The sequence below is a fragment of the Inhella proteolytica genome, from assembly GCF_016093275.1.
In the GTDB taxonomy this organism is placed as follows: domain Bacteria; phylum Pseudomonadota; class Gammaproteobacteria; order Burkholderiales; family Burkholderiaceae_C; genus Inhella; species Inhella proteolytica.
The window spans coordinates 55,298-167,218 of record NZ_JAEDAK010000006.1; the positions used below are offsets into that span (position 1 = coordinate 55,298).

The following is a 111,921-nucleotide window of genomic DNA, read 5'->3' on the forward strand; positions in this document are numbered from 1 at the left end:
AGTCGGACCAGCCCTTGTCGCTGCCCTCCAGCATCACCTGGTAGCGCAGCGCGCCGTCGCCATCAAAGCGCGGCGCGCCGTACTCGAAGCGCAGGGCGTTCTCGGCGTAGGGCAGTTCCAGCGCCGCGGGCTTGCCCTGGCCGCCAAAGAGCAGGCGGCCGCGCGCGTCCGTCACCCGGCTCAGCAGGGTGCCAAAGGGCTTGGGCTCGGCCTTGTCCAGCCGGCCGTCGTAGCGGAACACGCCTTCACCCATGCCGAACCAGGCCACGCCGTCGCCATCGGCGTAGATGCTGAAGGTCTCCTGCCCGGTCAGCGGCCGCAGCATGCGCGCGTCCCAGCGCTGGCCGCCCTGGCCATCGGGGCGGATCAGCCCCGTCTCCTTCAGGCCCGTGGCCGGGTCTTCGGTGTAGGCCCACAGGCCATTGGCGGCGTCCTCGTGCAGCACGTACACGGTGCGGGGCTGCGGGAACAGCTGGGCATAGCGCGGGTCGGGGGCGAAGCGGCCGGTGCCAGCCTCGAAGCGATAGATGCCGGCGCTGGTGGCAAAGGCGGGCCGGCCGCCCACCGGGAACACCAGGTTGAAGTTGGCGCTGGGCAGGCCCTGCTCGGTGCCAAAGCGGGTGAAGGGCAGTTCGCCCACCGTGCCGTCCGCCTGCAGGCCAGTCAGGTCCACGCGCACGATGCCGCTGTTGTAGGTACCCACCCAGAGCCGGCCGTCGGCGTCCTCCACCAGCGTGCGAACCGAGTCCTTCAGGCCCGGCACGCGCCCGGCTTCGCGCCAGCGCTGGCCATCAAAGTGCAGCAGTGCCAGGCCGTCGCCTAGGCCCACCATCAGCCAGCCGGGGTGCTGGCGCGGCGCGAGCAAGGCTTGGGCGTTGTAGGCGTCCAGCACGGCGGTGGGGTGGTCGTCTTCCACGGCGTGCACTCCATAGGCTCCGGCCTGCAGTAGGCGCTGGCCGGTAGAGAGAAAGGCCCAGGTCAGGTCGCGAATTTGGGGCACAGGCAGCAGGCGGGGCCGCGGGCCGGGCTGTAGACCATAGGCCCCTTGCGTGGTGCCAAGTAGCAATTGACCCATGTGACGGTGAACGCTGCTCACCGGTTGCTCCAAACCGTGGCGTGCGTCCAGCCGGCTCAGCGGAGCCGCCATGGCCAGGTGGGCCAGCCCATTGCCCAGGGCCAGCCACAGTCCGCCATCTCGGTCTTGAAAGGTGGCGGTCACGCTTTGGTCGCCGAGGCCCTCTGACTTGCCATAGCGGGCATTTAGGCGGCCTTCCGCATCCAGCACGTACAAGCCGCCCTTCAGCGTACCGACCACCATTCGGCCATCAGCAAGCCGCAACAGGCTCTTTTCCTGAACCTCATCAGCCAACAGGGCGGCATCCACTTCAGTAGGCCAGGGCGTGACGCGGCCTTGCTCGTAGCGCACAAAACCATGATCCCGGCTGTAGATCAACAGGACGGGATGCTCCCCACCGCCGCCAGGCAAGGCCAGCAGGCCGATTGGCTTCTTTTCATCAAAGCGCCCCCCTTCGGGCAAGCCAACCAGACGCTCACCGCGTAACTGCAACAGGCCGCGCCCGGACTCGACAACAAACACCCCCTGCGCGCCACCTTGGGCTACTCCGAAAAGCCCTGCCGGTGCCCAATGGTGGAAGCGACCGTCCCGCCAGAGCAGCAGCCTTTGGGGGCTGGAGAACACCACGCCGTCGGTGGTGATCAGGGTGTTCCAAACGTCAGAGAAGCCGCGCGCCTCGGCCGGCAATCGGTGCAGCAGCGATATGTAGTGCAACTGACCATCCGCCGCCGGAGACAGGTAGCCCACTTCGCCCACGGCGCCCACAAAGACGCGCCCCGTGTGATCGACCGCCAAGGAGCGCACTGTCGATTGATTGGTAACCGGCGTCAGGCGCCAGCGCTGGCCGTCAAAGTGGAGCACCCCCCGGTTGTTGCCTACGAACAGCGTGCCGTCAGCACCTTGCGCCAGGGCCCAGTTCTGCCCCTCTGCCCCGTAGTCGCTTGGACGGACGGTGCGCAGCAGGGGGGTGCCTGCCTCCAGCTGGGGCGCGGCGGCAGCCGGCGCGGCGATGGCGGCATGCGATGCGCTGAACCCAAGCAGCAAGGCGCAGCAAAGCAGCGTGCGCCAGCCGCTGCCGAGCAAGAACAGAGGAGTGCGCATGCCAAGGCTCCGTGCGGGTGCTCGGGCCGTTACTACCACGGCCCTTTGGGGCGCGCGAGGGTACCTGCTCACGGCCCCGCAGCTGATCGGCGTTATTGCCGGGTAGGCGTGCCGCGGCCTGGAACTACCCTCGCGCGCCGGTTCGCCGCCCCTCAATAGTGGGGGGCTTGCGGCCGCCGAACAGGAGGAAACCGTGAGTAACAGCAATACCAACGTCAGCATCGTCAATGTCACCGTGGTCAACAGCCAGACGGTGAACCTCAGCTATTCCACCGGCAACAACCCGCCCGCCAACAACAACGGCAATGTGCCGGAGCGTGAAGGGCAGGGCGCGGCCACCATCAGCTACAGCTCGGGTGTGGCCGGCTGGTCGGTCTGCGGGTATGTGGTCACCGGTGCCGTTCCTTCGGACATGAGCATCAGCACCGTGGGCAATAGCGTGGTCATTCGCGACGCAGCGACGGCAACGACGCAGGAGCAGCTGAACTTCAGTCTCCAGGTCAAGGATGCGCACGGCCATGTCTACACCAGCCCTGATCCGCTGGTCATCAACGTGCCGCCCAAGTGATCCGACTGGAGGGTGCAACGCGCCAGGCATTCCCGGCGGGTTGGCAGGAATGAGCGCTTGTGTCCAACTGGCCGGATGCTCCATTCCGTCACGGCCAGGGCGAATGGCACTTGCTAGCATCCGCCGCCCTGGCGCATGGGGGCCTGGCCTGTGAAGCCGGGCTCAATGTGCGCGCCTTTTCACACCTCAAAGTCTCCGCGTGAAACCCGCACTCCTGCTCAGCCTCGCGACCCTTCTGCCGCTGTCGACCCTGGCCGCGACCCCTTGTCAACGCTCGCTCTCGGCCAACCCCAACATCGTCATTCCGGTGTACGTGAACGCCCAGCGTGAGGTCAGCAACCACCCGCAGTACCCGGGCGGCAGCTTCACCAGCTACCGCGTGAGCCTGGGCGCCAACAACGAGTTTGACCAGCTCTGCATCACGCACCGCAACGCGGTGATGCTGTTCACTCTGCTCAACCAGAGCCAGTACGAGTTCATCGACATCCGCTTCTACGAGAACGGCCTGCCCTCTGCGCAGATCCTGCAGACCGAGGTGCAGGGGAATTACGTGCGGGTGATCAACAAGAACGATTCCGCCACCCGGCTGAAGTACGTGGTGATCCTGCGTGACCGCAGCACGGGCGCGGTGATCAGCAAGGATCCGGTGATCGTCAACGAGCCGGATTGAGGGTTCGCGCCGACCAGCACGGCCCGCGGCGGGCGCGCGGCGGCACCGGTTCTACGATCCGGCCGCACCCAGCCGCTGGACCCCGGCGTTGGCCAAGCCCCCTCCTTCCCGCGCCGGCGGAGCCGTGATGCAGCAGATCCTCGTCGTTGACGACGAACTCGAGCACCTGAACGCCCTTTGCGAGCTCCTGCAAGGCGGCGGCTATCAGGTGCTGCGCACCAGCCGGCCGGAGCGGGCGCTGGCGATTGCCGAGAGCCAGCGGCCCGATCTCGTCATCACCGATTGGGACATGCCGGGCCTCTCCGGCATCGAGCTGATCCGCCAGCTCAAAGCACACCCAGCCACGCGCGACATCCCGGTCATCATGTGCACCGGCAGCATGACCACGGCGGCGCACCTGGAAACCGCGCTGCAGGCCGGCGCGGTGGACTATGTGCGCAAGCCGGTGGAGCCCATTGAGCTGCGCGCACGCACCCGCTCGATGCTGCAGCTCGCCGCCTCCTACCGGCAGATCCTGGCCAAGGAGCAAGAGCTGGCGCGGCAGAACGAGCTGCTGAACCAGCAGAAGCAGGAGCTGCACCAGGCGGCCATCACCGACCGGCTCACCGGCCTGCACAACCGCGCCTATCTGGTGGACCAGCTGAGCCGCGAGTTCAGCAACAGCCGGCGCTACGGCCGCCCCTTGAGCTGCCTGCTGCTGGACATCGACCACTTCAAGTCGGTCAACGACCGCCACGGCCATCTGGTGGGCGACGCGGTGCTGCGCCACACCGCACAGCTGCTGAGCCGCGGCCTGCGCCGCGGCGACGTGCTGGCGCGCTACGGCGGCGAGGAGTTCGTGCTGCTGCTGCCCGGCACCCCGGCCGCCAGCGCGCAGGCCTTGGCCGAGAGCCTGCGCGCCAGCGTGGCCCAGGCCGTATGGGTTCAGGGGGAACTGAGCCTGCCGCTCACGATCAGCATCGGCGTGGCCGACAACCTGGCGGGCCAGGCGGAGGACGAGACGGCGCTGCTCCGCCACGCCGACGCGGCGCTGTACGCGGCGAAGCGCCAGGGCCGCAATCGGGTGGTGGTGCACGCCGAGCCGGTGGGCTGAGCCGTCGTACCATCGCGCCGCACCAGGCCGAGCGCGGGCTGTTGGAGCGCCCCTTCTACCCGGCGGTTGTGGCACGGCGATGCAGCAGATTCTTGTGGTTGACGATGAGATCGAGCACCTGAACGTGCTGTGCGAGCTGCTGCAGGCCGCCTCGTACGAGGTGCTGCGCACCAGCCAGCCCGAACGCGCGCTCGCCATTGCGGAACGCAGCCAGCCGGACCTGGTCATCACCGACTGGGACATGCCGGGCCTCTCGGGCCTCGAACTGATCCGCCAGCTCAAGGAGCGTGCGATGACGCGGGACATCCCGGTCATCATGTGCACCGGCAAGATGACCTCGTCCGCGAACCTGGACGCCGCGCTGCAAGCCGGCGCGGTGGACTACCTGCGCAAGCCCGTGGATCCGATCGAGCTGTGTGCCCGCACGCGTTCGATGCTGCAGCTCTCGACCCTGTACCGCGAACTCAAGGCCAAGCAGCACGCGCTGGCCCTGCAGAACGAGTTGCTGAGCCAGCAGAACGCCATGCTGGATCAGCAGAAGCAGGCCCTGCACAAGGCGGCCACGACGGACCAGCTGACCGGCCTGTACAACCGCGCCTACCTGATGGAGCAGCTGGGCCGCGAATTCGCCGGCAGCCAGCGCCTGGGCCACCCCCTGAGCTGCCTGCTGCTGGACATCGACAGCTTCAAGTCCTTCAACGACCGCCACGGCCATCTGGTGGGCGATGCGGTGTTGCGGCATGTCGCGCAGCTGCTGGGCGGCAAGATCCGGCGCAACGATGTGATGGCCCGCTACGGCGGCGAGGAATTCGCGGTGCTGCTGCCCGGCACCGCCGCGGCCGCCGCCACGGGCCTGGCCGAAACCCTGCGCGCGGCGGTGGCGCAGTCGGTGCTGCAGCTGGGCGACCTGAACTGCCAGGTGACCGTCAGCATCGGCGTGGCCGACAGCCTGCTGGGCGCACCGCCGAACGAGACGGCCTTGCTGAAGCACGCCGACGAGGCGCTCTACGCGGCCAAGCACCAGGGCCGCAATCGGGTGGTGGTGTTCGAGGCCGGTGGCAAGGCCTTGGCGCGCTGAGGCACCGAGCCCCTGCGCGCCGGGTTCGCGTTGGCAGGCCACAACGCCCGTCTCGATTCTTCTTGCGCCGCGGCACCGCGCTGCGCATCATTCGCGCCCTTGGTTGAAGGCGCCCACGACAGCGCCCGCCTGACGGAGATCCCTGCTATGTCCTCCCTGTTCATCTCGACGATCGACTGAACACGGTTCCCGAGCCCCGGCTGAACCGTGTCTGTTCCCAGATACGGCCTCAGACCGCGCGGCATAAAAAAGCCCCGCTGCCTTCTCGAGCCGGGGCTTTTGTATTTCCAGAACCGAATGAGTGCACAACTCCGTGCCCGTGCCTTGCAAGAAGGCCGGGTCAAGGCCCTGCGCCGCATGAAGCAGCCGATGTCGCTGCTGCTGGAAGCCAACCCTTCAGCGCGTGACCCCGTGGCGCGCGCGTTGGCCCAGCGTGGCCTGCGTGGCGCAGGCGAACACATCCAGAGCCGCGGCGCGCAGCGCCGGGCCGACCGCATGGCGCTGCAGGCGCTGTTGCGAAGGGAGGATTGGGATGAATGATCCCCAGAGCCTGCGTGTGCAGCTGGCGCAGAAGAACCAACAGCTGCAGCAGATCGCCGCCCAGCTCAAGTCCGAGCTGTTCGGCATCGACGCCATCGTCGACCGCGTGATCGACTCGGTGCGCGCCTGGGTCCTGATGCCCGAGCTGGTGACGCGGCCCGTCATCGTCTGCCTCTGGGGCCTGACGGGCACCGGCAAGACCCAGCTGGTGCGGCGGCTCACGCAGCTGCTGGGCTTCTACGACCGCTACGTGGAAGTGCAGATGGACGGCTTCTCGAACGGCGCGGGCTGGCGCGGAGCGCAGAGCATCTCCGGCATGCTGGCGCAGAGCGGCGTGCGCGAGGGCGAGCCCGGCATCCTGGTGCTCGACGAATTTCAACGCTTTCGCACCATCAACGAAAAGCGTGGCGAGCTGCGCGTCGAGCGCTACCAGGATGTCTGGGCCCTGCTGTCCGACGGCAAGCTGCCACCGGCGCTCTCGTTGCTGGGCGACATCGAGTCCTCGATCGCCGAGGCCGCCTTCGACGCCGAGCGTGCCGACGAGGACGACGCCAAGCGCCGCTTCAAGCTGCGCCCCTGGGAAGCGCAGGAGCTGCAGCGCCAGCTGAAGATCGACGATCCCCTGCTCGACATCATGGCCTGGACGCCCGAGCAGCTGCAGCAGCGCCTGCGCGACTTCCGCGAGAGCGGCCAGCCGCAATGGGAGACCGACTACAGCCGCCTGCTGATCTTCGTCTGCGGCAACCTCGACGAGATGTACGAGGACCTGGCCACCAGCGTGGACGACTGCGACAGCGATGCCGACATCTTTCATGCGCTGACCGGCAAGCTGTCCGTCATCGATGTGAAGCAGGCCTTGAACAAGCGCTTCAAGCCCGAGCAGGTGGCACGGCTGGGGAATGAGCATGTGGTCTACCCCTCGCTTTCGCGCCGCGCGTATGAGCAGTTGGTCGAGCAGGGCTGCGCGCGCTATGCCCGCGACACCGCGGCCCGTTGCGGCCTGCAGTTCGAGCTGGCCGCCAGCGTGCGCGAGCAGATCTATGCCAACGCCGTGTTCCCGGCCCAGGGCACGCGGCCGCTGTTTTCGTCGCTGCACGCCATCCTGGGCGCTGGCCTGGCCAAGGCGGCGCTGTGGGCGATCGAGCGTGGTGCGGCGTCGGGCGAGACGGTGGGCCTGACGGCCGATGGCCGCAGCCTGATCGCGCATTGGCGCGGCCGGTCGCAGGCCATCGCGGCGCCCTTCGAGATCAGTCGCCTGCGCCAGCGCAGCAACCCCGACTTCCGCGCCCTGTTGGCGGTGCACGAGGCCGGCCATGGCCTGGTGCATGCGCTGCTGTTCGGCCGCGCGCCGCAGGAGATCAAGATCCATGTGGCCAGCTTCGAGGGCGGCTACAACGCCTACAGCGGGCGCAAGGTCTGGTCGCGCCGCAATCTGCTCGATTCCATCTGCACCAGCCTGGCCGGCCGCGCCGCCGAGCTGCTGGTGTTCGGGCCCGAGCTGAGCAGTGGCGGGGCCGAGAGCGATTTGCGCAAGGCCACCGAAACGGCGGCGCGCATGCTGCGCCACCTCGGTCACGGCGAGCGCATCGGCCGCGTGGATGTCTGCGCCGGCAGCGAGGACAACCTCTGCACCGATGTGGAGGCCAGCAACGCGCCCGTCGAAGCCCTGCTGCTGACCGAGCACGCGCGCGCCACCGAATTGCTCGAGGCCCACCGCGGCGCCCTGCTGGCCCTGGTGGACGAGCTGATGGCCCAGGGCCAGGTGATGCCGGCCCGCTTTGCGGCGGTAACGGGCCTGGCACTGGCCCAGCCGGCCGACGCCCTGGACCCTTACGCGGCCAGCCTGGCGGCGTTTCGGGCGCAGGGGCGGGAACGGCTGCGCGCTTGATGCGGGGCGGGGCGCTATCGTCGGGCGCCTGCCCTGCACCGGATCCCGCCCATGACCGATCGCCTCGCCTCCTGCAGCTGCGGCCAGCTTCAAGCCCGGGTCGAGGGCGAGCCGCTGCGCGTCTCGATCTGTCACTGCCTGGCCTGCCAGCGCCGCACGGGGGGTCCGTTCGCGCAGCAGGCGCGCTACCGGCGCGAGCAGGTGGCGCTGACGGGCCGCTCGACCGAGTTCGTGCGCGTGGGCGACGAGGGCCCGGGCGCGCGTTTTCACTTCTGCCCGGTGTGCGGCGCCACGGTGTTCTACGAGCCCTTGGGGCTGCCGGATTGCCTGGCCATTCCGGTGGGCGCCTTCGCCGATCCGGGCTTTCCGGCGCCGACGGTCTCGGTCTACGAGGAGCGCATGCACGGCTGGGTGCAGCCGCCGGCGGATGCGCAGCATTTCCCTTGAGCGGCCCGGCCATGGTGGCGGCCGCAGCGGAGCAGACCCATGTATGAATCCAGGCGGCACGCACCGATTCCCAGGGCGCACTTCATGCGCCGCCTGCTCGGGCACTTCCTGGTGGCGCTGGGCCTGCTCGCGGCCTCGCTGCTGGCCGGCATGGCCGGGTACGCGTACTTCGAGCAACTGCCCTGGCGCGATGCCTTCCTGAACGCCGCCATGCTGCTGGGCGGCATGGGGCCGGTGAACAGCCCGCAGTCGGCCGGTGGCAAGCTGTTCGCGGGGCTTTATGCACTCTATGCCGGGCTGGTCTTCCTGGTGGTGCTGGCCATCATCCTCACGCCCCTGATCCACCGCCTGCTGCACACCTTTCACTGGGAGGACGAGTAATGCCGCGGGCCCGCGCGGTGCTGCTGGTGGCCGCCCTGGGCGCGTGGGTGCTGCCCGCTGCGGCCGAGCCGGACGCGCCCGAGGCCTTTGTGACGCAGCGCCTGCGCATTGGCGAGTACCAGGCCAAGCAGGTCGTCGATGCCCTGCAATCGCTGGCCGCGGCCCGGCAGGAGCAGCGCGATGTGAATGCGCTGATCGCCGGCACGCGCCAGGCCTATTTCGCGTCGGTACCGGGCTCGCGCGAGCGGGCGCAGATCGGCCGCCAGTTCGCCGATCTGCTGCTGGCCAAGGACCAGTACTTCTTCGCCCAGCTGCTGACCCAGGGCACGGGTGAGCGTGGCCAGCGCCATGTGGGCGGCATGCAGACCCTGATGGGCGGGGCGCTGGATGGCGGCATCCCGGCCGCGGTGCGCGGCGACTTCATCGACTGGGTGGATGCGGTGCGCGCCAGCATGGGCGTGCGCTCGCCCGACGACCTGGTGATCGCCCCGCCGCAGCGGGACCTGGAGCGCGCGCTGCGCGCGAACATGGCCGCCTACGAGCGCTACGCCGCGCGCCGCGACCAGCACGAGCACGAGGCCCATGCGCGCCAGCAGCGCGTGGCGGCGCAGCGCGCGGCGCTGACGCCGGCCGGCCGCGAGGCCCTGGCCGGCAGCGAGACCGGCGTGTTCGACCCGCGCGACGACGTGGTGTCCGCGGCGCGGCTCTCGGCCGAGCTGGATGCCCTGCTGGGCGCGCTGTGGAAGGCCAGGCAGGGCGTGCTGCGCTGCAAGTACGGCCCCCATGGCATCCACGATTCGGGCGAGCCGCTGTACGAGTGGCACCGCTTCTGGCTGGGCAGCGCGCCGGCCGGGATCGATGCGCTGCTGGCGGCCGACCCGGCCGGGCGCCTGGGCCCGCTGGCCACGCGCGACGCGCTGGCGGCCTGCCCCGCCACCCGCACGGCGGCGCAGACGGCGGTGCAGTCCTTGGCGCCCAAACCGCCGACGACGGCCGAGAAGATCGAAAGCCTGGACGCGCAGCGCAAGGCGCGGGTGGAAGAGGCCGGCGAGCAGCTGCGCCAGCGCTACTGCCCGGGCCTGACGGACCAACTGGCGCGGGCGCGCGCCGCGCTGGACACGGCGCGCCGGCCCAGCCCCTCGCTGCAGCGGCGCCTGGAGCACGCGCAGGCCGAGTACGACCGCCGCCGCTGCGGCGATTCCTAATTCGGCGCCTGCGGCAGCTCCTGGTTCGGCGCCTGCGTCAGAAGCTCAGCCGCAGCCCCGCCATCACCGCCCGCCCCGGCAGCGGCGACAGCGGCCGCAGCGTGCCCACCGTGCTGGCGTTGTAGGCCAGCTGGTTGCCCAGGTTGTTGAGCTTGACGAAGGCCAGCCCGTCCGCGCCGGCCAGACGCAGGGCGTAGGCGGCCGAGAGGTGCAGCTGCGTCCAGGCGGGCGTGGGGCGGTCGTCGGTGGGCACGCGGTCCTGGCGCGTGGCGTGCTGCAGCTCGGCCTTCAGCGTCCAGGCCTGCTGCTGCCAGTGCAGGGCCAGGGTGGCGCGCAGCGGCGCCAGGCGGGGCAGGGGTTCGGCGCGCGCCAGGTTGTCGCCGCGCACGCTGTCCAGCCGCGCTTCGAGGTCCAGGCTGGCGCCGCCGCTCCACAGGCGCTGGCGGCCCTCCAGCTCCCAGCCCTGCAGCCGCGCGGGCACGCCCTGGAAGACGTAGACCGGCAGGCTGCGACCCTCTTCATCGATGACATCCGGCTCACCCGCGTGCATCAGCGCGATGTAGTTCGTGAAGCGGCTGTGGAAGACGCTGAGCCTGAGGTGGTCCGGCCCCTGCTGCCACTGCAGTGCCAGGTCGAGGTTGCGGCCGCGCTCCTTGGCCTGGGCCGCGTCGCCGCGCTCGAAGCTGGCGGTGGCGGCGTGCAGGCCGTTGGCGAAGAGCTCGTAGGCGGTGGGCGCGCGCTCGCTGAAGGCGGCGCTGCCGCTCAGCTGCCAGGGCGCGGCCAGCTGCCAGACCGCGCCCACCGAGGCGCTGCGCGGCGTGAAGCGGCGCTGCTGGGGCGCACCGAACTTCGGCTCGGCCGCCTCGGCGTCGCCGGCGGATTCCTGCCGGGCGCGTTCGACGCGCAGGCCGGCGCTCAGCTGCAGCGGCGCGCCCAGGCTCCACTGCTCGTGCAGGAAGGCGGCCACTGAGCGGTTGCGCGTGCCGGGCACGAAGGCCTCCTCACCCAGGGCCTCGAAGCGCGCGCGCTCGGCCTGCAGGCCGAGCACGCCTTCGAGCTGGCCCGCGCCCAGGGCCTGGCGCGCATGCACGGCCTCGATGCGCAGGTCGCCACCGCGGTTCTTGAAGGTGGTGCCGACGGCGCCGCTGCCTTCCACTTCCTCGTGCCGGTAGTCGCTCAGGCTGAGCTGGGCGCGCAGGGTGCTGAAGAAGCCGTCGAGCGCGCGCACTTCACCGGCCAGGGCCAGCTTGTCGCGCTGCATGCGGATGCGCACGTCCTCTTCGGCCACGATGCCGTAGTCGTTGCGGTAGCTGTCCAGGCTGGCACCCAGGTAGCCGTGGCGCCAGAGCAGCGAGCCGCCCAGCGCGCCGCCGTGGGCGCTGCTGTCGGAGTTGCGCACGCGCGTGCGGCGCTCCGGGCCTGCGCTGCCGCCCTCGCCGGCCCGCTCGAAGGCCGGCACGCGCAGGTCTGCGGTGCGGCGCCCGAAGGCGTCGGCGTGCAGGGCCAGGCCGGTGCCGCCGGTCTCGAACAGGGCGGAGAGCCCGCGCTCCTGGGTGGCGCCGCCGAAGCGGGCCTCGGCCGCGCCGGCCGGGCCGGCCAGCGGTGCGCGCGGGATGCGGTTGTCGATGGCGTTGACGACGCCGCCCACCGCGCTGCCGCCGTACAGCAGTGCGGCCGGGCCGCGCAGCACCTCGATGCGCTCGACCACCAGCGGGTCGATCGGCACCGCATGGTCAAAGCTCAGGCTGGAGGCATCCAGCGAGGCGCCGGCATTGCTGAGCACGCGGATGCGGTCGCCGTCCTGGCCGCGGATGACGGGGCGGTTGGCATTGGGGCCGAACCAGGTCGATGCCAGGCCGGGCAGGCCTTCCAGCGTTTCGCCCAGCGAGCCGCCGCGGCGCAGCGCCAGCTCGGTGCCGGCCAGGCTGCTGGCCGGCGCCGCGAACTGCTCGCTGCGCAAGGGGTTGCCGGTGACGATGACGGGCTGCAGGGCGGCCGTGTCGGCCCAGGCGCCGGCCTGGGCCAGCAAGGCGAGGAGGGGCAGTGCGCCCAGCGGCGCGCGGAAAGAGTTTCGGGTCATGAATGCGGTCCTCGCCCGCGCGGTGGCCGGCGGGCGGTCTGAAAACGGCGGGGCTCAGCGCAGCCCGCGGGGCCGGCGCTGAGGGATGGCAGGTTTCAGGCGAGGACGGGCGGGGCGCGCGCGAGCTGGCGCCGCCAGGGCGTGCGCGGCGTAGCGGACTGCGCGGCCCCGGGTGCCGGCTGCGCCAGCAGCTGCAGCAGGGGCAGGGCCGGCTCCGCGGCATCCGGCGCGCCATGGCAGAGCTGGTCCAGGGCCAGACAGTCGGCGGAGCCGGCCGCATGGTCGGCGTCCAGCTGCTGCAGCAGGTCCGGCGCGCCAGCCTGTGCCAGCTGGAGGCGCAGACCCGCCTGGCCGCCCGGGTGGACGACCGAGTGCGCCAGCGCCAGCCATTGCGCCAGCAGCACGCACGACAGCAGGACGGCCCAAAGCCGTCCGTGTCGAGGGGTGCTGATGCGTCGCATGGCCGGCATCGTAGAAGACCGGCCCGTGCCGGTCACAGGTCAGGGTGCGGCGGCCAGGCGCTCCAGCATCGCCACGATGGCGCGCTGCTGCGCGCCCTGACGGCCGGCAAAGCCGGCATCGGCGTAGCCCCACCAGTCCCAGCAGGCATTGGTGGCGGCCGCGCCGGTCTGCGGGTACAGCAGCACCAGGCGGTTGCTGGCCGCCCATTCGTTCAGGCCGCTGTGGCGCGCAAAGGCCTCGCCGATGGCCGCGCCATTCATGCGGCAGCCATGCAGGGCCACGTGCACGTGGCAGCCGCCGGCGGCGCAGGTTTGGGGGATGAAGACGTAGCCGGTGTCGGCCAGGTCGGCGCCGGCGTGGAAGGCGCGCTGATCAAAGGCCTGCAGCGTGCCCGCCGCGGCCTCGCCGCGCGGCTGCAGCGGACCGTGCAGATGCTGCAGCAGCGCGCTGGCCAGGTCGAAGCCGCAGGCCAGCAGGAAGGGGGGCTGCATCTGGTCGCAGGCACTGCCCTGGTCGCGCGTCACCCAGCCATGGGTGGCCGGCACGCCGGTTTCCAGCTGCAGCGCCAGCTCCGGCCGCAAGGCCTGCAGCTGCGTGGCCAGGGCGGCCGTGGTGCTGGGGGCGACGATGGTGTCGCGCGCACCGGCAAACAGGTAGGCCCGGCCACCGCGCGGCTGCGCCGGCAGGGCGCCCGAAGCCAGCGCCGCCTGGGCGCGTGCCAGCAGGGCCACGTCGTTCAGCGGGCTGCGGCCCAGGCAGGGGCCCAGGGCCTCGAACACCGAGCCGGCGCAGGCGTACGGCCCGCCGGCCACGGTGGCCAGTCCGCCTTCGAAGCGGGGCGATTGCGCCAGCCAGAGCTGCACGGCCATGTAGGCGCCGGAGGACACGCCGGAGACCGAGGCCGGGCCTTCGGTCTTCAGCGCGGGCAGGGCGGGGCGCTCCTCGGCCTGGGTTGCACTGGTAAAGGCCACCAGCGCGAGGAGTGAAGTCAAGCGAAGAAGGGATGTTGGCAATGACATGCGGCTTGAGCGCGGCTTTCGGGGCTAGATCACCCTGAACACACGCTTGAACTGTGATCGATCATTTGGAGCGAGCACTCTGTCTTGGAACTCGGCAGAGCATGCGCCGTTCTTTGCAAAGTTCTCCCGGCCCTGTCGCAGAGTCAATCCGTGGTTGGCTCCTGACGGCTCTTCCGGCTCGGCAACTCCACACCAATCCTGTTCCCAAAAGCAGACGGGACAGATCTCGTAGTCATGTCCAGATGGAATGGTGAAGTAGTCGCAGCAGTCACACTGAATAAGTCCAGGCGGATGGTTGGCTCTCATGGGTGAATAGCGAGACCCCACGGCGGAGGCAAATGGTGCAAGACCTCGGGGCGCGCAGTATTGCTGAGCGGCGGACAATCCGCGCCCCCATGCGCACCACCGAACTCCACGACGAACTCGAAGCCCTGTACCAGGCCCTGCTGGACAGCAGCCCGGGCTCGGTGGCGCGCGCCGGCCAGCGCGAGATGCTGCATGCCATCGGCGCGCAACTGGCGCAGGCCCGTTACGAGCCCGATCAGAGCGCGCGCATCTGCGTCGTCGAGGCCGGCACCGGCGTGGGCAAGACGCGCGCCTACCTGGCCGCGGCCATCACGCTGGCGCGGCGCGCCGGGGTCAAGGTGGTGGTCAGCACCTCCACCATCGCCCTGCAGGAGCAGGTGATGGGCAAGGACCTGCCCGAGTTGGCCAAGGCCATGGAGGTGCCGCCCGTGGTGGCCCTGCTGAAGGGGCGCGGGCGCTACCTCTGCCCGGTCAAGCTGGACCTGGCCTGCAACGGCGAGCAGACGCCGATGGCGCTGGAAGAACCGAGCGATGCGGCCGCCGTGCAGCAGGCCCCGCTGGAGCGCTTCGAGGCCCTGAAGAAGCGCTGGGGCAGCGGCGCCTGGAACGGCGAGCGTGACAGCCTGGGCCCGGACGACCTGGCGCTCTGGGGCTATCTGGCCGCCGACCGCCATGCCTGCACCAGCCGCCATTGCCCGCAGTTCCACGACTGCCCCTACTTCAACGCCAAGCGCGCCGCCAGCAAGGCCGACATCCTGGTGGCCAACCACGACCTGGTGCTGGCCAGCCTGCGCTCGGACTTGAGCAGCCTGCCCAGCGGCGAGCGCGCCATCTACATCTTTGACGAAGGCCACCACCTGCCCGCCACGGCGCTCTCGCACTTCGCCTGCGAAGCTTCCTTGAGCGAGCGGCGCTGGCTGCAGCGCCTGGACAAGGCCCTGGACCAGGCCGCGCGCTCGCTCAGCTACCCGCTCAACCTGGAAGGCTGCACCAGCCTGCTGAACCAGGCCCTGGACGACTTGCTGCGCGGCGTGATGCAAAGCCTGGGCAACGAGGCCATCGGCCAGCTGCATGAGGCCGCCGAGGACCGCACACCGGGCAGTGGCGGCGGCCCCAGCACGCGCATCCGGTTTGAGCGCGGCGAGCTGCCGCCCGAGCTGCTGCCGCTCTGGCAGGCGGTGGGCGAACAGGCGCACCGCCTGCATGCCAGGGCTACCGAGTTCAGCGCCTGGCTGAAGCAGGAGCGCGCCGAGGACGAGGAGCTGGCGCCCTTGATCGCCCAGCATGTCAGCGAGATCGGCGCGCCCTTCAAGCGCCTGAATGATTTGCTGGAAACCGCCGAGCTGATGCTGGACCTGGGTGAGCCCCCGGCTGCCAAGTGGCTGGACTTCGGTGTCGGCGGCGGCTCGCTGCGCGTGGTGGCGCGCGCCTGCCCGCTGTTCGCCAGCGGCGTGCTGCGCCGCCACCTGTGGCCGCTGCTGCGCGGGGCGGTCATCACCTCCGCCACGCTGCGCGCGCTCGGCCGTTTTGACTACTTCCTGAAAGACAGCGGCCTGGCCGGAATGCCGAATGTGCAGGCACTCGAAGTGGCCAGCCCCTTCAACTACGCCACCCAGGGCGAGTTCACCGTCGTGCAGACGAAAGCCAGCCCCAAGCAGGCGAGCGAGCACACGGCGGAAGTGGCCCGGCTGCTGGCGCAGGACCTGAAGGCGGTGGAGCACGGCGCGCTGGTGCTGTGCTCCAGCTGGGTGCAGCTGCATGCCATCGTGGCCGCGCTGCCGGCCAGCCTGCGCGGCCAGCTGCATGTGCAGGGCGAATCCGCGCGCGAGCAGCTGCTGCGCGCGCACCGCGCGGCGGTGGAGCGCGGCGAGCGCAGCATCCTGGTGGGCCTGCAGAGCTTCGGCGAGGGCCTGGACCTGCCGGGCCAGCAGTGCGAATGGGTCTTCATGCCCAAGCTGCCTTTCCTGACTCCTGACGACCCGGTGCAGGAAGCGCGCGCCGAATGGCTGGAGGCCAAGGGCCGCAGCAGCTTCAACGAACTGGTGGTGCCCGCCACCGGCGTGCGCCTGAACCAGTGGGCCGGCCGCGGCATCCGCAGCGAGCAGGACCATGCCCACATCGTCTGCTACGACGGCCGCCTGGCCAGCACGCCGTTTGGGCGGCAGTTGCTGGCGGGGCTGCCGGGCTTCACGAAGAAGCTGCGGCGGGATGGGGTCGAGACCCCGCTCTGATCAGGGCTGCGGCGTCTCCAGCTCCCCCGGGCGGGACACCGGGTTGTCCGCCACCGTCTGCAGGTAGTTCAGCCGCGACTCGCGGTGCGCGGCGCGGCGGCGGTCCACTTCGCAATGCACCTCGTAGTCGGGCTGCGCCTGGCGCAGCACGGGCGGCCAATCCCACACGCGTTCCTGCAGCATGCGCACGGTGGCGGTGGGCAGGGTGCCGAGCACCAGACGGCCGCAGTCGATCTTGGCCAGATCGGCGAACCGGCGGATGCCGCGCGGGCGGCAGCTGACCCAGACCCACAGACAGTCCGGCTCGACCCGCACGCGGTGCAGGGTGCAGGTGCTGCGCTGGGCCACCTGCAGCAGCAGGGCTTCCAGCTGGGGCTGCTGGCGGGCGTCCAGCAGGCGGCGGCAGCGCCGGGTGATCAGCGCCAGGGTCCAGTGTTCGAGGTCCATCTTTTTCTTCTCAGTCAACGGGCACGGCGAGGGGCCGTGCCTCCCGATCAGGCAATGGTGCTGCGCGGCCTGCGCGCTGTCTGTGACGTGAGACGAGTTGCGGCTTTTGTGGGGTGAGCGGCAAAGGCGCGGGGGCGAAACGCGCGGCAGCGCGCGCGCCGCCGGCGCGCAAAACCTGCCAGCCCGCTGGCAGACCCGCTGCCTAGATTGAGGCCCTCTTCTTCACCGTTCAAGGAACGACCATGTTTGACCATCTGGGACTGCGCGTGCGCGACCTCGGGCAAGCCACCCGCTTCTATGCCGAGACCCTGGCGCCGCTGGGCTACGGCCTGCAATCCGAGGGCGAGGGCTATGCCGGCTTCGGGCCGGCCGGCGCCCCTGAGCTCTGGCTGTATGCGCAGCCGCAGGGCGCCGTCACCGAGGCGCATGTCGCCTTCAAGGCGCCGAACCGCCAGTCCGTGCACGAGTTCCATGCGCGCGGGCTGGCGAACGGCGCGCGCTGCAACGGCGCCCCGGGGCCGCGCCCGGACTACAGCGAGACCTACTACGCCGCCTTCTTGATCGACGCCGATGGCAACAACATCGAAGCCGTGTGTTGTTGACCCCCCCCAGGGGGCGCCGCCAGCGGCCCGGCAAAGCCGGCTCCGCGGCGGCACTTGGTCAGGGTTCAGCCGCTTTGCTGGGATTGCGCGTGTGCGATCAAGGCCTGGCGCATGGGCTCGATCCACTCCGCCGGTGCGAGCAGTCGCGCCGGGGCGCCCAGCCAGGCCAGCAGCTCGCGCACGCGTTCGAACTCGTTCTCACCCCAGCAGAACTCGAACTGGCCGTCGGGCAAGGGGCGCAGCTCGGCGCTGCCGAAGAACCAGTCGCGGCCCAGGCGTTCGGCCTGGGCGGCGCTGATCAGCAGGCGCACCGGCGAGGTCTCGATCCAGCGCTGCATGGCCTCGCGCAGCCAGGGGCGTTGCTGCGCGGGGCGCCAGGGCGGCAGGCGGTCCAGCGCCAGGCGCTCGCCGGGCTGGCAATGGCGCACGCGGTCGGCGCGCAGGTGGCGCGGGCGCTCCAACTGGCCGCTGGGGTAGGCCACCAGGTACCAGAGCCCGCGGTCCAGCAGCAGGCCGGCGGGGTCGTAGTCGCGCGTCTCCGCGCCGTCGCGGTAGGGCGAGTGGTAGTCGATGCGCAGGCGCCGCCCTTCGAGCAGGGCCTCGACGAAGGTCTGCACCACCGCGCCGACCTGGCCGGCCGGGGCGGGCGAGGGGCGCTCGGGGTGGAAGCAGTCCTGCGCCAGCGGCTCCACGCGCAGCCAGCGCTGCGGCTGCTGCAGCAGCTCGGGCCGCGCCACGCGCGCGGCATTGGCGATCTTGCGTGCCGCGGTGTCCAGCGCGGCCGCAAAGGGTTGCGTGGGCAGGGTGCGCAACTGCTCGATGGCGAGCGTCAGCGCCAGGGTCTCGCTGCGCGTGAGCGCCAGCGGCGCCATCCGAAAGCCCGGCATCAGGCACAGGCCGCCGCCGCGGCCGGGCTCGCTGACCACGGGCACGCCGGCGTCCTGCAGGCGCTTCACATCGCGGTAGACGGTGCGCAGCGACACCCCCAGGCGCTGTGCCAGTTCGGGCGCGCTGACGGGCTTGTCCTCGTCCAGCGCCAGCACCAGGCCGAGCAGGCGATCGAGCGCGACGGGGGCCTGCATGGGGCGGGCGTCAGGGGCTGGCGTAGATGGGGCGTGTGCCGTGCGGATTGGGCTCGCGGCGGAAGCCCGCGGCCTCGAAGGGCGCCGGGGTGCCGGTCCACAGGAACACCGGCGCGGCCTGGGCGCTGCGTGGCTCGACCGGATAGCCCTCGACGCGCTGTGCGCCCTGCGCCAGTGCCCAGTCGCGCGCGGCGGCGATCAGCCCTGCGGCCAGGCCCTGGCGGCGCAGCGCGGAGGCGACGAACAGGCAGCTGATGCACCAGACGCCGGCTTCGCCCGGCGTGAGACGCAGCACGCGGGAGGTCTTGAAGTAGCTGAACTGCCCGCGCGGCGCCACCGACACCCAGCCCACCGGCCGCTCGCCCTGATAGCCCAGCAACCCGATCGGCTCGCCGCGTTCCCACAGTGCCTGCAGCGCGGCGCGGTTGCCCGCGCCCTTGCCGGCTTCAAAGTCCTTGCGCGTACGCCGCCACACCATGCACCAGCAGCCGCCGCAGGCACCGCGCGCGCCGAACAGGGCTTCCAAATCGGCCCAGGGCGCCTGCGCCGCCGGCACGGAGCGCAGCTCAGACATGGCCCTGCTCCCGGTAGCTCTGCAGCCCGGCCGCGGTGAGCTGCGCCAGTTCTCCGAACAGCTCAGGTTCCACGCGCTTGAAGTTGAAGCAGCTCTTGCCCTGCATGCGCTGGCGCAGGCCGGGGCTGATGCCTTCCAGCAGCGCCGGCCTCACGTACACCGGCATCAGGTAGTAGCTGACGTAGTGCTTCTTGATCTGCGCCGAGCCGAAGAACAGCGGCTGCCCGTTGGGCATCACGTGGTCGGTGTCGAGGTAGTAGCAGTCCGGCGTGTCGGTGCGCAGCACCAGGCCGGCGGCCTGGGCGCGCAGCAGTTCGCGCAGCGCGGCGAAGGGGGCGTGCAGGTCGGCGGGCATGGTGGCAGTCTAGGCAGGGCGGCTGCCAGCGGGGTGGCAGGGTTGGTGCGCCCGCCCCGCGACCTCAGATGCGGCCGGGCTCCGGCCCGCGCGCCGGCCCGAACCAGGCGCGCTGCAGCGCCGCGCGGGTGCTGCGCGCGCTGGCGGCATCGCCCTTGCGTTCGTACACGGCCTGCAGGCCGGCCAGCGCCCAGCCGTTGTTGCGCACCCGCGCCAGGGCCTCGCGCAGCGCGGCCTCGGCTTCGTCCAGCCGGCCCTGGCGCAGGCGCAGCGCGCCCAGGGATTGGCGCACCGGGTAGTACCAGTAGGGCGGCTCCATATAGGCCAGGCCGTCTTCGATGGCGATGGCGGCCTCGTAGGCCAGGGCGGCGGCGTCCAGCTCGCCGCGGGCCTCGGCCAGGCGCGCGGCGCTGACCCAGCGTGCCGTCTGCACCACCGCCAGGGCCGGCACGCCCCAGGCCTCGAAGGGCTTGAAGTCGGCCTCGCGCTCCAGGCGGGCCAGGGCCTCGACTTCCTGCTGCGCCTCGTCCAGCCGGCCCAGGCGCGCCAGCGCCAGGGTGCGCGCGTGGCGGTGCATGGCCTGCAGCAGCACCAGCTCGGGTGGCGGTGCGGGCAGGGCCAGCACGGTTTCGGGGCGGCTGAAGAGCGCGTGCACGCCAAAGGGCGCGGCCTTCAGGGGCTGCAGCGCCGCCACGGCACGCACGGTGTCCAGCGGCAGCGCGGCGTCCAGTTTGGCCGCCGCCTGCAGCGCGCTCGGGCCATCGCCGCCCAGTTGGGCGGCCACCATCAGGAAGTGGATGTTGTGCGGGTAGTAGGCCGAGCGGTACATCGCGTCCGAGGGCGAGGTCTTGAAGTAGGCCTCGTCCGCCGCAATGGCCTGCTGGTTGGCGCGCAGCGCGTCGCGGTACAGGCCGACGCGGTAATAGATGTGCGCCGGCATGTGCACCATGTGACCGGCACCGGGCATCAGTGCGGCCAGGCGGCGCGCTGGCTTCAGCGCGCGCTCGGGCCGGTTCGAGGCCTCGACCGCGTGGATGTAGAGGTGGATGGCGCCCGGGTGGCTGGGGCTGCGCTTCAGCACCGTCTCCAGCGCCTGCACGATGGCGGCGGCGCGCCCCTTGGGTTCGGCGCCGCCGACCTGCCAGTAGTCCCAGGCCTGGGTGTTCATGGCGGCCTCGGCGGCCAGCACCTGCAGCAGGTCCTCGCGCGGGTGCTGGGCCGCCAGGGCCTGCAGGGCGTCGGCGAAGGCGGCGTCCAGGCTGGCCCGCTCGGCCGCCGGGTCGGCGCTGTAGCGCTTCTCCAGCGCCTCGATCAGGCCGCGCTGCAGCGGCGGCAGACCGGTCTTCAGCGCCGCCGCTCGCCCCAGCGCGGCCAGGGCCGGGGTCTGCGCCTCGGGGGCCATCGGGGCGTTGATGTTCGGGCCCAGCACCCAGGCCTCGCCCCAGTGGCAGAGCGCGCAGCCCGGGTCCAGGCGCTGCGCGGCCTGGAAGGCGCGCTGCGCCTCGGCATGGTTGAAGGCGAAGGCCAGGCGCAGGCCCTGGTCGAAGTAGGCCTGCGCCTGCGGGCGGCCGCGGCCGAGCGGGACGCTCAGCGTGCCCAGATTGCGGTACAGCGGCACCGGGCCGGGCGCCGCCTGCCCGGGCTGGGGCGGGAAGGGGCTGGTTTCGGGCTTGCCCAGGGCCGCCAGGCGCAGGGCCTGCGGGGGCGGGCCGCAGCGCGCGCTGCCGGGGTCGAAGAGCGGGTCGAACTGTGGGGCGGGGGCTTGCCCGGGCCCCAGTGCGGCCAGGGCCACCAGCATCAGCAAACCGGTCTTCATGGCGCCCCCTGCGGCGTGGGAAAGGGCCGACTCTGGCACCGCAGCCCGGGCGCCGCAAGCGCCCAGGGCCTCAGCGCCAGCCGAACATCAGCTGCCGCGCCAGCGCCCCGCGCAGCGGCGGCAGGGCCTGCAGCAGGCGCAGGCCGGCCTCGCGCGCCAGGCCCAGGGCCGCGCCCTCGCCGGTGAACACGCGCGCCAGGCCGTCGGTGGTGCCCAGCAGCGCCAGGCGGTCGGGCTGGCGCTGGCGCTCGAAGCGCGCCAGCGCGGCGTCGAGCGAGCCGCCATCGCGCAGGCAGCTCACCAGCTGGTGGGCATCGCGCAGGCCCAGGTTCAGGCCCTGGCCGGCCACCGGGTGCAGGGCCTGCGCCGCGTTGCCGATGCGCAGCAGGCGCCCTTGCACCAGGCGCGGCTGGGCGTTCAGGCCGAGCGGGAAGGGCTTGAGCGCGCCCTCGATGCCCTGCACCGCCTGGGCGCAGGCCGGCAGCAGGGCGCGCAGGCGGGCCTCGCTCAGCTGCTGCGGGGCTTCGTCGGCCGCGGTGCACCAGACCAGCGAGGCGCGCCGCCCGGCGGCGTCGTCCGGCAGTGGCAGCACCGCCAGCGGGCCCTGGCGCGTGAAGCGCTCCACCGCCAGGCCGCGCGGCCAGCTGGTCGCCAGGCGCAGCGTGCCAATCCAGGCCGTCTGGCCGTAATCGCGCCGCCAGGGGCGCGGCGCCTGCTCGGTGAACAGGCCGCCCTCGGCCAGCACCACCAGGTCGAAGGCCTCGGCCACGCCGGCATCCAGTTCGATGCGGCCATCGGCCAGGGTCTTCAGCTCCGTCACCTTCTGGCCGCCGCGGCTGGCCAGGCGTGGTGAGGAAAGCCCCAGCCAGGCCTGCTCCAGCGGCTGCAGCACATCGCCGTACGGCAGCACGGCGCCCAGCAGGGGCTGGCCGAGCTCGGCGGCGCGCAGGCGCAGGTCGGTGCGGCCCGGCGCCACCTGGCTGACGGAGACCTCCAGGATCGGCTCGGCGCGCGCCGGCTCCCAGGCACCCAGGCGCTGCAGCTGCTGAACGCTGCCCAGGTTCAGCGCCAGCACGCGCGCGTCGGCGCTGCGCTGGCCGTCCAGTGCGCGGGCGTCGAAGAGCTGCAGCTCGCACCCCGGCAGGGCGCGCGCGGCCTGCAGCGCGAAGGCCAGGCCCACCGGGCCGGCGCCCACCACAGCGATTCGGAAGGACTTGTGCGGGTTCATCGGCGCGAATCGTACGGACTGGCTATCGTGCGGCCCTTGTCTTCGTTCCCCGCCTGACCATGCACTACAACCGTCTGGGCCGCTCCGGCCTCAAGGTCTCGGCCCTTTCGCTGGGCTCCTGGATCACGTATCACAACCAGGTCGACACGAACTCCGCCGTCGAACTGATGGCCGCCGCCTTCGATGCAGGCGTGAACTTCTTCGACAACGCCGAGGTCTACGCCAAGGGCCAGAGCGAGGTGGTGATGGGCGAGGCGCTCAAGAAGCTCGCCTGGCCGCGCCTGAACTACATCGTCAGCACCAAGTTCTTCTGGGGCCTGGAGCGCGAGGGCAACACCATCAACCGCATGGACACGCTGAACCGCAAGTACCTGATGCAGGCGCTCGACGGTTCCTTGAAGCGCATGCAGCTCGATTTCATCGATCTCATCTACTGCCACCGCCCCGACCCGCACACCCCGATCGAGGAGACCGTGTGGGCCATGCACAACCTGATCGAGCAGGGCAAGGCGCTGTACTGGGGCACCAGTGAGTGGCCGGCCGATGCGATCCGCGCCGCCTACGAGATCGCCGAGCGCCACCACCTGCACAAGCCGCTGATGGAGCAGCCGCAGTACCACCTGCTGCATCGCAAGCGCGTGGAGCAGGAGTACGCCCGCCTGTACGACGAGATCGGCCTGGGCCTGACGACCTGGAGCCCGTTGGCTTCGGGCCTGCTGACCGGCAAGTACCGTCAGGGCGTGCCGGCCGGCAGCCGCGGTGACAGCCAGGCCTGGCTGCGCGACCAGCTGGTGGACCCGGCCCGCAATGCCGTGGTGGCGCAGCTGGAGCCCATCGCCGCCGAGCTGGGCGGCAGCCTGGCGCAGCTGGCCGTGGCCTGGCTGACTAAAAATGAGCGCGTCTCCACCGTCATCCTGGGCGCCAGCAAGCGCAGCCAGCTGGACGACAACCTCGGCGCGCTGGCGCTGCGCGACAAGCTCACCCCTGAGGTGATGGCGCGCATCGACGAGATCTGCCTGCCGCACGCGCAGTAAGCGCCTCGGGCCGGGCTCAGGCGGGCGCCAGCACCACGCGGTTGCGCCCGCCGGCCTTGGCGCGGTAGAGCGCGGCGTCGGCGTCGCGCAGCAGGGCGGCGCGGTCACGCCCGGCGCTGTGGGCCAGACCCAGGCTGACCGTGAGCGCGATCGGCCCGCCTTGCCAGGGCAGCGGCTGCTCGGCCAGCGCGGCGCGCAGGCGCTCGGCCATCGCGGCGCCCTGCTCGGGCAGGGTTTGCGGCAGCAGCAGGAACTCCTCGCCGCCCCAGCGCGCCAGCAGGTCCTCGGTGCGCAGGCGCGGCAGCCAGCAGGCTGCCAGGTGGCGCAGGGCGGCGTCGCCGGCGTCATGGCCATGCTGGTCATTGACGCGCTTGAAGTGGTCCAGATCGGCCAGCAGCACGCAGCAGCCTGCGCCCGCATGGCGCTGCGCACGCGCCAGCTCCTGCTGCAGGCGGCGCTCCATCTGGCGCCGGTTGGGCAGGCCGGTGAGGGCGTCGTGTTCGCCCTGGCGGCGGATGATGATCAGCAGCCTGGCCACCACGCAGGCCACCAGGCTGAGGTTCATCAGCAGCGTGAGCAACACAAAGCTCCACAGCATGGCCAGGCCGTCGGCCGGCACCTCTTCGTTGTGCTGCCCCAGCAGGCTGAAGAGGCGCAGCAGCATCACCGCCGTCAGCAGCGCGAAGGGGGCGGCCAGCAACAGGCCGGCCCACGGGTTGAATTCGCGCCGCGCGGCGCGCCACACCTGCTCCACCAGACCACCCGCCAGCAGGGCCACGGCACTGGAGTAGAGGAAGGTGTAGGCGAAAGTTGAGCTGGCCTGCGGCGGCAGGCTGGCGTAGGCGATGGCACACACCGCAAAGGCGAGCAGCGGCACGCGGCGCGCCGGCCCCAGCTCGAACAGGTGCTGCACGCCTTCGCGCAGCAGCACGAAGGCAGCGATGCCAAACAAGTCGGACACCGCCCAGGTCCACCAGCTGGGTGCCGCTCCGCGCTGCTGGGACAGCAGCAGGCTGAACCAGAACAGCACATTGCCGAGCGCGAAACGGCTGCTGGCCGCCTGCGCCACGCGCAGCGGCCAAGCCATCACGGCCCACAAGAAAGCGGCCGTGCCGGCCAGCACACAGACCACCCACATCAGCAAGGCGTTGGTGGTCATGCGCAGGGTCTCAGCTTGATTCCACCCGATCGCGCCCCGCCGCCTTGGCGCGGTAGAGCGCGGCATCGGCGCGGCTCAGCCAGTCTTCGGCGCGGCGCCCGGCCTCTGGCACTTGGGCGTAGACGCCGATGGAGAGGCTGACGCGCCCGAGCGGCGCCGCGCCATGGGGCAGGGCGCGCGCCTGCAGCGCGGCCCGCACCTCTTCGGCGCGCCGCAGCGCGCCCTCGGCATCGCAGTCATCCAGCAGCAGCACGAATTCCTCCCCGCCGTAGCGGGCCACCACATCGGTGCTGCGCCGCGCCGCGGCGCGCAGCACCTCGGCCACGGCCCGCAGCGCCGCGTCACCGGCGCGGTGGCCATGGTGGTCGTTGTAGCGCTTGAAGTGGTCGACGTCGACCATCAGCAGCGCAAAGGGCTTGCGCTCGCGCAGGCAGTGCTGCCAGAGCTCCTGCAGGGCTTCCATCAGGCGGCGGCGGTTGGCCAGCTCGGTGAGGGCGTCGGTGCGGCTGAGCTGTTCCAGGCGCTCGTTGGCCAGGCGCAGCTCGGCCTCCAGATGCTTGGCGGCGCTGATGTCGGTGACGACGGCGACGAAGAAGTGGTCGCCGGCGGTGCGCACCTCGGAAATGGCGGCCTGGATGTGGATGGCGTGGCCGTCGCGGTGGCGCGCGCGCAGCTCGCGGCGCGGGCCCAGCAGCGCGCTGCCCTGGCCGCGCAGGTGCTCGCGCATCAGGCCGGCCAGTTCGCTGTTGGCCTCGGCCTGCAGCAGGCGGTCCAGCGGCTGGCCGATGAGCTCCTCGGCCGGGTAGCCCCACAGGGCCTCGGCGGCGGGGTTGAGCGAGCGCAGGCGGCCCTGCGGGTCGAGCGTGAGGATGGCGGCGCCGGCCGTCTGCACGATGGCCAGCACCTGGGCCTGGCTGGTCTCCAGCGCGCGCTCGCGCGCCAGCTGCTGCGTCACGTCCTGGCGCAGCGTGACCACGAAGCCCTCGGGCGTGCGGATCTCCTGCGTCAGCAGCACCATGCTGTCGGGGCGGTGCTGCAGCATGGGCTCGGTGCGGCGGCCATGCGAGGCCACGCGCTCGGCGATCCAGGCTTCCTCGTCGCCACGGGCTTCCAGCGGCAGCAGACCCAGGCGCTGGCTCAGGCGCACCGCCTGCTCGAAGGTCTGGCCGATGAGCTGGTTGTAGTCCACCCGCGGGTGCCAGTCGCGGAAGGTGCGGTTGACGTAGAGGTAGCGGTCCTCGGGGTCGAAGATCTCCAGCCCCATGGGCAGGGCGTCGAGCGCGTGCGCGAGCAGGTGGTGGCGCTGCTCGGCCAGCTGGCGCGCTTGTGTGAGCGCATTGCGGGCCTCGACCAGTTCGGTGACTTCCTGGCGCACCGTGACGAGCCGCCCGGAGGGCATGCGGCGCTCCTCCACCGAGATCCAGCGGCCCTGGTAGTCCTGCAGGAAGGGGCGGCCCAGGCGGCCGCGCTGGGCCAGGCGTTCGCCCAGCCATTCGGACTCGCGCCCGCGGGCCGAGGCGATGGCGCCCGAGGCCAACGAGGCACGCACCACGGCCTCGAAGGAGACGCCGGGCTGCAGCAGGTGGGCGGTGGGCGGGTACTGCTGGCGCACGCGCTCGTTGGCGCGCAGCAGGCGGTCGTCCGGCCCCCAGATCTCGAAGCCGGCGGGCATGGCCTCCAGGGCCTCGGTCAGCATCTCGTTGCTGGCATGGGCCTCGTCGCGCGCGCGGCGCAGCGCCTCCTGGGCCTGCACCAACTCGGTCACGTCGAAGCGCAGGCTGGCCCAGCCGCCGCTGGAGGTGCGGCGCTCCAGCACCTGCAGCACGCGGCCGTCCTGCATCTGCTGCTGCCAGCTGTCGCCCTCGGGCCCGGTGCGCGCATGGCGGGCCAGGCGCTCGGCCAGCCAGGCATCCAGGCCTTGCGGGCCGGGGTCGATGGCGCCGCTCTGCACCGCCAGCCGCGCCATGTCCGCATAGCGCATGCCGCGGCGCAGCTGGCCCTCCAGGCCGGGGTAAAGGCGCACGAAGGCCGGGCTGCACCAGCGCAGGCGGTCCTCGGCGTCCAGGATCAGCAGCGCGATGTCGAGCGCCGCCATCGCCTCGGGGCCGGCGCTCAGGCGCGTCAGCAGATGGCGCTCGCGTGCGCACATCAGGCCCAGGCCCAGCACGGCGCTGGCGCCCAGCACCGCCAGGGCGGCCCGCTCCCCTGCCAAGGCCCCGGCCAGCGCACCCAGCAGCAGCGCCGCCAGCAGCACGCCGGGCGCCCACCAGCGCTCGCCCATCAGGTTCAGCAGGCCGCGGCTCACGAGACTGCCCTCTGCGCCCGGCGCTGCGGGCTTCGCGCGGGGGAGCGACCCGGCGTGCTCATGCCGGGTTCAGCTCCGCCAGGCGCGCCGGCGTGCCGACATCGACCCAGGGCGTGGCCAGGCGCTCGGCACTGACGCGCCGCGCGGCAATCGCGGCCTCGAAGCGCGGTCGCAGCGCCTCGCGCTGGCCGGGGCGCAGGCCTTCCACCAGGCCGGCGCGCATCAGGCCCAGGCTGGACCAGGTCAGGCAGGGCCCGGCGAAGCCGGCCGCGCGTGAAGTGGCCAGGCCATCGGCGTCGATGCCGAAGTCGCCCTGCGGGTGGTGCGGCGCGTTCGGCGCCAGCCACAGATGGGCGAGCCGCTCGGGCTGCGCCTCGAAGCGCTGCAGCGCCGTCTGCGGGAACTCGAAGCCGGGCACATAGACATCGCCCGAGACGTACCAGAAGGGTTGATCGGGGTGCGACGCCAGCAGCGGTAGCGCGGTGGCGATGGCGCCGGCGGTTTCCAGCGCGCCGCCGTGCTCGCGCCCTTCCATCGAGTAGCGGATGCGCAGGCCCCAGTGCGCGCCATCGCCCAGCGCGGCGGGGAACTGCTCCTCCAGCCAGGCGGTGTTGATGACGACCTCGCGCACACCGGCGCGAGCCAGCGCTTCCAGGTGCCAGACCACCAGCGGCTTGCCCTTCACTTCGAGCAGCGGCTTGGGCGTGTGGTCGGTGAGCGGGCGCATGCGCTCGCCACGGCCGGCGCAGGTGATCAGGGCGTGCGGAATCGACATGCGGGCGAGTGTCGCGCCTGCCTTCGCCGGGGGCGTGCCGGGCACTCCCTAAAATCCCGCGTTTTCCCTGATCCACCCCTCCCCACCATGCCCCAGAACACCGCCTTGATGGCCAACGCAATTCGCGCGCTGGCGATGGACGCCGTCCAAGCCGCCAACTCCGGCCACCCCGGCGCCCCGATGGGCATGGCCGAATGCGCCGTCGCGCTCTGGGGCGGTGCCCTGAAGCACAACCCGGCCGATCCGCATTGGAGCAACCGCGACCGCTTCGTGCTGAGCAACGGCCACGGCTCGATGCTGATCTACGCGCTGCTGCACCTCACCGGCTACGCGCTCGGCATCGACGACCTCAAGGCCTTCCGCCAGCTGCACAGCAAGACCCCCGGCCACCCCGAGGTGGACGTGACCCCGGGCGTGGAAACCACCACCGGCCCGCTGGGCCAGGGCATTGCCAACGCCGTGGGCATGGCGCTGGCCGAGAAGTTGCTGGCGCAGGAATTCAACCGCCCCGGCCACGCCATCGTCGACCACCACACCTATGTGTTCCTGGGTGACGGCTGCATGATGGAAGGCGTCAGCCACGAGGCCTGCGCGCTGGCCGGCGCCTGGGGCCTGAACAAGCTGATCTGCGTCTACGACGACAACGGCATCAGCATCGACGGCCAGGTCGCCCCCTGGTACATCGACGACGTCAACAAGCGTTTCGAGGCCTATGGCTGGAACGTCATCGGCCCGGTGGACGGCCACGACGTCAAGGCCATGGCCGCCGCGCTGGAACAGGCCCAGGCCAGCACCGCGAAACCCACGCTGATCCGCGCCAAGACCGTCATCGGCCAAGGCAGCCCGAACCGTGCCGGCACCGCCAAGGCGCACGGCGAGGCGCTCGGCCCGGACGAGATCAAGCTGACCCGCGAGCAGCTCGGCTGGGCGCACGAGCCCTTCGTCATTCCCGCCGCCGTGTACGCCGACTGGGATGCCAAGAAGGCCGGCGCCAAGGCGCAGGAAAAGTGGCAGAAGGCCTTCGACAGCTACGCCAAGAAGCACCCGCAGCTGGCCGCCGAGTACCAGCGCCGCATGGCCGGCGAACTGCCGGAAAGCTACGCCAAGCTGGTGGCCGATCTGCTGGCCGACACCCATGCCAAGGCCGAGACCGTGGCCACCCGCAAGGCCAGCCAGCTGGCGCTGGAAGCCTTCACCGCCGCGCTGCCCGAGCTGCTGGGCGGCAGCGCCGACCTGACCGGCTCCAACCTGACCAACACCAAGAGCACGCCGGCGCTGCGCTTTGATGGCGGTGCCGCGAACGGTGGCCGCCACATCAACTACGGCGTGCGCGAATTCGGCATGGCCGCCATCATGAACGGCGTGGCCCTGCACGGCGGCTACATCCCCTACGGCGGCACCTTCCTGACCTTCAGCGACTACTCGCGCAACGCCATCCGCATGGCCGCGCTGATGAAGCGCCGCGTGGTGCATGTGTTCACGCACGACTCCATCGGTCTGGGCGAGGACGGCCCGACGCACCAGTCGATCGAGCACGCCGCCAGCCTGCGCCTGATCCCGGGCCTGGACGTCTGGCGCCCGGCCGACACCGCCGAGACCGCGATGGCCTGGGCCGCGGCCCTGGCCCGCCAGGACGGCCCCTCGGCCCTGCTGCTCTCGCGTCAAAACCTGCCCTATGCCCCCAAGGCCGATCTGGGCCTGATGGCGCGTGGCGCCTACGTGCTGGCCGAGCCCCGCGAAGTGGGCCTGAAGAAGAAGGCCGAGGCCGTCATCGTCGCCACCGGCTCGGAAGTGCAGTGGGCCCTGCATGCCCAGCAGCAGCTGGCCGCCGAAGGCGTGGCCGTGCGCGTGGTGTCGATGCCCTCGACCAGCGTGTTCGACCGCCAGGACGCCAAGTACAAGGCCAGCGTGCTGCCCGCCGGCCTGCCGCGCGTGGCGATTGAGGCGGGCGTGACCGACGGCTGGTGGAAATACGGCGTCGACGCCGTCATCGGCCTGGACCGTTATGGCGAATCCGCCCCCGGCGGCGTGCTGTTCAAGCACTTCGGCTTCACGGCGGAGAACGTCGTGGCCACCGTCAAGGCGGTGCTGAAGAAGAAGCGCTGATCGATCTCTGCGGGACGCCCTTGGCGTCCCGTTCTGTTTTCACTTTCCCCTGGAGACAACTATGACCATCAAGGTTGGCATCAACGGCTTCGGCCGCATCGGTCGCATGGTGTTCCGCGCCGCCATCGCGAATTTCAAGGACATCGAGATCGTCGGCATCAACGACCTGCTCGAACCCGACTACCTGGCCTACATGCTGAAGTACGACAGCGTGCACGGCCGCTTCAAGGGCGATGTGGCCGTCGAGGGCAACACCCTGGTGGTGAACGGCAAGAAGATCCGCCTGACCGCCGAGAAAGACCCCGCCAACCTGAAGTGGAACGAAGTGGGCGCCGATGTGGTCATCGAGTCCACCGGCCTGTTCCTGACCAAGGAAACCGCCGAGAAGCACCTGGCTGCCGGCGCCAAGAAGGTCATCCTGTCGGCCCCGTCGAAGGACGACACGCCGATGTTCGTGTTCGGCGTCAACGACAAGAGCTACGCCGGCCAGGCCATCATCTCCAACGCCAGCTGCACCACCAACTGCCTGGCTCCGGTGGCCAAGGTGCTGAACGACAAGTGGGGCATCAAGCGCGGCCTGATGACGACCGTGCACGCCGCCACCGCCACCCAGAAGACCGTGGACGGCCCGAGCAACAAGGATTGGCGCGGCGGCCGCGGCATCCTGGAGAACATCATCCCCAGCAGCACCGGTGCCGCCAAGGCCGTGGGCGTGGTGATCCCCGAGCTGAACAAGAAGCTGACCGGCATGAGCTTCCGCGTGCCCACCAGCGATGTCTCGGTCGTCGACCTGACCGTCGAGCTGAACAACCCCGCCAGCTACGCCGAGATCTGCGCCGAAATGAAGGCCCAGAGCGAAGGCGCGCTCAAGGGCGTGCTGGGCTACACCGAGGACAAGGTGGTGGCCACCGACTTCCGCGGCGAGCCCTGCACCTCGGTGTTCGATGCCGAGGCCGGCATCGCGCTGGACAGCACCTTCATCAAGGTGGTGAGCTGGTACGACAACGAGTGGGGCTACTCGAACAAGTGCCTGGAAATGGTGCGCGTGGTCGCCGCCTGATCGGCCTTCAACACACCCCCGTAAAGCCCCGCACCGCGGGGCTTTTTTCTTGCAAACTGGCCGACCCCTTCGCGCCCGCCCTGCCCATGAAGCGCCTGCCCCGCCCCACCGCCCTGCTGACCGCCCTGACCCTGCTGGGCCTGGCCGCGCCCCCCGCGCTGGCCCAGGCCAGTCTCGAGGGTCGCGTCATCGTGCGCCTGAAGGCCGATTCGCCCGGCGTGCGCGCCAAGGCCTGGCGCGAGCGCGCCGCCGCCTACGAGGTGCAGGACGTGGCGCAGCGCCGCGCCGACCGCCTGGCCCAGCGCGCCGCGCTGCCGCTCTTGCGCGCCGGCCGCAGCCTGGATGCACGCACCCATGTCGTGCGCGTCAGCGGCCTGGACTCGGCCACGCTGCGCCAGCGCCTGGCACAGGACCCCGAGGTCGAGTTCGTCGTCATCGACCGCATCCGCCGCCACAGCGCCGTGCCCAATGACGCGCTCTACGCCAGCGGCGGCACCGGCCAGGGCCAGTGGTACCTGAAGGCGCCCAGCAGCGCGGTGGCTTCGGCCATCAATGCCGAAGGGGCTTGGGACCTGACCGTGGGCTCGCCCAGCATCGCCGTGGCGGTGCTGGACACGGGGGTGCGCTACGACCACCCCGACCTGGCCGCCAACCTGCTGCCCGGCTACGACCTGATCGGCGCCGGTGACAACAACGGCAGCATCGTGCTGGCGGTGGCCAATGACGGCGACCTGGCGGACGCCGACGCCAGCGACCCGGGCGACTGGGTCTCGCAGGCGGATGTGGACAGCCGCCGCTTGGGCTCCAGCTGCACCAGCGACGACATCGGCCCGAGCAGCTGGCACGGCACCCATGTGGCCGGCCTGGTGGCGGCGGCGGGCAACAACGGCATCGGCATTGCCGGCACCAGCTGGAACAGCAAGATCCTGCCCGTGCGCGTGCTCGGCAAATGCGGCGGCTACGACAGCGACATCGTCGCCGGCATCAAATGGGCGGTGGGTGCGGCGGTGCCGGGTCTGCCCGTCAACGCCAACCCGGCGCGGGTGCTGAACCTGAGCCTCGGCGGCGTCGGGCCCTGCACGGGCGACGACGGCAAGCTCTACACCGAGGCCATCGCCCTGGCCAGCACGCGCGGCGCGGTGGTGGTGGTGGCGGCCGGCAACAGCACGGGCGAGCCGGTAGACAGCCCGGCCAACTGCCCCGGCGCCCTGGCGGTGACTGGTCTGCGCCACATCGGCACCAAGGTGGGCTTTTCCAGCATGGGCCCCGAGGTGGCCATCGGCGCACCGGGCGGCAATTGCGTGAACCTGCAGGGCGCCTGCCTGTATCCGCTGCTGTCCACCACCAATGCCGGCAGCCAAGGCCCGGGCCTAAACGGCTACAGCGACAGCGCGGCCGCTGTGGGTACCAGCTTTGCCACCCCGCTGGTGGCCGGTACCGTGGCCCTGATGCTGGCGCGCAACCCGGCGCTGACGCCCGACGAGGTGCGCACCCTGCTGCGCAGCACGGCCCGCCCTTACCCCAGCACGGGCAGCGAGGCCTCGACACAACAATGCCCCGCACCCAAGAGCGGTGCCGAGGTGCTGGAGTGCTACTGCAACACCAGCACCTGTGGCGCGGGCATGCTGGATGCACGCGCCGCCGTGGCGGCCGTGCCCTTGCCTCCGGCACCGCCACCGGCGCCTGCGCCCAGCCCCACGCCGGCGCCGCCGCCCAGCAGCGGCGGCGGTGGCGGTGGCGGCACCAGCGGGCCCTGGAGCCTGCTCGGTCTGGTGGCCGCGCTGGCGGCGCTGGGCCGGCGGCGCTGAATCAGGGCGTTGAGGCGGTCGCGGAGGCCAGCGCGGCAGGGGCCGAGGCCGCCTCCGAGGCGGGCGTGGCGGCTGGCACCGCACCCACGCCCGGGCAGGCCATCGGGCCGGGGCCCCAGCTCGGGTGCTTGGCCATCAGGCGCTCGGCCGGCCAGGCGCTCACGCGCAGCCAGTGCTGCTGCTGGGCGGGCCGCAATTCGGCCACGCGCAGCGCGCGCAGGTTCTTGGTCTCGCGCAGGCGCTCGGCCTCGGCCTTGGCGGCTTCCTCGCTGTCGAAGCGCGCCACCAGCAGGCTGGGGCTGTTCTCGCCCGGCACGTTCACGCCGCGCGGTTTGAGCTGGGCGCGCTCCAGCACGCCGCGCTTGCGTTCCAGGTCGGCGGTGTCGGCGGCCATGCGGCTCAGTACGCCCCACTGCGCGGCCTGCGGCCGGGTTTCGTGCCGCCACTGGCCCACGGGCAGGTTGAGCTCGCTGCGCAGCGCGGCCTCGGCGGCCTGCCAGGCGGCGTCGTCGGCAAAGGGGCCGAGCATGCGGCACAGCGGCGGGGCGCGGCGCAGGGCCTCGGCCTGCGCGGCATCCAGCAGCTTCAGGCGCTCGGGGTGGAACTGTGCGGCCAGGCGCTCGGGTTCGCGCTGCTCGCCCTGGCTGCGCGGCCCCAGCCAGCCTGCGCCCCAGGCCCAGAGCAGGCCGTTGGCCAGCAGCAGCACCAGCAGCCAGGCGCGCATCATGAGCTGGCTCCCCAGCGCAGCTGGGCCTCGCCTGAGGCCAGCGCATGCAGCTGGCCCTGGGCATCGCGCAGCAGCAGCTCGCCACTGCGGCTCACGCCTTCGCCCAGGCCCTGCACGCCGCCCAGTTCCAGCGGCAGGCCACGCAGGCCGTCGCGCGCGGCATAGCGGGCCTGCCAGGGCGCAAAGCCCTGCCAGCCCTGCAGCAGTTCCACCAGCACCGGGGCCGCGGTGGCCAGGGCGTTAGGGGCGTTCCAGCGCGGATCCAGCTGCTGCAGGCCGGCACTGGGCAGGCCCACGTCGGCCGGCGGCGGGGCGATGTTCAGGCCCACGCCCAGCACCAGGGCGCGCGGGCTGCCGCCCTGGGCCACGGTCTCGATCAGGATGCCGCCGAGCTTGCGGCGCTCGAACCAGAGGTCGTTCGGCCACTTCAGCTGCACGCGCGCATCCAGCGCCTCGGCCAGGGCCGCACCCACGGCCAGCGACAACCCTTCCAGCGGCGCCGCGCCCCAGGGCCAGGCGATCGACACCGTCAGCGAGGCGCCCGGCCAGCTTTGCCACTGGCGGCCCAGGCGACCGCGGCCGGCGTCCTGCTGCTCGGCCACCAGCACGCAGGGGCGCGCCAGGCCGGCGCGGGCGCGTTCCAGCAGTTCGGTGTTGGTGGAGCCGCAGCGGGCCAGCCATTCCAGCTCGACGCCGGGCCCCAGCGCCTGGCGCAGGGCGGGCAGGCCCCAGTCCAGCGTGCTCATCGCTTGGGCAGGAGCATGGTGCCGCGGCAGTTCGCGGCGCCGCACAGGCAGAGGTACTGGCGCTTCAGCTTGGGCGTGTAGCGCTCGTCCACCACCAGGTGGTAGTCGTAGAACAACTCCTCGCCGGGCTCGATGTCGCGCAGGGCGTGGATGAAGACGCGCCCCTCGATCTCGTTGGCCTCGCAGTTCGGCGCACAGCTGTGGTTGATCCAGCGCGCGCTGTTGCCGCCGAAGCGGGCGTCGATGACGCCGCCGGCCTCCAGCGAGAAATAGAAGGTGTGGTGCGGCTCCTTCGGGTCGGCCGGGTGGCGGCGGTCCGCCTCCGCGTCGCTGATGCGCTCGCCCTTGTATTCGACGATGCGCTCGCCCGCGGCGATGGGCCCCACCGCATAGACCCCGCGGCCGTGCACGCCGGAGCGGCGAACCTGGATGCGACGGGGCAGCGAAGAAGCCATGAAACGATTCGTATAGTGAATTCAGGGGTGCGCGCGCGTGTGTGCGTGCACGCGAGGCCGCGGATTGTGCAGCAGCCCCCATCCAACACAGCGAAAACCCATGAGCCTGAAGACCCTGGTCATTGCCGAGAAGCCGTCCGTCGCGCTGGACATCGTGCGCGCCCTGACGCCCCAGAGCGGCAAGTTCGAGAAGCACGACGAGTACCACGAGAACGACCACTACATCGTCAGCTCGGCCGTCGGCCACCTGGTGGAGATCGCCGCGCCCGAGGGCGTGGACCCCAAGCGCGGCAAATGGAGCTTTGCCAACCTGCCGGTCATTCCGCCGCATTTCGACCTGCAGCCGATCGACAAGAGCAAGAGCCGGCTCAATGCGCTCGTCAAGCTGATCCGCCGCAAGGATGTCGAGCACATCATCAACGCCTGTGACGCGGGCCGCGAGGGGGAGCTGATCTTCCGCTTGATCGTGCAGTACGCGCAGCCCGCGCGCGGCAAGTTCGAGAAGAAGATCGAGCGCCTGTGGCTGCAGAGCATGACGCCGCAGGCCATCCGCGACGGCTTTGCCAAGCTGCGCAGCGATGCCGAGCTGCTGCCCCTGGCCGAAGCCGCGCGCTGCCGCTCCGAGGCCGACTGGCTGGTCGGCATCAACGGCACGCGCGCCATGACGGCCTTCAACAGCCGCGACGGCGGCTTCTTCCTCACCACCGTCGGCCGGGTGCAGACGCCCACGCTCTCCATCGTGGTGGAGCGCGAGGAAAAGATCCGCAAGCATGTGGCACGTGACTACTGGGAGGTGCGCGCCCAGTTCGACGCCGTGGCCGGTCAGTACGAGGGCAAGTACGTCGACCCCGCCTTCAAGAAGGCGAGTGGGCCAGATGCGGACCCCGACGCCCGCGCCGACCGCCTCTGGGACAAGGCACGGGCCGAGGCCATCGCCGCCGCCGTCAAGGGCCAGCCCGCCACGGTGACGGAGGAGAGCAAGCCCAGCAGCCAGGCCAGCCCGGCCCTGTTCGATCTGACCAGCCTGCAGCGCGAGGCCAACGGCCGCTTCGGCTTCAGCGCCAAGACCACGCTGGCCCTGGCCCAGGCCCTGTACGAAAAGCACAAGGCCCTGACCTACCCGCGTACCGACAGCCGCCACTTGCCCGAGGACTACCTGGCCGTGGCCAAGCAGACCGCCGAGATGCTCAAGGACGCCAACCCGGCGGGCCTGGGCGTGCATGCGGCCACGGCGCTGAAGCAGGGCTACATCAAACCCACCAAGAAGGTTTTTGACAACTCAAAAGTCAGCGACCACTTCGCCATCATCCCGACCCTGCAGCCGCCCGGTGGCCTGAGCGAAGCCGAGGCCAAGCTGTACGAGCTGGTCGTCAAGCGCTTCCTGGCGGTGTTCTTCCCGGCTGCCGAGTTCCAGGTCACGACCCGCATTTCGGAAGCCGCCGGCCACCGCTTCCAGACCAATGGCAAGGTGCTCGTCAACCCCGGCTGGCTGGCTGTCTACGGCAAGGAGGCGCAGGACGACGACGCCACCCTGGTGCCGGTGGCCGCTGGCGAAAAGGTGCGGACCGAAAGCGTGGACGTGAAGGGCCTGCAGACCAAGCCGCCGGCGCGCTACAACGAAGCCACCCTGCTCGGCGCGATGGAAGGCGCGGGCAAGCTGGTGGACGACGACGAGCTGCGCGAAGCCATGGCCGAACGCGGCCTGGGCACCCCGGCCACGCGCGCCGCCATCATCGAAGGCCTGATCACCGAGAAGTACATGCTGCGCGAGGGCCGCGACCTCATCCCCACCGCCAAGGCTTTCCAGCTGATGACCCTGCTGCGCGGCCTGGAGGTGGAGGAGCTCACGCAGCCCGAGCTGACCGGCCAGTGGGAATACCAGCTGGCGCAGATGGAGAAAGGCAAGCTCAGCCGCGAGGCCTTCATGGCCGACATCGCCAAGATGGCCGAGCGCGTGGTGGCCAAGGCCAAGAGCTACGACCGCGACACCATCCCGGGCGACTACGCCACGCTCCAGACCCCCTGCCCGAACTGCGGCGGCGTGGTGAAGGAGAACTACCGCCGCTTCGCCTGCACGAAGTGCGAGTTCTCGATCACCAAGATACCCGGCGGCCGCAGCTTCGAGCTGGCCGAGGTGGAGCAATTCCTGCAAGCCAAGCGCATCGGCCCGCTGGAGGGCTTCCGCTCGCGCATGGGCCGGCCCTTCACGGCCGAGCTGCAGCTGGTGTTCGACGAGGAGGTCAAGAACTGGAAGCTCGAGTTCGACTTCGGTGACGACAAGAACTCGGACGACGGCGAACCGGTCGATTTCAGTGGCCAGGAGTCCTTGGGCGCCTGCCCCAAGTGCAAGGGCCATGTCTACGAGCATGGCGCCAACTACGTGTGCGAGCACGCCGTGGGCGCGCACATCACCTGCGATTTCAAGAGCGGCAAGGTGATCCTGACCCAGCCGGTGGAGCGCGCGCAGATGAGCAAGCTGCTGCACGAGGGCGGCACGGACTTCCTGGAGAACTTCGTTTCCAACCGCACGCGCCGAAAGTTCAAGGCCAAGCTGGTGTGGGACGGCAAGGCCGGCAAGGTGAACTTCGAGTTCGAGCCGCGCACCGCCAAGGCGCCGCGCAAGGCCCCCGCCAAGAAGGTGGCCTGAGCCCCGCGCACCGTGGCCGTCACCAGCCTGCGCTCCCGCCTGGCCCTGGGCCTGGCCCTGGCCGCGGCCCTGATCGGGCTGGCCGGGGGCGGGCTGTGGTCGGTCACCGAGGCGCGCAAGCTCCGACTCGGGCTGGAAGCGCGCCAGACCCGCTTGGCCGCGCTGGCGGCCAATGGCCTGGCGCCGCCGCTGTGGAATCTGGACATGGCGGCGGCGGGGGCCATCCTCGACACCCTGATGAGCGACCCCGAGGTCAGCCGGGTCGAAGTGCAGCCCAGCGACACCAAGTCGCCCCCGCTCGTGAAGGAAAGCCGCAGCGCGGAGACGGGCGTGCTCATCGAGCGCCGCTTCGACATCACCTACACCAGCGCCGGCAGCCAGTCGCGCGTCGGCACGGCACGTCTGGTCGTCAGCACCGCGCAGATCGATGCCGAGCTGCGCACCACCCAGCGCTTCATCGTCGGCCTGCTCTCGGCCGTGCTGGCCGCCTTGGTGATCGGCTGCTACTGGTGGGTCAACAACCTGGTGCGCGGCCCAATGGCGCGCTTGGGCGAGATGGCCCGGCGCGTGGCGGCGGGCGATCTGGGCACGCGCATGAAGGTCGAGCGCCAGGACGAGATGGGGGAGTTGACCGAGCAGTTCAACCGCATGAGCGAGCGCCTGGCCAGCGCCACGCACGAGCTGCGCCAGAGCGAGGCGCGCTACCGCAGCCTGTTCGAGAACGCCAGCGAGGGCATCTTCCAGACCGACCACCGCGGCCGGCTGGTGGACTTGAACCTGGCGCTGGCGCAGATGCTGGGCTTTGCCAGCCCGCAGGCCGCGCTGGCGCACAGCCGCTCGCTGCGCCGCCTGGCCCATGTGCCGCCGCGCGACCTGCGCCGCCTCATCGGCATGCTGAACCGCCAGCAGCGCGGCGTGCAGCGCCTGCCCCTGCTGATCGAGACCCTGGCCGGTGAGCCGCGCTGGATCGAGATCTCGCTGCACCGCGTGCGCGAGGGCACGCGCCCGGTGCGCATCGAAGGTCTGGCCATCGACATCACCGAGCGCCAGATGGCCGAGCAGGCCCTGGCCTTGCACCGCGAGCACCTGGAAGAACTGGTGACTGCGCGCACCGCCGAGCTGAAGGAGGCGATGCAGAAGGCCGAGGCCGCCAACCAGGCCAAGAGCCGCTTCCTGGCGACGATGAGCCACGAGTTCCGCACGCCGCTGAACGCCATCCTGGGCTTCTCGCAGCTGTTGAACCTGGATGGCAGCCTGGGCGCCGAGACGCGTCGCAAGCTCAACCTCATCCAGGACAGCGGCGAGCACCTGCTCGCGCTCATCAACGACCTGCTGGACATGGCCGCCGTCGAGGCCGGCCGCGTGCAGCTGCACCCGCAGACCGTGCAGCTGCGTTCGCTGCTGGAGCTCTCCAGCGCCATCGTGCGCCCGCGCGCCGAACAGAAGGGCCTGGACTACGCGCTGCTGATCGACCCCGAGCTGCCCGAGCGCGTGCTGGTGGACGGCCAGCGCCTGCGCCAGGTGCTGCTGAACCTGCTCTCCAACGCCGTCAAGTTCACCGACCGCGGCCATGTGCAGCTGCAGGTGCAGCGCCTGGCCAGCGCCCCCGGCCGCGTGCTGCTGTACTTCGAAGTGGCCGACAGCGGCCCCGGCCTCAACGAGGCCCAGCAGGCGCGCCTGTTCCAGCCCTTCGAGCAGGTCAGCGAGGGCCCGCGCCGCCGCGAGGGCAGCGGCCTGGGCCTGTCCATCAGCCAGCAGCTGATCCGCCTGATGGGCGGGCAGATCCGCATCGACAGCACACCCGAGCGCGGCAGCCGCTTCTTCTTCGAGCTGGACCTGCCGGTGGTGGAGGTTTGAGGCGAGGGCGACCCCGTGCGGGGCGGCTCAGCCTGGCACGCGCAGTTTGCAGAGCAGCGTGTTGTCTAGCCGCAGATCGGAGGTCCAGATGAAGCGCGCGGTCGGGTCCCATGTCACGCCGAAGTAGCCCTCCTTGGGGCCGACTTCGGCGGCGCTGTAGACCGTGGCGGCTTCCCAGCCGCTGAGGTCCAAGTCGGGGCTTTTCCACCCGGCGGGCTCCGGGAGGTTGCGAAACAGGCAGGTGCTGGACGGGTTGCGGTCTTTCTCGCAACTAGGATTGAGCGGCGCCTTGTGAAGGACCGTGCAGCGCATTGCGCTGCTGGACACCGCCACCACCTTGCCAGTCTGCAGGTCGGTGATCTGCATGATCATGCCGCCGTCGCCGATCTGCTGGTTGGGCGCGCCTATGTATTCGAGGCCGCTGTCGTTCTGCTTGTAGTCCTTGAGCACGAAGTTCAGTTCCAGCGGGTAACTGGCTTCGAACTGGAAGGTCTCGGCATTGAACGAGCGCTCGGTGGTGATCGGCACCGAGTCCTCGGCCACCAGGGTCTCGCCCAAGTAGAGGGCGAACCAGTTGTCCGCCCAGACCTCCCCCTTGAAGCGCCGCGTCGTGGGCTCCGGCGGGTTGCAGGCGAGCGGCGTGGCGGCGCTCAGCGCCAGCCGGAGCGGCGCGGTGGAGCGTGTGTTGAGGGTTGCGGTGTAGCAGACCGTCTGGGCGCCGCCGGTCAGGCTGACCCGAGCGATCTGCAGCGTGCCTGTCGGCACGTCAAACGTGGCCGATGGCGTGGCCGGGCAGGCCACGGGGGCTGCCGATTCGAGCTCGACCACCAACGGGTCCGGCGTGTGCGTGATCAGCTCGACGTCAAAGCAAGCCGGCTGCACCGCGCCTGTCAGTGCAAGCCCGCCCAGGCTCAGCCGTCCTGTGCCCAGGTCGTAGCGGGCGGTGGGCGCCGCTGTCGCCGCGGCTATGGCCGCCCACAGCGCCAGCCCGCCCAGGGGCCGAAAAGGTGACACAGCAAGGATTGGGCGCATGGTCAGGCTCCAGTTCACTCACGCAGGCACGCTAGGCGCTGCGGCGCGGCTCTGAGGGGCTGCTCCCGGCCCCATGGCGGCATGCCGGCAAAGTAACGGCCCCTGTGCGCGCCCTCATGACAAGTTCGCCATCTCCGGCTTGCCGGGGCGCGGCGCCTGGCGCCGCCAGGCGCCCCAGCCCATATGGGGCAGCCAATAGGCCAGCAGGCCCAGGATCAGCAGCGCCGGCAGCATCAGCCAAAACGAGCCCTGCAGCGCCTTGGGGAACACCTGCTGCTGGCCCAGGAACAGGGCATTGGCCGCGATGAAGAACGCCACGGTCATGCGCCACAGATGGCGTGCCAGGCGCATCGCCCCCATGACGCCGCGCTGCAGGATCAACCGCAGATCCCCCACCGCCGCCAGGCTGCCGATGACCAGGAACATCACGAAGGCCGCGGCCGGCTGGCCGTCCAGCTTGCCCGTCGGGCTTTGCGCCGCCAGGCTCATCAGGTAGGCACTGGCGCCCACCACGGTCAATGAAGTCCCCAGCAGCCCGTAGTCGAAGGCACCGATCGAGCCCGGCTTGCGCTTGACGGCGGCCCAGCTGCTGAGCACCAGGTAGAAGGTCAACACACCGGCGATCACGGAGGCCCGCTCGGGTGTGGGCAGAAAGGGTGCCGCGGCAGCACCGATGGCGGCCATGATCAGCATGGAAATGACAAAGACATTGCAGGCCAGGCGGTGCCCGCGCGAGCCTTTGCGGAACACAAAGGCGGCGGCGCCCGACAGCAGGCCCACCGTGCCCGCGCCAATGTGCAGGTAGAGCACCACCGCGGCGGCGGCATGCACCAGCGGGTGGCTGTCGGGGGAGACGTAAATCGTGCTCATTGGGCTTGCCTCTCAAAGAAGGCCCAAATCAGCGCCGGCCCGTTGGGTTCCACGGGGGCGGGCCCCAGCAGGCGGGGGCGGCGCGCCCAGGGCTGGGGCAGCACGTGGCCGGCGCCGTGCAGGGTCACCAGCTCCACCTCGGTGCGGCCGTCGGCCGCCTGCCAGCGCGCGTGCTCGACACGGCTGCCCTGCGCGGTCTGCACCTGGCTGACCAGGGGCTTGCCGGCGATGCCGTTGCGGTCGGCAAGGTACTGGGCCGAGGCGGTGGAGGAGAGGACCTCACCGCCCTTGAAGAACAGCCCCAGCAGGTTGATCTCGCCGCCGGCATAGGGCACCAGCGGGTCCTCGGTGCCGTTCAGAATCATCACCGAGGGGGTCTGCGCGGCCGGCCGGCACTGGAAGTTCTGCGGCGCCGGCACATTGGCCAGCGCGGCCGCCACGGCGCGGTAGCGCTGCGGGTGCTCCAGCGCCAGGCGCAGGGCCATCGAGCCGCCGTTCGACACCCCCGCCGCAAACACGCGCTGGGGGTCGACGCCCAGCTCGGCCACCAGCTGGTCCACCAGCGCGGCCAGGAAGGCCGCGTCGTCGGCGCGCACGCCGTTCACGGCCGTGTCGCCGATCGAGCTGCAGTCGTTCCAGTCAAAGCCGAAGGACTTGGGGTAGACCACGGCAAAGCCATGCTGGTCGGCCAGGCGCTCGAAGCCATAGCCCGTGCCCTCGCGAATGGCCTGCGTGCCTTCACCCGAGCCGTGCATCACCAGCACCAGGGGCGCGCCCTTGGGCAGGTCCTTGGGCACGTAAGTGCGGTAGTGGCGCTGGAGGCCGGCCACCTCCATCGAGGCCTTGCTGAGCGTGCCGGAAAGCGGCGGCAGCTCGGGCGCGGGGGTGTAGAGGAAGTAGGCCAACAAAGCGGCCGCCAGCGCCACCAGGGCCAGCAGGCTGAGGAAGCCGGTCAACAGAAGGCGCGGAAGTCTTTTCATGGCGGTGCGGTGGGTGCGGTCAGGGCGTCACTGTGACTCGGGCCCGCCGGCCGCTGGTTTTCAGCCGACCAGGCACGCCACCACGCGGACGAGTGACGCCTGGCCGGGACCAACGACGTCAGCGCCGTCCAAGCCGTCCGCAGCGTCGCTCGTCTCTGCCGGACGTGCTTCAGAACCGGCACGGCGTGCTTGGTCTGAGGCCCCGCTCGGGCGATCCGGCGGCTCCAAACAATGGCCCCATCGCTTCGACCTGCAAGCCCCAACCCGTCTCTGGAAAGCCCGCCCGCGATGAAAACCCTCTTCACCCGCCGCCACGCTGGGATGGCCGCCGCTCTCGCTGCCCTGGCCCTGAGTAGCGCCCAGGCCGCCGTCTTCAAAGACGCCCAGCTGGAAGCACTGCACGAGGCCGGCAAGTTCACCGAGCTCGAACAGCAGGCGCAGGCCCGCTTGAAATCCAACCCCGCCGACGCCGAGGCCCGCGCCGCTCTGGTGCTGGGCCTGAGCCTGGCGGACCCCGCCGACGCCCAGCGCCTGACGGCCGGCACCCAGCAGGCCAAGCTGTGCACCGAGCAGCACCCGAACATGGCCGTCTGCCACCTGGCCGCGGCACAAAACCTTGGCCAGCAGATGCTCAACATGGGCATGGCCAAGGCCATGCGCAGCGTGGGCACCCTGAAAGACCTGTGGATCCGCACCCTGGAGCTGGAGCCGACCAGCTTCACCGCCCGCGTGCAACTGGCCAAGCTCTATGTGACCCTGCCCGGCATCATGGGCGGCAGCAGCTCCAAGGCCAAGGAGCTGGAGGCGGCCGTGCGCGGCAGCCAGGCCGAGACGGCGCGCATCATCCGCGTGCATCTCTTGGCCGAGGCCAAGCAGTGGGGCGAGATGGAAGCCGAGCTGCGGACTCTGAAGCCCGGCCACGATTCCGCGATGCAGGAGGAGGTGCGCGAAGCCACCATGCAGCTCGCCCTCGAATACCTGAAGAACGGCAAGGACCTGGCCAAGGCCAGGAGCCTGTACGAGTCGCTGCAACGCGATCAGCCCAACCGGGCGGCCGGCTTCTACGGCGCGGCGCGCGTGCACGCCGCGCAAGGTCAGGCCGATGAAGCCATTCGCCTGTTCGAGCGCGCCAAGACGCTCGCTGGGGCCGACGACTACCCGATCGACCAGCGCCTCGGCGACACCCTGCTGGCCAAGGGCGACAAGGCGCAGGCCAAGTTGCTCTACGAGCGCTTCGTGGCCAATAAGCGTTCCAAGCCGGCCAACGTGGAAGCCGTGCGCAAGAGCCTGGCCAAGCTGGGCTGAACGGCGCCGCCCACCCAATGATGGAGAGCAACCAGATGAACGATGTCCCCCTCTGGCGCCTGAACCTGCTGCGCGCCTTCTACCTGCTGGTCACCGTGGGGCTGGCGCTCAGCTTCGGCCCCGCGATGTTTCAACACAGCGACCTGTGGGCGCAGCGCAAGGGCGAGACGGCCGCCCTGCTGAGTGGCCTGGCCATCCTGTGCGCCTGGGGCCTGCGCTACCCGCTGCAGATGTTGCCGCTGCTGATCTTCGAGCTGATCTGGAAGACCGTCTGGCTGCTGGCCATCGCCTACCCGCTGTGGCTGAACGGGGCGGTGACACCCGCCGTGCAGGGCACTGCAGAGGCCTGCCTGATGGGCCTCGTGCTGACCCCGCTGGTGCTGCCATGGCGGTACATCGCCCAGCATTACTTCCGCAAGCCGGCCGAACCTTGGCGCGCTCGGGCTTCAAAGCAATCCGGATACCCTGACCCATGAGCTCCAACCCCTCCGCCCAACTCAACGCGCCCGCGCCGCCTTCCCACTGGCGCGATTTGCTCAGTTGGCCGCGCGTGCGCACCGTTGCCATCGTCTGCGCGCTCTTCATCCTGCTGTTCAGCTTTGGCTGGAAGGCCCCGCTGTGGCACCTGGTGGCGCGGGTGGTCGGCGTGGGTCTGGCGCTGCTGCTGGTCTTTGGCCTGTTCGAGCAATGGCCGCGCCGCCTGCCGCGGTGGCTGCCGCGCTGGGTCCTGCAGGTGGTGGCCGTGGGCCTGACGGTGCCGCTGGCCTTCTGCGTGGCTTTCGTGCTGGCCACCGCACCCGGCGCGCCGCCCTTCTGGCAGACCCCGCGCCTGGAAGGTTTCATGACCTTCACCTTCCTGGGCATGCTGGTGGCGCCCTGGACGGCGCTGGCGGCCTTGTTGCGCCATCGGGAGGCGAAAGTGGAAAAGCTCTCCGTCGATTTCGAGCTGGAGCGCAGCGAGATGGCCCGACAGGCGCTGGACGCCCGCATGCGCCTGCTCACCGCGCAGGCCCAGCCGCATTTCCTCTTCAACACCCTGGCCAATGTGCAGGCCCTGGTGGAAGCCGGTTCGCCACGCGCGCCCCAGCTGCTGCAAAGCCTGACCGACTACCTGCGCGCCGCCGTGCCGCGCCTGGATGGCTCGGCCAATACCCTGGGCCAGGAACTGGAGCTGGTGGGTGCCTACCTGGCCCTGATGCAGATGCGCATGCCCGATCGACTGACCTTTGCGCTGCACATCGACCCCGCCGTGCACGCGCTGAGCTGCCCGCCCATGACCCTGCTGACCCTGGTCGAGAATGCCGTGCAGCATGGCATCGACCCCAGCCTGATTGGTGGCCGCATCGACGTCCATGCGGAAAGCTTGGAAGGTGGGCGCTGCCGCCTGCGCGTGGTCGACACCGGCGTGGGCCTGCAGGCCAGCGGCGCGGGCCTGGGCACCGGCCTGGCGGCGTTGCGCGAACGGCTGCTGTGGGCCTACGGGGGCAACGCGACCTTGGAGCTGAACGAGGTCACGCCGCACGGTGTGGAAGCAAGGATCGAGTTTTCCGAGAAACCATGAACCCCACCGCCCTGATTGCCGACGACGAGCCGCTGCTTCGCGAGATCCTGGAAGCGCGCCTGGCCGCTGCCTGGCCGGAACTGCAGATCGTGGCGCAGGCCCGCAACGGCATCGAAGCCGTGGAGCTGTTCGAGCAGCACCAGCCCGCCATCTGCTTTCTGGACGTGCACATGCCCGGCCTGAGCGGCGTGGAAGTGGCGCGCCAGGTGGGCAAGCGCGCGCACCTGGTGTTCGTCACCGCGTTTGACCAGTACGCGCTCGACGCCTTTGAGCACGGCGCACTGGACTACCTGGTCAAGCCCGTCACCGCCGCGCGCCTGTCCGGCACGGTGGAGCGCCTGAAGGCGCGCTTGCAGCAGGCCCAACCGGCCGTGCACAGCGAGCTGCTGCTGAGTCAGCTGGCCGCGCGGCTCAAGCTCGACCAGCCCAAGCCCCTGGCCTGGATCCGTGCCACCGTGGGTTCATCGCTGCGCATGATCCCGATCGACGACATCGACTTCCTCAAGAGCGACACCAAGTACACCCTGGTGGCCTACCGCGACGAAGGCCAGCCGGCCGAGGCGCTGATCCGCACGCCGCTCAAGGACTTGCTGGCCCAGCTCGACCCCGCCCACTTCGCCCAGGTGCACCGCTCGGTGGTGATCAACCTGCGCTCGATCCGCCGCGTCACGCGCGGCGAGAACGAGACCGCCGACATCGAGCTCAAGGGCCGCCCGGAACGCCTGCCGGTGAGCCGCAGCTACCTGCACCTGTTCAAGGAGATGTAGGCACCGGGGTGAGCCGCGGACGCGTTCGCCCGACCCCCACTGCACTGCATGCGAAGCCTCCGCTGCCCCGGCGCGGCACCCGAGCCGGGAGAATCGGGGCCATGCAGTCCTCCGAATTCGACGCCCTGGGCCAGGCCGCCCGCGCCGCCGGCCGCCAGCTGGCCGCTTCCAGCACCGCCGCGCGCAACCAGGCGCTGACCGAACTGGCCGCGCTGCTGCGCGCCCCGCAGCCGCAGCTGGTGGAAGCCAACCAGGCCGATCTGGCCGCCGCCCAGGCGCGCGGGTTGGAGGCCCCGCTGGTGGACCGGCTGCGCCTCTCTCCGGCCATCCTGGAGACCCTGGCGCAGGGCTGCGAGCAGATTGCCGCCCTGCCCGACCCGGTGGGGGCGATGACGAATCTGCAGCGCCGCCCCAGCGGCATCCAGGTGGGGCAGATGCGCGTGCCGCTGGGCGTGTTCGGCATGGTGTTCGAGAGCCGGCCCAACGTCACCATCGAGGCCGCCAGCCTGGCCATCAAGAGCGGCAATGCCTGCATCCTGCGCGGTGGCTCGGAGGCTCTGCAGAGCAATTTGGCGCTGGGCGCGCTGGTGCAGCGGGCCCTCGCCGCCGCCGGCCTGCCGGCCGCCGCCGTGCAACTGGTGCCCAGCGCCGACCGCGCCGCCGTGGGCTGGATGTGCACCGCCACCGAGCACCTGGACCTGCTGATCCCGCGCGGGGGCAAGAGCCTGATCGAGCGCATCGCCGCCGAGGCGCGCGTGCCCGTGCTCAAGCATCTGGACGGCAACTGCCACTGCTATGTGGACGCTCAGGCCGATTTGGACATGGCGCTCACCGTGGTGGACAACGCCAAAACCCAGAAGGTCAGCCCCTGCAATGCCACCGAGAGCCTGCTGGTGCATCGCAGCGTGGCGGCCGCCTTCCTGCCGCGCCTGGCCGCGCTGTGGGCGCCCAAGCGGGTGCGCTTCCACGCTTGCCCGAGCAGCCTGCCCTTGATCCCGGGCGCCGAACCGGCCACCGAGGCCGACTGGGCCACCGAGTACCTCGACTACCGCATCAGCGTGAAGCTGGTCGACAGCCTGGACGAGGCCATCGCCCACATCAACCGCTACGGCTCGCACCACACCGACGCCATCCTGACCCAGCACCATGGCCACGCCATGCGCTTCCTGCGCGAGGTCGATTCGGCCTCGGTGATGGTCAACGCCAGCACCCGCTTCGCCGACGGCTTCGAATACGGCCTGGGCGCCGAGATCGGCATCAGCACCGACCGCCTGCATGCGCGCGGGCCGGTGGGGCTGGAGGGGCTGACGACTTACAAGTGGGTGGTGTTGGGAGAGGGGCAGGTGAGGGGCTGAGATTGCTCAGTTGCGCAGCTGTTCTGCGTAAGAGCCCTCGGGGGCTTCACCCCCAACCAGCGCCAAGCCAAGCCAAAAGTCTCGTTGGGGGTCCATTCATCGCAGAGAGCCCGCGATGGTTTGCGGTGGTCTAGTCGGCCGGTACTCCGGCCAGCTTAGCGGGCAGGTTTTCGCAGTCCCAGGAGGGCTGTGGGAGCCATGTGAGCCAGCCGTGCAGTCGCGCGCCGCCCGAGGCGGCGTGCGTGCATTCAGCGCCTTTCTTTGCCCCGCGTTTCTTTGGCGCGGCAAAGAAATGCGGGTCGGGGTTCGGGGGTGAAGCCCCCGAGGGCTCTCGCCAATTGCTCAAGCGTCCCGAATATCCGCCACCGCCTCACCACCAAAGTCCGCACGGTCCAGGTAGCGCAGCAGTTTGGTGGCCACTGCCTGGGCGCTCTCCAGCGCGCCCTCGGCCTTGAAGGCGGCGAAGCGCGGCTGGTCGGGGAAGGCGGCGGGGTCGGCGCTGCGCAGTTGCACCTGCATGTCGGTGTCGATGATGCCGGGGGCGATCGAGACGATGCGGGCGCCGTTCGGCCTCAAGGCTTCATCCATCGCCATCGCCCGGCTCAGGTGGTCCATGCCGGCCTTGGCGGCGCAGTAGGGCGCGGCCGCGGCCATGGCACGGCGGCCCAGGCCGGACGAGATGTTCATGATCTTGCGCGGCCGGCCCCATTGCTCGGTGGCGGCCAGGAAGGCGGCCGAGAGCAGCAGCGTGGCTTCCAGCCCGACGCGCAGCGCGCTGCTGAGCTGGGCCAGCGGCACCGCCTGCACCGGCCCCGGCGAGGTGACGACGCCGGCGTTGTTGATCAGCACCAGCTCGCTGAACGCGCCTGGGCCCTGGCGGTGCAGCCAGGATTGCAGGCGCTCGGCCACCGGCTGCGGGTTGGCCAGGTCGGCCGTCCAGCTCTCCTGCCCGCCCTGGGCCAGCGCCAGGTTGTGGCGGCGCGCAATGCCCAGCACGCGGTCGCCGCGGGCCATCAGCTGTTCGGCCAGTGCGGCGCCGAGTCCGCGCGAGGCACCGGTGACGATGCAGAGCTTCATGGATGCGCGGCGATGACCTGGGCGACCGTGGCCGTCAGGCGTTTGGCGTAATCGACGTGCAGGAACTCGTTGGGCCCGTGGGCATTGCTCTTCGGCCCCAGCACGCCGCAGACCATCATCTGCGCGGCCGGGAAGCCCTGCTGCAGCAGATTCATCAGCGGGATGGTGCCGCCCTGGCCCACAAAGCCGACCGGGCGGCCGAACTGGGCGCGGCTGGCGCTGTCCAGGGCCTGGGTGAGCCAGGGCTGCAGATCGGGCGTGTTCCAGCCGGTGGCGCCGTAGGCGCCCATGCGGCCGTCGGGTTCGAAGGTGACGCGGGCGTTGTAGGGCGCGTTGTCCTCCAGCAGGGCCTTCAGGCGCAGCGCGGCGGCGTTGCCGTCCACCAGCGGCGGCAGGCGCAGGCTCAGCTTGAACGAGGTGTAGGGGCGCAGCACATTGCCGGCATTGGCCAGCGGCGGCATGCCGTCCACACCGGTCACGCTCAGCGTGGGTTTCCAGGTGCCGTTGATCAGCACCTGCGCGGGGTCCTCGCTCATCGGCAGCACGGCGCCGCCGTCGGCGCCGCAGGCCCAGGGCAGGCGCTTGTAGACGGCCTGGCCCAGCACCGCGGCGGTCTCGCGCGCCTGCTGCACGCGCACCTCCGGGATGGGGCAGTGGAAGTCCTCGGGCAGCAAGGCGCCGGTGCGGGCGTCCTCCAGGCGGTCCAGCAGCTGGCGCATGATGCGGAAGCTCGAGGGCACGATGCCGCTGGCGTCGCCGCTGTGCACGCCCTCGGCGAGCACCTCGACCTTCAGCGTGCCGGTCACATTGCCGCGCAAGGAGGTGGTGAGCCAGAGCTGGTCGTAGTCGCCGGCGCCGCTGTCCAGGCAGACCACCAGGCTGACGTTGCCGAAGCGCGGCTTGAGCAGGTCGATGTAGGCGGGCAGGTCGAAGCTGCCACTTTCCTCGCAGGTCTCGATCAGGCCGACGCAGCGCGGGCGCGGGATGCCGGCCTTGTCCAGCGCGATCAGCGCGGTCAGGCTGGCGTAAATGGCGTAGCCGTCGTCGGCGCCGCCGCGGCCGTAGAGCTTGCCGTCCAGCAGCTTGGGCGTCCAGGGGCCCAGATCACCGCGCCAGCCGCTGAACTCGGGCTGCTTGTCCAGATGGCCGTAGAGCAGCACGGTGTCGGTGCTGTCGGTCTTGGTGGCGGGCAGCTCGAACAGGATGACCGGCGTGCGCTCGGGCGCGCGCACCACTTCCAGCTTCAGGCCGTGCAGCACGCTGCCCTGGCGCTCGACCCAGGCGGCGGCGTCGCGCACCACGCGTTCGATGTGGCCGTTGTCGGCCCAGGCGGCATCGAACATCGGGCTCTTGGCCGGGACGGCGATGTAGTCGTGCAGGGCGGGCAGGATGTGCGCGTCCCAGATCTGGTTGCAGGTCTGGGCCAGGTCGGCCGAGGTGGCGGTGCTCGTGGGGGCGGGGGTCGTCGTGTTCATGCGGGGAAGCGCTCGTCCAGCCAGTCACGCAGCCGGCCAAAGACCAGCTCGTGTTCGGGCTCGTTGAAGATTTCGTGGGCCAGGCCCTCGAAGCAATGGCTCTGCACCAGGGCCTGGGGGGCGGCGGCGGCAAAGGCCGCGCTGCCGGCGGGGGACACGCAGCGGTCGGCGCCGGCCCACATCAAGAGGGTCTGCACCTGCCAGTGCGGCGCCGCCTGCAGCAGCTCCTGGCCGCCATCGGCCACCAGGGCGGCCACGGTGGCGCTGACGCGGTCGTGCACCAGCGGGTCGTTCACATAGGCCTGCACGACGGCCGGGTCGCGGCTGATCCACGCCGGCTGCAGGCCGTTGTTCACCAGCAGGTGCGGGAACAGGCGGCGTGCCACCGCCAGCAGGGCCTTCTGGCCGCCGCTCATGCCGGGGTCGATGGCGGGGGAGCTCAGCACCAGCGCATCGGGGGCGCGGCCGAAGGCCTCGCCGCGCAGCGCGCCGGCCACGGTGCGCCCGGCCACCAGGCCGCCCAGGCTGTGGCCCAGCAGCACCAGCGGCAGGCCCGGCGTTTGCGCGCGCACGCTGTCCATGCATTCGGCCAGGTCCTCCAGCAGGCTGTGGAGGTGCGGCGCATCGCCGCGCCGGCCGGGGCTGTGGCCATGGCCGCGCTGGTCGTAGCGCCAGCAGCCGTAACCCCAGTAGTTCAGGCGCGCCGCCAGCGCGTCGTAGCGGCCCTGGTGTTCACCCAGGCCGTGCACGATCAGCACCTGGGCGCGCGATGGCCCGGGGGCCGGTTGGTGAAGCAGCTGGGGGAGCATCCGTGGGAGTTTAGGCGGGCACACTCGCCCCCCATGGCCGAAACCCTGATCCTCTTCGCCCACCCGGACCTGCGCCATTCACGCGTGCATGCACGGCTGCGGCCCGCGCTGCTGGCCCTGCCGGGGGTCGATCTGCACGATCTGTACGCGCGCTATTCGGACTACTGGATCGACGTGGCGGCCGAGCAGGCGCGCGCGGTTGCCGCGCAGCGCCTGGTCTTCATGCACCCCATCCACTGGTACGGCATGCCGCCGCTGCTCAAGCTCTGGCTCGATCAGGTCTGCACCCAGGGCTGGGCCTATGGTCAGGGCGGGCGCGCGCTGGCGGGCAAGCGCTTCCAGCTGATCGTCAGCACCGGCGGCAGCCCGATGGCCTACTCGGCCCAGGGCCACCACGGCCAGCCCTTCGAGCACTTCCTGGCGCCCTACCGACAGACGGCGACCTTCATGGGCATGGCCTGGGAGCCGCACTGGGTCTTCCACGACGCCCACCGCGCCAGCGAGGCCGAACTCGATGCCCACATCCAGGCCCTGTGCCGCCATCTGCAGGAGCCGATGCTGTGAATGGACATTCCGACTGGCTGGGCGCCGCCCTGGTCTATCTGGCCGCCGCCGTGCTGGCCGTGCCGCTGGCCAAGCGCCTCGGGCTGGGCGCCATCTTGGGCTATCTGGCCGCCGGCATCGCCATCGGGCCCTGGGGCCTGAAGCTGGTGGCCGATGCGGAAGGGGTGTTGCATGTGGCCGAGTTCGGCGTCGTGCTGATGCTCTTTCTGGTGGGCCTGGAACTGGAGCCGCGCCGGCTCTGGCAGATGCGCCGCGCGGTGTTCGGCTGGGGCTCGCTGCAGCTGCTGGGCTCCACCCTGCTGCTCGGGGCCTTGGGCTGGGCGCTGGGCTTGAGCCCCACGGTGGCCCTGGTGGGCGCGCTGGCGCTGGCCATGTCCTCCACCGCCATCGGTCTGGGTGTGATGGGCGAGCGCAATCTGATGCCCACGCCCGGCGGGCAATCGGTGCTGGCGGTGCTGCTGGCGCAGGACATCGCGGCGATTCCCGTGCTCGCACTGATCCCGCTGCTGGGCGCGGGCGGTGGTGCGGGCTGGCGTGGCGCCTTGCTGGCGCTGGCGGTGGTGGCGGGCCTGGTGGTGGGCGGGCGCTTGCTGCTGCGCCCGGCGCTGCGCTGGATCGCACGCGCCAACACGCCCGAGGTCTTCACCGCCGCCGCGCTGCTGCTGGTGGTGGCCAGCGCGGCGCTGATGCGCTGGGCCGAGCTCTCGATGGCGCTGGGGGCCTTCCTGGCCGGCGTGCTGCTGGCCGAGAGCGAGTACCGGCACGAGCTGGAGACCGATCTGGCGCCCTTCAAGGGCCTGCTGCTCGGGCTGTTCTTCATGGCCATCGGCATGAGCCTGGACTTCGGCGTGCTGATGGCCCGGCCCGGTCTGGTGGCCCTGCTGGTGCTGGGCTTCGTGGGGCTCAAGGCCCTGCTGCTGATGGGCATGGGCCGCGCCATGGGCCTGCCGGTCGGCGAGCGACCTTTCTTCGTGCTGCTGCTGGCCCAGGGTGGTGAGTTCGGCTTCGTGGTGGCGCAGGCGGCGCTGGGTGCCCAGGTGCTGCCGGCCGAGCACGCGGCCCTGCTGCTGGCGGCGATTGCGCTCTCGATGCTGTGCACGCCCCTGCTGCTGCTGGCGCTGGACCGCTGGTGGCTGCCGCGGCTCTCGGGCTGCGCACCGCGGCCCGAGGTGCCCACCGTGGAGGCCGGCGCGCACCAGGCGCCGGTCATCATTGCGGGCTTCGGCCGCTACGGCCAGATCATCGGCCGCCTGCTTTCCGCCCAGGGCCTGCAGGCCACGGTGCTGGACCACGATGCCGAGCAGGTGGCCAGCGTGCGCCGCTTCGGATGGGAGGCCTACTTCGGCGACGCCACGCGCCAGGACCTGCTGCGCAATGCTGGCGCAGCCCAGGCCAAGGTGCTGGTGATCGCGCTCGATGACGCCGCGCAGAGCGAGAAGCTGGCGGCGCTGGCCGGCGAGCATTTCCCGCAACTGGTGCGCGTGGCACGCGCCCGCAACGTCAGCCACTACGCCAAGCTGCGTGCGCTCGGCGTCGAGCACATCGAGCGCGAGACCTTCGAGTCCTCGCTGCGCAGCGCGCGCACGGTGCTGGAGCAGCTGGGCCTGCCGGCTCACGAGGCGCGCCAGCTCGCCCAGTCCTTCCGCGCCCACAACCTGGAGCAGCTCGACGCCATGCTGCCGCACTTCGGCGACGAGCAGCGCCTGATCGCCATCAGCAAGCAGGGCCGCGAGCAGCTGGAGCGGCAATGGGCGGCCGAGCGCGCGCGCCAGCGCGGCCCGCTGCGCGAGGGCTGGGCCGACGATTCAGATCGCTGAGACCCGCGCGAGTTCGTCCTGCAGGCGCAGCAAGTCTGCGGGCTGCGTGCGCCAGTTCGAGAAGGCCGCGCGCAGGCCCCAGTGGCCGTTGAAGAGCGTCGGGGTCAGGAACACCTCGCCGCGGTCGCGCAGCGCCGTCACCAGGGCCTCGATGCGTGCGCGCCCGGCCGCACCGGCAGGCAGATCGGCGGGCGTGAAGCACACCACGTTCAGCCGCACCGGCGCCAGCAGGCGCCAGGTCGAGCCGCCCTCGATCCAGCGGCCCAGCGCCTGCGCCAGCTCCACGCACTGCCGCACCACCGCCGCCGCGCCCTCGCGCCCATAGGCCTGCAGCGCAAACCAGGCCGGCAGGGCGCGCAGGCGGCGCGAGTTCTCGGGCGTGAGGTGCACGAAGTCGGGCTGCTCGCCCAGATCGCCGAGGTAGGCGGCCTGGTTCTGGAACACCGCCGTCTGCAGATCCTGTCGGCGGGTGAACTGCACCGCTGCGTCGTAGGGCACGTTCAGCCATTTGTGCAGGTCCACGCAGATCGAGTCGGCCTGGTTCAGCCCTGCCAGCTTGGGCGCGTGCTCGGGCAGCAGGGCGGCAAAGGCACCGAAGGCGGCGTCCACATGCAGCCAGAAGGGCTGCTGGGTGCGCAGCGCGGCCAGGGCCTGCAGGTCGTCGAAGTCCACGCTGTTCACCGTGCCGGCATTGGCCACCACGATGGCGGGCCCGGCCTGCAGCGCCGCGGCTAGCGCGGCCGGGTTCACGGCCTCGCGGCCGGGCAACTGGGGAACGGCCTGCACGGCGCTACGCCCCAGGCCCAGCATGGCCGCGGCCTTGTGGATGCTGCTGTGCGGCGCGCCGCTGAGGATGCGCAGCGGCGGCAGGTCGCACAGGCCCTGCTGCGCGGCGGAACCACCGAGCTCGCGCGACAACCACTCGCGCCCCAGCGCCAGGCCGACGAAGTTGGACATCGTGGCGCCGGTGACGAAGCTGCCGCTCCACTCTGGCCCCAGGCCGAACAGTGCGGCCAGCCAGGCGATGCACTCACGCTCCAGATCGGGCGCGCTGCTGTCCAGGCCGGAGGTGGGGTTCTGGTCCCAGGCGCTGGCCAGCCAATCCCCCGCCAGCGCGGCCGGGGTGGCGCCGCCGGTCACGAAGCCCAGGTAGCGCGGGCCGGCGCTGGCGGCAAAGCCGGGGGCGTAGCGCTGCTCGAAGTCCGCCAGCGCGGCGGCCAGGCCCAGGCCTTGCGCGGCCAGGGGCTGGCGCGGCACAGACTGAGGCCGCACGGCGGCGGGGCGCTCGGGCAGGGCCTGCAGGGTGGCGATGGCGGCCTGGGCGGCCTGGTTCATCAGGGTGGGCAGGGTGTGCAGTTCCTGGGCTTGCAGCGGGCTCATCGGGGGGCTCCTGGGGAAGGGCTGCAGTCTGCGCCCGGCGCGTCGATGCATGCCTCGGTTTTGCTTGTGTTCTGATCGGTTTTCATGAACGAAAGCCTGCCCTCGCTGAACGCCCTGCGCGTGTTCGAGACGGTGGCGCGCCTGCAGCATTTCCGCCGCGCCGCCGAGGCCCTGAGCCTGAGCCCCGCGGCGGTGAGCCAGCACATGCGCCAGCTCGAAGCCGCGCTGGGCGTGGCCCTGTTCGAGCGCAGCCGCCAGGGCGCGCAGCTCACGGCGGCCGGCCGCCAGTTGCAGGCCGGCGTGGAGCCCGCACTCGCGCAATTGCGCGATGCGGTGCAGTACGTCAGCGAAGGCCGCGCCCGCGCCGCCCCCACGCGCCTGCGCCTGGCGGTGCTGCCCTCGCTGGCGACCTGCTGGCTGTATGCGCGCCTGCTCGATTGGCAGCAGCAGCACCCTCAATGGGAGCTGGACCTGCAGGCCAGCACCGCCGTGCAACCGCTCAAGGGTTTGGACGCCGCCCTGCGCTTCGGCCCCGGCCGTTGGCCCGACGCCCTGGCCGAACGCCTGGCTGGCGATCGCCTGGTGGCCGTGGCCGCGCCGGCCCTGCTGCAGCGCCTGCCCGTGGCCGCCCAGCGCGAGCCGGCGCAACTGTTCGCCCGCCTGCCCCTGCTGCGCCACAGCGCCACCCCCTGGGCGCCCTGGCTGGCCGAGGCCGGCCTGGACGCGCGTGGCCTGGACTGGCGCGCCAGCCTGCGCGACGCCGGCGTGCAGGTGGCCGCCGCCCGCGCCGCCCAGGGCCTGGCGCTGACGCGCTTCAGCCTGGTGGCCGACGCCCTGGCCAGCGGTGAGCTGCGCCAGGTGCACCCGCACAGCCCCGCCACCGAATGGGCCTACCACCTGGCCCGGCCGCGCAGCGGGCGCCTGCACCCGGGCCTGAACGCGCTGCGCGACTGGCTGCGCGCGCAGTTCCACGCCAGCGGATTGACCTGATGTCTGAAAGCCCTGGGGACCAAACAGGACAATGCGTGTCATGACCGCCGACTTCGACGCCCCCACCTTCCGTTCCGCCCTGGGCCTGTTCGCCACCGGCGTGACGATCGTGACGGCGCGCAGCCCCGACGGCCGCCTGGTGGGCCTGACGGCCAACAGCTTCAATTCCGTCTCGCTCACCCCGCCCCTGGTGCTGTGGAGCCTGGCGCGCCGCGCCGGCTCGCTGCCGGTGTTCGCGGCCGGCAGCCACTACGCCATCCACATCCTGGCGGCCGAGCAGATCGAGCTGGCGCGCCGCTTTGCCACGCCGGAGATCGACCGCTTTGCCGGCCTGGGCCTGGAAGAGGGCGCCGGTGGCGTGCCCTTGATCCCAGGCTGCGCGGCGGTGTTCGAGTGCGCCAACCGCAGCCAGTACGAAGAGGGCGACCACATCATCTTTGTGGGCCAGGTGGAGCGCTGCGCGCACCGCCCGGGCGCGCAGCCGCTGATCTTCCACGGTGGGCGTTACTTCACCGAGCTGCCGCTTTAGGGCCTGTTCACACGACGGGAAGCCACGCGAAAGGGCCTGGCCGGCTGGCAGCCTAGGCGCGCGGCGAACGCCCAGGCTGGCCGCCTGGGCGAGCCGGGCAACGACGCATGGCGGCCGGCCAGGCCCTTTCCCTTCGGGTTGCCTCCAGAGAGGGCGCCCACTTCGTTACGAAGCCTTGCCGTGGGCCCGCCACGCCTGCGGCTTCGCGCCTCGTTGGCGCCCTTTCTGAAGGCAACGCGCTGGCTTCCCGTCGTGTGAACAGGCCCTAGTCACTCAGGCGCCCGACCGGGAAGGGCGCCGGGGCGTGCGCCAGACGCTGCCAGCGCCACAGCGCCCAGGGGAGCGCTGCCACTGCAACGGCGACCACGGGCAGCGCGAAAGGCCAGCCCAGGGGCGACAGCAGCCAGGCGATCAGGCAGATGCCGAACACGCCCGCCTCCATCGCGCGGCTGGGTGCCTGCGGCAGGCGTGCGGGATCGATCAGGGCGCCGGCCAACACCAGGGGCAGGCAGCCCGCCAGTGCGATGCCCATGGCTGCCGCGATGCGCTCGCCGGTGCTCGGCAGGTAGGCCAGCATCGCCAGCAGCACCAAGCCCCAGCTCAGCAAGCCCTGCGTCAACCAGCGTGCGCTCAGGGCGCGGGTGAGCTGGCCGGGCCGGGAGGAGAGACCCGGCAGCAGCGCCAGCACGGCCTGCTCGCGCTGGCGTCGCCACAAGGCCTTGCTGCGGCTCACGTCGGCCGCGAAGGCCAGGCTGAGCGCACCCACCCAGAGGCCGACCAAGGTGTCTCCGGTCGGACGGTCGGCCGCCTTCTCGGCGCTGGCGGCCAGCACCATCAGCAGGCCCACGAGCGCGCCGATGTGCAGAGCCACCCACAAGCGCACCGACCAATGCGCGCTGCGCGAAAGCATGTGATCGAGCTTGGCCACCGGACCAGCGTGCAGCACACGCTGGAAGTGCCACTCCCGCGGCCAGGTGAACCAGCGGGCCAGCCGGCCCAGCAGCTGGTCGGCCCAGCCCTCGCCCGGCGTCCAGCCGCGCTGCGCGCTGCGGCGGGCTTGCAGCCGCGCGCTGTGGTCGCGCCAATGCGCGGCATCGCCATTGCCCACCCATCGCCACAGCGCCCACAGGCACAGGGCTGCGGCCAGCAGAGCCGCGACCGGCGTGCCCGCCGCCGCGAAGCCTGCACCGACCACCGCCTGCAGGCCCGGCACTGCGCGCATCAGCAGGGCCAGCACGGCCAGGAGCAAGGGCGCGCCCAGCACCAGGGCCCAGAGCAGGCGGGGGCGGCGCAGCACCCAGGCCAGGGCGACCACGCCCGCACCAATTGCGAGGGGGCCCTCGGGGTCCAGGCCCCAGCGCCACGCCACCAGCAGGCTGGAGCCCAGCACGACCAGGGCCACGGCCAGCAAGCTGGCTCGGCGCAGGGCTCTCAAGTGGCCGGGCACCAGGCGGGCCCAGCGCGGGTCGTTCTGACCCCAGAGCTGAGCCAGGGGCCAGAGCACCAGCGCAAACCCGAGGCCGCCCGCCAGCCCGCTGATCATCAGTCGCCAGCCCACCCCTGCAATCTGCTGCAGGAACACCAGCACCACCAGCGGACCGAGCAGGCTCACCACCAGGTTCGCCAGGGTCAGGCGGTGCTGCAGCAGCCAGCGCATGCGCTGCCACACCATCGCGTGGGGGCTCGGCACGGCGCTCATGCCAGGCCCTCGAACAGATCCTCCAGCGTCACCGCCTGCACCAAGGTGTCGGCTCCCGCGACGGTGGGGCGGCGCACCAGCAGGCGCGGCCCGAAGCGCGCCAGCAGCTCGCCGCCATGCGCCTCGGCGCCCGGCCCCTGCACCCAGCGGCATTGCTCCAGCAACTCGTCCAGCGGGCCCTGCAGGCGGATGCGGCCACCCTTCAGGAAGGCGACGTTGAAGGCCACGCGCTCCAGGTCGCTGAGGATGTGGGTGCTGAAGACCACGGTGGTGCCACGGTCCAGCACCTGCTCCACCAGTTCGCGCAGGAAGTCGCGCCGGCCCAGCGGATCCAGGCTGGCCACGGGTTCGTCCAGCACCAGCAGGTCGGGCTCATGGGCCAGCGCGCGGATGATGGACAGGCGCTGCTGCTGACCGACGCTGAGCTGGCCGATGAGCTTGTCCTGCGGCAGCTCCCAGCGGCTCAGCAGGCCTTCCACCTTGGCCTCGTTCCAGCGCGGGTAGAAGCTGCGGAAGTAGGCCAGCAGCTGGCGCGGGCTCAGGTCCTCGAACAGATCGCTCTGCTGCGGCACATAGCCGATGCGCGCGCGCACGCTGTCGTCCAGGCGGTCGGCCGGCTGGCCGAACAACCAGGCCTGGCCGGCCTGCGGTTCGCGCAGGCCCAGCAGGGCTTCCAGCAGCGTGGTCTTGCCGGCGCCATTGCGGCCCAGCAGGCCGACCACCTGGCCGGGCTGCAGCTGCCAGTCCAGCCCGGCCAGCACCGGGCTGCTGTGGCGGCCATAGGCCAGGCGCAGGCCTTCGATCTGCACCGGCGGGGCGCTCTCGGGCAGGGGGGCGGCGTGCAGGGCCAGTCCAGCCTGTGCCGGGGCGCTGCGGCGCGGTGCCTTCCACCAGGGCAGGGCGTGCAGAAGATTCATCGCGGCTTTCCTTCGTCGTCAAGCAATCGGGCCAGCAGGTCCAGCACCTGCTGTTTGGGGATGGCGAGTTCGCGCGCCTCGGCGGCGGCCCGCTCCAGCGTGGGGCGCAGGCGCTCGATGCGCTCGGCCTTCGGTGCGGGGCGCTCGTGGCCGGCGGCAATCACCATCGAAAGCCCGCGGCGGCGCTGCAGCAGGCCCTCGGCCTCCAGCAGGCCATAGGCCTTGGAGATGGTCATCGGGTGCACGGCCAGCAGGCCGGCCAGCTCGCGCACCGAGGGCAGCTCCTGCCCGGCCTTCCACTGCCCGGCCGCCACGCGGCGGCGCAGCTGCTCCATCAGCTGGCGGTAGATCGGCTCGGGGCTGCCGGTCTGGATCTGGAACTGGATCGGGGTGTCCATGTGCACTAGTGTACGGGTGCACTAGTACGGTCTGGCCATGGGGTTCACCCTTCCTTCGCTCGCGGGGGGCCGCCGCGCCGGCGCCACAGCGGTTTGCATCTGCTTGCAATTGCGCGTTGTGGCTCGATGCGCGCTTGCTAGCCTGCGGCCCTGCTCAGAAGGAAACCCCATGCCCAGCTCCCTCTTCCGCGCCGGCGTCTCCGTGCTCGCCCTGGGTGCCGCCCTGTCGGCCCAGGCCAGCAGCATCAGCCTGCAAACCCGGTTCTCCACCGATGGCCCGGCACCGGCCGGCACCCTGGCCGAGCTCGGGGCCTACTACCGCGACACGGTCAGCACCCTGGCTGCCAGCGCCCCGACGGCGGGCTACTGCGACACCGGCGTGGCCTGGTTCAGCGGGCTCAGCAACCAGGCGAGCTGCGCGGGTGCCAACGGCAACATCGCCATGCACATTGCGGTCGAGTTCAGCCTGGCCAGCGACGTCAGCGGCTTTGGCATGCAGTTCGGCCCCGACTTCGGCCGCGGCGGCGCGTTCTTCCTGGACGGCGTGCTGCTGGATGCACGCAACACCGATATGTGGTGGAACGGCGGCCTGGTCGACCCCACCCAACACTTCGAAGCGTTGGGTTTGAGCCTGGCCGCGGGCCTGCACCGGGTCGATCTGTACGGCCTGGAGGGCTGCTGCGATGGCGGCCAGATCGGCCGCTTCCAGCTGGCTCCCACGGCGGGCTGGCAGCTGTTCGGCGCGGGTGACGGCCTGAACCCTGCTCAGGTGCCGCTGCCCGCCAGCCTGCCGCTGGCCGCCCTGGCCCTGGGCCTGGCGCTGCGGCCAGGCCGCAAGCTGCGTTCAGCTTGACTTGCGCTCGGGCGCGCGCGATGCGCGCTCGGGCTTCTTGGCATCCGCCGGCAGCTTCATCAGCGCACCATCCGGTTCGCCGCGCTTGATGTTCTGCAGCCGGTAGACGACCTCACCGCTGCGCGGGTCGAAGTCACGGCTGTAGACGGTGAGCGAGAGCTCGGGCGAGGTCCAGATCTCGCGGCTGATGACGATGGGCTTCTCGTTGCCCAGCTTGCCTGCCTCGATGGTCCAGGTGCTGCGCTCACCGGTGACCTTCACACCCTCGATCTCCTTGGCCGGCAGGGGCGTCACCACGGCCTCGCCGCGCGGGGCGAACTGCCCCCAGCTCCAGCCAGGGCCTGCCAGGGCGGGCATGGGCGGCATCGGGGGCATGGGCGGCAGCGGCGCCATGTGCACGCCGGCCGGCAGGTCGGAGAGGCGGATCACGCGCACATCGCGCTGGCGGCGCGGCTCGCCTTCGGCGCCCTTGACCACGACATCGGTCTCCACCACCACGGCCGGTTCCGGCTTGGTGGCATCGGGCGCTTTCGGGGCGAGCGGCGCCTTCGGGGCGATCGCCGCTTCGGGAGCCTGCGGCGCGGCCGGCGGCAGCGGCGGTCGCGGCAGGTCCTTGAAGTGCTCGCGCATGCGCTGGCTGAACTCGCGGCCCCAGCGCTGCCAGGCCTCGTGGTCGAAATCGGCCCAGGCCATGCCTCCGCCCCCCAGCAGGCGCCGCACAGCCTTGCTCTCGGGGTTGTAGACCCAGGCCTCCTTGGCCACTGGGTCGCGGAAGTAGATCAGCTTGTCGCCTTCCCCATCGCCCTGAGCGCCGTGACCACCCTGCCCGCGCTGCACCTCGCGGCGCGTGCGGCCTTCGCCGTCACGGCACAGGCGGGTGGATTGCTTGCGCACGATGCGGTTGCCGTCGGCCAGGGGCTGGATGGTTTCGTGCACGGCATCGGCGCAGTAGGGCGCTCCCTTCACCACGCGCTCGCGCCCGAGCTCGAAGCCGGCGAACAGGTCGGCCGGCAGGCGCTGCAGCTCGACCTCGCGCACCCGCTCCATGGCGAGTTTCATGTGCTGTTCGGCGCGCGCAATGTCCGCGCTGACGCGCGCCTCGATCTGGCGGTTCAGCTCGTCCCAGCGTGGCGGCTCGGCTGCGGCGGGCGCACCCTGGGCCAGCAGGCTGATCAGCAAGGGGGTGGTGATGGACATGGCGGGACCTCTCTCTCTATTGCACGAAGCGCACGGCCAGCACCTGGCCGCTGCGGTGGACCATGACCTCGGCGCGCACGTTGTCGCCGGCGCGCGCGGGGTCGTAGGGCAGGCCGAGCAGCGCCAGGCGCTCGCGCGGCATCTCGGTGGGCACGATCCAGACGGTGTCGCCGTCGGCGCGCGCCTGGCTCCATTCCTCGGGGCTGACCAGGGGCAGGTAGCCGCTGCTGATGGGGGCGGGCTTGACCGGCTCCAGCCGCAGCAGGCTGAGCGCGAACAGCAGGGCCAGCAGCGTCAGCAGCGCGCCCGAACCAGCCAGCCAGCGCAACGGTGCCGCCAAGGTGCCGCCGCCGACGAACTGCGCCTCCGGTTGGGCGCGCAACTGGCGCGTCAGCTGCCGCAACACGGCGGCATCCTGCTCGGGGCTGGGGCGGCGTTGCGCCAGCGCCTGGGCCGATTCACGCAGCAACTGCTGCAGGGTTTGCGTGCTCATCGGGGACCTCCGAGCAGATGGGCCAAGCGGCTGCGCGCGCGGTGCAGGCGCTGGCGCAGCTGCTCCTCGCTGGTGCCGGCAATCGCGGCGGCCTCGGCAATGCGGCGCTCCTGCAGATCCACCAGCACCAGGGCCTCGCGCTGGCTCCAGCTCAGGCGCGCCACGGCCTGCCACAGCGCGGCCTGGTCCTGCGCCTGCACCAGCAGGGCGTCGGGGCTGGCGCCGTGGCCACTTTCGTCGTCCTCGCCCGCTTCGGGCAGGGGTTCGCAGCGGCGCCGCCATTGGGTCAGCAAGTGGTGGCGGGCAATGCCGGCCAGGTACGCCCCCAGGCTGCCGCGCGCCGGGTCAAAGCCGGCCGGCTGGGCCAGCAGGGCGCTGAAGGCTTCCTGCATGGCGTCCAGCGCCGCGGCCTCGTCGCCGGCCAGGGCCAGCGCATAACGGTACACGGCGCCGGATTCGCGCCGGTACAGGCGCGCCAGCGCCTGGCCGTCGCCCTGGGCCAGACGCTGCAGCAGGGGGGCGTCGTCGTCGGCGGCCGGCGCGGCCGCGCGGGTGCCCAGGCGGGAGAGCCAGCTCATCTCGGCCAGCATGGCAGGGAGCAGTGCGGTGTGCATGCCCCTATGCGCGCCGGGCACCGGTTTTGTGACTCGGTGCTAACCCGGCGTGAAGGAAGTCAGCGGGGTTGGAAGGCGATCAGGGCCATGCCGCCCAAAGCCAGCGCCACGCCCGCCAGATCCCAGGGCGTGGGGCGCACGCCGTCTACCGCCCACAGCCAAGCCAGCGCCACGGCGATGTACATGCCGCCATAGGCGGCGTAGGTGCGGCCGGCGGCCTGGGGGTGCAGGGTCAGCAGCCAGGCAAACAGCGCCAGGCTGAGCGCGCCGGGCAGCAGCCACCCGGGGCTGGCGCCTTCGCGCAGCACGCGGTAGGGCAGCCAGCAGCCGAGGATCTCGGCCAGGGCGGTGAGCGCGAACAGCGCGAAGGTCTTCACGCGGGCAATTTGGCCAGGTCGATGTCCAGGTTCTGGAACAGGTCCACCCAGAACAGCTGGCGGCGGTAGCCGATGACCCAGGGCTGAGCCATGTCATTGATGAGGCGGTGCACATGCACCTTCATCGGCATGTAGGCGGCCTGGATGCGCTTGGCCTCGTGGAACAGGGCATCGCGCTCGGGGCCATCGGGCAGCAGCTGGGCCTTTTCGTACAGGCGGTCAAAGGCGGCCAGCTTGAAGCGTGAGTAGTTCTGCTGGCCGGCCTGCGGGCCGTACAGGCGCTGCAGCATGCCGATGCCGTCGGGGTAGGAGGCGGTATTGCCCAGCATCCACAGCTGCAGCTTGCCGGCGCGCGCCTGCTTGAGCTGCTCGGGCCACTTACCGTGGAAGAACTTGGGGCGCAGGCCGATGGCGCGCAGATTGCGGTTCCAGAGCTCGTCGAACTGGCGCGAGAGCGAGTCGGGCTGCGAGGCGATCTCGATCGTCAGCGGCGAGCCGTCCGGGTGCTCGCGATAGCCGTCGCCGTCGCGGTCCTTGTAGCCGTACAGGTCCAGCAGGGCCTTTGCCTTGGCGGGGTCGTAGTCGCCGTTCTCGCTCTTGTAGGCCGGGTCGTAGCCGGTGGTGTGGGGCAGCACCAGGGATTGCGCCACCACCGCCTGGCCGCGCCGCACGCGGCGGATCTCGGCCTCGACGTCGAGGCACAGCGAGATGGCCCGGCGCAGCGCCACGCGGTGCGGCTCGTAGCCGCCCAGCTGCGGGTCTTCCATGTTGAAGAAGGTGAAGGCGCAATCGGCCGCCGGGTGGCGGTAGAGCTGCATGCCGCGCTTGGCCAGGTTGGGGGCCAGCTTGCCGCCGGGCAGGGCGACGTCGATGAACTCGGGCGGGATGCGCTCGATGAAATCGTGCTCGCCGTTCAGGAAGCTGAGCCAGCGCGGCTGCGACTCCTCGATCGGGCTGATCTCGACGCGGTCGATCAGCGGCAGGCGCTTGCCCTTGAAGTGCGCGGCGATGCGCAGCGCCTCGGGGTCGGTGGCGGCGGTCTCGTAGTAGACCTCGCGGTAGCTGGGGTTGCGTTCCAGCACGATCAGGCTGGAGCGGCGCCACTGCGCTAGGCGGTAGGGGCCGGTGCCCACCGGATGGGCCTGGATCTCGTCGCCGTAGGCTTCGACGACCTCGCGCGCCATGGCGCCGAACAAGTCGTTCTGCGCCAGGATCTCCACCAGGCGCGGGCGCGGGGCCTTTAGCTTGAAGACCAGGGTGTAGCGGTCCGGGGCCTGCAGGCCCTCGATGCGGGCGTCGTAATTGAACGGCTGCTTGCTTTCCAGCGCGCGGCGGCGCAGCTCGGCCAGGCCGACGATGCCCTGCTCCTCCAGCGAGGGCCACATCGGGCTGGTGGTCTTGGGGTCGGCGAAGCGCATCAGCGCAAAGATGAAGTCCTGCGCCACCAGTTCGCGCTTGGCGCCCTTGAAGGCCGGGTCGTCCTGGAAGTAGATGCCGCGGCGGATCTGGATGCGGTGCACGGTGAAGTCCGCATTCGTCTCCGGCAGGGCGGTGGCGATGCGCGGCACCAGGCGCGCCGGCCGGGCCAGCGGGTCGTAGCCGTACAGGGCCTCGAAGATGTGGCTGGTGACGATGCGCGAGTAGATGTCCGAGATGCGCGCCGGGTCGAAGCCCGTCTCGGCGATCTGGAAGGCCATGCGGAAGACCTTGGGGCGGGCGGGCGCTTGCGCGCGGCTGGCGGCGGCCAGCGGCAGCAGCGCCGCGGCCAGGGTCTGGCGGCGGTCGAGCTTCATGAAGGAGCCTTGGGAAAGGAGGGGAGGGTCAGTCGCGCGGCTGGCGCGCGCATTCCTGGGCGCTGAAGGCGCTCTTGGCCGGGCCGCTCAACTGCTCGGCGGCTGGCTCCTTGGGGAAGCTGAGCCGGTACAGCGCCGGCCGGCCGGAGATGCGTTCCACCATCACATGGGCCTCGGCACGCGCCTGCAGCACGGCGCAGGCACCGCGCAGGGCCAGTTGGCCCAGCAGGCTGTCGCCGGCATTGCCCGCCACCAGTTCGGCCAGCGAGAACTCGGGCGCGCGCTCCAGCTCGCGGAAGGCCGCGCCGCCGGCTGCCGCCACGTTCACCGTGGGTGCCTGCCAGGCACCGACGGCCTGACCCGGCGCCGGGCTGGCGGCCAGCAGGGGCAGGGTGGTGCAGACGAGGCAGAGCAGGGACATGGAACCGATCTGGCAGAAAGACAAGACCGCGCGGCCTTGCGCGGCGGGCGCATGATGCCCAAAAACGGGGCATTTTGCCGTTTGGCAGGGGGGCTTGGAAGGGCAAATTCCGCCTTCTTGAGGAGACGCAAGCACCCGCCCTGTGCCACAAAACCGTCATCGTGCGGCCGCGGCGGGGTCCACGTCCACGTACTCCCACCAGTTCTGCCAGAACAGCGGGCGGCGATAGCCGCTCATCTGCGTGCGCTCGATGTCGGTGAGGAAGCGGTGGCCCTTGAACTTGATGGGCATGTAGGCCACCGCCAGCCGCACAGTGCGCGCCATCAGCGCCAGGCGCTCCGGGCCTTCGGGCAGGGTGATGATCTGCTCGTACAGGCTGTCCATCTCGGGCAGGCGGAAGCGGCTCATGTTCTGGCCGCCCACCTGCGCGCTGTGGAAGCGCGCCAGGCTGCTTTGGCCGTCGGGCTTGTCGGCGCTGGTGGCCACCATCCACATCTGGTATTTGCCGGCGCGCGCAGCCTTGAGCTGCTCGGGCCATTTGGCGGCCTTGAAGGCCACGCACAAGCCGATGCGCTTCATGTCCTTGTCGAAGCGCTCGTCGATCTGGCGCTGGAAGGCCTCGGGCGTGGTGTTCATCTCCAGCTTCAGCGGGCCGCCGTCGGGGGCGTCGCGGCAGCCGTCGCCGTCGCGATCCGTGTAGCCGTACAGGTCCAGCAGGCCCTTGGCCTTGGCGGGGTTGAACTCGCCGTTTTCGGTCTTGAGGAGCGGGTCGTAGCCCACCGTGTTGGGGGTGTAGAAGCCCTGCGCCGGAATCGCCTGACCGCGCCGCACCAGGCGGATCTCGGCTTCCAGGTCCATGCCGAGGCCGATGGCGCGGCGCAGCGCCACCTTCTCGGGCGCAAAGCCACCCACCACCGGGTCGTCCATGTTGAACATCTGGAAGTACACCTCGGAGTTGAGGGTGCGGTGCAGATGCATGCCCTGCTTGGTGAGGTTGGGCGCGAGCTTGCCGTTCGGCGCGGCCAGGCTGATGAAGTCCTCCGGCACGCGCTCGATGAAGTCGTGCTCGCCCTTCAGGAAGGCCAGCCAGCGCGGCTGGTTTTCTTCAATGATGGCGATCTCCACCCGGTCCACCATCGGCAGGCGGCGCCCCTTGAACTTCTGCAGCAGGGCCTGGCCCTCGGCGTCGTCGGCGTTGGGCTCGGCGTCGTAGAAGCGTTCGCGGTAGTCGGGGTTGCGCTCCAGCACGATGCGAGAGCCGCGCTTCCACTCCGTCAGCACGAAGGGGCCGGTGCCCACCGGGTGGGCCATGGTGTCGTCGCCATAGGCCTCGACGACTTCGCGCGCCACTGCGCCGTACAGATCGCCCCCCGCCAGCTCCTGCAGGAAGCGCGGGTTGGGCTTGTCCAGCGCGATGCGCAGGGTGTAGCGGTCCAGCACCTGCAGGCCCGGAATCGGGCGCTCGTAGTCGAGCCCGCGCTTGGCCTTCTGCGCTTGCTCGCGCAGGGCCTTCAGGCCCTGGATGCCCCAGCTCTCCACGCTGGTCCAGCCCGGGCTGGGGATCAGCGGGTCGGCGAAGCGGCGCAGCGCGTAGGCGTAGTCGGCCGCCACCAGTTCGCGCTTTTGGCCCTTGAAGGCGGGGTCGGCGCTGAAGTAGATGCCCGGGCGGATGCGCGCCGTCCACACCGTGAAGTCGGCATTCGGTGTGGGCAGCTCGACGGCCGTGAGCGGCTTGAGCTTGGCCGGGCGCGCCAGGTGGTCGTAGGTGACGAGCGACTCGAAGATGTGCGGCGTGATGGTGCGCGAGTACAGATCGTTGATGCGCGCGGGGTCGAATCCGGTCTCCGCCACGCGGAAGGCATAGCGCAGGGTCTTCTTCGGCGCCTCGGCCTGGGCGAGGGTGCACAGGGCCAGCAGGCCGGCCAGCAGCAAGCGTTTCATGAGGGATCTTTCAGGTCCACCACGTCCCACCAGTTGTTCTGAAAAACAGGGGAACGGAAACCGACCAGGCGCGGGCCGGTCAGCGTGTTGTAGATGCGGCGGCCCTTGGTCTTGTAGGGCATCAGGGCGGCGGCCAGGCGCTCGCTGCGGCGCATCAGCGCGGCGCGCTGCTCGCCGTCGGGCAGCACGGCAATCTGCTCGAACAGGGCGTCCATCTCCGGCAGCTGGAAGCGCGCCAGGTTCTTGCCGCCGGCCTGGGGGCCGTGATAGATCGCCAGCGCCTCCAGGCCGTCGGGCGTGTGGGCGGCCTCGGTCACGGTCCAGAGCTGGAAGCCGCCGCTGCGGCTGGCCTTGAGGTTCTCGGCCCACTTCGCGCTCCGGAAGCGCACGCGCAGACCCAGGGCCTGCAGGTCCTTGCGGAACACCTCGTCGAGCTGGCGCTGGAAGGCGGTGGGTTGGGTCAGCATCTCCAGCTCCAGCGGCTGGCCCTGCGGGTCCTCGCGCCAGCCGTCGCCGTCGCGGTCCGCAAAGCCGTAGGTGTCCAGCAGGCCCTTGGCCTTGGCGGGGTCGTACTCGCTCTGCAGGCTCTTGAAGCCAGGGTCGAAGCCGCTGGTGTGCGGGAAGTAGAAGCCCTGGGCGGGCACGGCCTGGCCGCGGCGCACGGCGCGGAATTCGGTGGCCAGGTCGGTCCCCAGGCCGATGGCGCGGCGCAGCGCCACGCCCTGCGGGTTCAGGCCGCCCACCAGCGGGTCGTCCATGTTGAAGACGAGCAGCAGGGTCTCGGCACCCAGGCTGCGGTGCAGCTGCATGCCCTGCCGGGCCAGATTGGGTGCCAGGCGCCCGTGCGGCAGGGCCAGGGGCACGAACTCCTCGGGCACGGAGACGATGTCGAAGTCGCCCTGCAGAAAGCTCAGCCAGCGCGGCTGCGTCTCCTCAATGACGGCGACCTCGACGCGGTCCACCATCGGCAGGCGGCGGCCCTGCAGCTGCGCCAGGATGGCCTGGCCGGCTGCGTCCTCGGCCGCCGGCTGGGCCTCGTAGTAGCGCTCGCGGTAGCCGGGGTTGCGCTCCAGCACCAGGCGCGCGCTGCGCTTCCATGCCTTCAGCACGAAGGGCCCGGTGCCCACCGGATGCGCCATGGTGTCGTCGGCATGGGCCTCGACGACCTCGCGCGCCACGGCGCCGAAGATGTCGCCGCTGGCCAGCGCAAACAAGAAGCGCGGGTTGGGACGCTCCAGCTGGAAGCGCAGGGTGTGGCGGTCAAGCGCCTGCAGGCCGGCGATGGGCTGGGCGTAGTCAAAGCGTGCCTTGCTTTGCAGCAGCTGCGCGCGGTAGGCCTTCAGGCCCGCCAGGCCGAGCGCCTCGACATCCTTCCAACCCGGGCTGTTGACGGCCGGGTCGGCAAAGCGCTTGATGCTGTAGACGTAGTCCGCGGCCACCAGCTCGCGCGGCTGGCCGCCAAAGGCCGGGTCGGCGGCGAAGTGGATGCCGGGGCGCAGGCGCACCGTCCAGGTCTTTTGATCCGCACTGACCTCGGGCAGGGCCGCCGCGGTGAGCGGCACGATGCGGTAGGGCGTGGCCAGCGGGTCGTAGCCGTAGGGCGCTTCGAGGATGTGCGCCAGGATGCTGCGCGAGTAGAAGTCGGTGACCTTGGCCGGGTCAAAGCCGGTTTCGGCCACGCGCAGCGTGATGCGCAGGGTCTTCTGAGGCTGGGCGCCGGCTGCCAGCGACAGCGCGGCCGCCAGCGTGGCCAGCACGCGCTTCACTGCTCGCGGGCCTTGCGCTGGGCCTCGACGTCGATGTCCAGGTACTGCCAGAAGTCGCGCCGGAAGATGTTGCGCTCCAGGCCGCTGACCCAGGGGTGCGCCATGTCCGTGAAGATGCGGTGCACATGCACCTTGTAGGGCATGTAGGCCACGGCCATGCGGTTGAGCTTCTCCATCACCGCCAGGCGCTCGGGGCCGTCGGGCAGGGCGCGCTGCTGCTCGTAGAGGGCGTTGTAGGCGGGCAGGTCGAAGCGCGCATGGTTGCTCTGGCCCTTGTTCTTGCCGTAGCCCAGGGTCAGGAAGGCGTCGCCGTCGGGCACGCTGGCGCTCCAGCCCACGCCCCACATCATCAGCTTGCCGGCGCGGCTGGCCTTGAGCTGCTCGGGCCACTTGGCCAGCTTGAACTGGATGCGGATCTTGAGCGCGTCCATGTTCTTCTGCCAGAGCTCGGCCAGGGCACGGTTCTGGCCGTCGGGCTGGGTCGCGTACTCCAGCACCAGCGGGCTGCCGTCGGGGTTGTCGCGCCAGCCGTCGCCGTCCTTGTCCACATAGCCGTGCAGGTCCAGCAGACCCTTGGCCTTGGCGCGGTTGAACTCGCTCATCTCGCTCTTGAAGGCGGGTGAGTAGCCATAGGTGTTGGGCGCCAGCAGGCCCTGCGCCGGGATGGCCTGGCCGCGGCGCGCCAGCCGCACTTCCTTGTCCAGGTCCACGCCCAAGGAGATGGCGCGGCGCAGCGCCACCTTGTGCGGCTCGGTGCCGCCCACCATCGGGTGCTCCATGTTGAAGAAGCTCACCGCCACGTCGGCGCGCGCGTAGCGGTTCATCTGCACGCCGCGCTTGGCCAGGTTCGGGGCCAGCTGGCCGTTGGGCATGGCGATGGAGGCGAATTCGGCCGGCACTTCTTCGACCATGTCGGCTTCGGCCTTCATGAAGGCGAGCCAGCGCGGCTGGTTCTCTTCAATGATGCTGAACTCGACGCGGTCGATCATCGGCAGGCGCCGGCCCTTGAGCTTGGCGGCCATGGCCTGCAGGTCGGGCCGGTCCGCCGGCGCTTCCTCGTTGTAGAACTCCTCGCGGAAATGCGGGTTCTTCACCAGCACGATCTTGCTGCTGCGGCGCCACTCGTCGTTCTTCAGCATGAAGGCCGCGGTACCCACCGGGTGCTCCATGATCTTGTCGCCGTAGAACTCGACGACCTCGCGCGCCACCGCGCCGACGAAGGGGTCAGCCAGGTTGTGCATGAAGCGCGGGTCGCCCACCTTCATGCGGATCTGCCAGCGGTACTTGTCCAGCACCCGCAGGCCTTCGACCTCGCGGTCGTAGTCGAAGGGCTTGCCCTTGAGCGCCTCCTGGCGCAGCTTGTCCAACCCCAGGATGCCGGCGTTCTCCAGGATGTAGAGGTTGCCGCTCTTGTTCTTGGGGTCGTAGTGGCGCTTGATGGAGTAGACGTAGTCGGCCGCCACCAGCTCGCGCTTGACGCCCTTGAAGGCCGGGTCGGGCGCGAAGAACAGGCCCGGGCGCACCGTGAAGGTCAGGGTCCTGAAGTCCTCCGACACCTCGGGCAGCTCGCAACCCGAGGGTTCGAGCTTGAACGGGCGCGCGAGATGGGCGTAGCGCAGCGGCGCGTCGAAGATGCCGGCGGTAAGGGTGCGCGAATACAGGTCGGTGACCTGGGCCGGGTCGAAGCCGGTCTCGGCCACACGGAAGGAGTAGCGGAACACCTTTTCGGGCGCCGAGCCCTGCGCCTGAACACCGAGCGCGGCCAGCGCAAAAGCCGCCGCCACCATGACCTTTTTGCCGGCGGTCGCCGTCACAACCTTGAACACACCACTCTCCAGACCCAAGCAGATGCGCCGCAGGCCCGGGAGGGGCTGCGGCGCGCAGGGCGCGGAGTGTAGGGAGACCAGGGCAGGGTTTGCACCCCGGCATACCCGCGCCATGACCTCTGCCACCCAGACTTACCCCAGCCCGGCCGCCTAGGGCTTTCGCCTAGACTGCGCGCCGGCCGGACCTGCGGGTGCGGCCCTCCACCCCGCCCCTCGGCGGGGTTCGTTTTATGGCTTAGACGTTCGAAGAAGGGGCCGCCCCATGACGGCTTATCTGATCCGACGCCTGTGGCAAATGGTCCCCACGCTGCTGGGTGTCGTGCTGCTGGTGTTCTTCCTGTTCAAGTGGTTTGGCAGCGATCCGGCCGAAATCCTCGGCGGCCTGTCGGCCACGCAAGAGCAGATCGACGCGATCCGCGACCAGCTGGGCTTGAACAAGCCGGTCTGGGAACAGCTGTGGATCTTCATCAAGCAGATCGCTACCTTCAACTGGGGCAAGAGCTGGGCCACCAACGAGGCGGTGTCCAGCCTGTTCGCCAGCCGCATGCCGGCCACGCTGACGGTGATGGTGCCGCTGCTGTTCCTTGAAGTGCTGCTGGCCGTGCCCTTCGCCATGGCCGTGGCCTATGTGCGCGGCAGCCTGATCGACCGCTCGGTCATGATCGTCACCACCGTGATGGTGTCGATCTCGCTGCTGGTCTACGTGATCGTCGGCCAGTACCTGTTCGCCTTCCGTCTGGGCCTGTTCCCGGTGCAGGGCTGGACGGATTCCTTCTGGACCAATCTGACCGTCTACGCGCCGCTGCCGGTGCTGCTGGCGGTGTTCGTGGCGCTGGCGCCGCAGACGCGCCTGTACCGCAGCTTCTTCCTGGATGAGATCGGCCACGACTACGTGCGCACCGCACGCGCCAAGGGCCTGGACGAGAAGACCATCCTCTTCAAGCATGTGCTGCGCAACGCGCTGATCCCCATCATGACCAACATCTCGGTGCTGCTGCCGGGGGTGTTCGTGGGCTCCTTCCTGCTCGAGGTGTTCTTCTCGATTCCCGGCCTGGGCCGCGAGATCGTGCTGGCGGTGAACCGCTCCGACTACCCGGTCATCCAGGCCTTCGCTATCTACCTGTCGGTCATCACCATGGTCGTCAATTTGGTGACGGACATCCTCTACAAGCTCGTCGATCCACGGGTGGTGCTGAAGTGAATACGGCCGTGATCAACAACTCTCCGAACCCCACCGGCTCGGCGCGCTCGCAGGGCGTCTGGGCCGCGGCCTGGAAGCGCCTGAAGGCCGACCGCGTCGGCATGGTCAGCCTCTACATCGTGGCCGCCTTCATGGCCCTGGTGGCGCTGACCCTGGCCAATGTGGTGGCCGCCAACTGGCAGGACGAGGTGGGCGTGCCCAACGCACCGCCGCATTTCGTCGGCCCGAAGCCCGCCGAGGCCGTGGGCGCGATTGCCGTGCCCACCGGCCCGAACGTCGACATCTCGGACATCGACCCGCTGGCGCCCAAGTACAAGGAATGGGAAGAGGCGGCCAAGAAGTACAAGACCGTCGAGGCCGTCAAGGCCGAGACCCTGATCCTGGGCGGCGACCGCCTGGGCCGCGACATCCTGCAAAAGGTGATCCGCGGCGCCGAGGTGTCCATCGTCGTCGGCCTGCTGGCCGCCACGCTGGCCACGCTGATCGGCACCCTGCTGGGCGCGCTCAGTGGCTTCTTCGGCGGCAAGGTGGGTGACCTGCTGGAGTGGGTCTACAACGTCTTCACCGCCATCCCCAGCATCCTGCTGATCTTCGCCTTCGCGGTGATCTTCGGCCGCGGCGTGCTGTCGGTCGTGATGATCCTGGGCCTGACGGGCTGGACCGGCATCTACCGCCTGATCCGCGCCGAGTTCATGAAGCACCGCCAGCGCGAGTACGTGCGCGCCGCCGAGGCGATCGGTGCCTCGACCTCCTCGCGCATGTTCAAGCACATCCTGCCCAACGTCTCGCACGTGGCGCTGGTGCAGCTCTCGCTGCATGTGGTGAGCTTCATCAAATACGAGGTGATCCTGAGCTACCTGGGTCTGGGCGTTTCGGTGGACCAGGTCAGCTGGGGCACGATGCTCTCGGAGGCGCAGAGCGAGCTGATCCTGGGCTACTGGTGGCAACTGGCGGCGGTGACGACCTTCATGGCGCTGTTTGTGACGGCATTCGCCTTGTTCACGGATGCGCTGCGTGATGCGCTCGATCCCAAGCTGCGCGGTCTGGAATGAATCACCCCCGAAGCGCCTGCGGCGCCTCCCCCTCAAGGGGGCGCCACCAGCGGCCCGGCAAAGCCGGTTCCGCGGTGGCACTTGATGGGATGAAGTCCTGCGGGCACGGGAGCTTCTTTGGCTCCCTGGAGAACTGAAATGTTGTTGAGCATTCAAGACCTCAAGGTCGCCTTCCGCATGGGCAAGCAGGGCGGCGAGATGCAGCGCCAGCTGGCGGTCAAGGGCATCAGCTTCGATGTGCCCGAGAACAGCACCGTGGCCCTGGTGGGCGAGTCGGGTTCGGGCAAGTCGGTCACGGCCATGTCCATCCTGAACCTGCTGCCCGAGAACGCCGAACGCGAGGGCCGCATCCTGTTCCAGGGCAAGGACCTGCTGCACACCGGTCTGCGCGAGCTGCAGGCCATCCGCGGCAAGGAGATCGCCTGCGTCTTCCAGGACCCGATGAGTTCGCTGAACCCGGTGTTCACCGTCGGCCAGCAGCTCTGCGAGCCTCTGATCAAGCACATGGGCATGAGCCCCCGCCAGGCCTGGGTGCGCGCGGAGGAGTTGTTGCACGAGGTGGGCATACCCGAGCCCAAGCGCCGCCTGCAGGCCTACCCGCACGAGATGAGCGGCGGCCAGCAGCAGCGCGTGATGATCGCCATGGCCCTGGCCTGCGAGCCCAAGCTGCTGATTGCCGACGAGCCCACCACCGCCCTGGACGTGACCATCCAGCGCCAGGTGCTGGAGCTGATGGCCAAGCTCAAGGAAAAGCACAAGATGGGCCTGCTCTTCATCAGCCACGACCTCGGCGTGGTGGGGGAGATCAGCGACCATGTGGTGGTGATGCGCCATGGCGAGGTGCGCGAGAAGGCGCCGGTGGCGCAGATCTTTTCCAACCCGCAGGACAGCTACACCAAGGCCCTGCTGGCCTGCCGCCCCAGCCTGACGGAGAACCCGGCGCGCCTGATGGTCATCGACGACCACATCGCCGGCAAGGCCGCGCAGCAGCATGGCAAGGCCAAGGACCCGAACGCCCCCGTGGTGCTGAGGGCCAAGGGCCTGAAGAAGAGCTTCTGGTTCAAGGAAGGCCTGTTTGGCAAGAAGGAGTTCAAGGCCGTCAAGGGCGTGGACTTCGAGCTGAAGAAAGGCCACACCCTGGGCGTGGTGGGCGAGTCCGGTTCGGGCAAGACCACCATGGGCCTGACCCTGCTGCGCCTGCACGAGCCGACCGGCGGCGAGGTGCTGTTCGATGGCCAGGACCTGCTGAAGATGAGTGGGCCGGACTGGCAGAAGATGCGCCGCCGCATCCAGGTGGTGTTCCAGAACCCCTATGCGTCCCTGAACCCGCGCTTCACCATCGGCCAGACCCTGGTGGAGCCGATGGAGATCCACGGTATCGGCAAGGACCACGCCGAGCGCCTGGCCCGCGCCACCGCGCTGATCCAGAAGGTCGGCCTGCCCGAGGCCGCGCTGCACAAGTACCCGCACGAGTTCTCCGGCGGCCAGCGCCAGCGCATCGCCATCGCGCGCTGCCTGACCCTGAACCCTGAGGTGCTGGTGCTGGACGAGGCCGTGTCGGCCCTCGATGTCTCGGTGCAGGCCCAGGTGCTGAACCTGCTGAAGGACTTGCAGGACGAGCTGGGCCTCTCCTACATCTTCATCAGCCACGACCTCGCGGTGGTGAAGTTCATCAGCGACGAGGTGCTGGTGATGCAGCACGGCGACGTGGTGGAGCAGGCGCCGGTGCAGGAGCTGATGGCCAACCCGCGCCAGGAGTACACGCGCAAGCTCTTGGGCGCGGTGCCCAGGGGCTACCAGGCGGCGGCTTGATGAGACAAGGGGCGCCGTAGCGCCCCTTGTGCCTTTCGGGCAACTCGGCCCCTTGGGCGGAGTCGGCGGGCAGGGTGCGCTGCCTATGATCTGCGGGCCCACCCTGAGGGATCCGCCATGCGCCAGTTGCCCGGTCTCGACGCCCTGTTCCTGCACCTCGAAACCCCCGAGATGCCCATGCATGTGGGCGCCCTGCACCTGTTCGAGCTGCCGGCCGGCTTTCGCGGCCACTGGGTGAACGCGCTGCGCAAGCATCTCAAGGCGCGCCTGCCCTACGCCGGTGCGCTGCGCCGCCGCCTGGCCGAGCTGCCGCTGAACTTCAGCAACCCGATCTGGGAGCCGGCTGAGCCGGACTTGCGCGTGCATGTGCTGCAGCACCAGCTCGGGCCGGATGCCGACCTGCCCGAGCTGCATGCCCAGGTGGCCGCTCTGCATTGCCAGCTGCTGCCGCGCGACCGGCCGCTGTGGCGCTTCCATGTCTTCGAGGGGCTGGCGCCCGCGGCCAATGGGCGCAAGCGCGTCGCCCTCTACACCCAGCTGCACCACGCGGCGGTGGACGGCCAGGCCGCGGTGGCCCTGGCCCAGGTGCTGCTGGACCTGACGCCGCAGCCGCGCGAGCTGCCGGCGCTGCCGCCGCGCGGCAAGCGCTCGGCCGCACATGGCGAGGTGGACCTGCTGCGCAGCGCCCTGACCCTGCAGGCGCGCCAGTGGTTCGAGCTGGCGCGCAGCCTGCCCGGCAAGGCCGGCACGCTCTCCAGCCTGGCCGGCAGCGCTGCGGGTGATTGGCTGGGCCAGACCGCCAAGGGCGTGTGGGCACGCCTGAAGGGTGAGAAGGCGCCGCGCAGCCACGGCATGCTGAACCTGGCGCCGCGCACGCGCTTCAACGTGCCGGTCACCGCCACGCGCAGCTTTGCCTCCTTGAGCCTGCCGCTGATGCCGCTGCAGGCGGCGCGCAAGGCGCTGGGGGCGAGCCTGAACGACGCCGTGCTGTGGCTGTGCAGCACGGCGCTGCGCGAGTTCCTCAAGGCCGAGGGCGAGCTGCCGCGCAAGCCGCTGATTGCCGCCGTGCCGGTGTCCATGCGCGAGAGTGGCGACACGCGCGCCAACAACCAGGTGACGATGAGCGCGTTGAGCCTGGGTACGCACATCGCCGACCCGGCCAAGCGCTTCAAGCACATCCAGGCCGCCAGCGGCTCGATGAAGGCCGGCCTGGGTTCCTTGAAGAGCCTGATGCCGCTGGACTTCCCCTCCATCGGCCTGCCCTGGCTGCTGCCGCTCGCCGCCAAGGCCTGGGGCGGCGTGGCCGAGAAGGTGCCGCCCTTGGTGAACCTGGTCATCAGCAACGTGCCGGGGCCGGGCGTGCCGCTCTACCTGGCGGGGGCACGCATGCTCAGCAATGCGCCGGCCTCGATCGTGGTGCACGGCATTGCGCTCAACATCACGGTGCAGACCTATGAGAAGCACCTGGAGGTGGGCCTCATTGCCTGCGGCGAGGCGCTGCCCGACATCGACGCCCTGGCCACCCAGATGGCGGCGGCAGTCGAGCAGTTCATCGAGCTGGCGGCGGAATCCTGACATCAGGCTGACGTCGCGCTAGGCAGGGTCATCGGGAAAGGCCGCTGCCGCCTGCGGCAACAGCCGCTTACGCTTGCGGCATGCTGAACAAGATTCCGCGCCCGCGTCGCCTGCCGTCGCGCGCCGCCCCTGCGCCCGCCGATGCGCACGAACCCCCTCACACCCTGCTCCTGATGCTCGAAGGCCGCGCCCCCTGGGAGTTCGCGGCCCTGATCGCCGCCAGCCCCTGGCTGCGCCGCTGGCCCAAGGGCGATGGCCATCCGGTGGTGGTGTTCCCCGGCCTCGGGGCGAACGACATCAGCACCGCGCCGCTGCGCCTGTGGCTGGACAGCCTGGGCTACGAAACCCACCCCTGGCGCCAGGGCTTCAACTTCGGCCCGCGCCCGGGTGTGATCGAGCAGGCCGAGGCCGATCTGCAGCGCGTGTTCGAGAGCAGCGGCCGCAAGGCCAGCCTGCTGGGCTGGAGCCTGGGCGGCATCTACGCCCGCGAGCTGGCCAAGCGCCACCCCGAGTGGGTGCGCAACGTCATCACCCTGGGCACCCCCTTCGCCGGCCACCCGCGTGCCACGCACGCCTGGCGCTTCTTCGAGCTGGTGAGTGGCCACGACAGCCATGACGAGGAGGTGCTGGAAGGCCTGAAGGAAGCGCCGCCGGTGCCCACCACCTCGATTTATTCGCGCAGTGACGGCGTGGTCAGCTGGCGCTGCAGCGTCAACGAGCCCGCGCCGCAGGTGGAGAACATCGAGGTGCATGCCAGCCACCTGGGCCTGGGCATGAACCCGCTGGCGCTGTACGCCGTGGCCGACCGCCTGGCGCAGCCGCCGATGAACTGGCAGCCCTTCAATCCGCAGGGGGCGAAGCGTTGGTTCTACCCGAGCAAGTGACGCGGTGAGCGAGGAGCGCCGCATCCGCGTCGGCGCGCAGGAGCTCGCCGTGGCCCTGGACGGCCCGGCCCAGGGTGAGCCGCTGCTGCTCATCATGGGCCTGGGCCTGCAGCTGACGAGCTGGCCCATCGAGCTGGTGCAGCAGCTGGCCGCGGCGGGCTTTCGCGTCATCCGCTACGACCACCGCGACATCGGCCTTTCCTCCAGCTGCGACCACCTGGGCCGGCCGCGGCTGGCCCAGGCCTTCTGGCGTCACGCCTTCCATTTGCCGCTGCAGCCGCCCTACACGCTGGCCGAGCTGGCCGACGATGCCGCGGGTCTGATCGCCGCCCTGGGGCTGGAGGCCGCCCAGGTGGCGGGCATCTCCATGGGCGGCATGGTGGCCCAGCACCTGGCCCGGCGCCACCCGCAGCGGGTGCGCGGCCTGAACCTGTGGATGACGAGCCCGGGTGGCCGCCTGCTGCCCCCGCCGCGCGCCGATGTGCTGCGCCTGCTGCTCAGCCGGCCCGACCGTGCGGGCTACCAGGCCTATGGCGAGCGCTTCTTCCAGGCCATCGGCAGCCCGGCCTACCCGAGCGACCCGGCCGAGCTGCGCGCACGCGTGGCGCACAACCTGGCGCGCTCCTTCCGCCCGCAGGCCACGGCGCGCCAGCTCATCGCCATTGCCGCCGACGGCGACCGCCGCCCCTGGCTGCGCCAGCTCCAGCGCCCCGTGCAGGTGCTGCACGGCCTGGCCGACCCGCTGCTGCCCATCGCCCACGGCCGTGCGCTGGCCAAGGCGCTGCCGCAGGCGCAGCTGACCGAGATCCCCGGCTGGGGCCATGACCTCCCTGCGGCCTTGCACCCCATGCTGGTCGAGGCGGTGCAGCGTGCGGCTGCATGAATTGCAACGAAGTGTGAGAACTTTGCGGCTCTCCCCCAATGGCGGCGCGGGGAGCTGGCCCTAGGATGCGGGCCACCCATGCGCGTACTCGCCCTTTGCTCGCTGTCCCTGGCCCTGCTCGGCGTTGTGCCGCAGCCCGCGTGCGCGCAGGAGGCCTTGCGGCCGGAAATCACCAAGCTCGAGCGCCTGCCGCAGGCCCAGCGCCCGCGCCTGCCCGAGCTGGTGGCGCAACTGCGCCGCCAGGCGCGCGAAACCAGCGACGAGCAGTTCGACCTGCTCTTTCTGCTCTCGACCCATTACGCCGGTGAGAAGCAGCGGGCCGCGCTCGAAGGGCTGGAGCACGAGTTCGCCCCCTGGCGCCGCTCCACCGAGACGCGCCAGCGCGTGCTGGGCGAAACCGCCTGGGCGTTGGCCTGGACGGTGTTCCACATCCGCTCCGGCCATCTGCAACTGGCCCAGCAGGAGATCGACTCGCTCAAGCCCGAATCCCTGGGCGAGCTGCCGCTGAAATGGCGCTACCGCGAACGCCGCATCCGCGCCAATGTGCTGGAAGAGACCGGCCACATCGACGAGGCCCTGCTGCTGCGCCTGGACGTGGTACGCCTGGGCGCACAGTCCGCCGAGGTCTGGCGCCATGTGTCGGCGCTGGCCGCGCTGTCCTACACCTACTACCGGGCCGGTCAGCATGACAAGGCGGTGGAGGCGGCCAAGGAAGCCCAGCAGGTGGCCGAGAGCGTGCCGGACGACCACGACGTGCAGGCCGAGGCGCAGCTGACCCTGGGCCTGGTGCTCTCGGAAGATGCCGACGCCATGCCCTCGCGGCGCGCCTATGAGCAGTCGCTGCACCACGCGCGCCTGGCGGGCGACGAGAGCCTGCAGGCGCTGCTTCTGGGCAATCTGGCCGACAGCTACCTGCGCGCGGGTGACTACCACCGCGCCTTGGCGCTGGCGCAGGAATGCCTGCCGCTGGCGCAGCGGCTGAAGGACGAGAGCACCGAGCTGCTTGCCATGCACAACATGGGCCTGGCCAAGATTGGCCTCAAGCGCGTGGCCGAGGGCAAGGCCGATGTGCTCAAGGCCATCGCCACCGAGCGCCAGAAGGGCGCCACCACCAGCGTATCCGAGGGCTGGGAGGAGCTCGGCCAGTACCTGGAGCGCGCGGGCGACTTCGCCGGCGCCATGCAGGCCTTCGAGGAGCACCGCCGCATCGCCGACACGCTCTCGCGTGCCGACCAGCGCAAGCGCGTGCTCGAAGCCCAGGAGCAGTTCGATGCCGAGCGCCGCGAGCGCGAAGCCCAGCTGCTGGGTCAACAGACGGTGCTGCAGGGCGAGCAGATCAAGGCGCGCAATCTGCAGCTGCTGCAATGGGGCCTGCTGATGGCCAGTGGTCTGGCGGCCATGGTGCTGCTGGCAATGATTTTCAAGCGCATGCGCCAGACCAACCGCGAGTTGGCGCGCTCCAACGAGGAGCTGGCGGTGCGCAGCGAACGCGACCCGCTCACCGGCCTGGCCAATCGCCGCTTCTTCCAGCGCGAGGTGCTCAAGCACCAGCTCGAAGACAAACTGCAGGCCAGCCTGTTCCTGATCGACATCGACCACTTCAAGCGCATCAACGACAGCTACGGCCACGCCGGGGGCGACGCCGTGCTGGTGGCGGTGGCGCAGCGCCTGCGCGCTGCCGTGCGCGAGCAGGACATCGTGGTGCGCTGGGGCGGCGAGGAATTCCTGGTGCTGGTGGGCACGCGCGAGCCCGCGCTGACCTATGCGCTGGCCCTGCGCATGCTGCGAGAGATCGGCGGCACCCCGGTGGCCCTGCCACAAGGGCAGTCGGTGCACATCACTGGCTCGGTGGGCTACGCCAGCTTCCCGCTGCCCGGCGGCAGCGCGACCCCGGATTGGGAGCGTGCCATCGACGTCGTCGATGCCCTGATGTACCAGGCCAAGGGCCACGGCCGCAACCAGGCCTGGGGCCTGACGGTGTCGCGCGCCACCAGCGTGGCCGAACTGATGCAAGACCTCGGTGAGCTCAATCAGGCGCGCGAGCGCGGCAGCCTGGAGCTGCAGGTGACACCTGGCCCGATGCCCGGAGGTGCGCCATGAGCGGCCTCTTTCGCACGGCTTGGCTGCGGCGCGCGCTGCAGTTGGCCCCGCAAGCCCTCGTTGCCCTGGCGGCCTGGGTGAGCCTGGGTGCTCTGTCGTCCGCTCAGGCGACGCCGTCGGACGCCGCCACCGAGCGCCGCCTGGCCGAGCTGCTGGCCAGGGCCTACGACCACCCGCAGCAGGTGCTGGGCGAGCTCAAGCAGCTGGAGCCCACCCAGGCGGACGCCACCGCCTATGTGCGGGCACGCGTCGCTGTGCTGCAAGGCGAGCTGGAGCCCGCGCTGCAATGGGCCCGCCAGAACCCGCAGCAGGCGCGCCAGCGCCTCGTGCAGGGCCTGGTGCATGAGCGCCAGGGGCGCAATGCGGAGGCTGCGCAGGCCGCCGGCCAGGTCATTGCCGAACTGGAGCCGGCCTGCAAGGACTGGAAGGGCCCGGCCGAAGGGCCGCTGAGCTGCGACTTCCGCCCGCTGCACGACGCTCAGCGTCTGCTCGCGCGCACCCTCAAGCGGGCGGGGCAGCTCAGCCCGGCCCTGCAGGCCGTCACGGCCGCGCTGGCGCTGAGCCGGGCCGGCCAGGACGACGAGACCGCCGCGCGCGACCTTGCTGAGGCGGCCGATCTGCACGAGCTGCTGGAGCAACCCGAACTGGCGCGCCGCGCGCTGACCGATGCCTTGCGCCAGGCCGCGCAGACGCCGCGCACCCTGGCGGCCGTGAAGAGCTATGAAGCCGCGCTGGCGGTTCGCCGCAACGACCGCGAGACTCAGCGCAAGGCCCTGGAAGAGGCGCTGGCCCTGGCGCGCCAGGCCGACCTGCCGCGCACCCACGCGCTGCTGCAGGCCGCGCTGGCCGACTTTTACCTGCATGCCGACCAGCCCGAGCAGGCGCGCCAGCTCGCCGAGGCGGCCCTGCCCCTGCTGCAGCGCTTCGGCGAGCCGCGCGCCCTGCGCACCGCGCGCCACAACCTGGCGGTGGCGCTGGTCAAGTTGCGCGCCTTCGATGCCGCGCGCGCGCAGATCGCCCTGCTGGAGCAGATGCCGGTGGGAGAGGACGACACCCGCAGCCGCGCCGAGGAACTGCGCGAGCTGGGCGAGGCCTGGACCGCCGTGGGCCTGGCCAAGGAGGCGCTGGCGCATTACCACGCCGAACGCCGGCTGACGCTGGACGTGCAGCAGCGCGCCCGCGAGGCCGTGCTGGCCGAGCTGCGTGCCAAGTACGACGCCGACCAGCAGAAGGCCAAGGTCGAGCTGCTGCGGCGCGAGCGCGCCGTGCAGGACCAGACCCTGGCCAACCAGAGCATGGCGCGCAAGGTCACCGGCATCGGCGCGGTGCTGCTCGGTCTGTGCGCCGTCATCGCCGTGCTGGCGCTGGCGCGCATGCGTAAGGCCCATCTGCGCCTGCGCGCCAACCAGGCGCTGCTGCAGGTGCTGAGCGAGCGCGACCCGCTGACGCAGCTGGCCAACCGCCGCCACTTCCTGGCCGCCATGCAGGCGCGCGGTGCCGAGCCGCTGACCGGTGGCTTGCTGATGCTGGACATCGACCACTTCAAGCGCATCAACGACGGGCATGGCCATGGCGCCGGCGACCAGGTCATCCAGGCCATCGCCAAGCGCCTGCAGCGCACCCTCCGCGAAGGCGATCTGCTGGTGCGCTGGGGCGGCGAGGAGTTCCTCATCATGGCGCCCTCGCTCAAGCCCGCGCATGTGCAGCTGCTCGCCGACCGTCTGCTGATCGCCGTGGCCGACGCGCCGGTCTCCATCGGCGCCGAGCAGCAATTGCGGGTCACGATCTCGATCGGCTTCGTCTGCTTCCCGCTGCCGCCGGCCGGTCTGAGTCTGCACTGGGAGCGCGCCGTCAACTGGGCCGACCTGGCGCTGTACGCGGCCAAGCACCGCGGCCGCAACCGCGCGGTGGGCATCACCGAAGCCCAGGCCGAGGACGAGGAGGCGCAGGCGCGCATCGAGGCCGATTTCGAGGGCGCGGCCCTGGCCGCACGCATCAAGCTGGCCCAGGTCAACGGCCCCCTGCAACTCGGTTCGACGCAGCCCTCCACTTGATGGACTGGCCCGCCATCCATGTGCCCACGCTGACGCTGGCCATGGTGGGCGGCTTCGGCCTGATGGTGCTGCAGATCGCGCTGTCGGGCTGGTGCAGCCTGCCGCGCCGCGAGACCCTGAGCTGGATCGGCGTCTGCGCGGCCCTGCTGGCCTCGGCGGCGCTGTTCGCGCTGCGCCGCCAGCTGCCCGAGTGGCTGCTGGTGCTGGCCAGCAACGCCATCCTGGGCCTGGGCCTGCTGGCCATGGTCTGGACGGTGCTGCAGCTGCTGGACATCGCGCCGCGCTGGCGCGTCGTGGTCGGGGCCTTCGTCCTGTACGCGGCGGTGGTGCTGCTGTCGCTGGGCCTGCCGCAGTCCAAGCGCATCGCCCTCACCACCGCAGCGGCTGCTTCTTTTCTGCTGCCCCTGGTGGTGACGGTGCTGCGGCGCGGCTGGGGCGTGGGCTCGGCGCTGCGCTCCATCGGCCTGGCCCTGGTGGCGCTGGAACTGGTGCTGTGCTGGCGCGCGCTGGACGCGCTGATGTTCCCGCAGGACTACCAGAACCTGGCCGGCCAGCTCTTCGCGCCACTCGGGCAGGGCCTGTCCATGCTGCTGCTGATGCTGGCCGTGCTGGGCGTGGGCTTCGGCTATGTGCTGGCGGCGCACGAGCGCGCGCACAAGGAACTGCACCGCCTGGCCACGCGCGACCCGCTCACCGGCTGCCGCAACCGGCGCCGGCTTGACCAGATCATGAGCGCCGAGCTGGCGCGCCTGCACCGTGGCGGCTCGGTGCTGAGCTTCATGCTGATCGACCTGGACGACTTCAAGGCCCTGAACGACCAGCTCGGCCACGGCGTGGGCGATGCGGCGCTGCGCCATGTCGTCAAGCTGCTGCGCCAGCGCTTGCGGACCACCGACAAGCTGGCGCGCATGGGCGGCGAGGAGTTCGGGGTGGTGCTGCCCAGCACCGACGCGGCCGGCGCGCTGCAGGTGGCGGCCCAGGTGCGCCGCGCCCTGCACGAGCAGCCCCTGCCGCTGCCCGACGGCAGCACGCGCAAGCTGACCGCCTCGATCGGCATCGTCACCCTGCCCAGCGGCACCCAGGCCAACCGCCACGCGGTGTACGAGGCGGCCGACAAGGCCATGTACGAGGCCAAGCGCGGCGGCAAAGATGGCGCGCGCGCTTCCGGCTGGATGGATTTGTAGAACCCCCCCCCCCGAGCGGCTGCGCCGACTCGGGCGGGTCAGCCGGCGGCCGCGAGACGGCCGCCGTCCTTCGTGCGGCGTCGAACAGTCCTCAGGACTGTTCTCGGTCCGCACTCAGTCCACCAGAATGACCTTCTGGCGGCTGTCGGCCCACTGCTCGTACTTCGGGCCGTAGACCTTGTCGATCTCGTTGCGCTTGACCTTAAAGGTCGGCGTGATGAAGCCGTTGTCCACCGTCCAGGCTTCCTTGAACAGCACCAGGCAGTCCATCTGCTCGTGCGGGTCGAGCTTGGCGTTGATGCTGGCCAGGTGTTCGGCCAGCGAGTCGGCCAGGGCCTGGCGCTCGGCGGGGTCGGCGAGCTTCTTGGCGGCGTCGGGGCCCAGCATGCCCAGGCCGATCGGCTGGCCCATATTGGCGCCCACCACGGCGCAGGCTTCCACCGCGCTGTGCATCACCAGCTTGTCCTCGATCGGCGCCGGAGCGACGTACTTGCCCTTGCTGGTCTTGAACAGGTCCTTGACGCGGCCGGTGATCTTCAGGCACTTGCGGTCGTCATGCGCGGCCTTGTCGCCGGTGCGCAGCCAGCCGTCCTCGGTGAAGGCCTCCTTGGTCATCTCGGGCTCCTTGTAGTAGCCCTTCATCACCGCCGGGCTCTTCATCTGGAGCTCGCCGGTCTTCTTGTCGATGCGCACCTGCACGCCGTCGTAGGCCGGGCCCACGGTGCCGGTCATGTCCTCGCCGGCCACGGTGATGTGGCTGACGGCCAGGTTCTCCGTCATGCCATAGCCCTCGTTGATGGGCAGGCCGAGCTTGCGGTACCACTTCAGCAGCTCGACCGGCATCGGCGCGGCGCCGCCGGCGGCAAAGCGGCATTGGTCCAGGCCCAGGGCCTTGCGGACCTTTTTCTTCACCACCAGGTTCAGCAGCGGGATGCTGAGCATGCGGTCCAGCTTGGCCTGCGGCATCTTGCCCAGGATGCCCTGCTGGAACTTGACCCACAGGCGCGGCACGCTGAAGAAGATCGTCGGGCGGGCGCGCTGCAGGTCCTGCGTGAAGGTTTCCAGCGATTCGGCGAAGTACACATGCATGCCGGTCACCAGCCAGCCATGCTCCACCAGGCAGCGCTCCACCACGTGGGCCAGCGGCAGGTAGGACAGCATGCGGTCCTTGTCGTTCATCGGCACGCGCCCCAGGCCGGCGGTCAGCGCCCAGGCGAAGTTGCCGAAGGTGTGCATCACGCCCTTGGGCGCGCCGGTGGTGCCGGAGGTGTAGATCAGCGTGGCGAGTTCATCGGCGCCGCGCACCGGCTGGCCCTTGAGCGGGGCGGTGTCGGCAATGATCTCGTCCCAGCTCTGGTAGCTGGCCTTGGCGTCATCGGGGCTGAGCGCATAGCTCACGCAGGGCAGGCCGGCCGGGACGCCGGGCTTCATGCCCTCCCAGCCGTCGAGCTTGCCGATGAAGCACATCTTGGATTCGCTGTGCTCCAGGATCTGCGAGATGGTGCCGGCCGCCAGCGTGGGGTACAGCGGTACCGAGACGTAACCGGCCATCCAGATGGCCAGATCGGTCATCAGCCACCAGGCGCAGTTCTTGGAGAGGATGGCGACCTTGCTGCCCTCGGGCCAGCCCTGGCTTTTCAGCCAGGCCGCCATGCGGCGGGTTTCATCGGCCACCTGTCCCCAGGTGAATTCCTTCACCACCCCATTGCCCATCGGCTGGGTCAGGGTGACGCGTTCGGGATGGGCGGTCTCCCAGTAGTAAAGGCACTGCAGGGCCAGGCGTTCGGGGGCGATGGTCGTGCTCATGGACGGCTTCTAGTGGAGGACGGCGAAAGAGGCGCCGAAGTTAGCCCGTCCCGGCCTGTTGCGCCCTGGGCGCTTTCCCCAGGGCTTTCTAGAGAGCGGGCCCGACAGCCCCCCGCTGTTGCGGGGGCGGCCAGGCAAGATTTCACGCTCAGGCGGCTTTCAGCCCGCCTTGCCGGCCTTCTCGGCCTTTTCCGCCTCGGCTGCGCGCAGCACGGCCAGCGCGGCGTCCAGGCCGGCGTCCAGCTGCTGGGCGCCGGCAGCGGCCCCCGCGCCCTCGGCCTTGACGCGTGCCCACCACTGGCCGGCCTCCTTGCCCTGGGTGAAACCGGGTGAAAGCAGCAGCACCTGCTCGCCCTGCAGCAGCTTGACGTAGAACTGGCCGTCGGCCTCGCGGTATTGCTTGGCCACCGGCACCACAACCGCCTTGGGCGCCTGGGGTGCGGCGCGCCCTGGCAAGAGGCGCGAGCGGCGTAGGCCCACGGCCTCGCGCAGGCGCGCCAGCAGCGGCCGGGCAATGGCGCGGGCGCGCTCGGCGCCCTTGAGCAAGATGGCCTCGACCTCGTCCGGGTGCGTCATCAGATGTTCGTAGCGGGCGCGCATCGGTCCGAGTTCGGCGTCGATCAGGGCCACCAGACGCTGCTTGGCCTCGCCCCAGCCCAGGCCTGCTGCCAGCTCGGCGCGCATGGCGGCGCGCTGCTCGCGGCTGGCAAAGCTGTCCCAGAGCTGGATGAAGGTCGTGCCCTCGGGCTCTTTGGGCTCACCGGGCAGGCGCGAGTCGGTCACCACGCGCGCGATGGCGCCTTTCAGCCCGTCCAGCCCGCCTTCGAACAAGGGCACGACGTTGTCGTAGCTCTTGCTCATCTTGCGGCCGTCCAAGCCAGGCAGCAGCTCCATCTCGGCGTCCACCTGGGCCTCGGGCAGCACGAAGAAGTCTTCCCCGTACTGGTGGTTGAAGCGCTGGGCGACGTCGCGCGCCATCTCGATGTGCTGCACCTGGTCCTTGCCGACCGGGATGCGGTGGGCGTTGTAGAGCAGGATGTCGGCTGCCATCAGGATGGGGTAGCAGTACAGGCCCATCGTCACGTTCGAGTCCGGCTCCTCGCCCGCGGCCACGGCCGCGTCCACCGCCGCCTTGTAGGCATGGGCGCGGTTCATCTGGCCCTTGGCGGTGATGCAGGTCAGCAACCAGGTCAGCTCGCAGACCTCGGGCACGTCGCTCTGGCGGTAGAGCAGGGCCACATCGGTGTCCAGGCCGGCGGCGATCCAGGTGGCGGCAATCTGAAGGCGCGAGGCCTCGACGCGGTCGGGGTCGTCGCACTTGATGAGGCCGTGGTAATCGGCCATGAAGAAGAAGCTCTCGACGCCCGGCTCCCGCGAGGCCGCGATGGCCGGGCGGATGGCGCCGACGTAATTGCCGAGGTGCAGGGTGCCGGTGGTGGTGATGCCGGTCAGGACGCGGGTGGTCTTCATGCGAGGTCAGCCATCTTTTCGCCGAGGCGAATCGGGCGTGCGGGCGCCCAGTCGGAATTGAATGCCAGACTGGCCTTGGGCCAGAGCATCACCACGGTGGAGCCGAGCAGGAAGCGGCCCATCTCCTGGCCTTGCTCGAAGCGGTGCAGGCCGCTCTCGTAGTCCCAGCTCTTCACCGTGGGGTGGCGCGGCGGATTGACCACGCCATGCCAGGTTGTGGCCATGCTGCCCACCACGGTGGCCCCCACCAGCACCAGCACGAAGGGGCCGTGCGCGGTGTCGAAGTGGCAGACCACGCGCTCGTTGCGGGCAAACAGGCCCGGCAGCGCGCGCGCGGTGGCGGGGTTCACCGAGTACAGGCTGCCCGGCACCCAGGTCATGCGGCGCAGGGTGCCGGCTACCGGCATGTGGATGCGGTGGTAGTCCTTGGGGCTCAGGTACAGCGTGGCGAAGTGGCCGTCCTGGTAGCGCGCGGCCTCGGTGGCGTCGCCGCCGATCAGTTCCCGCGTGCTGTAGCCATGGCCCTTGGCCTGGAAGACCTGGTCGGCCTCGATGCGGCCGAAGGCGCTGATGGCGCCGTCCACGGGGCAGATCCAGGTGGCCGGGCTCAGCGGGCGTGCGCCGGGTTTGAGCGCGCGGGTGAAGAACTCGTTGAAGCTCTTGTAGCTGGCCGGGTCGGGGTTGGCGGCTTCGGCCATGTTCACGCCGTAGCGGCGGATGAAGCGCTCAATCACCCGCGTCGTCCAGGCGCCGCCTTCGGCCGCGGCCAGACGGCCCAGCTGTTCCGTCAGCAGGCGTTTGGGCAGCAGGCGCTGGGGCAGCAGGGTGCGGAAGTCTTCAAAGCTCATGCGGGCACGCACCGTCGGGCAAAGGGGCGGATTCTAGGAACCGGTCTCTGCCCGGACCCAGTCCTGAAATGGAGCGTTGCCCTCAGGCAGCGGCCACGCCACCAGGGCGGGCAGTGCATAAGGGTGCTGCGCCAGCACGGCGGCCTGCAGTTCAGCCCAGCGGGCCTGCGTGCTCTTGATCAGCAGTCGCCACTCGGGCTCCTGCTGTACGGCGCCCTGCCAGCGGTAGACGGATTCGATGGCCTGCAGCTGCACGCAGGCCGCCAGGCCCTGCTCCACCAGGTGGTGGGCCAGCGCCTCGGCCTGCTCGCGCTTGCTGACGGTGGTCAGCGCGGCGATCAGGCCGCTGCCGCTCATGCGGCTTCCAGCTGCTCCTGCACGCGGCGGGCGGCGCGCAGTGCGGCGGCGGGGTCGATCTGGGCTTGAGGCGCGATCAGGTTGACCTGCGACTCCAGCGCATCCGGGTCGTTCATCAGCGTGTAGACGATGCCCGAGATGGCGGCCACGCCGCGGCGCTGCAGGGCCTCGGGCATTTCGCCGGTGGCTTGCAGGGTCACGTGGTGGCGCACGCTGGCCACGGCGGCCGGGGCCAGCCCCCAGCTTTCGCACAGGGCCGCGCCCAGCGCATCGTGGCTGACGCCGAAGGCGGCGGTTTCCAGGCCGCAAAGCTCGGAATCGGTGGCGGCGGCGCGCAGCATGGCGGGGTAATGCTGGGGGGCGTGGCGGTACAGCACGGCCTTGCCGCATTCCTCGAACAGGCCGGCGGAATGCGCAGCCCAGGGGTCGATGCCCAGCATCTGGCCGATGCGGCCCATCATCAGGCCGCGCTTGGCCGCGCGGTCCCACACCGGGTCGAGTTCGGCGGCGGGTGGGAAGGCGGCGCGCAGGCTCATCTCGAAGGCGATGGCGGAGACCTCGCGCATGCCCAGGTAGGTGAGGGCCTGGTGCACCGTCTGCACGCGACCGCGCAGGCCGTAGAGCGAGGAGTTGACCGCCTTGAGTACGGCGGCGGCCAGCGCCATGTCGCCTTCCACCAGGGCCGAGACCGCCAGCAGATCAATCTCGTCCTCGGCCATCAGCACCGAGAGCTTGACCAGCACTTCGGGCTGGGCGGGGATTTCGATGTCGAGCGAGCGCAGTTCGGGATCCACAGACATGGCGAGGCCTTTCAGGCGAAGACTGCGGACCATGTTAGCGCCGCGTCCCAGCCGGTTTTCAGGATCAGCGCCGACACGACCACCAGGAAAACACCACGGACAAAGCCGGCCCCGCGTGAGATGGCCAGGTGCGAGCCCATCCAGCTGCCCGCCATGTTCGCCACCGCCATGGCGGCGGCCACGCCCCACCAGAGGTGGCCGGTGGCGGCGAACAGGGTCAGGGCGGCGGCATTGGTGGCGGTGTTGAGCAGCTTGGCGCTGGCACTGGCGTGCAGGAAGTCGTAGCCCAGCAGGCGCACGAACAGGAAGACGAAGAAGCTGCCCGTGCCGGGGCCGAAGAAGCCGTCGTACAGGCCGATGCCGCCGCCGATGGCCACGGCGCGCCAGACCTCGGCACGGCCCTCGTGCAGGGGCGCATGGGCGCGCCCCAGGTCCTTCTTGGCCAGGGTGTAGATCAGCAGCGCCAGCAGGATGACGGGCAGCGCGATGCGCCAGACGCGTGCGTCCACCATCGTGGCGCCCCAGGCGCCCAGCGCGCTGCCGGCCAGGGCGGCGCCCATCGCCGGCAGCAGCGAGTTCCAGCGCAGTTCCACATGGCGGGCATAGCGCCAGGCCGCCAGCGCCGTGCCCCAGATGGCCGCGCCCTTGTTGGTGCCGAACAGCGTGGCCGGCACCGCCTGCGGGTAGGCCGCGAACAGGGCCGGCACCAGCACCAGGCCGCCGCCGCCCACGATGGCGTCAATGAAGCCGGCCGCCAGCGAGGCGGCAATCACCAGAACCAGTTCCATCACTTCAAGGCGTCATCGAGGCGCTGCAGCCAATCGGCAGGCACGGCCTTGTTGCAGTACAGATGTCGGCTGGCGCCGGGTGGGGCGTCGGCAAATCGCAGCAATTGGAAACTGCCGGGCGGTACCGGGGGATTGGTCGGCAGGCTGAGCAGCCATTGCCCTTCTTCGGGGGCCACGGGCATCCAGTCGGCGCGGTCGGCGTGCAGCATGCGCATCAGCACCGGCACCTCGGCGCTGCTGCTCTCCGGGGCACGGGTGCGCTGGGCCAGCAGGCCATCGAATTGCGCGCCATAGGAAAAGCCTTGCTTGACCAGCAGGCGGGCGTCGCCGCGCATCAGGGCCTCGCGCATGCCGATGGCCTCAGGCCAGCCCAGGCTGGCGCGGGCGATCAGGCCGAGTGGCTGGTCGCGGTAGAGCATGGCGCTGAAGCGCCCCTTGGTCTCGCGCGCCGGGTTGCGGAACCAGCCGATGCCGCAGTCCAGGCCCTGGCCTTCTTCGATCAGCAGCAGTTGGCGCTGGCTGGGCGTGAGCGCGAGACGGTAGGGCAGGCCGCCGCGCACGAGGGCGCGCAGCAACGAATCGATCACCAGGCCCTGCACGCCGCCGTCCGGGCGCGTCTGGTAGTAGGGCGGGCGCTCCTGGTAGTGCAGGGTGACGGGCGGCAGTTCGGCCGCTGCGGCCCCCTGCATCAGCAGGCTGGGCAGCAGCAGGGCAAGGGCGAGCAGGCGCGGCATGCGGGCATTGTGGGCCTGCCCGTTGCGGCCTTACCAGATGCGGATGCGCTCCTCGCTCGGCTTGAACATCTTGTCGCCGGCCTTGGTGCCGAACACCTGATGGAAGCCGTCGTGGTTGACGGCGGCCCCGTTGGCGCGGAACTCGGCGGGCGAATGCGGGTCGACCACCAGCATCTGCAGCGCGCGGCTGTCGCGGCTCTTGTCGCGCCAGGCCTGGCTCCAGCCCATGAAGAAGCGCTGCTCGCCGGTGAGGCCGTCGATCACCGGCGCGGGCTTGCCGCCCAGGCTCTTCAGATAGGCCTTGTAGGCGATCTGCAGGCCGGAGAGATCGGCGATGTTCTCGCCCAGGGTCAGGCGGCCGTTGACCTGCTTGCCCGGCAGGGGTTCGTAGGCCGAGTACTGCGCGACCAGGCGTTCGCCGAGCTGCTCGAAGGCCTTGCGGTCGGCCTCGGTCCACCAATTGCGCAGCGCACCGTCGGCGTCGTACTGGCTGCCCTCGTCGTCGAAGCCGTGGCTGATCTCGTGGCCGATCACGGCACCGATGGCGCCGTAATTGACCGCGTCGTCGGCGGCGGCATTGAAGAAGGGCGGACGCAGGATGGCGGCCGGGAACACGATCTCGTTGGCCAGCGGGTTGTAGTAGGCATTGACGGTCTGCGGCGTCATGCCCCATTCCTTCTTGTCGACCTTCTGGCCGACCCGCTTGGCGTTGCGCGCCCACTCGAAGCGCGCGGCGCGCTCGCCGTTGCCGACCGCGTCACCCGCCTTGACGAGCAGCGCGCTGTAGTCGCGCCATTGCTCCGGGTAGCCGATCTTGACCGTGTAGGCCTGCAGCTTGGCGCGCGCCTTGGTCTTGGTCTCGGCGCCCATCCAGCTCAAGGAGTCGAGGCTGTCGCCGAAGCTGCCGAGCAGGTTGTTCACCAGCGTGACCATGCGCTGCTTGGACTCGGCCGGGAAATGCTGGCCGACATACAGCTGGCCCAGGGCCTCGCCGAGCGCGGCATTGGTCTGCTCGATGCCCTGCTGCCAGCGTGGACGCTCGGCGGTGGTGCCGGTCAGCGCGGTGCCGTGGTACGCGAAGTGCGCGTCGCGGAAGGCCTTGGGCAGGCTGTCGGCCTGCGAGTCGAGCAGGTGCAGCTTCAGGTAGTCCTGCCACTGCGCCAGCGGGGCCTCGGCCAACAGCCTGGCAGCGCCCTGCACCGCCGAGCTCGGCCCCACGATCAGGCGCTGCGCCTTGCCCAGCTGGGCGCTCTGCAGCAGCAGATTCCAGTCGATCTGCGGGGCGAACTTCTGCAGCTCGGCGCGGGTCTTGGGGTTGTAGAGCTTGACCGGGTCGCGCATTTCGACCTTGTCCCAATGCGCGGCGGCGATCTGGCGCTCCAGGGCGATGGTGTGCTCGGCGGCCTGGGCCGGGTCGGGCAGGCCCGCCTGTCGGCCCAGGGTCTCGAGGTAATGGCGGTACGCCGCGACGGCCTTGGCAAAGCGCTCGTCGCCTTCCTTCAAGTAGTAGTCGCGGTCGGGCACGCCCAGGCCGCCCTGGCCGATCACGGCCTGGTAGGTGTCGGGGTGGCGCGAGTCGGGCTCGACCCCCAGGTTGACGATCTGGTTCTGCAGGCCCTGGCGGGCGCCGATCCAGCGCACCAGCGCGGCGCGATCCTTGATGGCGGCGATGCGCTTCAGATCGGCCTGCAGCGGCTGCAGGCCGAGGCGCTCGATGGTGTCCAGGTCGACATAGCTGCCGTAGTACAGCGCCAGCTTCTCGGCCACGCTGCCCTTGGCCTGCGGCTGGGTGCTCAGGCCCTGGACGATGTCGCGCACCTCGCGATCGCTCTGGTCGCGCAGCAGCATGAAGCTGCCGTAGCGCGCCTTGTCGGCCGGGATCTCGGTCTTCTTCAGCCACTCGCCATTGACGGCGCGGAACAGGTCGTCTTGGACGCGCACGCTGGGGTCGGCGCCATGGCGGTCCAGGCCGGAGAGGCTCTCGGCATGGGAGGTCAAACACAGGGTCAGCGCGGCGGCTGCGGTGCAAAGCAGTTTCATGGGAACGATGGCAGGGGGATTCGGAATGGGGAGGGGAAGGCCGTCGCTCACCAGATGCGGATGCGTTGCTCGCGCGCCTTGTGCATCTTGTCGCCCTCTTTGACGCCGAAGGCCTCGTGGAAGCCGTCGTGGTTCAGCGCCGCACCATTGGCGCGGAACTCGGGGGGCGAGTGGGTGTCGCTGGTCAGCAGCTGCAGCACGCGGCTTTCGCGGGCCTTCTCGCGCCAGGCCTGGCTCCAGCCCATGAAGAAGCGCTGCGCGCCGGTCAGGCCGTCGATCACCGGCGCTTCCTTGCCGCCCAGGCTCTTCAGATAGGCCTTGTAGGCGATCTGCAGACCGCTGAGGTCGGCGATGTTCTCGCCCAGGGTCAGGCGGCCGTTGAGCTTCTTGCCGGGCACGGGCTCGTACTGTTCGTACTGCGCCACCAGCTGGTCGCCCAGCTTCTTGAAGGCCTCGCGGTCGGCGTCGCTCCACCAGTTGCGCAGCGCACCGTCGGCGTCGAACTGGCTGCCGGAGTCGTCGAAGCCATGGCTGATCTCGTGGCCGATCACGGCGCCGATGGCGCCGTAGTTGACGGCATCGTCGGCCGCGGCATTGAAGAAGGGCGGCTGCAGGATGGCGGCCGGGAACACGATCTCGTTGGCCAGCGGGTTGTAGTAGGCGTTGACGGTCTGCGGCGTCATCGCCCATTCGCGGCGGTCCACAGCCTTGCCGGCCTTGGCCACCTGACGCGCCCACTCGAAGCGCGCGGCGCGCTCGCCATTGCCCAGCGCGTCGCCCTTCTTCACCACCAGGGTCTCGTAGCTGCGCCAGGTGTCGGGGTAGCCGATCTTGGTGACGTAGCTCTGCAGCTTGGCGCGCGCGCGGCCCTTGGTCTCGGGGCCCATCCAGGTCAGGCCGTCCAGGCTGTCGCCGAACGAGCCCAGCAGGTTGTTCACCAGCGTGACCATGCGCTGCTTGTGGCCGGGCGGGAAGTGCTCGGCCACATAGAGCTGGCCCAGGGCCTCGCCGAGTGCGGCATTGACCTGGTCGATGCCCTGCTGCCAGCGCGGCTTGGGCTCGGTGGCGCCGGTCAGCGCGGTGCCGCGGAAGGCGAAGCGGGCGTCGCGGAAGGCCTTGGGCAGGGTGTCGGCGGCGCTGTCCAGCGCGTGCAGCTTCAGATAGGTCTGCCAGTCGGCCAGCGGGGCTTCGGCCAGCAGCTTGGCGATCGCCAGGGTGGCGCTGGGTTGCGAGATGGACAGGCGGTCGATGCTTCCGAGGCCCGCGCCGTCCAGGAAAGCTTGCCAGTCCAGCCCGGGCGCGGCCTTGGCCAGGTCGGCGCGCGCGTGCGGGTTGTAGAGCTTGACCATGTTGCGGTTCTCAACGCGATCCCAGTGCGCGGCAGCCAGCTGGCGCTCCAGCGCCAGCGTGGTCTGGGCGGCCTGCTCGGGGTGCTTCATGCCGGCCAGGCGGGCCAGGGTGGTCAGGTACTCTCCGTAGGCCTTGAGTGCCTTGGCAAAGCGCTCTTCCTCGGCCTTCAGGTAGTAGTCACGGTCGGGCAGGCCCAGGCCGCCCTGCCAGGTCAGCGGGCGGTTGATGCCGGGTTCCTTGAAGTCCGGGTACACGGCCAAGCCCAGCGGCAGGTTCATCAGCCCTTGCTGGCGGCCCAGCCACAGCGAGAGCTCCTTGCGGGTCTTGATGGCGTCGATGCTGGCCAGCAGGGGCTGGATGGGCTTGAGCCCGGCCTGGTCGATGCCGGCCAGATCGGTGTAGGCGCCGTAGTACAGCGCCACCTTCTCGGCCACGCTGCCGGGGGCCTGCGGCTTGGCGGCCAGGCCCTCGACGATGGCGCGCACCTCGCGGTCGCTCTTGTCGCGCAGCTGGATGAAGGTGCCGTACTCAGGCTTGTCGGCCGGGATTTCGACCGTCTTCAGCCATTGCCCGTTGGCGGCGCGGAACAGATCGTCCTGGGCGCGCACGGCGGGGTCGAAGCCGGCGCGGTCCAGGCCGGACTGGGTTTGGGCGGGGGCGGCCAGGCTCAGGCTGAGCAGGGCGGCGGCAAGGGCTGCGGGGCGAAGAGAGCGCATGGAATGGGCGGGCGGAGGCGTGAAAGGCGCGCAGCCTAAGGGCGCCGACCCTGCGCGGACAAAAGCTCAGTTCAGGGCGCACCCCCGGACAAACCACGATGCACGGCCAAGGCGTCGATGCGGCGCTCGATTTCCGTCATCAATGCACGGTAGCCGGGGCCGTCCACCCCGCCGTAGTCCTGCTGCAGGCGCTGCCGACTCAGGAATTCCGGCAGGTCGGCCACTTTCGGGAAGAAGGCTGTCTCTTGCGGCTGCTGTGCCAGCAGGCGCAGCAGCTCCAGCGGCCGGCGGCCGCCCAGGCGGCCGATGCGTTCGCCCGCGCGGTCGGCTGCCAGGTCGTTGAAGGAGAAGCCGCTGCCGCCGCGCTGGGTGTCGCTGAGCTCCTTGGCCAGGCCCAGGGCATCGCCCAACTGGCCGGCGCCCTGGGCGGCCAGCCAGGCGGAGATCAGGAAGTGCTGGGCCATGTCCTCGCGCCCGGCCAGGCGCAGGCCGGGGCTGGGGCGGGTGTCGGGGTCGCCGATCAGCCGGCCGGGGTCGCGCCCCACGCTGCGCAGAGCCAGCTGCAGCCACAGGGCACGCAGCTCGGCCGCCGCGGCCTGCCCACCCTCCACGCGCGCCAGGGCCTCCCGCGCCAGTTCGGGCAGCAGCTGGGCCAGCTCCACGCTGGGGCGTGGCGGCTGCAACTGCCCCACCAGGGCCTGCCAGCGGCGGTGCTGGGCGCGCAGGGCTTCCTGTTCGGCCTGGGGCCACAGGCCCGCCAGGGCGGCCGCGGCCTGCTGCGGCTGCCAGCGCCAGCGCAGCCAAACAGCCGCCTCATCGAGCCGCACGGCCTCGACCATCTCCACCGCCGCCCAGGGTGCGGTGCCGAAGCGCCGCTCCACCACCGAGCGCGCCAGACGCAGGCTCAAGCCCGGCGGCAGCGGCAGCCGGCCGATGCGCAGCCGGCGCGGCTGCGGCCACACGGCGCCGCCCACCCAGGAGGGGGAATCCAGCTCCAGCTCCAGGTTCAGCCACACCGGCCAGGGCCCGAGCTTCCAGGGCAGGCTGGCCTGCAGCCGCGCGCCGTCACGGCGCAGCTGCAGCTGGGCGCGCTGGCCGGATTGGGCGAGCAGGGTGTTGAGGTCGGCCTCGCGCAGGCGCAGTTCGCTCACGCTGTCGGCCGGCAGCCGGCGCGGGTCCAGTTGGCGCAGCAACTGTCGTCCGCGCGCCAGTTCGGCGGGGCCCAGGCGGCTGTGCAGCTCGGGCAGGCGGGGTTCGGTCTGCAGCGCCAGGGCCAGGCCGAGCAGGGGACTTAGAAAGCACAACGCCGCCAGTGCAAGCAGCAGCAGGCGGCGGGAAGGGCGCTTCATGCGGGGAGTCTGCCAGCCGGATGGCGGCAGGCCCCGGGTTCAGGGCGCTTTAGCGCTTCTTGTCCAGCTTCAGCGCGCGCTCGACGGCGCGGCGGCCGCCACCCAGCGAGGGGGCGTCGAAACCCACATGCTTGGGGCCCTTGTCGAACAGGGCATCGCCGAGCCAGTCGGCAGGCAGGCGGCGCGGGGCTTGGGTGTGGCGGGCGGGTTGGCTGTGCAGCATCTTGCTTCTTCGGAGCGGGTCGTGGAATCGACCGATGGGAGCCGCAACGGGGCCCGCAGCCGGTCGGTTGACAGCCCGGTGAAGAAAGTTTGCCACCCAAATTCAAGGGTTAACCCTTGGTCTTGCCGGTGCGGCCGCCTTCGTGCGGCCCGTGCACGGCGCCCAAGGGCTTGCGGCCGGGCTCCGCCTCGGCCAAGCCGGCCAGGATGCCGCAGTCCGGCCCGGGGGCCGAGCAACGCTGGCGCAGGGTGAGCAGTTCCTGCTGCAGGCCCTGCAGCTCGGCCAGCCGGGCGGCCACATGCGCGATATGGGCGTCCAGCACCTGGTTGACGCCGCTGCAATCGGCCGGCGGCTGGTCGCGCGCCTGCAAGAGGGCGCGCACCTCGTCCAGCGCCATGTCCAGCGCGCGGCAGCGGCGGATGAAGCGCAGGCGCTCCAGATGCGCGGGCTGGTAGTGGCGGTAATTGGCCGGGCTGCGCGCCGGTGGCGGCAGCAGGCCCTCGCGCTCGTAGAAGCGGATGGTCTCCACCGCCGTGCCGCTGGCCTTGGCCAGTTCGCCGATCTTCATGGTGGGGTGGCTCCTTGCTGCCGGTGCGCCGCAAGCGGCCGCGTGGGGCCAAAGCGGCAGGGTCGGCACGCTACACCGAGAATCCCCGCTTTCCGATTCCCCACCCCACCGGCCATGAGCGTCACCCTCGTCAAGACCAAGAAGCTGCCCGCCAGCACGCCCATCTTCTGCACCAGCCCCAGCAGCTGGGACGCCGACAGCAAGCTGCTCAGCCCCGCGCAGCGCGCCTGGGCCAAGGCCGTGGGCTTTGCCGGCAAGGTGGACACGCACACCCTGATTGCCGATGAAAAGGGCGGCATCGCCCTGGTGCTGGCCGGTGTGCGCGGCGCCGACGACCCCTACGCCCTCTCGGCCCTGCCGCAGGCCCTGCCCGTGGGCCGCTACCGCCTGGCCGAAGACGGCCTGGCGCTGGATCCGCAGGCCGCCGCGCTGAGCTGGAGCCTGGGCGACTATGTGTTCGACGCCTACAAGGCGCGCGGCCGCGCCGGCGCCGAACTGCTGCTGGCCGATGGCCCCGAGGCCCAGCGCGGCCTGGCCGTGGCCACCGCCATGTGCGCCACGCGCGATCTCGTCAACACCCCGGCCGAAGACATGGGCCCGGCCCACCTGGCCAATGCCGTCAAGCTGGTCGGCAAGCCGCACGGCGCCAAGGTCAAGGAGATCGTCGGCGACGCGCTCTTGAAGCAGAACTTCCCCGCCATCCACGCCGTCGGTCGCGCCGCCGCGGCGGACCGCGCCCCGCGCCTGATCGAGCTGACCTGGGGCAACCCCAAGCATCCCAAGCTCAGCCTGGTCGGCAAGGGCGTGTGCTTTGACAGCGGTGGCCTGGACATCAAGCCCGCCGACGGCATGCGCCTGATGAAGAAGGACATGGGCGGCGCCGCCAATGCCCTGGGCCTGGCCGCGCTGGTGATGGCCTTGAAGCTGCCCGTGCACCTGCAGCTGCTGATCCCGGCGGTGGAAAACGCCATCAGCGGCAATGCCTTCCGCCCCGGCGACGTGTTCCGCACCCGCAAGGGCCTGACCATCGAGATCGGCAACACCGACGCCGAGGGCCGCGTGGTGCTGTGCGACGCCATGGCCTATGCCTGCGAAGCCAAGCCCGATCTGCTGATCGACATGGCCACCCTGACCGGCGCGGCCCGCGTGGCCCTGGGGCCGGAGCTGCCGGCCCTGTTCACGCGCGACATGGCGCTGGGCCGCGAGCTGGTGGACCTGGGCCTGCAGGAGCGCGACCCGCTCTGGCACATGCCGCTGTGGCAGCCCTACCAGGCGCTGATCGAGACGCCGATGGCCGATGTGAGCAACAGCGGCAGCAGCCCGATGGCCGGCGCCGTGACCGCCGCGCTGTTCCTGGACCGCTTCGTGCCGGCCGAGCAGCCCTGGCTGCACATCGACCTGTTCGCCTGGACCAATCTGTCCCGCCCCGGCCGCCCGGTGGGCGGCGAGGCGCAGACGATCCGCACGCTGATCCATTACCTGGAGCGTCGGTACTCGGCCTGATCAGTCCGCCTGAAGCTTGGTGGTGAACGCGTACCAGTCGATCCTGCGCGTCGCGAACATCACCCCGCCCAGCACGGCGAACAGCAGCAGGCTGCCCATCAGCAGGGCGGTCTGCTCCAGATTCAGCACCTGATAGAGGGCGGCGTACAGCCCGCCCACGCCGGCGCCGAACAAGGCGCCGGCGCGCCAGCGCTTGAACAGCGCGGCCGCATAGCCGGCCAGCAGCGCGCTGGACCCACCCCCCGCCAGCGCATAGGCCAGCGCAAAGGCCAGGTGCTCGGAGAGCGCCAGCAGCAGCAGGAAGAAGAGCCCCAGCGCCAGCCCCACCAGCAGGTACTGCACCGGGTGCACGCGCAAGGCGCCCAGCACCTCGATCAGCGCCACCGCCACGAACACCAGGGCGATGAAGAGGATGGCGTACTTCATCGCCCGTTCGCTCAAGGAATAGGGGTTGACGGGGTCGATCAGCTCCACCCCCAGGCTGTCTTTCACCGGCCGGCCCTCGGCCAGCTCCGTGCCTGCCGTGGTGGCCAGGGCGCTGACGCGCCATTCGGCCTGGAAGCCCTTGTCGCTGGCCTCGCGCTGCACTGGCAGGAAGCGGCCGCCGAAGCTGGCATGCGGCCAGCTGGAGCGCAGCTGCATCTGCAGGTTCTCGGCCGCGGGCGCCCAGGCAAAGCTCTCGGTGCCCACCAGGTCGAGCTGCAGGTCGAGGCGTTGGCGCTCGTTCAGGTCCAGGCGCGGCAGCTGGGCGTGCAGGCCTTGGCGGGTATCCGGGTCGGCGGCTTGCGCGGCGGCGGGTTCACCGCCGCTGGCCGGCGGCGCGGGCCCGCGCAGCAGCAGGCCGCTGCCCGGGCGGGGCTGCAGGCTCTCGCCATTGAGCTTGAGGCTGACGCTGCGCAGGCCGCGCGCGTCGCTGACCGACAGCAGCAGCTGCGGCGTAGTGCAGGCCAACGTGCCGCCGTGTCGGGCCACCGCCTGCAGTTCCTTGGCGTCCTTCCACTCCGCCTGCACGGCTAGCCGGCCCACATAGGTATTGACCTTGAAGAGACCCCGATACCGTGCTTCAGGCTGCAGCTCACCATTGATGCTCAGCTGGCTTGGCAAGGCGGTGCGCACCAGGCGCTCGCTGCGTGTCTGGCGGCGCGCCACGCCCTTGCTGTCTTCCTCCACGGTTTCCCACTGCTCGGTGCACTGCTGGCTCAACACCGGGCCCAGCACGGTCTGGGCCTCGGCCAGGGATTGCCGCACCGACCAGCCCGCCTGCTGCTGGTAGCTCAGGCGCTCACGCACCAGGCGCTCGATCTGCGCCAGCACCAGCGCCAGCATCAGGCACACCGCCACCAGCCCCAGGGCCTTGCCCAGCCACAGCTTGTTTCGCATCCATTGCTCCTCTTGTTGTTGGAGCCGTGATGCTCGGCAGCCGCCGTGAGCGGCTTAGGGCGTTTGTGAAGGCAATGTGAGGCGCACGCGCAAACCCGGTGCGGCGTTCTCGAACTGCAGGCGGCCGCCGTGCAGCGCCGCCACCTGGCGCGCCAAGGCCAGGCCCAGGCCGGAGCCCTTGCGGCCGTCTGGCCGGGTGGTGGAGAAGAACTGCTCGCCCAGGCGCGCCAGCGCCGCCTCGGGCACGCCGGGGCCGTGGTCGCGCAGGCTGAAGAGCCAGGTGCGGCCCTGGGGCTGCAGCTCCAGCTCGAGCGTGCTGCCGGGTGGGGCGAAGTCGATCGCGTTGCCGATCAGGTTGGCCAGCAGCAGGCTCAGGGCTTCGGCATCGCCGCGCAGCGGGGCCGCGCCCAGGCGCTCCAGCCCCTGCCAGTGCAGGCCGCGCTGGCTGCAGCGGTCGGCCTCATGGCGCAGCGCGGCGCGCAGCAGCTCGTCCAGGCGCAGCGGCTCCTGCCGGGCGGGCTCGCTCTGGGCTTCGAGCTTGGAGAGTTCGAGCAGCCGCTCCACCAGGGCCTGCAGGCGTTCGCTCTGTTCCACCACCTGCTGCGCAAAGCGCTCGCGGTCGGGTGCGGGCAGTTCCTCCTGCAGCAGCTCGCCGGCGCCGCGCAGCGCGGTGATGGGGCTCTTGAGTTCATGCGTGAGGGCGCGCACGCGCTGCTCCCATTGGCTGCGGCCTTCCAGGCGCAGGCGCATCGCATCCATGGCGCGCGCCAGCTGGCCCAGCTCGCCTTGCAGGCGTGGCGCGGGGGCGCCCACGGGGGCGTGCAGCGCATGGTCACGCAACCGGCGCAGGGTCCAGATCAGCCAGCCGGTGACCAAGCTGCCCAGCAGCAGCGCGGCGCCCACCAGGCCGACGCCGATCCACCAGATGCGCCCTTCGGTGCGCAGGATCAGCGGGTCCAGACTGGCCACCGGCCGGCCCACGCTGGCCACGCCGATCAGTTCGCCCGCGGTATTGCGAATCGGCGCGGCCACCTGCAGCACCAGGCTGGCCTCGTCATCGGGCAGTTGGCGGCTGGCGCGCGCGCCGTACTGGCCGCGCAGGGTGCGCAGCACATCGTTCCATTGCGAGTAGTCCTGCCCCACGGCGCTGGGCCGTGCGGTGTCCAGCAGCACCTTGCCCTGGGCGTCGGTCAGGTAGATGCGCAGCACCAGCTGGTTCTTGTGCAGCGCCCAGATCTGCGCCTGCGGCTGGCGCTGCGTCAGCTCCAGCAGGCGCTGCTCAAGGCCTTGCAATTGGCCTTGCTGAAGCGCGTCCGCGCTCAGCACCGCCACCAGGTGGGCGGTCTCAACGAGTGACTCCTCGACCACCTCGCGCACCGCCGGCTTGACCTCGCCCAGCACCACGCGCAGCAGCGCGTAGGCGGTCAGCCCGCAGAGCAGGAAGAAGGCGAGCAGGACGCGCAGGCCCAGGTGCATGCGCGTTCAGCCTCTCAGAGTTCCAGCGCGTAGCCGAGCCCGCGATGCGTGCGGATCGCCTCCTCGCCCGCGCCGGCTTCGCGCAGCTTGGCGCGCAGGGTCTTGATATGGGTGTCCACCGTACGGTCGCTGGATTCGCTGGCCGTGCCCCAGGCCTGGTCCAGCAGCTGATCGCGGCTGAGGATGCGACCCTGGGCCGCCAGCAGGGCCTGCAGCAGCGCCAGCTCGCGGCGCGTCAGGTTCAGGGCCTGGCCGTTCCAGCGTGCCTGCTGGCCTTCGATGCGCAGGCCCGGCGCGGCGGGGGTCGGGGCGCGGCGCAGCAGGCCGCGCACGCGCGCCACCAGCTCGCGCGGGCTGAAGGGCTTGCACAGGTAGTCGTCGGCGCCGAGCTCCAGGCCGAGCACGCGGTCGAGCTCCTCGCCGCGTGCGCTCAGCAGCAGGATGGGCGTGGTGCTGCCCTGCTGGCGCAGCTCGCGCAGCCAGTCCAGGCCGGAGCCATCGGGCAGGCCGATGTCCAGCACCGCGCAGCGTGGCGCCTGCTGAGCCCAGGCGGCGCGGGCGTCCTTCAGCCAGGCGTGGTGCTGCACCGCCAGGCCCTCGCGCTCGAGCGCGAAGCGCACGGTCTGCGCGATGGCCGGGTCGTCTTCGAGAAAGAGGATCACTTCAGCTTGGCGGAGCCGAGGATGGGGAAGAGATCGATCAACCCGCTGGCCAGCAGTTCCACCGCCAGCGCCGCCAGGATCAGGCCCATCAGCCGCGTCATGATGTTGATGCCGGTGCTGCCCAGCACCTTGGCAATTCGGCCGGCGGCGCTGAAGCACAGCCACACGAAGCCCGCCACCACCAGGCCATAGCCCACGAACACCGCCTGCTGCCACCAGTGCTGGGTCTTCTGCGCGTAGATCACCATGGTGGAGATGGTGGCCGGGCCGGTGAGCAGCGGAATCGCCAGCGGCACGACGGCGATGTTGGCCCCGGCGTCCGGCGCGCTCACCGTGCCGCCTTCGGCCGGCTTGGCGTTCAGCATGCTCAGCGCGTTGATCAGCAGCAGGGTGCCGCCGCCGACCTGGAAGCTGGCGATCGAGATGCTGAAGAACTCGATGATGCGCAGGCCCAGCAGCGCCGACAGGCTGACCACCGCGAAGCAGGTGAAGGCGGCGATGCGGATCGTCTGCTTGCGCTGCGTGCGGTCGAACTCCTGCGTGAAGGCGATGAAGAAGGGGATCACGCCGATCGGGTTGACCATCGCCAGCAGGGCGACCAGGGGTTTGAAGATGTCCATGGGCGGCGATTCTCAAGCGCCCTGCAGCGCGCGCAGGTAGCGCAGACCCGCGGCCGTGCGCGCCCCCCACCAGCTGCAGAGCTCGCCATCCACCAGGCGCACGCGCGCCTGTGGCGCCAGGGTCTGCACCTCGGCCAGGTGCGCTTCGCCAAAGCGATAGGGCTCGCTGGAAAGCCAGACCTCATCCACCTGCCGCCACAGCGGGGCGTCCGCCGCCAGTTCCGGGTAGCGCGCCGCGCCGCTGGCGCCGCCTTCGACGGCCGGTTCGGGGCGCCAGCCCGCATGCGCCAGCAGGCGTGCGATGTAGGTGTCGCGTGCCACCGTCATCCAGGGCTGGCGCCATATCAGGTAAAGCACGCTTCGGGTTGCTGTTGATGGCGTTTCCACCAGGGCCTGGCTTAGATCGGCCTGCAGCGCCGCGGCGCGCGCGGCCACCCCGGGCAGGGCGGCAAAGGGCGCGCTGAGCTGCCGGATCAGCGCTGGCACGTCCTCCGGCCCGCAGGGGTGGGTGACGATGAGCTCGGCCTGTGGCGCCTGCTCGCGCAGGCTGTCGGCCAGCTCGCGCAGGTTCTCGTCCACGTTCAGCACCACATGGCTGGGCTGCAGGGCCAGCAGGCGCGGCAGGTTCACGTCCTTGGTGCCGCCCACCTTGGGCAGGTCGGCCACCTGTTCACGCGGGTGGATGCAGAAGCCGGTGCGCGCCACCAGCCAGGGCCGCAGGCCCAAGGCGCACAGCAACTCGGTGGCCGAGGGCACCAGGCTGGCGATGCGAACCGGGTTCGAAAGCAGGTCCTTCATAGGGATTGCGGGTTTTCTCTGGGCATAAAAAAGCAACAAGCTCGGGTTGCCACGTGAATCCCGTCACAAGCCGCCGGAATAATGGCTTCGCCGGTTGGGACGCATTGATTCGTTGGTTGGTGTTGATGGGTTGAGGCTCCTGCGGTTTCTCTGTTTCTTTGTATCTGGTTAAGGGGCCTCCCCATGAACAACAAGCTCTACGTCGGTAACCTCGCTTACAGCGTGCGCGACGAATCCCTGCAACAAGCCTTCGCCCGCTTTGGCACCGTGAACTCGGCCAAAGTCATGATGGATCGCGAAACCGGTCGCTCGAAGGGCTTCGGCTTTGTCGAGATGGCCACCGACGCGGAGGCGCAAGCCGCCATCAACGGCATGAATGGCCAGGCCCTCGAAGGCCGTCCGGCCGTGGTGAACGTGGCACGCCCGCGTGAAGCCCGTCCGGCTGGCTTCGCCAGCCCCTACGGCCGCGGCCCGGGCGGTGGTGGCGGTGGCGGTGGTGGCTATCGCGGCGGCAACGACCGCGGCGGCTACTGAAGCCCTGCCCGACCCGGTTCACTGAACTGAGTCCACAAGGCCCGCCTCGGCGGGCCTTGTGCATTTTGGGAACTACCAATCCCAGCCTTGTTGGAACTTGACGAAGAGCTCGCGCTGCAGCGGCGCACTCTGCGCCTCGCGCGACCAACTCGCCCCCACGCTCCAGCCCCGCAGCGCCCCGGCGCGGGCCAACCAGGTCAGGGTGCTCACCTCGTGCGCATCCCGCCCGCCCGCCAGGCCCGGTTCGGCCGTGCGCACGGTGCGGCCGCGCTGGTGCAGCAGGCGCAGCGCCTGCTCGGGGCTGAAGTACAGCAGCAGCTTGGTCTGCGCCTGCGCCTCGCGCAGCGCCCGCCCGCCCTGCGGCGCGCGCACGGTGCCGAAGCCCCAGCGCTGCTCGGCCTCGAATTCCCAGCCGCCCAGCCAGGCCGGAAGGCGCTCGCGCACGGTGAGCTGGCTGGAGAGCATGTGGCCGCGGCCCACGCGGTCGGCTTCCACGTCCAGGCGCTCGCCCCAGTCCAGTTCCAGGTGCACGTAAGTCCAGCGCGGGCCGGGGTGGCTGTCCAGCCCCAGCAGCAGGCTGTTCGGGCGGTGCAAGCGCCCCTGCGCCCGGGCGCGCTGGCGTTGCAGATTCACATGGCCGAAGACCTCGGTGCTCAGCGGCCCGAGCAGCCAGAAGCCCGGCTGCAGCGCCTGGCCGATGGCCTGGCGTTGCTGCACCTGCTGCTCGGGGTCTCGCAGGGCCTGCACGTCCTGCAGGCGCAGCAGCGCTTCCCAGCTCAGGATGGGCCCGCCGTCATCGAGGTGGAAGGGGCGCAGGAACTCCACCGTGCGGCGTTCGATGCCGGCCTGCGGCACGAAGCCGTTGTCGTTGGAAAAGCGCGGCGACAGGTGCTCCCAATCGGCCTGCCAGCGCCAGCCCTCGCCGCGGTGGCGCCAGGAAAGCCAGGCGGCATGGCCGTCGCGGGCCCGGCCGTCTTCCTGCTCGCGGCTGAACAGCAGGTGGCCGCGCAATTGCTCGGGCCCTCCGGCTTCGCCCGGCTCGCCCTGGAAGTCCAGCCCCAGTACGCTGCTGCGTGCGCCGTCCTCCCAGTCGCGCAGCGACACCAGGCCGGCCAGCGCCCAGTCTTCATGCAGCTGGCTGCGGTGGCGGGCGAACAGCAGGCGCGAGCGCCGGTCCTCGTCCACGCTCTCGGTGCCGAAGGGGCCGGGGCGCAGGCGCAGGCCGCCGCCGGCATCCTGCAGGGCCAGGGCGGTGGCTTCGGAATCGGTACCGCGCCAGGTGGCGCGCAGGCCCCAGCGCGGGTTGGTGACGGTGCGCGAATAGAAGGCCAGCAGGCCGCGCGCCACGCCCCAGCCGTCGGGCATCACCTGGCCCAGCACGTCGCTGCTTTCCAGGAAAAAGGCGCGCTTCTCGGGCACGAAGAGCGCGAAGCGCGTGTTGCCGGCCAGCTGCGGGTCGTCCAGGTCCACCTGCGAGAAGTCCGGCCGCAGGGTGGCGTCCAGCACCCAGTCGGCGCGCGGGCGCCACTGCGCCTCCAGCCCCAGGTTGGCGCGCGGGCTGGCGCGCTGCGGCTCGCCGTGGCGCACTGTCAGCTCGCTGCGCAGCACGCGGTGCTGGGCCTCGGCCAGGCCCTCGCGCAGCAGCTCGGGCCGGTCCAGGGTCTGCAGCAGGGCCAGCAGGTGCGGGTGCTCGCGCGTCAGCGGCACGCTGGTGAAGGTCAGCATGGTGTCGCGCGGCACGCGCCGGCTCACCATCAGGCGCCAGGGCAGCTGGCCGTTCAGCGGGTAGCGCAGCGAGGCCAGCGGCCAGCGGATCTCGATGCTGTAGCCATCGGGCAGGCGCTGCGCCGCGGCTTCCACGTCCAGGTAGTCGGGCGACGCATCTTCTTCATCGGCGGCGGCGCTGTAGAGGCCATCGGCCAGCGAGCCGCTCGCATTGACGCGCACGAACTGCGCCACCTGCTGGCGACCGTTCGGGTCGATCCAGAGCGTGATGGCGTCCTGATCCGGGTAGATCTGGTCGCGCCGCGCCAGCGGGGCGCGGATCTGCGCGGGCTCCGGGTCCCAGGCGCGGATGGCGAAGATCAGCGCATCGGGCGTGACCAGGATCTGCACGGCGGTGCGGTAGGGGCCGGCGTCGGGCGCGCTGTCGGGGCGGAAGCGCTGGAAGGCCTCGAAGGTGGGGGCATCGCGCCAGACGGCATCGTCGAGCCGGCCATCGATGCGCGGCGGGGTGGCAGGGCCCAGCGCGTGGGTGGGCAGCGGGGGCGGCGTAGGGGCGGCCATGGCGCTGCACGACAGCAGCGCAGCCAGGGCAAGAAATCGCATGAAGGCGGGGCCCGCAAGGGGCCAATGGATGCAGGTGGCCGGGCGCAAGCGCGGCGCGCGGCAGCGAGAACCGAAGAGCCCGCCAGGGCGGCGGTCTTCGGCTTCAGTTAGCAGGGATGCAGCACCTTCATCTCACCCTCCATGGGCCTTGCGGGGGTGGCCCGGTTTGAGGAAGGCGCGCAGTGTAGTGAGGCCGATTCGCGCTGCCAAGCTGACTTTTGGCCAAGCGCTCGGCCACTGCGGCAGGGCTCGGGCTCAGTCGTCCGCGAAGCTCGCGGCAATGGCGCGGAACTGCTCGGCCACGTCCAGGAAGGCGTCCAGCACATCGGGGTCGAAGTGCGTGCCGCGCCCTTTGCGCAGCACGTCCAGGGCCTCCTCGTGGCTGAATGCGGGCTTATAGACGCGCTTGCTGATGAGGGCGTCGTACACATCGGCCACCGCCATCAGGCGCGCGGAGAGCGGAATGGCCGTGCCCGCCAGGCCCTGCGGGTAGCCGCTGCCGTCCCATTTCTCCTGGTGCGAGAGGGCGATCTCCTTGGCAAAGGCCAGGAAGTCCAGGTCCTCGCCCAGCGCCCGCTCGGCCCGCACGATCGACTCGTAGCCGATCGTCGTGTGGGTCTTCATGATCTCGAACTCTTCGGGCGTGAGCTTGCCGGGCTTGAGCAGGATGTGGTCGGGGATGCCGACCTTGCCGATGTCGTGCAGCGGGGCGGACTTGAACAGCAGCTGGATGGCCTCGGGCGTGAGCGCGGCGGCAAGGCGTGTGTCTTGCGCCAGGCGCTCGGCCAGGCAGCGCACATAGCGCTGCGTGCGCAGGATGTGGTTGCCGGTTTCGTTGTCGCGCGTCTCGGCCATCGAGGCCATGGCCAGCACGGTGATGTCCTGAATCGCCTCGATGCGGTGGGTGCGCCGCGCCACCTCGGCCTGCAGGTAATCCGCCTGGTCGCGCAGGAAGTCGGCGGCGGCCTTGAGCTCCAGCTGGGTGCGCACGCGCGCCAGCACGATGGGGGCGCAGATGGGCTTGGTGATGTAGTCCTGCGCGCCCAGCGCCAGGCCCTCGGCCTCGTCCTCCACCTCGGCCTTGGCGGTCAGGAAGATCACCGGGATGTGGCGCGTGCGCGCGTCGGCGCGCAGGCGGCGCAGCACCTCGTAACCGTCGATGCCCGGCATCATGATGTCGAGCAGGATCAGATCGGGCAGTGCGCCGTTTTGCAGCAGGTGCAGGGCGCGTTCCCCATGGTTGGCCACGCTGACACGGTAGTGCGGCCGCAGCAGCTCGCTCATCAAGGCGAGGTTCTGCGGTGTGTCGTCCACCACCAGCACGGCGGGGCGGCGGCTGGCGGCTTCTGGGGTCGGCGTCATGGGGGCTCTCCTGGGGCGGGCCACTGGCGCAGCGCCCGGTCGAAATCGAACTCTTGGCAGGCGGCCCGCACGGCCTCGAAGCGGCTGCCCAGGCCGGCCTGGAGCGCGGCGCTGTGGTGATCCAGCCAGTCGAGCGCGTCAGGGTCCCCCTGTTCCAGGCGCTCGCGCAGGCCGGCCAGTGCGGAGGCGAGCTGCTCGGGCGGCACGGGGCTGCCGGCGGTGTCGGGGGACGGCGCGGCGGCGCTGCGAGGGGTGCCAATCGCCGCCAGCACCTCGGCCAGGCGCTGCTGCAGGGCCACGCCTGCGGCTGCGGGCCAGGGTGTGGCTGCGCCGGAGGCAGCGCTGCTGCGCAGCAGTTGCTCCAGCGCGCCGGCTGCGCGCGCCAGCGGCGCCGCGCCGAGCTGTGCCGCCATGCCCTTGAGGCTGTGCGCGCCACGCACGGCGTCGTCCCGCTGGCCCGCCTGCCAAGCCTGCTGCAGGCGCTCGGCGGCTCCGTGCTGCTGGGCGGCGAACTGTTCGAGCAGCTGCGTGTAGAGCGCGCTGCGTCCCAGGCAGGCCTGCAGGCCCCGCGCGCGGTCGAGCGCAAGCTCCGAGGCGCCCGCGGCGACCGCGCCCGCCTCGTGGGGGGCCGGGGCCTGCGCTTCGAACGAGGGCGCGGGGGCTTCATCCGTACGGGCGCCCCCGCCACCCGCGGGTAACCAGCGGCGCAGCGCCTTGTCCAGCGCGACCGGGTCGATGGGCTTGGTGAGGAAGCCGTTCATGCCCGCCGCCAGGCAGGCGTCGCGGTCCTGGGCGAGCGCGTTGGCGGTCATGGCCAGCACCGGCAGCTCGCGCCACTGGGGGGCTTGGCGCAGGCGCCGCGTGGCTTCCAGGCCATCCATCACCGGCATTTGCATGTCCATGAACACCAGATCGAAGGCGGGCTGGCTGGCCAGCAGCTGCAGCGCCTGCTCGCCCTGCTCGGCGCCCACCACCGTGCAGCCGATGTCTTCCAGCATTTCCTGCGCCACCTGGCGGTTGATGGCGTTGTCCTCCACCAGCAGCACCCGGCGGCCTTCGGCCCAGCGGCCGCTGGCGGGTGCGGGCGCCACGCCCGGTGCCGGGCCCAGGCTGGAGATCAGCAGGTCGAGCAGGTCGGAGGGGGTGGGGGGCTTGACCAGCTCGGCACAGCCCGCCGGCCGCGTGTCGGCATCCTGGGGGTCGGCGTCCGGGTCCATCAGCAGCACCAGCTGCGGCGCCGGCTGTAGCGCCAGGGCTTGCACGCCCCGGGCCAGCTCGGCGCCGCTGTGGCCCTGCAGCTCTCGGTCCACCAGCACCCAGCGGGGCGCAGGGGCCTGACGCGCCAGGTTTAGCAACTCGTCTGCACCGGCTGCCGGCCAGGCCAGCAGGCCCCAGCTCTGCAGCTGCCGGACCAGCGCGCCCCGCAAGGCTGCGTTGTCCACCGCCACCAGCGCGCGCAGGCCTTGCAGCTCGGGCCGGGTGCGGCCAGCCGGCTCATGGGCCTCGGCGAACCAGGCGCTGAACCAGAAGGTGCTGCCCTGGCCAAGCTGGCTGTCCACGCCCACCTCGCCGCCCATCAGGTCGGCCAGGCGCTTGGCGATGGACAGGCCCAGGCCCGTGCCGCCGTACTTGCGGGTGGTGGAGGTGTCGGCCTGCTGGAAGGCCTGGAAAAGCTGGCCGCGTTGTTCCGGGTTCAGGCCGATGCCGGTGTCCTGCACCGCAAAGTGCAGGTGCACGCGCCCGGCTTCGCGCGCCTGGCAGCGCACCCGCACGGCGATCTCGCCGTGTTCGGTGAACTTGACGGCGTTGTTGCCGTAGTTGATGAGCACCTGACCCAGACGCAGCGCATCGCCCACCAGGTGGCTGGGCACCCCGGGGTCGACATCGAAGATCAGGCTCAGGCCCTTGGCGGTGGCGCGCCCGGCGATGAGGTTGCGCAGATTGCCCAGCACCTCGTCCAGCGCGAAGGGGCGCTGCTCCAGTTCGAGCTTACCGGCCTCGATCTTGCTCAGGTCCAGGATGTCATTGAGCAGACCCAGCAGATGCTGGCCGGCGCTCTGGATGCTGCCGAGGTAGCTGCGCTGCTTGGGCGTGAGCGAGGTGCGCAGCGCCAGGTGCGCCATGCCCAGCACGGCATTCAGCGGCGTGCGGATCTCGTGGCTCATATTGGCCAGGAACTCAGACTTCATGCGCGCAGCCGATTCGGCGATGTCCTTGGCCTGCTGCAGGGCCTCGGCGGCGGCGTGCTCCTGCTCGATGTCTTCGATGATGAAGAGCGCGCCCTTCTCGGGGTGCTCGGCGTCCAGGAACTGGCCGGTCAGGCGGGCCCAGAACAGCGTGCCGTCCTGCCGCTTCAGCTGCTGTTCGCGGCTGTGCCGTGCCCCGCGGCGCAGCACGGCGTACACGGGTTCGCCGCCGGCGGCGTCGGCGGCTTCGTCGGCGTACCACACCCTTGTGGTCTGGCCCAGCAAGGCCCCCGGCGCCACGCCGAGCAGCTGCTCCAGGCGGCGGTTGCAGCGCACCACCACGCGTTCGTGCAGCAGCACGATGCCGACCGGCGCGGCGTCGAACAGGGTGGCGAGCTGTTCGTTGCTGAGCTGCAGGCGCGCGGTGGCGTCTTGCAGCTGGGCGGTGCGCTCTTCCACCAGGGCCTGCAGCCGGGTGCGGTAGGCCTCCAGCTCGCGACTCTGGGCGCGTTCCTCGGTCACGTCGGTCCAGATGGCCGCGAGCAACAGGCGGCCATTCACCGGGACGCCCTGGGCACTGATGCGCACGTCGCGCAGGGTGCCGTCCTTGCGCCGGTGCTGGACTTCGAACACGGTCGGCTGGCTGCCGGCCAGGCGCGGCAGGCGCGCCACGCGGGCCTCGGTCTGGCCCTCGGGCACGATGTCGCCCACGCCCATCTGTGCAAACTCGGCCGCGCTGTAGCCCAGGTTCTGGTGCGCAGAGCGGTTGAACTCCAGGAAGCGGCCGGTGTCCGGGTCCACCAGCACGATGGATTCGCGCGCCTGGTCGGCAATGACGGTGAAGATGCCCTCGCGCGAGTGCAGCTCGGTCTGCATGCGCTCGCGCTCGCCGACATCGCGCAGGATGGCGGTGAAGAGGTGCTGCCCGCCCACTTCCATGTGGGAGAGCGAGGCTTCGATGGGGAACTCGGTGCCATCGCGGCGCAGGCCGCGCAGGCGCTTGTCGGCCACGCGCTGGGCGGCGCTGAGGCCGGAGGACAGGGGCAGGGCGCGCATGCGCTCGCCATGCTGGGCGCGCGCACGCTCGGGCATCAGCAGCGTCAGCGGCTGGCCCAGGATCTCGGCGGCGGTGTAGCCGAACATGCGCTCCGCGGCCGGGTTGAAGAGCAGGATGCGTTGCTGCTCGTCGGCCGAGACGATGGCGTCCATCGCGCCCTCGATCAGGGAGGCCAGGCGTTGCTCGCTCTGGATCAGCGCCAGCTCCTTGTGCTTGCGCTCGGTCTTGTCCAGTCCTTGCACCAGGTAGCCGGTCCAGCGCCCGCTGTCATCCAGGCGCGGGCTGGCATCGCACAGGACCCAACAGGTCTGGCCTTCGGCGTTGCGGAGCTGCAGCTCCAGGCTGAAGGGGCCGTGTTGTGGCCACAGCTGGGCCAGGCGCTGCTGCACGGCGGCGTCTGGCAGCACGTCCAGCACCTCCGTCCAGTGGCGGCTGCGGTCCAGCTCGGTCCCGCTCCAGCCTTTGAGGCGGCGCAGCACCGCATTCGCGTAGTCCAGGCGTTCGTCGGCGTCGATCTCCCAGACCAGCAGCCGGCCGGCATCCGCCAGGGCCTGGAAGTGGGCCACGCTCTCACGCGTTTGCGCGCGCGAGCGCTGCACGCTTTCCTGCAGGCGGTTCAGCGTCTGGGCGAGTGTGGCCAGTTCCTCCGCGCCGCGCTCCGGTACGCGGTGCACGCGGTCCTCGTTCGCCATGAAATGGGTGCTGGCCGCGCGCATCTGGTCCAGCGGCTGGCTCACGAAGCGGCGCAGCGCCCAGGCCAGCAGGCCCACGGCCAGCGCGGTGGCCACCCCCAGCGTGAGCACGCGCCGCTGGGCCAGGTAGCGAAGCTCGGCCTCCTCGGGGCGCAGGTCAAAGCTCAGCGCCACCACGCCGTGCTGCTGGCTGCGCAAGGCCGCGCCGGTGGCCCGCGGGGTGTAGGGCATCAGCACGCTCAGGCGCAGGCCGTCGGGCGAGAGCTGCAGATCGGGCCGGTGACTGAATTCCTGGCGTGCCAGCCGCTCGGGGCTCAGCTCGGGCCACACCGCTCGCAGGGCCTGCCCCCGCCAGGCGAGGCGGTTGGCGGCCACCACGGTCAGCGTGGTGTCGGTCACCAGCACCCGCTCGGCGCGCAGGTCGGTGGCACTGAGGGTCAGATCGGCCTCCAGCTCGGGCAGGCCGGCCGGGAGGTGACGCTCGGCCAGGCGGCTCAGGCGGTCGGCCAGGGCGCTGGCATCGCGCTGGGCCTGCTGCTGCAGCACCAGGCGCCCGTCCGAGACCGCGCGCAGGTAGGACTGCAGGACGACGATGCCCACGGCCAGCAGCAGCAGGACGGGGATGACGGTGCGCAGCCGAAATCTCATGTGGGCAGGTAGCGGGTGTCGAACAGATCCGCCAGCTCGCGCGGCTGGCGCAGCAGGCCTGCCTTGAGCATCACGGTCTGCAAGGTCAGGGTGCGCTCCAGCAACGGGCTGCCAGGGCTGAGCCAGCGGCGGGCCGTGGCCGCATCGGGCTGGCGCAGGCCGCGCAAGGCGTTCGCCACCTGCTTGGGCGGCAGTTGCAGGCGCGGCGCGGTGCGCCGCGCGGCATCCTCGGGCTGGCGCTGCCAATGCGCCAGGGCGTCAAAGTGGGCCTTGAGGGCGGTTGCCAGATGGCCCGCGTGCAGGGGCAGGGCATCGCTGCGCACCGCCAGCACATCCACGATGCGCCAGGGGATGGCTCGGCTGTCGAACAGGCGTCGCGCGCCCAGCCCCTCGAGCTGCGTGATCCAAGGTTCGGCGCTGACCACCAAGTCCACCTCGCCTCGGCGCAGCAGCTCAACGGATTCGACCAGGGTGCTGGGTATGCGTTGGAGTTGCTCGGGTTGCAGTTGCTGCGCTTGCAGGAAGCTCGTCAGCATCACGGCGCCAGCCGCGCTTTCTTCGACGGCGATGCGTTTGCCGGCCAGTGGGGCGCCTGCGGGCAGCCGGGGGTGGGCCAGCACGGCGTCGGCGCCTTCGGAGAGGTCCAGCACGTTGACGATGCGCAGCTCCACGCCGTCGTGCACGGCGGTCAGGAACTCGTCCAGCGTGAGCTGCGCGGCGTCCAGCTGTCCGACGGCCAAGGCGCGCAAGGTGTCGGTGTTGGACATCAGCTCGAACAGGCGCACCTGATCGGCTGGCAACCAGCCCAGCTCGCGTGCCAGGAACAGCGGCTCGTAGCCGGGGAACACGATGCTGCCCACGCGCAGTGGCCGCACCGGGGGTGCGCAGCCCGCGAGGCTGAACGCCGCCCCCAGGCCCTGCAGGATGTGCCGACGATTGATGGTCACGCGCGCTCCGGTTTGCGAACCTCCGATCGGGAGCCGAGTGTGCCTGCCCCGCCGGGCCGATGGCCTAGCGCGACTTGAGCTGTCTCAACCCTCGGCCCGCGGCTTGCGGCCGCGCCCGCTCAGCAACTTGTCGAACAAGAAGTTCGGCAGCACCCGCATCAGCTTGGCCACCACGCCCATCTGCCAGGGGATGACGCGGTA

General features: G+C 70.7%; 95 protein-coding genes and 1 pseudogene (2 of these 96 only partly in view). 38 read left to right on the forward strand and 58 right to left on the reverse strand.

Annotated features, from left to right (window positions below; translation table 11 throughout):
* On the reverse strand, positions 1-2,176 hold the 5' portion of the coding sequence (locus I7X39_RS10130) for a sensor histidine kinase (RefSeq protein WP_198111032.1). The gene continues 1,238 nt to the left of window position 1, outside the view; only the first 2,176 of its 3,414 coding nucleotides appear in the window; the start codon lies at positions 2,174-2,176; its stop codon lies off the left edge, out of view.
* A gap of 193 nt (positions 2,177-2,369) precedes the next feature.
* Here I7X39_RS10130 and I7X39_RS10135 point away from each other — a divergent pair, with 193 nt between their 5' ends.
* The 9 genes from I7X39_RS10135 to I7X39_RS10175 all read left to right on the forward strand — a co-directional run bounded on the left by I7X39_RS10135 (position 2,370) and on the right by I7X39_RS10175 (position 10,046).
* The gene (locus I7X39_RS10135) at positions 2,370-2,744 is read left to right on the forward strand and encodes a DP-EP family protein (RefSeq protein WP_198111033.1); all 375 of its coding nucleotides are present in this window, start codon (positions 2,370-2,372) and stop codon (positions 2,742-2,744) included.
* A gap of 199 nt (positions 2,745-2,943) precedes the next feature.
* Positions 2,944-3,414, forward strand: a complete 471-nt coding sequence (locus I7X39_RS10140) for a hypothetical protein (protein ID WP_198111034.1) — start codon at positions 2,944-2,946, stop codon at positions 3,412-3,414.
* 127 nt (positions 3,415-3,541) lie between these two features.
* Positions 3,542-4,507, forward strand: a complete 966-nt coding sequence (locus I7X39_RS10145) for a GGDEF domain-containing response regulator (RefSeq protein WP_198111035.1) — start codon at positions 3,542-3,544, stop codon at positions 4,505-4,507.
* A 79-nt stretch (positions 4,508-4,586) separates the two neighbouring features.
* Positions 4,587-5,585, forward strand: coding sequence for a diguanylate cyclase (locus tag I7X39_RS10150; protein WP_198111036.1), 999 nt, complete (start codon positions 4,587-4,589; stop codon positions 5,583-5,585).
* 297 nt (positions 5,586-5,882) lie between these two features.
* Positions 5,883-6,125 (forward strand): hypothetical protein, encoded by a 243-nt coding sequence (locus tag I7X39_RS10155; RefSeq protein ID WP_198111037.1) that lies wholly within the window; start codon positions 5,883-5,885, stop codon positions 6,123-6,125.
* Positions 6,118-8,013, forward strand: coding sequence for an AAA family ATPase (locus I7X39_RS10160; RefSeq protein WP_198111038.1), 1,896 nt, complete (start codon positions 6,118-6,120; stop codon positions 8,011-8,013). Before I7X39_RS10155 ends, I7X39_RS10160 begins: the two co-directional genes overlap by 8 nt.
* 51 nt (positions 8,014-8,064) lie before the next feature.
* Complete coding sequence (locus I7X39_RS10165; protein WP_198111039.1) at positions 8,065-8,460, forward strand: GFA family protein; 396 nt, start codon at positions 8,065-8,067, stop codon at positions 8,458-8,460.
* A gap of 84 nt (positions 8,461-8,544) precedes the next feature.
* Positions 8,545-8,841, forward strand: coding sequence for a superinfection exclusion B family protein (locus I7X39_RS10170; protein ID WP_232351873.1), 297 nt, complete (start codon positions 8,545-8,547; stop codon positions 8,839-8,841).
* Entirely contained in the window at positions 8,841-10,046 is a 1,206-nt protein-coding gene (locus tag I7X39_RS10175; RefSeq protein WP_198111041.1) for a hypothetical protein, read from the forward strand. Before I7X39_RS10170 ends, I7X39_RS10175 begins: the two co-directional genes overlap by 1 nt.
* A gap of 37 nt (positions 10,047-10,083) precedes the next feature.
* Here the strand turns inward: I7X39_RS10175 and I7X39_RS10180 are convergent, their stop codons facing one another.
* From I7X39_RS10180 to I7X39_RS23815, 4 genes are all read right to left on the reverse strand, one after another.
* Positions 10,084-12,126, reverse strand: coding sequence for a TonB-dependent receptor (locus tag I7X39_RS10180; RefSeq protein ID WP_198111042.1), 2,043 nt, complete (start codon positions 12,124-12,126; stop codon positions 10,084-10,086).
* Positions 12,127-12,221: 95 nt separating this feature from the next.
* Complete coding sequence (locus I7X39_RS10185) at positions 12,222-12,587, reverse strand: hypothetical protein (protein ID WP_198111043.1); 366 nt, start codon at positions 12,585-12,587, stop codon at positions 12,222-12,224.
* A gap of 39 nt (positions 12,588-12,626) precedes the next feature.
* Complete coding sequence (locus tag I7X39_RS10190; RefSeq protein ID WP_198111044.1) at positions 12,627-13,580, reverse strand: alpha/beta hydrolase family protein; 954 nt, start codon at positions 13,578-13,580, stop codon at positions 12,627-12,629.
* Between the two features lie 51 nt (positions 13,581-13,631).
* Positions 13,632-13,913: a CPCC family cysteine-rich protein gene (locus tag I7X39_RS23815; RefSeq protein ID WP_198111045.1), complete on the reverse strand. Its 282-nt coding sequence runs from the start codon at positions 13,911-13,913 to the stop codon at positions 13,632-13,634.
* Between the two features lie 89 nt (positions 13,914-14,002).
* On the opposite strand from I7X39_RS23815, the gene dinG reads away from it, so the two are divergent.
* Positions 14,003-16,144, forward strand: a complete 2,142-nt coding sequence (gene dinG / locus I7X39_RS10200) for an ATP-dependent DNA helicase DinG (RefSeq protein WP_198111046.1) — start codon at positions 14,003-14,005, stop codon at positions 16,142-16,144.
* On the opposite strand, the gene I7X39_RS10205 is transcribed toward dinG, so the two are convergent.
* The gene (locus tag I7X39_RS10205) at positions 16,145-16,591 is read right to left on the reverse strand and encodes a hypothetical protein (RefSeq protein ID WP_198111047.1); all 447 of its coding nucleotides are present in this window, start codon (positions 16,589-16,591) and stop codon (positions 16,145-16,147) included.
* A gap of 242 nt (positions 16,592-16,833) precedes the next feature.
* On the opposite strand from I7X39_RS10205, the gene I7X39_RS10210 reads away from it, so the two are divergent.
* Positions 16,834-17,193, forward strand: coding sequence for a VOC family protein (locus I7X39_RS10210; protein ID WP_198111048.1), 360 nt, complete (start codon positions 16,834-16,836; stop codon positions 17,191-17,193).
* Between the two features lie 65 nt (positions 17,194-17,258).
* Here the strand turns inward: I7X39_RS10210 and I7X39_RS10215 are convergent, their stop codons facing one another.
* The 5 genes from I7X39_RS10215 to I7X39_RS10235 form a co-directional block, all read right to left on the reverse strand.
* Entirely contained in the window at positions 17,259-18,275 is a 1,017-nt protein-coding gene (locus tag I7X39_RS10215; protein WP_198111049.1) for a helix-turn-helix transcriptional regulator, read from the reverse strand.
* A 10-nt stretch (positions 18,276-18,285) separates the two neighbouring features.
* Positions 18,286-18,849, reverse strand: coding sequence for a GNAT family N-acetyltransferase (locus tag I7X39_RS10220; RefSeq protein ID WP_198111050.1), 564 nt, complete (start codon positions 18,847-18,849; stop codon positions 18,286-18,288).
* Complete coding sequence (locus I7X39_RS10225; RefSeq protein ID WP_198111051.1) at positions 18,842-19,204, reverse strand: hypothetical protein; 363 nt, start codon at positions 19,202-19,204, stop codon at positions 18,842-18,844. The genes I7X39_RS10220 and I7X39_RS10225 overlap by 8 nt, the downstream gene beginning before the upstream one ends.
* Positions 19,205-19,268: 64 nt before the next feature.
* A complete protein-coding gene (locus I7X39_RS23695; RefSeq protein ID WP_198111052.1) occupies positions 19,269-21,020 on the reverse strand; it encodes a hypothetical protein in 1,752 nt (583 codons plus the stop codon).
* Between the two features lie 70 nt (positions 21,021-21,090).
* Complete coding sequence (locus tag I7X39_RS10235; RefSeq protein WP_198111053.1) at positions 21,091-22,248, reverse strand: FAD-dependent monooxygenase; 1,158 nt, start codon at positions 22,246-22,248, stop codon at positions 21,091-21,093.
* Between the two features lie 59 nt (positions 22,249-22,307).
* Here I7X39_RS10235 and I7X39_RS10240 point away from each other — a divergent pair, with 59 nt between their 5' ends.
* Positions 22,308-23,282: a potassium channel beta subunit family protein gene (locus I7X39_RS10240; protein ID WP_198111054.1), complete on the forward strand. Its 975-nt coding sequence runs from the start codon at positions 22,308-22,310 to the stop codon at positions 23,280-23,282.
* Positions 23,283-23,298: 16 nt separating this feature from the next.
* On the opposite strand, the gene I7X39_RS10245 is transcribed toward I7X39_RS10240, so the two are convergent.
* From I7X39_RS10245 to I7X39_RS10255, 3 genes are read right to left on the reverse strand one after another with little or no spacing between them, the layout of a single operon-like run.
* Positions 23,299-24,441 (reverse strand): GGDEF domain-containing protein, encoded by a 1,143-nt coding sequence (locus tag I7X39_RS10245; RefSeq protein ID WP_198111055.1) that lies wholly within the window; start codon positions 24,439-24,441, stop codon positions 23,299-23,301.
* Positions 24,442-24,451: 10 nt separating this feature from the next.
* Positions 24,452-26,746 carry a diguanylate cyclase gene (locus tag I7X39_RS10250; protein WP_198111056.1) on the reverse strand — a complete coding sequence of 765 codons (2,295 nt, stop codon included), beginning with the start codon at positions 26,744-26,746 and terminating at the stop codon, positions 24,452-24,454.
* A 58-nt stretch (positions 26,747-26,804) separates the two neighbouring features.
* Positions 26,805-27,521, reverse strand: coding sequence for a nucleotidyltransferase family protein (locus I7X39_RS10255; RefSeq protein ID WP_198111057.1), 717 nt, complete (start codon positions 27,519-27,521; stop codon positions 26,805-26,807).
* A gap of 87 nt (positions 27,522-27,608) precedes the next feature.
* On the opposite strand from I7X39_RS10255, the gene tkt reads away from it, so the two are divergent.
* The 3 genes from tkt to I7X39_RS10270 all read left to right on the forward strand — a co-directional run bounded on the left by tkt (position 27,609) and on the right by I7X39_RS10270 (position 32,495).
* The gene (gene tkt, locus I7X39_RS10260) at positions 27,609-29,627 is read left to right on the forward strand and encodes a transketolase (protein ID WP_232351874.1); all 2,019 of its coding nucleotides are present in this window, start codon (positions 27,609-27,611) and stop codon (positions 29,625-29,627) included.
* Between the two features lie 61 nt (positions 29,628-29,688).
* Positions 29,689-30,687: a type I glyceraldehyde-3-phosphate dehydrogenase gene (gene gap, locus I7X39_RS10265; RefSeq protein WP_198111058.1), complete on the forward strand. Its 999-nt coding sequence runs from the start codon at positions 29,689-29,691 to the stop codon at positions 30,685-30,687.
* An 86-nt stretch (positions 30,688-30,773) separates the two neighbouring features.
* The gene (locus tag I7X39_RS10270) at positions 30,774-32,495 is read left to right on the forward strand and encodes a S8 family peptidase (protein WP_198111059.1); all 1,722 of its coding nucleotides are present in this window, start codon (positions 30,774-30,776) and stop codon (positions 32,493-32,495) included.
* 1 nt (position 32,496) lies between these two features.
* Here I7X39_RS10270 and I7X39_RS10275 read toward each other — a convergent pair whose 3' ends face one another.
* The 3 genes from I7X39_RS10275 to I7X39_RS10285 are packed head-to-tail and all read right to left on the reverse strand — an operon-like array spanning position 32,497 to position 34,423.
* Positions 32,497-33,222 carry a hypothetical protein gene (locus tag I7X39_RS10275; protein ID WP_198111060.1) on the reverse strand — a complete coding sequence of 242 codons (726 nt, stop codon included), beginning with the start codon at positions 33,220-33,222 and terminating at the stop codon, positions 32,497-32,499.
* Positions 33,219-33,968, reverse strand: a complete 750-nt coding sequence (locus I7X39_RS10280; protein ID WP_198111061.1) for a biotin--[acetyl-CoA-carboxylase] ligase — start codon at positions 33,966-33,968, stop codon at positions 33,219-33,221. The genes I7X39_RS10275 and I7X39_RS10280 overlap by 4 nt, the downstream gene beginning before the upstream one ends.
* Positions 33,965-34,423: an SET domain-containing protein gene (locus tag I7X39_RS10285; protein ID WP_198111062.1), complete on the reverse strand. Its 459-nt coding sequence runs from the start codon at positions 34,421-34,423 to the stop codon at positions 33,965-33,967. The genes I7X39_RS10280 and I7X39_RS10285 overlap by 4 nt, the downstream gene beginning before the upstream one ends.
* Before the next feature lie 100 nt (positions 34,424-34,523).
* On the opposite strand from I7X39_RS10285, the gene I7X39_RS10290 reads away from it, so the two are divergent.
* Positions 34,524-37,070, forward strand: a complete 2,547-nt coding sequence (locus I7X39_RS10290; RefSeq protein ID WP_198111063.1) for a DNA topoisomerase III — start codon at positions 34,524-34,526, stop codon at positions 37,068-37,070.
* A gap of 12 nt (positions 37,071-37,082) precedes the next feature.
* Complete coding sequence (locus tag I7X39_RS10295; protein ID WP_198111064.1) at positions 37,083-38,927, forward strand: ATP-binding protein; 1,845 nt, start codon at positions 37,083-37,085, stop codon at positions 38,925-38,927.
* Positions 38,928-38,954: 27 nt separating this feature from the next.
* Here I7X39_RS10295 and I7X39_RS10300 read toward each other — a convergent pair whose 3' ends face one another.
* From I7X39_RS10300 to I7X39_RS10310, 3 genes are all read right to left on the reverse strand, one after another.
* Positions 38,955-39,959 carry a hypothetical protein gene (locus tag I7X39_RS10300; protein ID WP_198111065.1) on the reverse strand — a complete coding sequence of 335 codons (1,005 nt, stop codon included), beginning with the start codon at positions 39,957-39,959 and terminating at the stop codon, positions 38,955-38,957.
* 114 nt (positions 39,960-40,073) lie between these two features.
* Positions 40,074-40,829: a hypothetical protein gene (locus I7X39_RS10305; protein WP_198111066.1), complete on the reverse strand. Its 756-nt coding sequence runs from the start codon at positions 40,827-40,829 to the stop codon at positions 40,074-40,076.
* Positions 40,826-41,809 carry an extracellular catalytic domain type 1 short-chain-length polyhydroxyalkanoate depolymerase gene (locus I7X39_RS10310; RefSeq protein WP_198111067.1) on the reverse strand — a complete coding sequence of 328 codons (984 nt, stop codon included), beginning with the start codon at positions 41,807-41,809 and terminating at the stop codon, positions 40,826-40,828. Before I7X39_RS10310 ends, I7X39_RS10305 begins: the two co-directional genes overlap by 4 nt.
* A gap of 288 nt (positions 41,810-42,097) precedes the next feature.
* Between I7X39_RS10310 and I7X39_RS10315 the strand changes: the two genes are divergently transcribed.
* From I7X39_RS10315 to I7X39_RS10335, 5 genes are all read left to right on the forward strand, one after another.
* Complete coding sequence (locus I7X39_RS10315; protein WP_198111068.1) at positions 42,098-43,114, forward strand: tetratricopeptide repeat protein; 1,017 nt, start codon at positions 42,098-42,100, stop codon at positions 43,112-43,114.
* Between the two features lie 35 nt (positions 43,115-43,149).
* The gene (locus I7X39_RS10320) at positions 43,150-43,590 is read left to right on the forward strand and encodes a hypothetical protein (RefSeq protein WP_198111069.1); all 441 of its coding nucleotides are present in this window, start codon (positions 43,150-43,152) and stop codon (positions 43,588-43,590) included.
* A complete protein-coding gene (locus tag I7X39_RS10325) occupies positions 43,587-44,675 on the forward strand; it encodes a sensor histidine kinase (RefSeq protein WP_198111070.1) in 1,089 nt (362 codons plus the stop codon). The genes I7X39_RS10320 and I7X39_RS10325 overlap by 4 nt, the downstream gene beginning before the upstream one ends.
* Positions 44,672-45,442, forward strand: coding sequence for a LytR/AlgR family response regulator transcription factor (locus tag I7X39_RS10330; protein WP_198111071.1), 771 nt, complete (start codon positions 44,672-44,674; stop codon positions 45,440-45,442). Before I7X39_RS10325 ends, I7X39_RS10330 begins: the two co-directional genes overlap by 4 nt.
* 62 nt (positions 45,443-45,504) lie before the next feature.
* Positions 45,505-46,797, forward strand: a complete 1,293-nt coding sequence (locus I7X39_RS10335; RefSeq protein WP_259376438.1) for a glutamate-5-semialdehyde dehydrogenase — start codon at positions 45,505-45,507, stop codon at positions 46,795-46,797.
* Positions 46,798-47,139: 342 nt separating this feature from the next.
* On the opposite strand, the gene I7X39_RS10340 is transcribed toward I7X39_RS10335, so the two are convergent.
* Genes I7X39_RS10340 through I7X39_RS10350 form a run of 3 tightly spaced genes read right to left on the reverse strand, consistent with a single transcriptional unit; the run spans position 47,140 to position 50,158 of the window.
* Positions 47,140-47,874, reverse strand: a complete 735-nt coding sequence (locus I7X39_RS10340) for an SDR family NAD(P)-dependent oxidoreductase (RefSeq protein ID WP_198111072.1) — start codon at positions 47,872-47,874, stop codon at positions 47,140-47,142.
* The gene (locus I7X39_RS10345; protein WP_198111073.1) at positions 47,871-49,349 is read right to left on the reverse strand and encodes a M20/M25/M40 family metallo-hydrolase; all 1,479 of its coding nucleotides are present in this window, start codon (positions 49,347-49,349) and stop codon (positions 47,871-47,873) included. Before I7X39_RS10345 ends, I7X39_RS10340 begins: the two co-directional genes overlap by 4 nt.
* Positions 49,346-50,158, reverse strand: coding sequence for an alpha/beta hydrolase (locus I7X39_RS10350; RefSeq protein WP_198111074.1), 813 nt, complete (start codon positions 50,156-50,158; stop codon positions 49,346-49,348). Before I7X39_RS10350 ends, I7X39_RS10345 begins: the two co-directional genes overlap by 4 nt.
* A gap of 33 nt (positions 50,159-50,191) precedes the next feature.
* Between I7X39_RS10350 and kefF the strand changes: the two genes are divergently transcribed.
* Together kefF and kefC are read left to right on the forward strand one after the other, a co-directional pair.
* Positions 50,192-50,722, forward strand: coding sequence for a glutathione-regulated potassium-efflux system oxidoreductase KefF (gene kefF / locus I7X39_RS10355; RefSeq protein ID WP_198111075.1), 531 nt, complete (start codon positions 50,192-50,194; stop codon positions 50,720-50,722).
* Complete coding sequence (gene kefC / locus I7X39_RS10360) at positions 50,719-52,539, forward strand: glutathione-regulated potassium-efflux system protein KefC (RefSeq protein WP_198111076.1); 1,821 nt, start codon at positions 50,719-50,721, stop codon at positions 52,537-52,539. The genes kefF and kefC overlap by 4 nt, the downstream gene beginning before the upstream one ends.
* Here the strand turns inward: kefC and I7X39_RS10365 are convergent.
* Complete coding sequence (locus I7X39_RS10365; RefSeq protein ID WP_198111077.1) at positions 52,528-53,919, reverse strand: pyridoxal phosphate-dependent decarboxylase family protein; 1,392 nt, start codon at positions 53,917-53,919, stop codon at positions 52,528-52,530. The genes kefC and I7X39_RS10365 overlap by 12 nt on opposite strands.
* 84 nt (positions 53,920-54,003) lie before the next feature.
* Here I7X39_RS10365 and I7X39_RS10370 point away from each other — a divergent pair, with 84 nt between their 5' ends.
* Positions 54,004-54,909, forward strand: a complete 906-nt coding sequence (locus I7X39_RS10370; RefSeq protein ID WP_198111078.1) for a LysR substrate-binding domain-containing protein — start codon at positions 54,004-54,006, stop codon at positions 54,907-54,909.
* Between the two features lie 40 nt (positions 54,910-54,949).
* Positions 54,950-55,438 (forward strand): flavin reductase family protein, encoded by a 489-nt coding sequence (locus I7X39_RS10375; protein ID WP_232351876.1) that lies wholly within the window; start codon positions 54,950-54,952, stop codon positions 55,436-55,438.
* Positions 55,439-55,703: 265 nt separating this feature from the next.
* Here I7X39_RS10375 and I7X39_RS10380 read toward each other — a convergent pair whose 3' ends face one another.
* From I7X39_RS10380 to I7X39_RS10390, 3 genes are read right to left on the reverse strand one after another with little or no spacing between them, the layout of a single operon-like run.
* A complete protein-coding gene (locus I7X39_RS10380; protein WP_198111080.1) occupies positions 55,704-57,137 on the reverse strand; it encodes a hypothetical protein in 1,434 nt (477 codons plus the stop codon).
* Positions 57,134-58,054 (reverse strand): ABC transporter ATP-binding protein, encoded by a 921-nt coding sequence (locus tag I7X39_RS10385; protein WP_198111081.1) that lies wholly within the window; start codon positions 58,052-58,054, stop codon positions 57,134-57,136. The genes I7X39_RS10380 and I7X39_RS10385 overlap by 4 nt, the downstream gene beginning before the upstream one ends.
* Positions 58,051-58,452, reverse strand: coding sequence for a GntR family transcriptional regulator (locus I7X39_RS10390; RefSeq protein ID WP_198111082.1), 402 nt, complete (start codon positions 58,450-58,452; stop codon positions 58,051-58,053). The genes I7X39_RS10385 and I7X39_RS10390 overlap by 4 nt, the downstream gene beginning before the upstream one ends.
* Before the next feature lie 169 nt (positions 58,453-58,621).
* Here I7X39_RS10390 and I7X39_RS10395 point away from each other — a divergent pair, with 169 nt between their 5' ends.
* Positions 58,622-59,305 (forward strand): CCXG family PEP-CTERM protein, encoded by a 684-nt coding sequence (locus tag I7X39_RS10395; RefSeq protein WP_198111083.1) that lies wholly within the window; start codon positions 58,622-58,624, stop codon positions 59,303-59,305.
* Here I7X39_RS10395 and I7X39_RS10400 read toward each other — a convergent pair.
* The 9 genes from I7X39_RS10400 to I7X39_RS10440 form a co-directional block, all read right to left on the reverse strand.
* Positions 59,297-60,502, reverse strand: coding sequence for a hypothetical protein (locus tag I7X39_RS10400; RefSeq protein ID WP_198111084.1), 1,206 nt, complete (start codon positions 60,500-60,502; stop codon positions 59,297-59,299). The genes I7X39_RS10395 and I7X39_RS10400 overlap by 9 nt on opposite strands.
* 16 nt (positions 60,503-60,518) lie before the next feature.
* Entirely contained in the window at positions 60,519-60,995 is a 477-nt protein-coding gene (locus I7X39_RS10405; protein WP_198111085.1) for a hypothetical protein, read from the reverse strand.
* Positions 60,992-61,609, reverse strand: a complete 618-nt coding sequence (locus I7X39_RS10410) for an RNA polymerase sigma factor (protein WP_198111086.1) — start codon at positions 61,607-61,609, stop codon at positions 60,992-60,994. Before I7X39_RS10410 ends, I7X39_RS10405 begins: the two co-directional genes overlap by 4 nt.
* 59 nt (positions 61,610-61,668) lie before the next feature.
* Positions 61,669-61,986, reverse strand: coding sequence for a YnfA family protein (locus tag I7X39_RS10415; RefSeq protein WP_198111087.1), 318 nt, complete (start codon positions 61,984-61,986; stop codon positions 61,669-61,671).
* Positions 61,983-63,779, reverse strand: a complete 1,797-nt coding sequence (locus I7X39_RS10420) for an ABC transporter substrate-binding protein (protein ID WP_198111088.1) — start codon at positions 63,777-63,779, stop codon at positions 61,983-61,985. Before I7X39_RS10420 ends, I7X39_RS10415 begins: the two co-directional genes overlap by 4 nt.
* 28 nt (positions 63,780-63,807) lie before the next feature.
* Positions 63,808-64,200 (reverse strand): hypothetical protein, encoded by a 393-nt coding sequence (locus I7X39_RS10425; RefSeq protein ID WP_198111089.1) that lies wholly within the window; start codon positions 64,198-64,200, stop codon positions 63,808-63,810.
* Positions 64,201-64,356: 156 nt separating this feature from the next.
* Entirely contained in the window at positions 64,357-66,141 is a 1,785-nt protein-coding gene (locus tag I7X39_RS10430; protein ID WP_198111090.1) for an ABC transporter substrate-binding protein, read from the reverse strand.
* A complete protein-coding gene (locus I7X39_RS10435; RefSeq protein ID WP_310739904.1) occupies positions 66,138-67,907 on the reverse strand; it encodes an ABC transporter substrate-binding protein in 1,770 nt (589 codons plus the stop codon). The genes I7X39_RS10430 and I7X39_RS10435 overlap by 4 nt, the downstream gene beginning before the upstream one ends.
* A complete protein-coding gene (locus I7X39_RS10440) occupies positions 67,904-69,733 on the reverse strand; it encodes an ABC transporter substrate-binding protein (RefSeq protein WP_310739905.1) in 1,830 nt (609 codons plus the stop codon). The genes I7X39_RS10435 and I7X39_RS10440 overlap by 4 nt, the downstream gene beginning before the upstream one ends.
* Positions 69,734-69,995: 262 nt before the next feature.
* Between I7X39_RS10440 and I7X39_RS10445 the strand changes: the two genes are divergently transcribed.
* The 9 genes from I7X39_RS10445 (at position 69,996) to I7X39_RS10485 (ending at position 82,478) form a co-directional block, all read left to right on the forward strand.
* Positions 69,996-70,934, forward strand: coding sequence for an ABC transporter permease (locus I7X39_RS10445; protein ID WP_198111091.1), 939 nt, complete (start codon positions 69,996-69,998; stop codon positions 70,932-70,934).
* 8 nt (positions 70,935-70,942) lie between these two features.
* Positions 70,943-71,986: an ABC transporter permease gene (locus I7X39_RS10450; protein WP_198111092.1), complete on the forward strand. Its 1,044-nt coding sequence runs from the start codon at positions 70,943-70,945 to the stop codon at positions 71,984-71,986.
* A gap of 138 nt (positions 71,987-72,124) precedes the next feature.
* A complete protein-coding gene (locus I7X39_RS10455) occupies positions 72,125-73,798 on the forward strand; it encodes an ABC transporter ATP-binding protein (RefSeq protein ID WP_198111093.1) in 1,674 nt (557 codons plus the stop codon).
* A gap of 117 nt (positions 73,799-73,915) precedes the next feature.
* Entirely contained in the window at positions 73,916-75,373 is a 1,458-nt protein-coding gene (locus I7X39_RS10460; protein WP_198111094.1) for a wax ester/triacylglycerol synthase family O-acyltransferase, read from the forward strand.
* 80 nt (positions 75,374-75,453) lie between these two features.
* Positions 75,454-76,257 (forward strand): esterase/lipase family protein, encoded by an 804-nt coding sequence (locus I7X39_RS10465; protein ID WP_374438008.1) that lies wholly within the window; start codon positions 75,454-75,456, stop codon positions 76,255-76,257.
* 4 nt (positions 76,258-76,261) lie between these two features.
* Positions 76,262-77,140: an alpha/beta fold hydrolase gene (locus I7X39_RS10470; protein ID WP_310739906.1), complete on the forward strand. Its 879-nt coding sequence runs from the start codon at positions 76,262-76,264 to the stop codon at positions 77,138-77,140.
* A 78-nt stretch (positions 77,141-77,218) separates the two neighbouring features.
* Positions 77,219-79,240, forward strand: a complete 2,022-nt coding sequence (locus I7X39_RS10475; RefSeq protein WP_198111095.1) for a tetratricopeptide repeat-containing diguanylate cyclase — start codon at positions 77,219-77,221, stop codon at positions 79,238-79,240.
* Complete coding sequence (locus tag I7X39_RS10480) at positions 79,237-81,294, forward strand: GGDEF domain-containing protein (protein WP_198111096.1); 2,058 nt, start codon at positions 79,237-79,239, stop codon at positions 81,292-81,294. The genes I7X39_RS10475 and I7X39_RS10480 overlap by 4 nt, the downstream gene beginning before the upstream one ends.
* Entirely contained in the window at positions 81,294-82,478 is a 1,185-nt protein-coding gene (locus tag I7X39_RS10485; protein ID WP_198111097.1) for a GGDEF domain-containing protein, read from the forward strand. Before I7X39_RS10480 ends, I7X39_RS10485 begins: the two co-directional genes overlap by 1 nt.
* Positions 82,479-82,592: 114 nt before the next feature.
* On the opposite strand, the gene I7X39_RS10490 is transcribed toward I7X39_RS10485, so the two are convergent.
* The 12 genes from I7X39_RS10490 to cadR all read right to left on the reverse strand — a co-directional run bounded on the left by I7X39_RS10490 (position 82,593) and on the right by cadR (position 95,527).
* Positions 82,593-84,284 (reverse strand): AMP-binding protein, encoded by a 1,692-nt coding sequence (locus tag I7X39_RS10490; protein WP_198111098.1) that lies wholly within the window; start codon positions 84,282-84,284, stop codon positions 82,593-82,595.
* A 159-nt stretch (positions 84,285-84,443) separates the two neighbouring features.
* Positions 84,444-85,754 (reverse strand): tryptophan--tRNA ligase, encoded by a 1,311-nt coding sequence (locus tag I7X39_RS10495; protein ID WP_198111099.1) that lies wholly within the window; start codon positions 85,752-85,754, stop codon positions 84,444-84,446.
* Positions 85,751-86,602: an archaetidylserine decarboxylase gene (gene asd / locus I7X39_RS10500; protein ID WP_198111100.1), complete on the reverse strand. Its 852-nt coding sequence runs from the start codon at positions 86,600-86,602 to the stop codon at positions 85,751-85,753. Before asd ends, I7X39_RS10495 begins: the two co-directional genes overlap by 4 nt.
* A 33-nt stretch (positions 86,603-86,635) precedes the next feature.
* Positions 86,636-86,959: a divalent-cation tolerance protein CutA gene (gene cutA / locus I7X39_RS10505; protein WP_198111101.1), complete on the reverse strand. Its 324-nt coding sequence runs from the start codon at positions 86,957-86,959 to the stop codon at positions 86,636-86,638.
* Entirely contained in the window at positions 86,956-87,759 is an 804-nt protein-coding gene (locus I7X39_RS10510) for an HDOD domain-containing protein (protein ID WP_198111102.1), read from the reverse strand. The genes cutA and I7X39_RS10510 overlap by 4 nt, the downstream gene beginning before the upstream one ends.
* An 11-nt stretch (positions 87,760-87,770) precedes the next feature.
* Complete coding sequence (locus I7X39_RS10515; RefSeq protein WP_198111103.1) at positions 87,771-88,547, reverse strand: sulfite exporter TauE/SafE family protein; 777 nt, start codon at positions 88,545-88,547, stop codon at positions 87,771-87,773.
* Positions 88,547-89,281, reverse strand: a complete 735-nt coding sequence (locus I7X39_RS10520; protein WP_198111104.1) for a hypothetical protein — start codon at positions 89,279-89,281, stop codon at positions 88,547-88,549. Before I7X39_RS10520 ends, I7X39_RS10515 begins: the two co-directional genes overlap by 1 nt.
* Before the next feature lie 30 nt (positions 89,282-89,311).
* Positions 89,312-91,321, reverse strand: coding sequence for a M13 family metallopeptidase (locus I7X39_RS10525; protein WP_198111105.1), 2,010 nt, complete (start codon positions 91,319-91,321; stop codon positions 89,312-89,314).
* A gap of 47 nt (positions 91,322-91,368) precedes the next feature.
* Positions 91,369-93,387, reverse strand: a complete 2,019-nt coding sequence (locus tag I7X39_RS10530) for a M13 family metallopeptidase (RefSeq protein ID WP_198111106.1) — start codon at positions 93,385-93,387, stop codon at positions 91,369-91,371.
* Between the two features lie 71 nt (positions 93,388-93,458).
* Positions 93,459-94,736, reverse strand: coding sequence for a YfiM family lipoprotein (locus tag I7X39_RS10535; RefSeq protein WP_198111107.1), 1,278 nt, complete (start codon positions 94,734-94,736; stop codon positions 93,459-93,461).
* A 49-nt stretch (positions 94,737-94,785) separates the two neighbouring features.
* Positions 94,786-94,959, reverse strand: coding sequence for a hypothetical protein (locus I7X39_RS10540; protein WP_198111108.1), 174 nt, complete (start codon positions 94,957-94,959; stop codon positions 94,786-94,788).
* A gap of 109 nt (positions 94,960-95,068) precedes the next feature.
* Complete coding sequence (cadR, locus tag I7X39_RS10545) at positions 95,069-95,527, reverse strand: Cd(II)/Pb(II)-responsive transcriptional regulator (RefSeq protein ID WP_198111109.1); 459 nt, start codon at positions 95,525-95,527, stop codon at positions 95,069-95,071.
* Positions 95,528-95,641: 114 nt separating this feature from the next.
* Between cadR and I7X39_RS10550 the strand changes: the two genes are divergently transcribed.
* The gene (locus tag I7X39_RS10550) at positions 95,642-97,030 is read left to right on the forward strand and encodes a leucyl aminopeptidase family protein (protein ID WP_198111110.1); all 1,389 of its coding nucleotides are present in this window, start codon (positions 95,642-95,644) and stop codon (positions 97,028-97,030) included.
* Here I7X39_RS10550 and creD read toward each other — a convergent pair whose 3' ends face one another.
* Genes creD through I7X39_RS10575 form a run of 5 tightly spaced genes read right to left on the reverse strand, consistent with a single transcriptional unit; the run spans position 97,031 to position 101,966 of the window.
* Positions 97,031-98,410: a cell envelope integrity protein CreD gene (gene creD, locus I7X39_RS10555; protein WP_198111111.1), complete on the reverse strand. Its 1,380-nt coding sequence runs from the start codon at positions 98,408-98,410 to the stop codon at positions 97,031-97,033. It abuts the gene before it with no gap.
* A gap of 54 nt (positions 98,411-98,464) precedes the next feature.
* Complete coding sequence (gene creC / locus I7X39_RS10560) at positions 98,465-99,886, reverse strand: two-component system sensor histidine kinase CreC (RefSeq protein ID WP_198111112.1); 1,422 nt, start codon at positions 99,884-99,886, stop codon at positions 98,465-98,467.
* Between the two features lie 14 nt (positions 99,887-99,900).
* Positions 99,901-100,548 (reverse strand): winged helix-turn-helix domain-containing protein, encoded by a 648-nt coding sequence (locus I7X39_RS10565; protein ID WP_198111113.1) that lies wholly within the window; start codon positions 100,546-100,548, stop codon positions 99,901-99,903.
* Positions 100,545-101,168 carry a MarC family protein gene (locus tag I7X39_RS10570; RefSeq protein ID WP_198111114.1) on the reverse strand — a complete coding sequence of 208 codons (624 nt, stop codon included), beginning with the start codon at positions 101,166-101,168 and terminating at the stop codon, positions 100,545-100,547. The genes I7X39_RS10565 and I7X39_RS10570 overlap by 4 nt, the downstream gene beginning before the upstream one ends.
* A gap of 12 nt (positions 101,169-101,180) precedes the next feature.
* Complete coding sequence (locus I7X39_RS10575; RefSeq protein ID WP_198111115.1) at positions 101,181-101,966, reverse strand: helical backbone metal receptor; 786 nt, start codon at positions 101,964-101,966, stop codon at positions 101,181-101,183.
* Between the two features lie 183 nt (positions 101,967-102,149).
* Here I7X39_RS10575 and rbp point away from each other — a divergent pair.
* Positions 102,150-102,494, forward strand: a pseudogene (gene rbp, locus I7X39_RS10580) (RNA-binding regulator); the annotation flags it as partial.
* Between the two features lie 78 nt (positions 102,495-102,572).
* Here the strand turns inward: rbp and I7X39_RS10585 are convergent.
* The 5 genes from I7X39_RS10585 to I7X39_RS10605 form a co-directional block, all read right to left on the reverse strand.
* Positions 102,573-104,828, reverse strand: coding sequence for a DOMON domain-containing protein (locus I7X39_RS10585; protein ID WP_198111117.1), 2,256 nt, complete (start codon positions 104,826-104,828; stop codon positions 102,573-102,575).
* 255 nt (positions 104,829-105,083) lie between these two features.
* A complete protein-coding gene (locus I7X39_RS10590) occupies positions 105,084-106,190 on the reverse strand; it encodes an HD-GYP domain-containing protein (protein ID WP_198111118.1) in 1,107 nt (368 codons plus the stop codon).
* Positions 106,187-110,773, reverse strand: a complete 4,587-nt coding sequence (locus I7X39_RS10595; RefSeq protein WP_198111119.1) for a PAS domain S-box protein — start codon at positions 110,771-110,773, stop codon at positions 106,187-106,189. Before I7X39_RS10595 ends, I7X39_RS10590 begins: the two co-directional genes overlap by 4 nt.
* On the reverse strand, positions 110,770-111,720 hold the full coding sequence (locus I7X39_RS10600; protein WP_198111120.1) for an ABC transporter substrate-binding protein: 951 nt from the start codon (positions 111,718-111,720) through the stop codon (positions 110,770-110,772). Before I7X39_RS10600 ends, I7X39_RS10595 begins: the two co-directional genes overlap by 4 nt.
* An 84-nt stretch (positions 111,721-111,804) precedes the next feature.
* A protein-coding gene (locus tag I7X39_RS10605) for an SDR family oxidoreductase (RefSeq protein WP_198111121.1) crosses the window boundary here: on the reverse strand, positions 111,805-111,921 show its 3' end. Its footprint extends 660 nt past the window's final position; only the last 117 of its 777 coding nucleotides appear in the window; its start codon lies beyond the right edge, outside the window; its stop codon occupies positions 111,805-111,807.

What these genes read in the sequence shown, in the direction of transcription:
- I7X39_RS10590 (WP_198111118.1), bottom strand. Translation starts at nt 106,190, where the DNA reads ATGACGCCGACCCCAGAAGCCGCCAGCCGCCGCCCCGCCGTGCTGGTG.
- I7X39_RS10300 (WP_198111065.1), bottom strand. Translation starts at nt 39,959, where the DNA reads ATGCGCCCAATCCTTGCTGTGTCACCTTTTCGGCCCCTGGGCGGGCTG.
- I7X39_RS10405 (WP_198111085.1), bottom strand. Translation starts at nt 60,995, where the DNA reads ATGAGCACGCAAACCCTGCAGCAGTTGCTGCGTGAATCGGCCCAGGCG.
- I7X39_RS10385 (WP_198111081.1), bottom strand. Translation starts at nt 58,054, where the DNA reads ATGAATCTTCTGCACGCCCTGCCCTGGTGGAAGGCACCGCGCCGCAGC.
- I7X39_RS10315 (WP_198111068.1), top strand. Translation starts at nt 42,098, where the DNA reads ATGAAAACCCTCTTCACCCGCCGCCACGCTGGGATGGCCGCCGCTCTC.
- I7X39_RS10425 (WP_198111089.1), bottom strand. Translation starts at nt 64,200, where the DNA reads ATGTCCCTGCTCTGCCTCGTCTGCACCACCCTGCCCCTGCTGGCCGCC.
- I7X39_RS10270 (WP_198111059.1), top strand. Translation starts at nt 30,774, where the DNA reads ATGAAGCGCCTGCCCCGCCCCACCGCCCTGCTGACCGCCCTGACCCTG.
- tkt (WP_232351874.1), top strand. Translation starts at nt 27,609, where the DNA reads ATGCCCCAGAACACCGCCTTGATGGCCAACGCAATTCGCGCGCTGGCG.
- I7X39_RS10490 (WP_198111098.1), bottom strand. Translation starts at nt 84,284, where the DNA reads ATGAGCACGACCATCGCCCCCGAACGCCTGGCCCTGCAGTGCCTTTAC.
- I7X39_RS10495 (WP_198111099.1), bottom strand. Translation starts at nt 85,754, where the DNA reads ATGAAGACCACCCGCGTCCTGACCGGCATCACCACCACCGGCACCCTG.
- I7X39_RS10365 (WP_198111077.1), bottom strand. Translation starts at nt 53,919, where the DNA reads ATGAGCCCGCTGCAAGCCCAGGAACTGCACACCCTGCCCACCCTGATG.
- I7X39_RS23695 (WP_198111052.1), bottom strand. Translation starts at nt 21,020, where the DNA reads ATGAAGACCGGTTTGCTGATGCTGGTGGCCCTGGCCGCACTGGGGCCC.
- I7X39_RS10150 (WP_198111036.1), top strand. Translation starts at nt 4,587, where the DNA reads ATGCAGCAGATTCTTGTGGTTGACGATGAGATCGAGCACCTGAACGTG.
- I7X39_RS10420 (WP_198111088.1), bottom strand. Translation starts at nt 63,779, where the DNA reads ATGAAGCTCGACCGCCGCCAGACCCTGGCCGCGGCGCTGCTGCCGCTG.
- I7X39_RS10330 (WP_198111071.1), top strand. Translation starts at nt 44,672, where the DNA reads ATGAACCCCACCGCCCTGATTGCCGACGACGAGCCGCTGCTTCGCGAG.
- I7X39_RS10480 (WP_198111096.1), top strand. Translation starts at nt 79,237, where the DNA reads ATGAGCGGCCTCTTTCGCACGGCTTGGCTGCGGCGCGCGCTGCAGTTG.
- I7X39_RS10175 (WP_198111041.1), top strand. Translation starts at nt 8,841, where the DNA reads ATGCCGCGGGCCCGCGCGGTGCTGCTGGTGGCCGCCCTGGGCGCGTGG.
- I7X39_RS10465 (WP_374438008.1), top strand. Translation starts at nt 75,454, where the DNA reads ATGCTGAACAAGATTCCGCGCCCGCGTCGCCTGCCGTCGCGCGCCGCC.
- I7X39_RS10205 (WP_198111047.1), bottom strand. Translation starts at nt 16,591, where the DNA reads ATGGACCTCGAACACTGGACCCTGGCGCTGATCACCCGGCGCTGCCGC.
- I7X39_RS10180 (WP_198111042.1), bottom strand. Translation starts at nt 12,126, where the DNA reads ATGACCCGAAACTCTTTCCGCGCGCCGCTGGGCGCACTGCCCCTCCTC.
- I7X39_RS10185 (WP_198111043.1), bottom strand. Translation starts at nt 12,587, where the DNA reads ATGCGACGCATCAGCACCCCTCGACACGGACGGCTTTGGGCCGTCCTG.
- I7X39_RS10430 (WP_198111090.1), bottom strand. Translation starts at nt 66,141, where the DNA reads ATGAAACGCTTGCTGCTGGCCGGCCTGCTGGCCCTGTGCACCCTCGCC.
- I7X39_RS10240 (WP_198111054.1), top strand. Translation starts at nt 22,308, where the DNA reads ATGCACTACAACCGTCTGGGCCGCTCCGGCCTCAAGGTCTCGGCCCTT.
- I7X39_RS10445 (WP_198111091.1), top strand. Translation starts at nt 69,996, where the DNA reads ATGACGGCTTATCTGATCCGACGCCTGTGGCAAATGGTCCCCACGCTG.
- I7X39_RS10400 (WP_198111084.1), bottom strand. Translation starts at nt 60,502, where the DNA reads ATGTCCATCACCACCCCCTTGCTGATCAGCCTGCTGGCCCAGGGTGCG.
- I7X39_RS10525 (WP_198111105.1), bottom strand. Translation starts at nt 91,321, where the DNA reads ATGAAACTGCTTTGCACCGCAGCCGCCGCGCTGACCCTGTGTTTGACC.
- I7X39_RS10585 (WP_198111117.1), bottom strand. Translation starts at nt 104,828, where the DNA reads ATGCGATTTCTTGCCCTGGCTGCGCTGCTGTCGTGCAGCGCCATGGCC.
- I7X39_RS23815 (WP_198111045.1), bottom strand. Translation starts at nt 13,913, where the DNA reads ATGAGAGCCAACCATCCGCCTGGACTTATTCAGTGTGACTGCTGCGAC.
- cutA (WP_198111101.1), bottom strand. Translation starts at nt 86,959, where the DNA reads ATGAGCGGCAGCGGCCTGATCGCCGCGCTGACCACCGTCAGCAAGCGC.
- I7X39_RS10510 (WP_198111102.1), bottom strand. Translation starts at nt 87,759, where the DNA reads ATGTCTGTGGATCCCGAACTGCGCTCGCTCGACATCGAAATCCCCGCC.
- I7X39_RS10390 (WP_198111082.1), bottom strand. Translation starts at nt 58,452, where the DNA reads ATGGACACCCCGATCCAGTTCCAGATCCAGACCGGCAGCCCCGAGCCG.
- I7X39_RS10575 (WP_198111115.1), bottom strand. Translation starts at nt 101,966, where the DNA reads ATGAAGGACCTGCTTTCGAACCCGGTTCGCATCGCCAGCCTGGTGCCC.
- I7X39_RS10170 (WP_232351873.1), top strand. Translation starts at nt 8,545, where the DNA reads ATGCGCCGCCTGCTCGGGCACTTCCTGGTGGCGCTGGGCCTGCTCGCG.
- I7X39_RS10235 (WP_198111053.1), bottom strand. Translation starts at nt 22,248, where the DNA reads ATGAACCCGCACAAGTCCTTCCGAATCGCTGTGGTGGGCGCCGGCCCG.
- I7X39_RS10280 (WP_198111061.1), bottom strand. Translation starts at nt 33,968, where the DNA reads ATGAGCACGCTGGACTGGGGCCTGCCCGCCCTGCGCCAGGCGCTGGGG.
- I7X39_RS10475 (WP_198111095.1), top strand. Translation starts at nt 77,219, where the DNA reads ATGCGCGTACTCGCCCTTTGCTCGCTGTCCCTGGCCCTGCTCGGCGTT.
- I7X39_RS10275 (WP_198111060.1), bottom strand. Translation starts at nt 33,222, where the DNA reads ATGATGCGCGCCTGGCTGCTGGTGCTGCTGCTGGCCAACGGCCTGCTC.
- I7X39_RS10550 (WP_198111110.1), top strand. Translation starts at nt 95,642, where the DNA reads ATGAGCGTCACCCTCGTCAAGACCAAGAAGCTGCCCGCCAGCACGCCC.
- gap (WP_198111058.1), top strand. Translation starts at nt 29,689, where the DNA reads ATGACCATCAAGGTTGGCATCAACGGCTTCGGCCGCATCGGTCGCATG.
- I7X39_RS10145 (WP_198111035.1), top strand. Translation starts at nt 3,542, where the DNA reads ATGCAGCAGATCCTCGTCGTTGACGACGAACTCGAGCACCTGAACGCC.
- I7X39_RS10540 (WP_198111108.1), bottom strand. Translation starts at nt 94,959, where the DNA reads ATGCTGCACAGCCAACCCGCCCGCCACACCCAAGCCCCGCGCCGCCTG.
- dinG (WP_198111046.1), top strand. Translation starts at nt 14,003, where the DNA reads ATGCGCACCACCGAACTCCACGACGAACTCGAAGCCCTGTACCAGGCC.
- I7X39_RS10595 (WP_198111119.1), bottom strand. Translation starts at nt 110,773, where the DNA reads ATGAGATTTCGGCTGCGCACCGTCATCCCCGTCCTGCTGCTGCTGGCC.
- I7X39_RS10520 (WP_198111104.1), bottom strand. Translation starts at nt 89,281, where the DNA reads ATGCCGCGCCTGCTCGCCCTTGCCCTGCTGCTGCCCAGCCTGCTGATG.
- I7X39_RS10570 (WP_198111114.1), bottom strand. Translation starts at nt 101,168, where the DNA reads ATGGACATCTTCAAACCCCTGGTCGCCCTGCTGGCGATGGTCAACCCG.
- I7X39_RS10530 (WP_198111106.1), bottom strand. Translation starts at nt 93,387, where the DNA reads ATGCGCTCTCTTCGCCCCGCAGCCCTTGCCGCCGCCCTGCTCAGCCTG.
- I7X39_RS10320 (WP_198111069.1), top strand. Translation starts at nt 43,150, where the DNA reads ATGAACGATGTCCCCCTCTGGCGCCTGAACCTGCTGCGCGCCTTCTAC.
- creD (WP_198111111.1), bottom strand. Translation starts at nt 98,410, where the DNA reads ATGCGAAACAAGCTGTGGCTGGGCAAGGCCCTGGGGCTGGTGGCGGTG.
- I7X39_RS10245 (WP_198111055.1), bottom strand. Translation starts at nt 24,441, where the DNA reads ATGACCACCAACGCCTTGCTGATGTGGGTGGTCTGTGTGCTGGCCGGC.
- I7X39_RS10305 (WP_198111066.1), bottom strand. Translation starts at nt 40,829, where the DNA reads ATGAGCACGATTTACGTCTCCCCCGACAGCCACCCGCTGGTGCATGCC.
- I7X39_RS10340 (WP_198111072.1), bottom strand. Translation starts at nt 47,874, where the DNA reads ATGAAGCTCTGCATCGTCACCGGTGCCTCGCGCGGACTCGGCGCCGCA.
- I7X39_RS10410 (WP_198111086.1), bottom strand. Translation starts at nt 61,609, where the DNA reads ATGCACACCGCACTGCTCCCTGCCATGCTGGCCGAGATGAGCTGGCTC.
- I7X39_RS10345 (WP_198111073.1), bottom strand. Translation starts at nt 49,349, where the DNA reads ATGAACACGACGACCCCCGCCCCCACGAGCACCGCCACCTCGGCCGAC.
- kefF (WP_198111075.1), top strand. Translation starts at nt 50,192, where the DNA reads ATGGCCGAAACCCTGATCCTCTTCGCCCACCCGGACCTGCGCCATTCA.
- I7X39_RS10255 (WP_198111057.1), bottom strand. Translation starts at nt 27,521, where the DNA reads ATGTCGATTCCGCACGCCCTGATCACCTGCGCCGGCCGTGGCGAGCGC.
- cadR (WP_198111109.1), bottom strand. Translation starts at nt 95,527, where the DNA reads ATGAAGATCGGCGAACTGGCCAAGGCCAGCGGCACGGCGGTGGAGACC.
- I7X39_RS10285 (WP_198111062.1), bottom strand. Translation starts at nt 34,423, where the DNA reads ATGGCTTCTTCGCTGCCCCGTCGCATCCAGGTTCGCCGCTCCGGCGTG.
- I7X39_RS10535 (WP_198111107.1), bottom strand. Translation starts at nt 94,736, where the DNA reads ATGAAGCGCCCTTCCCGCCGCCTGCTGCTGCTTGCACTGGCGGCGTTG.
- I7X39_RS10515 (WP_198111103.1), bottom strand. Translation starts at nt 88,547, where the DNA reads ATGGAACTGGTTCTGGTGATTGCCGCCTCGCTGGCGGCCGGCTTCATT.
- I7X39_RS10220 (WP_198111050.1), bottom strand. Translation starts at nt 18,849, where the DNA reads ATGTCTGAGCTGCGCTCCGTGCCGGCGGCGCAGGCGCCCTGGGCCGAT.
- I7X39_RS10215 (WP_198111049.1), bottom strand. Translation starts at nt 18,275, where the DNA reads ATGCAGGCCCCCGTCGCGCTCGATCGCCTGCTCGGCCTGGTGCTGGCG.
- I7X39_RS10380 (WP_198111080.1), bottom strand. Translation starts at nt 57,137, where the DNA reads ATGAGCGCCGTGCCGAGCCCCCACGCGATGGTGTGGCAGCGCATGCGC.
- I7X39_RS10485 (WP_198111097.1), top strand. Translation starts at nt 81,294, where the DNA reads ATGGACTGGCCCGCCATCCATGTGCCCACGCTGACGCTGGCCATGGTG.
- I7X39_RS10375 (WP_232351876.1), top strand. Translation starts at nt 54,950, where the DNA reads ATGACCGCCGACTTCGACGCCCCCACCTTCCGTTCCGCCCTGGGCCTG.
- I7X39_RS10210 (WP_198111048.1), top strand. Translation starts at nt 16,834, where the DNA reads ATGTTTGACCATCTGGGACTGCGCGTGCGCGACCTCGGGCAAGCCACC.
- creC (WP_198111112.1), bottom strand. Translation starts at nt 99,886, where the DNA reads ATGCACCTGGGCCTGCGCGTCCTGCTCGCCTTCTTCCTGCTCTGCGGG.
- I7X39_RS10290 (WP_198111063.1), top strand. Translation starts at nt 34,524, where the DNA reads ATGAGCCTGAAGACCCTGGTCATTGCCGAGAAGCCGTCCGTCGCGCTG.
- I7X39_RS10460 (WP_198111094.1), top strand. Translation starts at nt 73,916, where the DNA reads ATGCGCCAGTTGCCCGGTCTCGACGCCCTGTTCCTGCACCTCGAAACC.
- I7X39_RS10350 (WP_198111074.1), bottom strand. Translation starts at nt 50,158, where the DNA reads ATGCTCCCCCAGCTGCTTCACCAACCGGCCCCCGGGCCATCGCGCGCC.
- I7X39_RS10325 (WP_198111070.1), top strand. Translation starts at nt 43,587, where the DNA reads ATGAGCTCCAACCCCTCCGCCCAACTCAACGCGCCCGCGCCGCCTTCC.
- I7X39_RS10225 (WP_198111051.1), bottom strand. Translation starts at nt 19,204, where the DNA reads ATGCCCGCCGACCTGCACGCCCCCTTCGCCGCGCTGCGCGAACTGCTG.
- I7X39_RS10160 (WP_198111038.1), top strand. Translation starts at nt 6,118, where the DNA reads ATGAATGATCCCCAGAGCCTGCGTGTGCAGCTGGCGCAGAAGAACCAA.
- I7X39_RS10455 (WP_198111093.1), top strand. Translation starts at nt 72,125, where the DNA reads ATGTTGTTGAGCATTCAAGACCTCAAGGTCGCCTTCCGCATGGGCAAG.
- I7X39_RS10370 (WP_198111078.1), top strand. Translation starts at nt 54,004, where the DNA reads ATGAACGAAAGCCTGCCCTCGCTGAACGCCCTGCGCGTGTTCGAGACG.
- I7X39_RS10395 (WP_198111083.1), top strand. Translation starts at nt 58,622, where the DNA reads ATGCCCAGCTCCCTCTTCCGCGCCGGCGTCTCCGTGCTCGCCCTGGGT.
- I7X39_RS10165 (WP_198111039.1), top strand. Translation starts at nt 8,065, where the DNA reads ATGACCGATCGCCTCGCCTCCTGCAGCTGCGGCCAGCTTCAAGCCCGG.
- I7X39_RS10155 (WP_198111037.1), top strand. Translation starts at nt 5,883, where the DNA reads ATGAGTGCACAACTCCGTGCCCGTGCCTTGCAAGAAGGCCGGGTCAAG.
- I7X39_RS10310 (WP_198111067.1), bottom strand. Translation starts at nt 41,809, where the DNA reads ATGAAAAGACTTCCGCGCCTTCTGTTGACCGGCTTCCTCAGCCTGCTG.
- asd (WP_198111100.1), bottom strand. Translation starts at nt 86,602, where the DNA reads ATGAGCTTTGAAGACTTCCGCACCCTGCTGCCCCAGCGCCTGCTGCCC.